Here is a 115343-nt window from a genome sequence, read left to right on the forward strand (position 1 = left end):
TCTCGCGCTGCGCACGCGCGAAGCGCGTCAGCGAATCCATCATCAGCAGCACGCGCAGCCCGCGGTCGCGAAAGTATTCGGCCACCGCGGTCGCGGCATACGCGGCCTTCGCGCGCTCGATCGACGAGCGGTCGGACGTCGCGCAGACCACCACCGAGCGCGCCATCCCTTCGGGGCCGAGAATGTGTTCGACGAATTCGCGCACTTCGCGGCCGCGTTCGCCGATCAGCGCGATCACGTTGATGTCGCACTGCGCGCCACGCGCGAACATGCCCATCAGCGTGCTCTTGCCGGCGCCGGCCGGCGCGAAGATGCCCATCCGCTGCCCCTCGGCGAGCGTCATCATGCCGTCGACGGCGCGTACGCCCGTCTGCATCGGCCGGTCGATCACGGGACGGCTCATCGGCGTCGGCGGATCGGCGTACACGGCCTGGAATTCGGGGCAGTCGACGAGTTCGCCCTTGCCGTCGATCGGTTGACCGAGGCTGTCGATCACGCGGCCGAGCAGCCCGTCGCCGATGCGCAACGCAAGCGGCCGCTTCAGGCCGATGACGCGCGTTTCACGCGAGATGCTGCCGAGCCGCCCGAACGGCGACAGCAGCGCGATGTCGCGCGAGAAGCCGACCACTTCGGCGCTCTGCAGCAGTTCGCCTTGCGGCGAGCGCAGCTCGCACAGTTCGCCGAGCGTCGCGTCGAGGCCGCTCACTTTAAGCAGCGTACCGATCACCTCCTGGACCTTGCCGGCCGGCGTCGGCCGGGCGCGGGCACGCAGCTCGCGCTCGATCGCGTCTGCCATGAAGTCGAAGCGATCGTCGTCGCGGGGCGGAACGGATCGGGCGGCAGTGTCGAAAGTCGTCATGGTGCGAGGGTCCTCGGAGAAACGGGGCGGCACGGCATCGTCAGGCGAGATCCGGTTCGGCCGCCGCGAATTCGGCGTCGGGATCATGGGTTTCATGCAGCGTTTGGTGCGGGGCTTCGTGCGCATGCTCGACGCTGGCCGCGGCATCCGCGAAGAAGTCCTGCTCTTCGAGATCCGCTGCAAGATCCGGCTCGAGCGTCGCTGCGTCGTGTCCAGCGGGTCTGTCGAAGTCCTGCGATGCGGACTCCGCGTCGGAGTACTGGTCCGCGTCGTCGGCTTCGGCCTGCGCCTGTGCGTCGTCGGAGCCGGCGTAGGTCGTTTCGGTTTCAGCCTGCGGTTCGGCGTCGAATTCGTCCGCGGGCAAGCTCTCGATCGCGCGGGTCAATGCCGTGCGGATTGCCGCAAGCTGCTGCGGCAGGCTCGCATCGACCGCGCCGAGGTCCGTTTCGCAGACGCAGCTGCCGCGTTCGCGCCGCGCATCGGTGCTGATCTGCATGCTCACCGAGCGCCCCGTCTCGCGCCATTCGCGCGCGACCGCGTCGAACGCCGCGGCAGCCGCGGCGAAATCGTCCGGATGCACGCAGACCTTCACGGGGCTGCCGTCGGCGACGATGCGGTCGATGGTTTTCGCGGCCTGGCGGAACAGCGCGGCCGGATCGGCAGTCGAGACGATCTGCTCGACCGCGAGCGCGACGAGTTGCGCGAGCCGGTCGCGTTGCCGCTCGCCGATCGACGGCCCTTCGGCCAGCATCTGCAGGCTGCGTTCGTGCCAGTCGACGAGCGCCTGTTCCCAGCCCGCTTCGTAACCCATGTGCGTCGCGCCGGTGTAGTTCACCTGCGCCTGCATGATCAGTTCATCGGCTTCGGCCTGGGCCGCGTCGACAATTGCCTGCGCCTGCTTACGCGCGTCGTCGAGCAGCGCTTCGCAGCGCCGGTTCAGATCGGCATAAGCCGAATCGATCTCGACCAGCGTCGCCAGATCCTCTGCCCGGACGATGTCGTCGTTCAGGCCAATGCCCTCGCCGTGCGCGTCCGGATTGCGTAGCCAGATCACCATGATCGTGTCGGGAATAAATCAGGCAGTTGAGAAACCAGCGTCCGGCTGGCATTACTCACTTTCGCACGACCGGTCGCCGCGGCGAGGCGCGCAGGCGCAATCTCGTCCGGCAATGCGAACCGCAGCAGCGTCATCGGGTGACGCGCGTCCCAGCCGCAGTCGCGCTCGAACATCCGGAAGCCCCGCCAGGCGAGCGCATCGGCGGACGTATCGCCGTCGAGCTCCCGACCCGCCGTGAGGCTGCCGCGCTGCGCGAGCAGCATCCGCGTCAGGTGCGGGCCGAGCCATTCGTCGAGCAGCGCGCGGCGCGGCCGGTCGATCCACAGACGCAGTTCGTAGACGTGCTCGACCAGCGCGCGCATCCGGAACACGCTCAGGCAGTCGGGCACCGGCAAGCGGATGAGCATCGCGCTGTCGTCGCCGAAAGCCGGCAGTCCGGCGGATGCGACACCGACGCTCGCGAGAAAGGCCTCGGCGACCCGCGCGCCGCGCGGGCCGCTCGCCGCGGGCAGCAGCGACGCATACGGCAGCGCGGCGACGCGGACGGGATGCATCCAGTCGAACAGGGTCCGGCGATGCTGGTGATAGTCGGCGACGTTCGCCGCCAGCGTGTGGGCGAGACCGGCGAACGGACCGGAAGCGTCCGCACTGTCCGGCTCACTGTCCTGCTCACCACGCGATTCATCAACCAGGGCCGGCTGCGCCGCCCCGGCATCAGGTACGTATTGCGCCGCTTCGTCGAACGCAGCGCTGAAGTCGTCGGCGAATTCACCGCCGTCGATGGCCTGAGCGTCGCTCATGTGATTCCCCTGGCCCTAAGCCCTGGCCACCCGGAAGTCGAGGCTCAGGCAGCAGCCTTCGACGGTTTCGATGCTTTCGATGCTTTGGGTCCTCGCTTCGCGAGCCCGGACAGCTTGCCCTGGGTCAGCGTGATGATCTCGTCGCGCCAGCGGAAGAACACACCGGCGAGCGCGATCAGGAACACGCCGAGCCCGAGCGCGACCCAGGCCAGCGTGCCGCCAGGCTGCGATGCCACCACCGGCAGGTTCAGCGGATCGGCCGGCACCGAGGTCACGCTGACCTGGTCGTAGGTCAACCCTTCGATGCTGTGCACGACGAGGTTCTTGATCGCCGGCGTCAGCGCCTCGACGTTCGCGTCCGGGCGGTACTTGATGAACACCGCCGCCGACGAAGGCTTTGCCGATTCGGCCAGCGGATCGTTGTTCGGCAGCACGATCTGCACGCGCGCATCGACCACGCCGTCGATCTTCGACAGCGTGTCGCTCAGTTCCTGCGACAGGCCGTAGATGAAGCGCACGCGCTCTTCGGTCGGCGTCGATACGAGGCCGTCCTTCTTGAACAGCGCCCCGAGGTCGTCGTATTTCTTCGACGGAATGCCGCGCGAGCGCAGGATTTCCATCGCGTGCACGAGTTGCTTCTCGTCGACGCTGACCGACCAGGTCTTGCCGCCATCGGGCGTGCTCTTCTGCGCATCGACACCGTACTGCACCAGTGCCGCGACCATCTCGTTACAGTCGCGCTCGCTCAGCTGCCCGTACAGTTCCTTCTGGCATGCGGTCAGCGCGAACACCAGCGCGACGCAGGCAACCAGTTTGCCGCCGCGGACGACATGACGTGTGAGAGGGCTCATGTTATTGGTTCTTCATCAAGGTCTGAACGGCGTCTTTCGACGATTGGACGGCGGCCATCTTCACCTGCAGATCGGCGTTAAGGCTCGCGACCTCCAGCTGGACCGTCATGTTGGCTGCCGCGACATTCTGTATCGACATCGAACTCATGTGCTGCGTGAGGTACATCACGTCGTTCGGCACCTGGCGGTAGTAATCCGCCTGCTCGGACACCGCCCGCGTGACGATGTTGTGATCGGGATGCTCCGGCACGCTCTCCACCGGCGGCGTCGGTGCGCCTTGCGTCATCAGCTCCTGGAAGCGGTCCGCCTGCTGCGGCGTGGCGGTGGGCTCGACGCCCGCGCTCTGCGGCACCAGGTTCATCTGCGAAAGGTGCGAAATCATTCCCAGGTCCATGGCGGCTCTCCCGTGAAATTCAGTTGCCGTAGCGTTGGCTGCGTCGGCTGCGTCCGCTAGATGCGGATGTACTGCATCGACATCATCAGGTCGTCGCTCGTCAGCGAACGTGGGGCGCTGCTGCGCGTCTCCGACGGCGCCGTGCCCTCCTCGAGTTCGCGGGCCGATTCCGGCGCGACGAAGGTACCCGTGCGGCGCGCGGTCTCGTAAGCGTGCTGCAGGTCGTCGTTCGCGAGGAAGGTGCGTGCAAGACGCCCCACTTCGTGGTCGCCGTATTCCTCGACCAGTTTTCTCGCATCGTGCTGCCAGCCGAACGTCTGTCTTGCGCGGACGCATTGCAGCAGCATGCCGTGGCTCGCGGGCACGCAGACCGAGCGCTCGATCAGACGACGGTACACCGCCTCCGCTTCGGCCCAGTCCTTGCGCAACATATACAGCCAGCCGTCAAAAAATTCGAAATCCGCACACGTGGGGCGCAGTGCATGCAGCACGTCCACGAGTTGTTCGATGTCGTCCACGTCGACTTTTGTCGCCACCCCGTCGCTCGCGGCAAATGCCGCGCCGACCAGATCGACGAGGCACCCGAGCACCGCCGGTGCGCATTTCGCGTGTTCCCTCTGATCATCCATTCCTTTTCCCCAGGAAATCCAAGATTGGCGGAAGGCGTTACCCGCCCGGCATTCCTGGCCGGGCTTCATCGAAAGAGTACGCGGCGGCGAATTCGCGACCCGCATCCGGTACGAAGTCGCACACCGATTTACGAAGCGACCGGGCCGGCGGGCCTTACAGGGTCTTTCAACGGCCCCTCGGATGGCCACACCCAATAGCCACGCAGCAGCCGCCCGATGGCCCCAGGCCGCCGCGTCGCTTCGCACGCGCCGCCGGGTCTTCGCATCGGACGGTCGGCGCACCTGGGCAAACGGATACCGTGTCTATACGGCGGAGAAGTCCGGCTGCCGCCCCGACAGGACGCCGCTGACGCGCGCAACAAAGATGAGCGAGAGATGAGCGACGACAAGACCGAAGAGCCCTCAGAACAGAAACTTCGCAAGGCCCGCGAAAAAGGCGAGGTCGCGAAGAGCACCGACATCGTCGAAGTCGCGTGCCTCGGGAGCATGCTGCTCGTGCTGCAGTCGGGCGAGCGTTTCTTCACCGACTCGCTGCACGCGGTCGTCAAAAGTTCTCTGGATTTCATGAGCGGACCACGCTCGATGGACGATCTCTACGTCACGCTCGCCGACATGACGGGCCACGCGCTCGGCATGCTCTGCGGCGTCGCGGTCGTCGCGCTGCTCGCCGCGATCGTCGCGCTCGCGCCGCAGGTCGGCCTGATGGTCTCGTTCGAAGCGATCGCCCCGAAGTTCAACGCGGTCAACCCGTCGTCGGGCCTGCAGAAGATCTTCTCGATGAACTCGCTGATCGATCTCGCGAAGATGACCGTCAAGGGGGTGCTGATCGTCGCGGTGATGAAGACGACGATCGTCGCGGTGATGCCGGTCGTCGCGAGCGCGCTCGACCAGCCGCTGCCGCAGCTGATCCACGTGCTGTGGTCGGTGGTGCAGAAGGTGCTCGCGACCGCGCTCGGCGTATTCGTCGTGATCGCCGCGGTCGACTACAAGCTGCAGAAGATGCAGTTCGTCAAGAAACAGAAGATGAGCAAGGACGAGGTCAAGCGCGAACACAAGGAAAACGATGGCGACCAGGAAGTGAAAGGCGAGCGCAAGAAGCTCGCTCGCGAATTCGCGAGCGAAGCCCCGGGCAAGGGGCTGAAGCGCGCAAACGTCGTGGTCGTCAACCCGGTTCACTACGCGGTCGCGCTGCGCTACGACCCGAGCGAATTCCCGCTGCCGGTCGTGATCGCCAAGGGCGTCGACAGCGAAGCCTTGCTACTGCGCCGTCAGGCGGCGCACCTCGGCATTCCGATCGTCGCTAATCCGCCGGTCGCGCGGATGCTGCACAAGGTTGCAGAAAACCAGCCGATTCCAGAAGAGTTGTACGAGGTGGTCGCAGCGATTCTTCGCTGGGTCACCGGCCTCGGCGCTAAAACCGCCATCACGGAGTAGTCCCCATGTTCAAGAACTTCAAGATCCCAGGGTTCGGCGAAGCTGGCCTCGCGGTGCTGCTGGTGGCAGTCATCTCGCTGATGATCCTGCCGCTGCCGACCATCGTGATCGACATCCTGCTGTCCTGCAACATCGCGATCAGCGTGACGCTGCTGATGGTCACGCTGTACGTGGGCAGCATCACGTCGCTGTCGTCGTTTCCGTCGATGCTGCTGTTCACCACGCTGTTCCGGCTGTCGCTGAACATCGCGTCGACCAAGTCGATCCTGCTGCACGCGGATGCCGGCGACATCATCGAGAGTTTCGGCGAGCTGGTCGTGGGCGGCAACCTCGTGGTCGGCCTCGTGGTGTTCATGATCATCGCGGTGGTGCAGTTCATCGTGATCGCGAAGGGCTCGGAGCGGGTCGCGGAAGTCGGCGCGCGCTTCACGCTCGACGCGATGCCCGGCAAGCAGATGAGTATCGACGCGGATCTGCGCGCCAACATCCTGACCGCCGACGAAGCGCGCAAGAAGCGCGCGAAGCTCGCGATGGAAAGCCAGCTGCACGGCGGCATGGACGGCGCGATGAAGTTCGTCAAGGGCGATGCGATCGCGGGCCTGATGATCACGATGATCAACATCGTCGCGGGTATCGCGGTCGGCGTCGCCTATCACGGGATGACGGCCGGCGATGCGGCGAACCGCTTCTCGGTGCTGTCGATCGGCGACGCGATGGTGTCGCAGATTCCGTCGCTGCTGATCTCGGTGGCGGCGGGCGTGCTGATTACCCGCGTCGGCGACGACAACGACGACGAGGACCGTTCGCTCGGCGACGACATCACCGCCCAGTTCGGTGGCAACTCACGTGCGCTGTATCTCGCCGCGCTGATGCTGCTCGGTTTCGCCGCGGTCCCGGGCTTTCCGGCGGCGCTGTTCCTGCTGCTGTCCGCGATGCTCGGCTTCGTCGGTTACCGTCTGAACAAGAAGGGCAGCCACAAGCGCGGCTCCGGCAAGCCGGTCGTGTCGCTGCAACGCGCGGGCGCGAAGGGCGAGGCGCCGACGATCCTGCCGCGTCCGCCGCAGTTCACCTGCCCGATCGGCGTGCGGATGTCGAAGGATCTGAGCGGGCGCATCGCGGGCGACGCGCTCGACAAGGCGTTCGACACCGAGCGCGCGAAGCTCCAGGCCGAGGTCGGCCTGCCCTTCCCCGGCATCATGATGTGGACCGACGAGACGCTGCCGGAAGAAACCTACGAAGTGGTGATCTTCGACGTACCGCATGCGCGCACGAGCGTCGCGGAGGGCGCCGCGGCGCCGCTGCTGGCGACGACGAATCCGGCAAACCCGGCGAATCCGGTGGAAAACGCGGAAGATGCCGCCGAAACGACGGCTCTCAAGGTCGAGATGGCGATCGCGCGGCACACCATCTCGCTGCTGCGCACGCATGCGCACCAGTTCCTCGGCATCCAGGAAACGCAATGGATGCTCGACCAGCTCGAAACCGATTACCCGGGCCTCGTCGCCGAAGTGCAGAAGGCGCTGCCGCTGCAGAAGATGGCGGACGTGCTGCGCCGGCTGCTCGAGGAACAGGTGCCGATCCGCAATATCCGCGGCATTACCGAAAGCCTGATCACGTGGGGACCGAAGGAAAAGGACATGCTGATGCTGACCGAGTACATCCGCGTCGACCTCGGCAAGATGATCGCGTACCGCGCGACCGGCGGTCCGCGCGATCTGCCCGCGGTGCTCGTCGACGTGCAGGTCGAGCAGCAGATCCGCGCATCGATCAAGCAGACGCCGACCGGCAACTTCCTCGCGCTGCCGCCCGACGAGATCGGTCATCTGATCGACAACCTGGTCGCGCTGGTCGGCGAATCGCCGCGCGGGCCGCTGGCGGTGATCGCGTCGATGGACATTCGCCGCTATGTGAAGCGGATGATCGAATCGCGGCTTGGCTGGCTGCCGGTGTATTCGTACCAGGAACTGGGCAGCCACATCGATCTGCAGCCGGTCGGCCGGCTGATGGTCTAGTCCCGGGCGCGCCACCATGCATACGTCAGGCACCCATCGCGCACACGTGATCGCCGGCCCCGCGCCGGACCAGCCGCCCGCGCACGCCGACACGCCGCAGTTGCGCCGCCAGGCCGCGCTGTTCAACGCGCATCGCGCGGCGCTGGAGGAAGCGGAAGCAGAGGCCGAGGCCGCCGTGTCTGCTCAGGAACCGAAGCCGGACGGCGACGCGGCAGGCTCGCAACAGGAGGCGCAGCAGCATCCGGCGATGCGTTCGCCGATGCCTGGAGTCAGCGCGGGCACCCCGTCTCCCTTCGCCTGCGGCAACGCCGATGCCGATGCCGCGGCGGCCATGCTGTCGCCGCGGGTTGGCGAACAGGAATCAGGGCAACGCCACGGCCAGCAACCGCAGGACGACGCGAACCGCGACGAAGGCTCGCGTGCGCGCACGCCGACACCGGTCGCCGCCACGCTGACAATGCGCACGCCGCCTTCCGCATCGACCCAGCCGGGTCCGCAGAGCGGCGCGTTCGCCGCAGCGCCATCGCGGGCGGGGGCCGGCATGATGGCCCGTGCCGGGTCGTTGGGGTCGCCCGGTGCGAATACTTCGGACATGTCGGGCGACCGGTCAGGTGGGCAAGGCCAACCGTCCAGCTCGCAACCCCGCGCGCCGGTCTTCGCGATGCTCCATCAGCAAACGGCTCAACCGCAAATGCAGCCACAGCCACAGGCACAGACGCAGCCGCAACCCCAGCTCCAACCTCAAGCTCAACCCGCCTACGCCCGCGTCGAAGCCGCATCGAACGCGCAAGCCATCGGCGCGCTGGACAACAAGCAACAACCCAATCCGCTGATCGACTCGATCGTGTCGAGCGTCGCGGATTTCTGCGCGAATCCGGTCGTGTTTTCGTGCAGCCCATGGCACATCACCGTGCCGCTCGATCCCGCACTGCTGCCCGGCTGCCAGTTGAGTCTGATGCTTTCGCATTTCGACCTGACGCTTCGCTTCTCCACCACGGACACGGCTTCCCAGCAATTAATCTTGCGCCATGCCGATGCATTGAAGGACCAGCTCGAAACACTGCCGGGCCTTCACCGCGATAACCGGCGAAGGATCGACATCACCGTCACGTAAGCACCGCCGGACCACAAGAACACTATGGAACATACCGCTTCGCAGCTTGCCGCTACCGCTCCGGACGCCGCCTCAGCCACGTCGACGGCCAGCCGCGCGCCCGTCGCACTCGACGTCGCGTTGCTGCCGGTCGTCGCGCGCAGCACGGCGCGTCAGCAGCGGCTCGCGGTCGACGAGCGGTTCGGCGCGGTGCTCGCCCATACACTCGGCGTCGCCGGCTGGAGCGCGGGTACGCGCAATCCGCTCGACGCGTCGCGCAGCGCGCGGCTGGGTCTGCGCTGGGGCCTGCAGAACGCGTCCGTGCTGATCGACGTCGCGCAACTGCCCGGGCTCGACAGCGTGGTGCAGGTGAACCCATCGGACACGCCCGATGCGTCCGACCCGCAACAGGAAGCCGGGCTGCGCGCGTCGGTCGCGACGCTGCTGCTCGCGCCGCTGCTCGACGCGCTCGTGCAGCTCGGGATGGACGGCGTCGAAGTGACCGGTGTCGAACGCGCCGGCACGCTGAACGAGCAAGCGGCCGAATGCTGCGCCGTGTCGTTCGTGCTCAGTGACACACGCTACGACGCCGTCATCGAGCGGATCGACGACGGCTGGCTCGAAGCGTTCGAAACGCTCGTCGCGCAGCAGCGGATGCCGTTCGCGACGCACATCAGCGAAATCGAGGTGCGCGGCCGGATCCTGCTCGGCGAAAAATCGATCAGCCTCACGACGCTCGATTCGCTGCGGCCCGGCGACGTGATCCTGCGCGCATTGCCCGAAGGCCTGCGCGCATTTATCCAGAAAGAAACCGAGTCGGTGAAGCTGCCTGTCGTCTGGGGCCATCACGGCACCCGGCAGCTATACGCGATGGCCGACGTCGCCCACGACACCCTTACCTTGACCGGGAACCCCACCATGAGCCACGACACGAGCTTCAACACTCCCTTGAGCGACTCCCGCGACGCGCTCGTCGAGATCGATCATCTCGACCTGCCGCTGAAGCTGGAAATCGATACCGTGTCGCTGCCGGTCGCCCAGCTGTCCGCGCTGCGCGCGGGCTACGTGCTCGAACTGCCGACCGCGCTGCCGGACGCGCGCATCCGCCTCGTCACCTACGGCCAGACGATCGGCTTCGGCGAGCTTGTCAGCGTCGGCGATCATCTCGGCGTGCGCCTCGTGCAGCTGTCCCAAAGCCATGGTTCAGTTTAACGACCTCACCGGGCTGCTGATCGCGGTTGTCGCGATCAGCCTGATCCCGTTCGTCGCGATGGTCGCGACCTCGTACGCGAAGATCGTCGTCGTACTCGGCCTGCTGCGCAACGCGCTCGGCGTCCAGCAGGTGCCGCCGAACATGGTGCTCAACGGCATCGCGATCCTCGTCACCGCCTACGTGATGGCGCCGATCGGCATGCAGGCGATGCAGAACATGCAGACCATGCAGCACCGCCAGGGCGATTCGTCCGCGCTGATGCTCGACGCGTTCGACGCCGGCAAGGAGCCGTTCCGCGCCTTCCTGAAAGCCCATGCGCACGAACGCGAGAAGCGCTTCTTCGTGCGCTCGGCTTCGGCGATCTGGCCGAAGGAGATGGCGGCGAAGCTGCGCGACGACGATCTGATCGTGCTCGCGCCGGCCTTCACGCTGACCGAGATGACCGACGCGTTCAAGATCGGCTTCCTGCTGTACATCGCCTTCGTCGTGGTCGACGTCGTGATCGCCAACGTGCTGATGGCGATGGGGCTGAACCAGCTGCAGCCGACCAACGTCGCCATTCCGTTCAAGCTGCTGCTGTTCGTCGTGATGAACGGCTGGTCCGCGCTCGTGCACGGTCTCGTGATGACCTATCACTGAACGGACGTGTCATGGAAACCGATACGCTGGTTCGCATCACCACCGAAGGCCTGCTGCTGTGTCTGTCGATCTCGTTGCCGGTCGTGATCGTGTCCGCGCTGTCCGGCCTCGCGATCTCGTTCCTCCAGGCGATCACGTCGATGCAGGACCAGAGCATTTCGTATGCGGTCAAGCTGGTCGCCGTCGTGGCGACCGTCCTGATCATGGGTACGTGGGGCGCCGCCGCCGTGCTGCGCTTCGCGAACGAAATCATCGTACTGGCGGTGCCGTCATGACCAAACGCGTCGACCACTCCCCTTCGCATCACGCGCAGATCGCGCAACTCAGCGAACACACGTCGCAGCTGCACCACACGCAGCAAACCCAGAAGTCGCAGAAACTGCAGCGCATCAAGATGCAGCGCACGAAAGCGCAGCGCAACATGCTCGCCGCAAAGTTTCTGTTCAACAAGAAGTGGGCGCATAACCACGCGATGGCCGGACGCGGCGCGATGTCGCAGAAGGTTGCGACGATGTTCGGCGCGAGACCCGACCGCTCGGCGAAAGCCAACGGCAAGCAGACGCACCTGCGCGGGAAGGACAAGGAAACGGATGTCCGCACACCGGAGCACGAAAAGGAACACGACAAGGACCGCGTCGAGCGCGAGCGGCCGCACGATCAGCAGCAGCCGCGCGAGCGCGAGAAAGAACGCGAGAAGGAAAAAGAAAAGGAACGCGACCGGCAACAACAGCAGCAGCAGTCCGGCAGGGACCCGCGCAAAGACGGCGACTCGCCGCAGCAGCAACAACAGCAACACGGCGAGCAACGCCGGCAGCCGCAAAACGACGACGGCCAGCCGCAGCAACAGCAACAACAGCAGAAGCGCCAGTCGCGCGACGGCGGCGAAAACGGCGGCGGCGCGAAGTTCGCGATCTCGAGCCGCAAGGTCGGCGTGGCGGTCAAGGTGCCGGAGAACTTCCAGGCGCTCGGCACGAAACTGAAGGATGCGACGCCGGACGAAATGGGCCGCGTGCTGCTGCAGACCTTCGCGAAGGTCACGCTGCGCCTCGTATCGCAGATCGAGAACGGCTGCGCGCTCGCGCCGCTGCTGATGCTGTCCGCGACCTCGCCCGCCGCGCTGCGGCGCAGTGCATCGCGGATGCAGGCGCACATCTCGAGCGCGACGTTCAACCAGAACAGTCGCGCGAGCCAGCCGAATGCGCCGCAGAACGCTCAGGCGAAGGCATCGGCGACGGTCGGCATCCTGAACCATTCGGCGGATCTGACCAGGACGCGCCAGCAATTCGACGTCGACTACGACGTCGACCAGCAAAGCATTCTGTCCGTGCGCGACTTCCTGATGGCCGCGAAAGCCGCGATGCCGACGCTGGTCACGTCGCACGGAGCACAAACCGGTTCGGAAAATCCGCCGGAAGTTCGCGTCGCGCCCACCGCGCCAGGCACAGGCTCATAAACTGAAGTCATCGAAATCCGGGTGAGGCGGCACACCAGCAGCCGGCCCGGACCGACAAGGCTAACGGGACCCACGAGCATGAAAGCGCTGAGAGTACTAACCGGCACCCACGCCGGCGCGCAAATTCGCTTGACCGCCGGCACCTATCGTCTGGGCGCGCAAGCCGACGCGGACATCTGCCTCAGCGACTGGCAGGTCGAGACGCTCGAGGTCACGCTCGGCGAGGAAGGCGTAACGCGGCTGCGGCTCGGCGGTGCGGAAGAAGTGCTGCTCGCGGACTTCGTCGCGGTCCCGTACGGCGACGTGGTGTTCTGCGTAGGCCCGGACGATGCCGACTGGCCGCGCGACCTGGATCTGCTCGCCGGCTTGTGGAAGACGGCCGAGCCGGCTCAACCCGTCCCGGAAGCGGATGACGAAACGGCGCTCGACGCTGAAGCGGCGGTCGCCGGTGCGGTCACGGAAATGTCCGGGGCCACACACGCGCAAGCAGCCATCCCCCCCGAGTCGCGCCGCAAGGCGATGCGCACGGCCGGCTTCGCGCTGGTGTGTACCGCGCTCGTCTTCGGGGTGCTGGCGACCGGTGTGATGCTGGCGGGTTCGCAGTCGACCGAAGCGGCGATGGTGCAGTTCGATTCGACCGCGCTGTCGAAGCAGGTCACGGAAGCGCTGCATCGTGCGGGGCTCGCGGATCTGACCGCCGGCCCGCGCGGCAACAAGGTCGTGGTGAGCGGCATGGTCGCGAGCGGCGACGAAAGCGAAGCAGCGCGCCGGATCATGGACGACCTCGCGAAAAACCGCACGTTGCGCGAGTACGACGTCGCGCAGCAGGCCGTCGACAACATCCAGGAGTCGCTCGGCGACATCGGCGCGCGGGTCGAATACAAGGGCTACGGCGTGTTCCGCATCAGCGGCACCGTGTCCTCGATGAAGAAGTTTCAGCAGTTGCTCGCCAACGTCAAACCGGACCTGGACAGCAACGTGAAACGACTGGACGTCGACGTGAAGGAAACGCGCACGCCGGTGCCATCGATCAAGTATGCCGCCGTCGTGTCGGTCGGCAACCTGCACTACATCGAAACGCCGGACGGCACGAAGCATCTGCTGGACACGACCGGCACCGGCAAGGAAACCGACTGAACCCCAAGAGGATGAACATGAACATGTACGACGCATTGCTCCCTATCGCGCAGGACCTCAATTCGCTCGACGCGACGCTCAACGCGCCGGACAGCCAGCAGCGCGTCGCGCGGATCGCCAACGCATTCGACGAGACCGCCCGGCGCATCAGTTCGGCGACCCAGGGCGTGACGAACGACCACGAGCGCACCGAGTTGCAGAAGCTGTACCGCGGCATGATCGCCGCGCGGCGCATCGTCCTCACGCTTCACGAACGTCACAGCGAACGCGGCGTAATGGTGTGAGATTGCGAAGCGCGGTCGCGCTTCGGAAACCAGCAGTAGCAGTACCTTTCTTCAACCCTTGCAGCATGTTTGGCTTAATCAACTTTTTGGAGAACTACCATGAGCGGTACTTCGATCGCAACGAGCGGCGCGAATGCAGCGTCTTCCAGCAACGCGGACATGGTCGGCCAGATGCAGAACATGGCCAACGAAAACAACTCGATGACGATGGCGAGCATGCAGATCAACATGCAGCAGCAGATGACGGCGGCTCTCGCCTCCGTCGGCAACAACGGCGCGAAGAATATCGCCGACGCCGCGAAGGGTCAGTAAGACCCGGCGTACAGCCAGGCTGCATGTGCGGGTTGCGGGACCGGAAAGCAGGCGGTGGTATCCGGTCCCGTAACCATTCCCATCCTGTCTTTCAATCAGTCCTATCATGAGCCGGGAACGATACGAGGAACTGGTGCGCGAGGTGTGCGAGGTCGTCGACCTGCCGGACGCCGATTACGTGCTCGAAACGAGAACGCTCGAAATCGAAGGGTTCGACGTTCGCCTCGAAAACTACGAAAACGACCCGGGTTCGCTCTACGTCAATTTCCATTACGGCGCGATCACGCCCGGGCGCACGCTCGTCGTGTTCAAGCTGATGCTCGAAGCCAACCTGCTGATCTATGCGCAGGATCAGGCACAGCTGTGTCTCGACGCGGACACCGGCAGCATCGTGCTGCTCGTGCACGTGCCGCTCACCGACGATCTGACCGGCGACTATCTGGCCGAGCTGTTCGCGCACTATGCGGAACACGGTCGCTACTGGCAAACCAACATCGTCGCGTCGTCGGACGAGATGTTCGAAGGCATCGTGTCGGGCAACTTCATGTGGCTGCGCGCCTGAACGCGAGGAAGTGCGCTAAATCTTTGCGGCCGTTCTGCCGTTAATCCAGCCATTGACCATGAATGGAGACCGCGCCGCGGATCTCCGCTCACCGCCCTCTGTCTTCGCTGGATACCCGCCATGACCGGTTCGTCCGTTTCGCCCGCTTCTTCCGTTTCGTCCGCTATTCCCGGTCCGGCGTCCGCCGTGATGCCACGCTCCGAAGCCACCTCGTCCGGATCGCCGAAGCCCGCCTTTCCCGCGCCGGCGCCGATTCCGACGCAGGCCGGTCCTGAAGGCATCCGCTTCGATTTCAACGACGGCTGCCGTGTGGTCTTGCCCGAAGGCGACTGGCGCGTCTGTCTGCGCGACGTCGATACCGGCAACATCCTGTTCCAGACCGAGCTGATCGCAGGCGTGGTGGCGAGCACGAAGAAGTACCACATCCGCTTTTCGATCGAGGTCTGGAAGCGCAGCCAGCCGCTCGACGCTCAGCCGTTCTGGCGCCATGTCTACGACGCCACGCGCCAGTCCGTGCTGATCCAGTTTCCGGTCGGCACGCTCGGCGATCTGATCGGCTGGTTTCCGTATGCGGTCAAGTTCCAGCGCAAGCATGGCTGCAAGCTCGTCTGCGCGATGTCCGACAAGATCATCCCGCTTTTCGCGAAGACCTATCCGCACATCGAGTTCGTCACGCACGAGGCGGTCAAGGCCCAGCGCTACTACGCGACCTACAGCATCGGCCTGTTCTTCGACGACGAAGAGCACATCCTGCAACCCTGCGATTTCCGCTACGTCGGCCTGCATCGCACCGCCGGCTATATTCTCGGCGTGGACCCGGCGGAGGAACCGCCCGCGTTGTCGCTGGCCGACGACAGTCCGCCGATCGACGAGCCTTATGTCGTGATTTCGGTGCAGAGCTCGACGCAGTGCAAGTACTGGAATCATCCGACCGGATGGCGCGAGACCATCGCGTTCGTGAAGCAGCACGGCTACCGCGTGATCTGCATCGACCAGAAAGCGACGCACGGTTTCGGGCTGATCTGGAATCACATCCCGCACGGCGCCGAAGACGAAACCGGCGACCGCCCGCTGCAGGAACGCGCGCGCTGGCTGCGTCACGCGAGCTTCTTCATCGGTTTGTCGAGCGGACTCGCGTGGCTGGCGTGGGCTGCTGGCACGCCGACGGTGGTCATCAGCGGTTTCACGCACGAAACCAACGAGTTCGCGACGCCGTTCCGGGTCATCAACTATCACACCTGCAACAGCTGCTGGAACGATGTGCGGCATCGCTTCGACCATCACGATTTTTTCTGGTGTCCGCGCCACAAAGATACGCCGCGCCAGTTCGAATGCTCGCGGCTGATTACACCCGCGCAGGTGAAGGACACGCTGCGGCGCATTCCGGGATTCGGCAGCGCCGCGCAAACCGCACGCGAAATACCGGCCGGGCAGCCCGTGTCGCCAGTCGCCCAGCAACACGAGCGGGGCGCGCCGCTTGCCGCGGTCGGCCGCCTGCCGGCGCGCAAGGTGACTGGCTAGCTAGAACGCGTAACGCAAGGTCATGTCGACGCCTTGCTGCGAAGCGCCCGAGCGTCCGAACCAGCCGGTGTAGCTCAGCCCCACCGACAGATTCCTGGCCACGTTTGCTTCGACCCGCACGCCTGCGCTCAGATGCGCGCGCGGCAAGGCTGCACCGGGTGCATCGAACGCGGTCCCGTCCTGCGCGCCGACCGTCACGCTGCGCGCGGTGCGCAGCAGTTCGTGCGCATAGCCGAAGTCCGCCTGCAACGTGAGCGGACGTACGCCCACGGCGAATGTCTTCGCGATCGACAATCCCACGTACGGCTGCAGACTGCGCACCGTTTGCGCGCCCACCGTCAGGTTCTGGCCGTTCGCGCCGGTTTCGTCGAACGCCTGACCGTGGAAATACGCCACCATCAGGCCGAGCCGCGGCGTCAACGTCAGACCGCCGAGCGGCAGCGGCATGGCCGCCTGAATCGCGCCAGCCAGTTCGTTGCCACCCGACGCGCCGTTCGCCGTGCCGACCGCGCCGAATGGACGCCGCGTATGCAGATCGTCGTACGCATACGAGAGTGCCGCCGACAGCACCGCCGGTCCAAGAGCATGGCTGCCGTACAGCGAAGCGCGCAGCGTGTCGGCACGCGCGGTATCGCCGGTGCTGTCCTCGGCCACCTCGCTGTGACCGTAGCCCAGCGAGACGCCCATCGTCGACGACGTACCGATGCGTCGATCGTAGCCAGCCAGGAAGAGAAACTGCTGCGCGCCGAAACCGGGTACGCCATCGCCGTTGACCCTGAGCCGGTCGACGCGGGTCGTCGCCCACAGCGAACCGCTGGCCGGCGCGCAGACCGATGCATCGGCCGTGCGGTCGCAGCCCTGCGCGTCGTGGCGCAGCAACTGCGCGAGCGCCGCTTCCGAGGCAAGCGGCAGCGCCGTGCCGAGCGCCGTCAGCACGCTGGTATCGAGCGGCGCGACGATCTGCGGCGCAACGGCGGCGGCTGCGTCGTCGACCAGCAGATCCACCGTCGTGGGTCCGTACACCACGCTCTGCCGCACGCCGGCCGCGCCGGCACCGCTCGACGTCACTTCGTCGAATGTACCGTTGACCGCTTGCGCCGAGACGATTTCGTAGACCTTGTGCGTATACGTGCCCGGGTCGTACAGGATCGCGAGTCCGCCGTTCAGACTTGCCGTTCCCGCTACCGCGAGCTTCGACGCCGACGTCGGATTGACCTCGATGGTCAGCCCTGCCTGCGTGGTCTGCGTGTAGTTGCCCGCTACCGTCAGCGTGCCGATCGAGCCACCTGGCTGCACCGTGCCGCTGTTGGTCACCGCGCCGTCGACGGTGCCGTGCCCCAGCAGCGTACCCGCCGACGCGACCTGCACGTTGCCGCCCAGCGCCGCACCCGGATTCGCCGCGTCGCCCACCGCGAGCTTGCCCGCGCTGACCACGGTCGAGCCCGAGAACCGGCTGCTGTCGCCGTTCAACGTCAGCGTGCCTGTGCCGGTTTGCACCAGCGTGCCGCCGCCGACGATCGCGTTGCCGTACGCGACGTCATCGGTTCGCTTGAAGACCAGCGTGCCATTGTTCATCACGTTGCCCGTCAGGCTGCCGCTCGTGCCGCCGTCGCCGATCTGCACCTCGCTGAGGCTGCCGATGCTCGTCGCCCCGCTGGCGGTGCCGTTCACCCGCACGATGCCGCCCGAAATCACCACGGTCCCGGTCACCACGCCACCATTGACCACCGTCTGCAAGCCGCCGCTGCTGACCGTCGTGGCGCTCGCGACGCCGCCCGACTGCACGGTCTGCGATCCGCCGCTGCTGATCGTGGTGAAGATCGACGTGCCGCCCGACGAAAGAATCTGTGCGCCGCCGCTGAGCACGGCACGCACCGTGATGCCCCCGCCCTGAACGACCTGGGTGCCGCCGCTCGCCACCGACGCATTGCTCGCGGCGCCGCCCGACGCAATCGACTGAATGCCGCCGCTGCGGATCTGCGTGGCCACCGCGATACCGCCCGATGCAATGCCCTGGGTCCCGCCGCTGAGCAACGAGGTAGCCGAAGCCACGCCGCCTGCGAGGATCGATTGCAGGCCCCCACCGCTAACGACCGTGCCCGACGCAAGACCGCCCGATGCGATCGACTGCAGACCTTCGCTCTCGACTGTTGTCGCGAGCGCGGCGCCGCCCGCTGCGACCCATTGAATACCGCCGCCACTCAATAGCGCGCCGCTCGCGAGCGCACCCGAGTTGATGCTCTGCGTGCCACCGCTCGTCACTGTCGTGCCGCGGGCGATGCTGCCGCCGTACAGCACCTGCGTTCCGCCGTTGTTGACCAGGGTGTCGTTCGATACGCCGCCCGAGCCGATCGTTTGCACGCCGCCGCTGTTCACGGTCGACGCGCCGGCCACGCCACCCGATAGCACGGTCTGCGAACCGTCGCTGTCGACCGTCGTGTTCGATGCGATGCCACCGGATGAAACGAGTTGCGAGCCGCCCGCGAGTAACGCTCCACTGTCCACGCCACCCGCGTAGATGACCTGCGTACCGCCACCCGAAACCGTTTCGCTTCGACCGGTGCCCGACAGGTTCTCTACACCGCCGCTCGCGATCTGCGTGCCGCTCGCAAAGCCGCCAGCGGATACCGTCTGCGTGCCGCCGCCCATCACCTGGGTGTTCGACGCCACGCCACCCGATGCGATGTCCTGCACGCTGCCGCTCTGTACTGTCGTCGCCTGTGTCGTGCCACCCGACGCCACCCGCTGGATGCCACCGGCACCTATGACGGTCCCGTTCGCAAGCGCGCCGGAATTGACGCTCTGCGTGCCGCCGCTGTTGATCGTCGTGCTGGTCGTCACGCCGCCGCCGTACACCGCTTGCGTCCCACCAGCGTTGACCGCGGTGCCGCTCGCAATGCCTCCCGCGCTGACCGCCTGCATGCCACCGCTGTCGACGGTCGTGTTCGATGCAACACCGCCCGATGAAACAAGCTGCGTGCCGCCCGCGAGGACTGCACCGCTGTCCACGCCGCCCGCATCGATGACCTGCGTGCCACCGCCCGAGATCGTCTCGCTTTGACCGGTGCCCGACAGGCTCTCCATCCCGCCGCTCGCGATCTGCGTGCCACTCGCGAAGCCGCCCGCCGATACCGTCTGTATGCCGCCGCCCGCCACCTCGGTGCCCGACGCGACACCACCCGATGCGACCTCCTGCACGCTGCCGTTCTGTACGATCGTCGCCTGCGTCGTGCCGCCCGAGGCCACCAGTTGAATACCGCCGCCGCCCACGACGGTCCCGCTCGCGAGCGCGCCGGAATTGACGCTCTGCGTGCCGCCGCTGTTGATCGTCGTGCTGCTTGTCACGCCGCCGCCATATACGGCCTGGGTGCCGCCGGCGTTGACCGTGGTGCCGCTCGCGATGCCACCTGAGTTGACCGTCTGCACGCCGCTGCTGTTGACGGTCGTTCCCGATGCGAGACCGCCCGCCTCGATCGTCTGTGCGCCGCCGTCCACCGTCGTGTCCAGCACCGTGCCGCCCGATGCGACCTGCTGGGTACCGCCGCCGCTCACTACCGTCCCGCTTGCCAGTCCGCCCGCGCCGATGTTTTGTGTGCCGCCGCTGTCGACGGTCGTGCTCGATGCGGTGCCGCCGGATGAAACGAATTGCGTGCCGCCCGCAAGTACTGCACCGCTGTCGACACCGCCCGCGTCGATGATCTGCGTGCCGCCGCCCGCGATCGTCTCGCCCTGGCCTGTGCCCGACAGATTCTCGACGCCGCCGCTGTTCACCACCGTACCGCTGACCGTGCCTCCGGCGGACACGCTCTGCACACCGCCGCCATTCACGGTCGTGCTGTTAGCCTGAGCGCCCGCCGATACGTTCTGCGCCCCGCCACTATCGACCATCGTGTTCGACGCGATGCCGCCCGATGAAACGAGTTGCGAGCCACCCGCGAGCAGCGCTCCGCTGTCCACGCCGCCCGCGTTGATGATCTGCGTGCCGCCGCCCGCAATCGTCTCGCCTCGGCCCGTGCCCGACAGATTCTCGACGCCACCGCTATTCACCACCGTGCCGCTGACGATGCCTCCGGCAGACACGTTCTGAACACCGCCACCATTCACCGTCGTGCCGTTCGCGTGAGCGCCCGTCGATACGCTCTGCACACCGCCGCTGTCGACGGTCGTGTTCGATGCAACACCGCCCGATGAAACAAGCTGCGTGCCGCCCGCGAGGACTGCACCGCTGTCCACCCCACCGGCGTTGATACTCTGCGTGCCGCCGCCGGAAATCGTCCCGCCCTGGCCCGTGCCCGACAGATTCTCGACACCGCCGCTGTTCACCACCGTGCCGCTGACCGTGCCTCCGGCAAACACGTTCTGAACACCGCCGTTATTTACCGTCGCGCCGTTCGCCTGAGCGCCCGCCGATACGCTCTGCACACCACCGCTATCGACCGTCGTGTTCGACGCAACGCCGCCCGAGGAAACGAGTTGTGTGCCACCGACGAGTACTGCTCCGGTGTCCACACTGCCCGCATCGAGGATCTGCATGCCACCGTGCGCAATCGTCTCGCTCCAGCCCGTGCCCCACAGATTCTCCACGCCACCGCTGGACAGCACCGCTCCGCTCGCCACACCACCCGAGGACACCGTCAACGCGCCCCCGCTACTCACCACCGTGCCGACCGCCAGGCCGCCCCCGCTCACCATCTGCAGCGCGCCGCCAGACACCGTCGCAGCCGACGCGATCCCTCCCGACGAAACGACTTCGAGACCCGATCCCTCGACGATCGAGCCGATTGCAAGACCACCGGACAGCACCTGATCCGTACCGTTCGAGACCACCGTGCCGTACGCCACGCCGCCCGACGAAATCACCTGCTGCGCACCGTCGAGCGTATTGCTCGCGACGCCGCCCGACACGATGTCCTGCTCGCCATACGCGCGGATGACCGTACCGTTCGCGAGCCCCCCCGACGACACCGTCAACCGTCCGCCGAACTCGACGAGCACGTCCGACGCGACACCACCGGAAATTGAAAACGCGCCGAGCGCGTTCGTGCCGCTCACCGCGCTCACGAGCGTGTTGGTTTGCAGCTGCGAGCCGCTCGTCTGCGTCACGCCGAGTGCCGTGCCACCCGCGTTCACCTGCAGCAGCCCCGAACTGCTGACGGTCGTGGCCAGCGCGATCCCGCCCGATGAAATTATTTCGTTGCCGTTGCTAGTCACCGCGGTGCCGCTCGCGAGCCCGCCCGCCGACACGGTCTGCGTGCCGCCGCTGCTGACCACCGTTCCGTTGGCCACGCCGCCCGAAGAAACGACCTCGCTGCCGCCCGTGCTGAGCGTCGTGGAAGACGTCATGCCGCCCGACGACACCGCCTCGAGCCCGTAGCTCTCGACGATCGCGCCGCTCGTGAGGCCGCCGGACAGCACAGCCTCGAGGCCATTGGACACGACCGTGCCGTACGCAATGCCGCCCGACGAAACGAACTGCTGCGAAGCATCGAAGGTGTTGCTCGCCACGCCACCCGACAGCACGTTCTGGCTGCCGCCGACTCGCAGGATCGAACCATCGGCCGTTCCGCCGGACGACACGGTCAGCAGCCCGCCGTTTTCGAGCAGCACGCCGGAGGCGACTCCCCCACTGATCGAAAACGTGCCTGCCACATTCGTGCCGCTCACCGAACCAGCGAGCGTATCGCCGTGGAATGCGCCGCCGCTCGTCTGCACGATGCCGGTCGCGATACCGCCGGCGCTGACCGTCAGCGTGCCGCCGCTACTGACCGTCGTGCCGCTCGCGGTCGCATCGGCGAACACGGTCTGAATCCCGCCGCTGCTGATAATCGTGCCGCTCGCGAGACCGCCTGACGACACGATCTGGTCGCTGTTCTGGTGGATCGTCGTACCGTAGGTCGTACCGCCGGAAACGATCTGTTCGCTGCTGCCGGACCAGAGCACCGTGCTGCTGGCGACGCCACCCGACAGCACGGTGTTCTGTCCATTCGAGACGACGGTGCCGACCGCCAGGCCGCCGTTGAAAATGAACTGTTGATAGCTGTCTTGCGTGCTGGACGCGACACCGCCTGAACTGACGTTCTGGATGCCATTGGGCTGGATGATCGTGCCGTTCGCCGTGCCCCCGGACGACACGGTCAGCGTCCCGCCACTGGACAGCGTCGTGCTGTTTGCCGTGCCTTCGACGGTCAGCGACTGGCCCGCGCCTTCGACCAGACCCGTCGCGGTGGTCCCCGCGCCGACCACGGTTTGCGCAAGCGCCGGCGTCGGCAGCGCCGATGCCGTCAGCACTCCGACGACGACCCCACCGAGCAGGTGCGCAAGTAGCTCCGGCTGACGACAGCGGCGCCGGTTGAACACGTGCATCCCGTATTTGCGCCGACAGGCGAGCGGCTTCATGGCCGACGCCTTCCGCGCCGCCTGTGCTCGCGCACGGCGTGCTGATCCGTTCGATTCACCGACCACCCCCGAATGACGCTACATCCACGGCCAGACCGGTCTTGCGCCGGTGTGCCGTTCAAATACCAGGAACCAGAACCTGTTCGTCGCGATGTCGAGATCATCGACATCGCGCCTCAACCTACGTTGTCGGCATGGATCGATAAAACTTTAGTGACCCTAACTTCTTTTATTTTTTATGATTCGATCCTGCTTTACAAAATGCGGTGCGCGTTCCACCGCATCACACCGCACTACGCCGCTTTACGCTGCAATGCGCGGAATCAGCAGCACCAGACGCTGCGGCGCATGCGGGTCGGCATCGTCCGGCGGCGGTGCTGCGATCACCAGACAATCTCCCGGTGCGAGATTCGCCGCGACGATCCGCTCGGCGCCAGGCTTGCCTGCGACGACCGGCGGCGCGCGGCCCAGATCGACGCGCAAACCGATCCGCTGATACGCGGCGGCAGCGTCGAGCGTCGGCTGGACCGATAGCCATAGATCCATCGAGCTATCCGGCACGTCGCCGTCGCGCACCGCGAGTCGCGCTTCGTGCCGGTCGATCACCGCGGGCGACCGGTCGACCGTGAGTGCCGTGCGCGACACCTCGGTGTACGCGCGCTTCGCCTGCACGAGCGCATGCAGCCGTTCGAGCAGATCGTGGCCGCCGTCGGCAGCAGTGGCGAAGTCGAGAGTCGTGGATGCCGCGGGAGTTGACGACGCCGCGCCGTCAGGAGCAGCCGCATGCAACGGCAACACGTCGCCCAGTTCCGCGAGCGCATCGCGATCGACGTCGACGACCCACGTCTGCACCGATACCAGTTGCGGCTGCACGTCGAAATCGGCGACCAGCATCGCATCGCCGTCGATCCGTTCGGGCTTGTCGCGCACGAGAATCGAGTTGGTCGCCGCGTCCGCCTCGACGATCGGCAGCGGCGCGTCGAACTCGACCGGAGCGACTGCAGGAATCGCTGTCGCATCGAGCCGGCCGTGTCGGAAGCGCGCCGCGAGCCGCGTCGCGACGCCCCGCACGACCATGTCGCGGCCATCGATCGAGCGCACCTGGTCGGCCGCGATCGACGACTTCAGCCGCAACACCTTCACGGCGGTGCGCGTATGGTCCCGCGCATCGAGTTCGAAACGCTGCGCGGCGTTGCGCACGCGCTCGATGTAGTCGGCTGGACCTCTCACGCCGACCGTGCCGTTCGCCATGTCGACTTGCAGCGGAAAATACGGATCGCTAGCGCCCGCGTGATCAAGCGCCACCACGAGCGCCGAGGGCGTCATGTAGTTCGGCCGCATCTCGAGAATCTGCTGGTCGCTGGCGGGCAGTACCTCGATCGTCGTGCCGTCGTCGTACCAGACGAGATCGTACGACGCGCACAGCATCTCGAGGAACTGCTGCGGCGGCATCGAGAAGCGGCCGCGCACCGTGCCCGTCACGTCGCCGCTGACGCGCAGCGGCACGTTCTGCCCTTCGGCAAACAGCCGCAATGTTTCGGCGACGCTGCTACCGCTCGTCTGATAGACGAAGCGCGTGCCTTGCCATACGACGCCAGCCGCGTTCGCCACGTTCGCCATGCCCAGGCCACTGCACACGAGGGCGAGCGCAAGCACGCCGGCGCAGAGCGTGCGATGTATCGTCGGGATCCTGATCGACATGGTCATCGGGGATTAGCGGGCCGGCGCGACGGTCGGGCCCGGCTTCGCACCGCGCTCCGGTTCGTCGCGCGTCGCGCCGTCGGGTTGCAGGGTCAGCCGGTAGCCGGTCGCGTACACGGACTGCACGCTCCAGCCGACGCCGGTCGCCTTCAGGTTGTTGCGCACACGGCTCACGTACATGTCGACCGAGCGGCTTTGCACCGCCGCGTCCCAGCCCCACACGACGCTCATCAGATCCTGCCGCAGCACGACCGCGCCGAGGTGCGACGCGAGGTGCCACAGGATGTCGAATTCCTTCGTGCCGAGCTTGTGCGATTCGCCGTCCGCCGTGACGAGCGAGCGCGCCTGCTGGTCGAGCACGCAGTCTTCGACCATCATCTTGCGGCCCTGCACGTTCGTCGAGCCGAAGCGGCGCAGCAGTGCGCGCACGCGCGCAAGCAGCACCTGGCGGTCGAACGGCTTGACGAGGTAATCGTCGGCGCCCGCATCGAGAATCCGCACGATGTCGGTTTCCGCCGAATGCACGGTCTGGAACAGCACCGGCATCGTCGACTGCGAGCGGCCACGGATTTTCTGCAGCAGCTTGTCGCCGGCCACGCCGGGAATGTCCCAGTCGAGAATCGCGAGATCCGCCCAGTTGTCGGCCAGATACTGCTGCGCCTCGAGGCCGTTGTGAAACGAATTGATCTGGTAACCCTCGGTCTTCAGCCACGAAACCATCAACGCGTGATGAGCCGGGTCATCCTCGACCAGCAGTATTCGCACCGGTCTTCCTGACATCAGTTTCATCGTTGAATCTCCTTCATGTTGAAGCGGCGCGCACCGCGTGTTACTTGCGCGATTCGTGCAGCGCCCGGTCCGCATCGACGAGCGACGAGCCGCCCGACGACCTGACCGAAGCAGAATTCAGACACGGCAGACGCAGCACGAACGTCGTGCCGTCGTCGTCGTTCAGTTCAGCGTGCAACGTTCCGGCATGCAGCTCGACGATCTGCACTGCGAGCTTGAGGCCAAGGCCGAAGCCGGTTGCGCTCTTCTTGCCGAGCGCATCGAAACTGGTCAACCGGCCGCCCGCTTCGCGCAGGCCCGGCAAACCGCCCGCGCGATCGCCGACGACCACTTCCACGAAGGTGTCGCGATGCCGCACCGACACGGTGACCGCATCGCCGCGCGGCGACGCGCGCACCGCGTTGTCGATCACGTTCTGGATCGCGCGCGCGACGAAGTTGCGCATCCCGTTGACCCATGCAGGCGAGCCGTTCGGCAGCCAGAGTTGCAGCGGCACGCCGTAGTACGTCGCGGTGACCTCGAGCTGCGAGATGATCTGCCTCACGGTACTGCGCAGGTCGAAACGTTTGAAATCGCGCGCGTGCAGATGTTCCGTGACGGAGCTGAAAATATATTGCTCGCCGAGCGACAGCACGTACTGCGCAAGCTGCGTGATCTGCTGCATGCCGCCGCAGCGCTCGAACGCCTCGTGGTCGCTCTCTTCGAGCTGGGTCAGCGCGTTGATCGAGTTCAGCGGCGAACGCAGATCGTGCAGCAGGAAGCGCAGCGACATCGCGCGCTCGTCCACCGAGCGGCTGAGAGGCGTCACCTCGGTCACCGTCACGACCATCCCGATCACGCCGTTCGCCATTGCATTGCCCTGCACCCACAGCGTGCAGTCCTCGACATGCAGATCGAAGCCACGTTCGAAGTCGTCGCGGCGGAGCACCTCGGTCATCTCGAACTGGTCGCCGAGCACCGCGGCCAGATCGGCGCCGACGGGCAGCGTCATGCGCAGCAACACGCTCGCGCGGTCGCTCGCGTCGAGTACGACACCGCAACTGTCGAGCGAGATCACGCCGCACGGCATGCCATCCAGCACCGCGCGCATGCGCCGCGTTTCCGCAGCAGACTTTCGGGCCTCTTCGTCCACGCTGATGGTCCTCTTTGTCCTGTTCCGGCTTCAGGTTCGGGTTCGGACGGCTACGGGTTAATGACGCGCGGCGACAGCAGGAACAGCCGCTCCATGTGATTCTTCGTCCGGTTGTCGGTGCGGAACAGCGCGCCGAGCAGCGGGATTTTCGACAGATACGGCACGCCGGTCACACCGGTCGAGTCCGTGTCGGCGTGATAGCCGGCGATCAGCAGCGCCTGTCCTTCGTTGATGAATGCCTGCGTATTGATGTTGCTCGTCTGGATCACCGGCAGGTTGCCGACGTTCTGCGAAGTAATCTCGCCGTCCTCGATCGCGACGTCGAGCTTGATGCGGGTCTGGCCGTCTTCCTCCAGCACCATCGGCAGCACGCGCAGCGAAATGCCGGTCGAAATGCTGTACAGATCGCCCGACGTATAGCCTTGCACCGGCACGAAGAACTGCTGCTTGTTGTCCATGATCGCCTCGATGTTGTTCACGGTGACCACCTTCGGACTCGCATCGACCCTCGCCGCGTTGGTCTGCTGCAATGCCGACACACGTGCCATCAGATAGCGGCCCGCGTCGCCGAGCACCGCCGCCATCGACAGCCCGGCCGGCGATGCCGCGGCCGCCACGTTGCCCGCCAGCGTCGTGTTGCCGAACGACTGCGTGATGTTGCCGTTGTAGCCGTTTTGCGTGTTCGTGCCGCTGCCGGTCTGGATGTCGATGTGGCTGTTGTGCGCGGTCCAGTCGACGCCGAGCTGCTGCAACGCATCGTCCGTGATCTCGATGATGTGCGCCTCGATCTCGATCAGTTGCGGCTTCACGTCGAGCCGCTGGATCAGCGCGCCATACTGCGGCATGCGGTCGGCGGTATCGCGGATCACGACCGAGTTCGTGCGCTGGTCGGCGACGATCACCGGCAGTGTGCCGTCGCCGCCCTGCGCGGGCACGCTCGACGCGGGCGGCGGCGGCGTCTGGCCGACCGCCGCCTGCAATTGCGGCGAAGCCTCGCCGGTGAGCCCGGCGAACATGCCCTTGTTCGAGCCTTGCGGCAGCGGCGGCGGAATGTACGGGCCGTTACTGGTCTGCCCGTTCACGTCGTTCATCGGCGCGACGCGCGACACGCCCGAGGTGTGACCGTCGCCCTTGCTGCTCTTGTCCTTGTCCTTCTTGCCGGCGTCCGGATGATAGAGATTGTTCAGCACCGACACCACGCCCGGCAGCATCACCTTGTCGCCGTCGAGCACCACCGTGCGGTCCTGCGCCCAGCCGTGGTTCAGCGGAAAGACCTGGACCATCGTGCCGGTGCGGCGTTGCGCATTCGTGTCGATGCGCTCGGCGATCTGCTGGACCAGCTGCACGTAGCGCGGCGGTCCGCTGACGATCGCCGTGCCCTGCGTCGCGTCGTAGGTGATCGGGAAGCGGTCGTCGGCGATCTGCATCTTCGTGAGCGTGTCGCGCAGCGTCTCGGTACTCGCGCTATCGAGCTTGATCAGCGTGCTTTGCAGGTCCGACGACGCGACCACGTTCAGCACTTCGCCGTCGTAGTACCACGCGAAACCGAACGAGGCGGCGAGCGTGTCGAGAAACTGGCGCGGCGGCAGATGGAACTTGCCGCTCACCGTGCCGGTCACGCCCGGCGAGATGTTCGTGGCGAGCCCCTGGCTCGCGCCGAAGTCGCGCAGCACGTCCTTGATGTCCTTGCCGTCGGCGGCATAGTCGATCGGCGCCGAGCGCAGCCGCAGCGGCGCGGCGTCTACGCGCGGTGCCGCTACTGTCAGTGCAAGCGCGAGTGCAAGCGCCGCGCAGCCGGCGACGGTATTCAGGTTTCTGCTCCACTTCATGATTGTCATTGAGTGCCTGACCGGGTTAATTGCTTGAACAGGGAGCTGCATTCGATACGTCGCGAGCGATTTCGTGTGAGAATTTCCCATCTGCCCTCATTCGACAGGCTTCGACATGAACACCCCTCGTTTCGAACGGCGCGACCTTACGCGCGAGATCCTCGACCTCATCGATCTGCGCCAGGTCTTCACCGACATCCACATCGAACAGGACCGGCCGATCATGATCAAGGCGCCGCGCGGCTGGCTCGCGGTCGGCGAGGAACCGGTGCTGCTCGATGAGATGGCGCCGACGCTCGAGTCGATCGAACCGGATTGGGAAGACATGCTGAAGGAAGGCGCGATCGACCGGCCGTTCGTGCTCACGCGTTGCCGTCTGCGCTGCAACATCTATCGCACCTACGGCGGCCGCAAACTGGTGATCTCGATTCGCCGGTTGCCGTTGCAGCCGCTCGCGCTCGACAAGCTCGGCCTGCCCGCATACGTGCGCACGATGATCGAAAGTCCGAAAGGTCTCGTGCTGGTCACGGGTCCGACCGGCTCGGGCAAGACCACGACGATCGCGTCGATGCTCGATTACATCAACCGCACGCGCAACGGCCACATCGTGACGATCGAGGAGCCGATCGAATACGAGCTCGAAAGCCATACGTCGATCGTGTCGCAACGCGAGGTGCCGACCGACACGCCGAGCTTCCCCGCAGGTCTGCGCGAAGCGTTGCGGCAGAAGCCCGACGTGATCATGGTCGGCGAGATCCGCGACCCGGACACCGCCGAAACCGCGCTGCAGGCGGCAGAGTCGGGCCACCTCGTGCTCGCGACGATGCACACCGGCAGCGCGGTCGGCACGCTGACGCGGCTGCTGTCGTTCTTCCCGCCCGAGCATCGCGAACGCTACGCGGCGTCGCTCGCGAATTCGCTGATCGGTGTCGTGTGCCAGTGCCTCGTGCCGACTGTGGACGGTGAGAACTTCGTGCTCGCGAGCGAGCTGCTGTTCAACAACAACCAGCAGATCAGCGCGATGCTGGTCGATCCGGCGAAGCTGCCGCTGATCGGCGACTTCCTGAAGCGCAAGCACGACAACATGTCGCGGCTGCTTAACGAGCATCTGGCGAGCCTTGTCGCGAAGAATCTGTGCACGCCGCGCGACGTGATGCGCACTACGTATAACCGGATGGAGCTGCATGACTTGTTGCAGGCTATCGTGCCGCGGTGAGCGGGACGCGTAGGGGCGACGGCGTTGCCGTTTCGGCGTGACATTGGGCGTCACGGCGGAACGCGCAGTATTGTCGGAGAGGGATGTGCTCATCGATAGCGCGCCGTGTGTTCAATAGTAAGCATTGATGGTCCATCCCGCCGCCACCGGCGTATTCGCAATAATCTGATTCGAACCATTCAGATAATTGCTGGTCCACGGCATAGGCAGAGGAGTCGTCCCCGCCGCTGCGAAGTGCGCAAAGGCGCTCCACACGACAACCCTGTAGGCTCCCTTAATAGGGGCGGCATACGTGAGACTGTTGTTGATGCCCGACGAGTCATTGGTCAGGTTGGGACTCTGACTCTGGTTCTGCGCGACAAGAGCGCCCGTGGTGTCGTACACATAGATGTACTGTGCAATCTCGGCTCCCGAGGTAAAGGTGGTGCCGTATTGACCGTCGTTCATGTGCTCCCAGGCGGAGACATTTATCACACCGGGCTTGTTGAGCGTGATGGAGGTCTCTGCATCGTCGTAGTAGGTGTTGGTCGTGCCATCGTAAGAAAGCGAAGTCCACGGCATCGGGGTACAGGGATTGGCAGCAGTACCGTAGTCGACGGCGTTCGCCGACTGCATGAACATCATGCAGTTGACACTGTTCGAGACCAACGTGATTTGCGACGCGGGCTGCCACTCATAGTCATTGTTCTGCGGGACAGATTGGCACGATACGACGACGCCGTTTTTGTCGGTGCTGACGGACGTGGTGGTCTTGGTCGGATCTGGTGTACACGTGTCGCCGATCGTATGCGCATTACCCAGTGCGAGGTTGCCCGCTTCGTCAACCGCGAGCGCCTGCCAGCCGCTCGCAGGGCCGGTGCCGGTGTACGTGTAGGCACGGTTTGTTTTCACCGTCATCACGACGTCGCCGACGGACTGCGATGTCGGGTCCACGCTCCCCAGCGAGCTTTCGTCCGCCACCAGCCCGCGCCAGTGGTACGACGCCTGCGGCAACCACTGTAGGACTCCGCTGCTGTTCTTCAGGCAGTTCACGACATTGCCGGCCGCATCCGCCGCGATCGCGCCCGGTGTCGGGCAGGTCGTATAGTCGAGCTGCTGCTGTGCAAGCACGATCGGCACCTGCATCGTGTTCGCCTTCGAATTGCCCGGCACTGATACGCGGTACAGGTAGTCCGAATTCTGTGTGGCGGTGCTGCCGAGGTAGACCTCACTCGCGAGATGCCCGGTGCCGGTCTTCGTGCCGGTGCACGACACGCCCGACGGGTTCGGCGCAGTCACCGTCCATGCGCCGAATGCACCGATCGCCGAACCCGGCCCATTGTTGGTCGCGGGAATCGAGCCGCCGCCCTGCCCTGAATTCGCGGCGATGTAGCCGAGTTCGGGATCGGCGATCGTCGTACCGCCTTCGGTGACGAGCAGTCCGAGCAGCGAGCCGTCCGACTGCGTCGTGACGAGCAGACACGGCGTCTGGCCGTATGCGTTGGTCGACCGCATATTGGGCGGCAGAAACGTCGATAGCTGATACGTTCCGCCACCGCCAAACGGCACAACCGTCGTCGTCGCCTGCGCCAGCGCCGACGCGTTCGTCGTGATCAGCTGCTTCGCGGCCAGGCCGACCTGCTGCTGATACAGCGCCGCTTGCTGCCCGCGCGTATCTTCGAGCGACGTAGTGATCATCGTCGTCACGCCCGCGACCATCAACGCGGTAACCGCGAGCGCGACCAGCACTTCGATCATCGTGAAGCCGCGCTCGACGCCACGCGTCATACGATGTGAGCGCACGCGCCGGAGGATTGCACGTGAACCCGTCATAGGTAAGCCTGCGCCATCCACACCACCGCACCGTTCGGCACGGTCGCGGCAATCTCGGCGGGCAGCGGCACCGACTGATTGCCGGGCGACTGAACGTTGCCCGCCAGCGCGACCCCCGCGAGTGCCGACCCCTGCGCCATCTGCTCGACGTCCATCGCGGCCGCGCCCGAACTCGACGATAGGCCGTAGATCACCACCAGACTGCCAGGCACACCGTTCGTGTTCGGGAGCAAGTTGTTCGGGATCACGTAGTTCTGCATCGATGCGGTCGGCGTGCCGGCCGGCAACGCGACTGGAGCCTGCCCCTGAAACGTCGGATTGTTCTGCGCGTACACGACCACCGCCTGACGATACGTGGCCATGTTCGCCGCGAGGCTCACATTGGCCGCGGTCGGCGTGGACGACACGAGCTCGCTGTCGAACAGCGCATATGCGCCGGTCAACACGCCGAATACTATGAGCACCCATATCGCGTACATGGTCGGGGGTCAGGGGTGGCCTTGCGTGGCGTTAGACGGAGGTCCAGAGGATCAGATTGGACGCGACGTTGCAGGCGCCCTGCGCGGTAGCCGGAGTGGCCGGCAACGCCACTACCGTTCCGTTGACCGAGATCGCCGTCCAGCTGCCACCAGCCGTCACCGCATTGATGCACACTGCTTCCGGAACCTTGTCGTAGCTGATCGTGAACGTACCCGCACTCGGTGAAGTAATAAGCACCGCGCCACCCCAGTTATCTGTCGCGTTATTGGTGGCATCGACAGGCACTGTGCTAGGGAATACGCCCGCGGCATGCAGTACCGCGTTCGAAATATTCGTATAGCCCGTCGTTTGCCCCATATAAAGCTTCTTCACCCCAGTCTGAATTGCATTCACCTGCTCGGACAACTCGTTCGTGCCCGCACTGCTGAACGCGCCATTCAACAGCGCAACCGCGCCAATCACCACAATCGCCGCGATCCCAAGGTACGCGATCGCTTCCAGCAGCGATGCGCCGCGCTGCGCCCCGCGTTTAGCACGCAGCGCGCGGATTGCGCGTAGTGTCTCGCGCCGGGAAGCCAGTTTCACCATCTGTTGCATGTCGATCCCCTTGATAAACACAGACATCCGCTGCCGACGGGTGCCCCGCCCGCACGGCTTCATGCAGCTGCGCCACATGACGATTGAATACCGCTCTCAATGCATCGAACGGGACATAGCGGCAATTTCCTGCTGAATTCCGAAGAATCCGGTAATCAGCCACGACAGAACCAGCGCGAGCGTGACGATCGCCACCCCGTTCACGACGCGCATCTGCGCCTCGATCACGGTCACGCCTTCCTGCATCCATTCGTCCGCGAGCGACTGCAGCGCGTCCGCGAACCCTTTGTATTCGGCATAAATGCACAGGTCGTCGACGATTTCCGTCGACGGGAATCCATAACCGGTGTTCTTCATCGCCTCGCCGACGTTCAGCCCGGACTTCACGCCGAACAGCATGTCGTCGATGCGCTGTCGTAGCCACGGCTTCGCGTTGTCCGCGAGACGCGTGAGCGATTTTTCGACCGTGAAGCCCGCCGACTGCAACGACGAAAACGCGACCAGGAAACCGCAGCCCACGATCAGCCGGTACACCGAGAACGGTGGAAAGCGGTCCAGCATCACGCGCGTGTTACCGGACCAGCGCGGCATCGAATAGAACAGCCCGGCGACCAGCAGCAGCAGCGCGATCACGCAATAGATCATCCCGCCCTGCACGAAGCGCGACATCGTGTACAGCGAATGCGCGACACCGTGCCAGCGGTCCGCGCTGACGATCGTCTCGAAGCGCGGAATCACCAGCTTGCCGAACAGATACAGATAGCCGATCGTCATCGCGAAGATCACGACCGGGTACGTGAGCCCACCGACGATCGCGAAGCGGATGCGCCGCTGCGACGTCACCACGTTGCTCACCATGCCCAGCGCGACTTCGAGGCGGCCCGACTGCTCGCCAGCCATCACGATCATCTGTTCGGTGTGCGGCACCCACCACTCCATCGCTTCGGACAGCATGCCGCCGTTCTGCACGACGCGGCGCCAGTCGGAGAGCGTCAGCGCTTCGGGTTCATTCGGCTTGCGGCCTTCATGCGACGCGCGCAACTCGAGCTCTTCGAGCACCTTCAGCAGCGGCAAGCCGTTGCTGATCATCTTCGCGATCTTGCGATAGAGCCGCAGCCGCGCCTGCGTCGTGAACTGCAGGCGCGCCCACGTGCGATAAACGTCAATGGCCATGACCTTCTCCGCCCGCGACGAACAGGCCTCGCTCGGCATCCGGCGCCGGCGGCAATGGACCGACGATCCGCTCAGCCATCCGCGGATCGACGAGCCCCGCCGCGACCTTCTCCACCGCGTGCTGCGCGACCGTCTGACCGCCCATCTCGTTCAACCAGTATTCGTACGCGGCGCTCTTGCGACCCTCGCGCATCAGCTCGCTGAACGTCACGTCGGTGCGGATCACTTCCGCGACGACCGTCCGGCCGACCGTGCCGTTCGTGCAATGCTTGCAGCCCGGACCCGCGACCCGCACCTGACTGAAGCGCCCGCCGACCGCGCGCATCACGCGCCCGGTCAACGCCGGGTCCATCGTATGCATCACGTCGGCGAACGGCTGTGCGCAGTGGCGGCACAGCAGCTTCACGAGACGCTGACTGATCAAACCCGTGATCAACGTTTCGTCGGTGACCATCGAGATGGGCAACCCCAGATCGATCAGCCGGTCGGCGATCGCGATCGCGCTGTTCGCGTGCACGGTCGTCCACACCTGGTGGCCCGTCATCGACGCGCGCAACGCGCTCTGCGCCGACGCGCGGTCGCGCATTTCGCCGATCATGATGGTGTCCGGGTCGAGCCGCATCGCGTTCGCGATCGCCGCGGCGAACGCAGTCGAACGCGCCTCTTCGCTGTTCGCGTTGACGACGGGCGTCTGTACCGCGCCGGTGATCGGATACTCGACCGGGTCTTCGACGGTGATCACGTGAATCGTGCCGGCCATGTCGCGGATCTGGCCCGCGAGCACGCGCTGCAACGTCGTCGATTTGCCCGAGCCGGTCGGTCCACTGATGATGTTCATTCCGTGCGGCTGCTGCTTGAGCAGCTCGATCATCTCCGACTGCCGCTCGGTGAAACCAAGTTCCTCGAGCGCGGCGGCTTCGCCCGCGTCGTTGTACAGCAGCCGCATCACCATCACGCTGCCGACGCTCGTCGGCGCGGTCGCGATCCGCACACCGAACAGTTTTTCCGGCAGCTTGTCGCGATCGCCGATGCTGGCGTCCTGACGCTCGGTCGGCTTGTACGTGTTGTCCGATACGCTCGCCATCGCCGAATACAGCGTGGCGAGCAGCCGCTCGCCGTACTCGCGCGTCTGCTCGCTGATGCGCACGAGTTCGTTGTGGATGCGAAACAGGATGTCGGTGCTGAAGCGGTTCACACGGATGTGGATGTCCGATGCGCGCTCCGCCGTCGCGCGCGCGATCAGGTTCTTCGCGACCACCTGCATCTGCGTGTGATCGACGCGCTCGCCGGTGCCGTCGCGACGTTGCCCCTGATACGAACGACGCACCGCGTCGAGACCGACGAGCCGCGTCGAATAGCGATAGTTGAGCCGCTCGAGCCGCGCGCAGTACGACAGCACGAACGGATTCATGTCGTGCCCTTCGGCGACGAGCAGCGTGCCGTCGTCGAGCAGGCACAGGAACTTGCGCTCCTCGGCGCTCGCCGCGTATTCGCCCGCGTCGGACAGCGGCCGCGCAGTCGATCGCGGCGTGTCCGCGCGCGCGGGCACGACCATCGGAACGATCGCCGGCACAACGGGCACAAGCGGCGCGAGCGGCACAAGCGGCGGTTCCGCGGACGATGGAGCCGGCGGGATCGAGACGGGCGGCGCCGGCTGCACTGCCGCTGTACCGGCGGCGGTTGCGGGCCCGGCCTTGCTCGCGTCCTGCTTCTGCGCGAGCGCGACGGTCGGCGACAGCAGTGGCGTAACGACGGGTGGCGTCGTCGATGTCACAGCGGGCGCGCTCTGCACGGCCTGGGTCTTCAGCGACGCGATGCTCTTCCTGAGCAGGCCGTTGGCACTGAGTGGGGAAGCCATGATTGCTTACCTCCCGGGCATCGGAATAGTCGGAATCGGCGGCGTACCCATCGACATGCCGGTCGATCCGCTGGTCGCGACCATGCGTGCATCGCGTACGCGCGTCGCCGATACCGTCAGCGTCGTGCGCGTCCCGTGGCTGTCGATCACCACCGCGCCCGGACGGATCGATATGACGCGCATGCCGTTCGGCAGCATGTCGCCGGCGTGCACGTCGACTTCGCTGCTGTCGTTCACGTTGAGCGTCGCGGTCGTCGTGCTACCGAGACTCTGCGTGGCGACCACCGCGATCTCGTCGTTGGTGACCGAGCGTCCCATCTTGCCGAGCGCGTCCTGGCGCGCGGCCACTTCGGCCTGCGCTTCGAGCTTCTTCAATTGCGCTTTCAGAATGACCGTGTCTTCCTGCAGTCCCATCAACTCGCGCGACGCGGCGAGCGCGGCCGGCGATGGCCCGGCATCGGTCGCGGCAGCCGCGGCTTTCGCAGCCGCTGCACCGGATGCCGTCGCGGGACTGTCCGGTCTGACCGTGAGCGGCGTCGACGCGGCCTGCGCATGAGCCAGTACGGGCCACGTCACGCAGCAGACGAGCGCCCACGTGCGTAGCAAACGGTCATTTTTCATATACCTCTCCTTCAATGGACCACTGCCCCGGCTGATACGACAGCTTGTCCAGACGCACACCGGGTTCGTCCAGATAATTCATCAGGTTGCGCGGAGACAGTTCGCCGAGCTGCGCGGAAAAATGCCAGACCTGCCATGGCGGCGCATCGGAGGCGGACTGCCCCGGCGGCCGCTGCAACGTGAAGTGCAGCGGAATGCCGAGCAGCTGGAACGCGGACAGCAGACGGATGCGCACGCCTTGCACGCCGTCGATCGATTCGTCGCCGCCAGGTGGCAACTGGAACGGCGTCACGAGCGACGCGCGATCGCCGGACGGATCGGCGACCGCATGCGGCTCCGCGGCAAGCAGGATCGCCACGTTCGAATCGTTGCGCGACCAGCTGTACGACGCGTTGGTCGGGCGGCACACGTATTCGTCGAGCTGCCAGCCGCCGGGGCCGACCATCTCGAAGTGATCGAGGCAGTAACGCGTGAGCACCGACGGCCGCGCGGTACCCGCCCACGGATGCGGCAGTGGCCGCTTGCTGAGCGCGTCGACCGGATGCAGCAGCATCTGCTGGCGTGCATTGTCGAAGGCGCGTTCGCGCTCGAGGTTCTGCCGGTACGACCGGTACCACAGCGCGCCATAGAGCGCCGCAACGGCCAGCACCGCGACGCCCGCGACGATCGCGAGCCGGCGTTGCTGCGTCTTGCGCGACACCGGCACGAGGTTCAGCCAGCGCGGCAGACTCAGCTTGCCGCCGCGCCGCGGAATCATGTCCTCGATGCGGCGCGGATAGAAATTGTGGAAGCCGCGCGAATCGATACCGGGGTCGCCGATCACCACGTTCCAGCCGCCCAGGCTGTAGTCGCTGTTCAGCCGCTCGAACACTTCGTCGCTCGTGCCGATCCAGTCGCCGTTCGGCAGGAACGCGCCGTCGCGCACCGCGAAATACGCCCAGCGTCCGTCCGGCAGACTGAATGCGCCGAGCCAGTTCGGCGCGGGCTGCTGACGGCCTTCGTAGAACGCGCCCTCGGTGGCGATCGCTTTCGACACCAGCGCGCCGAGCGACGGCAGGCCGAACTGCGCGCCTTCGCGCGTGCTCGCGAAGCCCGCGCCCGCGAAGCTGCGATCGATGCGCAGCACCATCGCATCGAAGTTCAGCCGGGTCGCGAGTTCGACCGCTTCGGTGCGCAGTTCGTGGCGCCTCGACAGCGATTGCCAGAACAGACCGCAGACAAAACGGTAGCGGTCGATCTGGATGATTTGCGTCGCCATGATCTTGTCGGTCCGTGCGGGATCAGGCGCCGCTCATCGTCACCGGCGAGATCAGGATCACGATCACCTCTCTCGAACGTTGCGCGGTGTACCCGCCGCCGAACGCGAAGTTCGCGGGCGTGCCGATGCCGCTCTGACTGCCGTTGTCGACGACGCCTTCGTAGCCGCCGATCATCAGTGTCTGCCCCGACTTCATCGAAATGCGCTGCATGAAGTTACGCGTGTCGACGGTCGGCAGCTGGATCTGCTCGGCATTGGAGCCGGTCCCGCTCGAGAACGGCACCAGTGACGTCAGCGACGAGATGTTCGTATAGAACTGCATCATCACCGTGCCATCGTCGAGGATGTGCGGCAGCAACGTCAGGTTGAAACCCGTCGTCACCGTGCCCGGCGTGAGCGACGTCTGACTGCCGACGTTGGCCGTGTTGGTCGTCGAAATCTGCGCGAGGTAGCTCTGCTGTGTCGCGACCTGAACCGGCACCGGCTGGTCGTTCAACGTCGTCACCGATGCCGACGTCTTGCGCCGCACGGTGCCCTGATCGGACAGCGCGCTGATGACCGCGGAGGTCGTATCCGCGCGGCTGTTCGGCGAGATGACCGTGGCCGAGACGGTGCCGTTCGCGCCAGTCGCGGCGTTCGGCGCGCCGGTCAATGCGGTGAACACGCTGTTGCCGAACGAGAACTGCGTGCCGAGCGCCTGGTACACCGCGTGCCAGTTGATGCCGTAGCTGTCGTCGGCCGACAGCGTCACCGACAGCACCGTCACGTTGACCAGGATCTGCCGCGACAGCACGCGGTTTTCCTGCTCCATGAATGCGCCCACGCGGTCGAGTACATCCGGCGTGTCGGTCACGGTGATCGAACCGGTCGCCGGCGAAGGCACGACCGAGCCGGAAGGAGACAGCATCGCCTTGATCGTCGCCTGCAGGCTGCCGTAGACGGACAGCGACGCGTTCATCGCAGTGTTCGCGGTGTTGTCGGACGAGATCGACGGCGACGAACCCGAGCCGCCTCCACCGCCACCCACCGCGCCGCCGCCCGCCCCACCACCACCGCCACCGGCCCCACCACCACCACCGCCCGACCCGCCGCTGTTGCTCGCACCGCTGTTCACGTAGGTCTCGAGCTTCGAATCGCCGGGCAACGCGGACACCTGGAACACCCGCGTATCCGTGTAGTAGAAAATGATCGAGCCGTCCGCGTACTTCCAGTAGACGCCGAAGCGCGCGGTCGCCGCATCGAGCAGACCGCGCAGGTCGCCGTGCGCATACACGATATGCATCGCGCGTCCGTCGCCAGACGCGACACCGCCGCGCGAGGAACCCGGCGACGGGCTCTGCAGCAATCCGGTCGGCAGCGGCGGCAGACCCGGGTAAGCCGCGGCGCCCGGGCTCGCGCCCGTCGCGGCGACGCCGCCTTGCGCGGCATTCGCCGCAGCGTCGTCGGCGCCCGATGCGACCTTCACCGGCATGTGCGTGAGACGCGTGATCCGGTCGGCAAACGCGCGCAACGAATCGACGGTGCCGTCGAAGCTCGCTGGCTCGTTGAACACGCCGGGCAAGGTCGTCACCTTGGCGATCTTCAGCGTATTGCCGGAGAGCCACAGCTGATCGCTCACGACGACCGCATCGGTATCGTGCTCGCGGTTCTCGCCGCGATGGCTGGCGTCGAGCAGATTCTGCGAGTGCGAGAGGTCGGCCTGGCTGTCGTGACGGACGCCTTGCAGCAGGCCGGTACAGCCGGTCAGCAGGCCAAGCGAAACGCCGAATGCGGCGAAATGCTGGAGTGCGCGCATCAGCTTGCTCCCTTTGCGGTGATCCGCAACACGTGGTTGCCCTTGTACATGAGCGCCTGGATCGGCACGTCCGAATGGCTCAGCGCATCGACGACTGAATGAAGCGCCTGTTCGAAGGTGCCGTGGATCGTCGCGGTCGCGTCGATCGAAAAATCGGTTGGCACCGCCCAGATGAATTGCCAGCCCGCGTCCTTCGCCCAGCGCGCGAGAGCGTTGCGCACGGAGCCGTCGGACTGACGCAAATCCCAAACTGTGATACCGGAGTCGATATCGCTCGATGCGGGTGCGGCTATCGGTACGGCCGCTGTGGCGGGAATGGGAGTGGGCGCGAGACCTGATGGCTGCGTCGAGACGTCGACGGTGAGCGGCATCGGCTGCGGCTGCGGCTGCGGTTGTCGTTGTGGTTGTGGTTGGGATTGCGACGCTTGCGCCTGAACCGGCATTTGCGCCTGTGCGGCATAGGATTGCGGCTTCATCGAAGCCGACGATGCGGCGACGCTCGCTGCGTTCGATACAACCGGTTTCGCTGCGACGGCATAGCTCGCGGGGATGATTGCAGGTGCAGCCGCCGGTGCAGCCGTATGCATCACGCTCGACGCATCCATGAGCGGCGGTGTAGCCATCGGCGCAACCGGCTGCATCGCGTACTGCCCTACCGGTGAAGCCGGTCGCGTGGGCAGCGGTGCAACCGCGCTCACGGTAACGAGATGCAGATCGGTGTTGACGCGTGCCTGCAGCGAGCGGTTACCCGACAGGATCTCGCCGAGCGCGTCCACGAAAGACTGGTCGCCGCGCCAGCTCACCCGAATGTCGGCCCATGTGCCTGCGTTCGGCACGTTGACGCTGTAGCTCGGCGGCACGATCTGCTCGAGCGCGCGCAGCAACGGCACGGCGTGACCCGCCACTCTCACCCTGTCACCGGCATGCCGGCTGCCCTCTACGACTACCTGCGGCCCCGGCACTGCGGCCCGGGCGCCTGCAGTCCACGCACAGCCCAGGGACAGCGCCACCCATACTCCTGCCGTTAGCTTTCGCATACCGTCTTCGCCTTCTCTCTTGCCTTGTTTTCGTCGTGCCCCTTGAGCGAACCTTTACGGCGCGCACAGGAATACCCGGCTGCCCCCCACGCCATGCTGCTCTCTCAGGTATGTTCTTGACGCGCCCCGTCTGGCGGAACTGCGCCGAATGCACCGCGCGACCAAGCCCTCGCGCGAGACGCATCTTGATGAATTCCTATGTGCCCTGCAGACCTGTTCGACGGTGCGAATCCGGGCGCTCGATGCACCACCTGGATTCGCGGGACTCAAGAGACCCATGCCTCGGTGAAACACACTTAATACCGAGAACACCTGGCCCGCGAACAATATTCCCCATGACAAAGGATTCCGCGTGTTGGCAAATTGAAAGTAAATTCCGGGAGGCGAAAGCGGCCTCTTGGTCGCGTTTACGGCAGCGCACGGTAGACCTTTAATTAAAGCAATAGAGACCGCTGTACGGCCACTGCAAAAAATATCCGATAGAAATACTGTGTGAGCAATAGTGTGATACGGGCAGCCCACTCGCGCGGGCAACCGCATGCCGCATGCACTGAAGCTTCGGCACCACACGCCAGTCTCACTGCACTGCGGTGATGCCAATCGTGCACGAGTCTTGCGAATCGCACCGCGACCCGCTGTTTAACATTTCATCGCACCGTCCCCTACCCTGTACATCCGCTGCCGGGCCCGGACTCCCGCCCGACAATAATGCAGAAAAAAAGAAAAGTAATCTCCGATAAGCTGGCAGGCAGGTCAATGCGGACATCTATGCGCAATAACTCGAATCCTGTACGCCCCATAAGATATCAAGAGCGTAATGCCAAATGATGACGTATGCGAACAAATCCGCGCACGCCATTGCAGCGGGTATTCGTTAATGGTCCGGACTTCGACCGCGGTGAATGAGAGGCCGTATTGGCCCCGGACTTCGCGCGTGAAGTAGCCCGTGGTGTCCGATCGACGCGACAGACGCCGTCACCCGACTTATTTGTTAGCAACCCGAATCAGTCCTGGGTTCCGGACGGGGTACAAGAGGTTCGCGAGATGGATTCCGGACGCGCCCGGCGACCGTCCGGGTCCGAAGAGAACACACGCGACTGCACAGTAGCGCAACGGGCGATGCACGCGCGACAAATTCTCCCGCGTCCCAGATATCGAACATGCGACGACTCTTACAGTGGCCTGCATGCCGTCGATGTTCGTCGCGTCGTGCGACCCGTCTCATACGCCACGAAACGGCGACAGGAAGTTTTGTTCCGCACCACGAACGCCATCGCACCGCAAACCACATCGCACCCCGCTTCGCATTTCGTTCCCGCGATTCGCAGCGCGGTCGAGCCCACCCGAACGCCGCTGCTACATTGAATTCGGGATCGACGATGGGCGAGCTCCACGAGCGTCCCCCCCTCCTTCTGCTTCGAAGGGGGCACCTTAATTCGATAAATAGGGAAACGAAATGAGCTTCCTCGGAAACGTACTGGGTGGGATCGGCAAGGACATCGGCAAAGCGGTAGGCGGTGTCGTCGGTGGGATCGGCAAGGTGGCCGAAGGTGCTGGCGACCTGGCGAAAGGCGCGCTGACCCTCAACCCGAAAGAGATGTTTAGCGGCGTGAAGGAAGCCGGCAGCGGGGCGTTCAGCACCGCGAAAGGCGCGGTCGAACTCACGCCCGAAGGACTCGAGTCCAGCGCGGCGAACAACCTGCTCGAGGGCGCGGTCGGCACGTTGACCGGCAACGGCAACAAGGGCTGAACGGCATCATGGAAATCGCCGAAACGCTCCGCGCAACCGATGCGGCCTCGATGGGCAACGCAATCGTCGAACACATCCGGGAGAACCGGCTGGACGAAGCGGAAGCGCTTCTTCAGGAACTCAACGAAGCGCATCCTGCATCGAAGGACCTGCTGGTCTTTCCCGTGATGATCGCGATTCAGCGTGGACTCCTCACGGAGGCCTGGCAACTCGTCAACGGGTTGCCCGACGACCAGTGTCCCGAGTTGAAGGCGCTGTGTCTGAGGCGATTGAACGACCCGACCTGGTACGGTTATGCGGAATCGTGCGTGGATCACCCCGATCCCTACGTGCGCAAGGCGATGCGCAACCTGCTCGGCCGCTCCGGGGAAGACGACATCCATCCTCTGCTGCGATGAAGGCGGCGCTCGCGCAACCACGGACCGGCCGCATGCGGTACGACCGGTCCGCCGTCACGCGACGTCGTCCGTCGTCTTAACACTGCCTCAACGTCGGCTGACGTTCCGACGCTCCGACGCTCCGACGCGGATTCTCCGATCGCAGCGACATCGCATCCCGCGAAGCCCGACGCATATCGCGCTGCAGCACACATTCATGCGGCGCCATTCGAGTACGGCGTCCTTGATCATCCACGCAACACACCCTAAGCTTGCGGCATTCCGCTGTTCACGGAGCGCTCGCGCAGGCTTCGTGCGCACGCTGCAACGTGGCGTCCGCGTACCCGTGGAGCGTCGCGAGGGCCGACATCCCGGCCCGCTCAACCCCGACTGGAGACCCTCGATGTCGCTACCGCGGCCGACGGGGCCGGTAATCGCATTCGGCTGCTACCGGCTATTGCAGGCCCCTGTTCGCCTCGTCGCCGGCGGCGTGCCCGTCGACATCGGTGCCCGTGCGCTCGACATCCTGGCCGCGCTCGTCGACGCGCAGGGCCGGCCGGTGCCGCACGCCGCGCTTGCCGAACGCGCATGGCCCGGCACCGCGGTCGACGCGAACACCGTGCAGTCGCAAGTCTCCGCATTGCGTCGCGCGCTCGGCGCGGATCGCGATCTGATCGTCACGGTGCCCGGCTACGGCTATCGCTTCGCCGCACCTGCGCACACGCTCGACCGCGACACGCCCAGCGTAGAACCGTTCACCGTTGCCGCCGTGCATCCGTTGCAATCCGTGTCCGCGGCCGGACAGTCGCAACCGGTGCCCGCGCTGCGGATGCCCGCCCGCGCGACGCCGTTCGTCGGCCGGCATGCGGAACTGTCGGAACTGCTCGGCCTCGTGTCGACGACACGCGTCGTGACGCTGACCGGCGCACCTGGTCTCGGCAAGCGCCGGCTCGCGCACGAGGTCGCGCGGCGCCTCGCGGCGCACGTGCCCGACGGCACGTATGCGGTCTCTTTTTCGTCGCATTTGCAACCGGACAGCCTCGCCGATAGGCTCGCGCTCGAATTGCGCGTGCCGGCCGAACCCGGCGCGACGACGCTCGAGCGGCTAACGTCGGCGATCGGCACGCGACGTCTGCTGCTGATCGTCGACTGCTGCGAGCGGCTCGGCCCGGCCGCCGCGTTTCTGCTTGGCGCGCTCGTCGACGCAGCGCCGAACCTGCGCGTGATCGTCACCGCGAGCCACCCGCTTCTCATCGACCGCGAGGGCGTCGTGTCGCTCGGGCCGCTGCGCACACCGACGGAGATGTTCGTCGACGCCGCCGAGGCGCGCGAGTTCGACGCGCTGCGTCTGCTGTTCGCGCGTTTCGCCGTGCTGTTCGATACACCGGGCCATACACCGTCGCGACGCAGCCGTGCCGAAGCCGATCTCGTCATCGCGTTCGATACCGCATGCATCGCGCCCAACACGCTTGCCGCCGCCGCGCTGATCGCGTGCCGGCTCGACGGCGTGCCGCTCGCGCTCGAACTCGCGGCGGCCGCGATCGTGCGCCAGACATCGCCGGACCGGCCGCTCGACGCCGCGATCCGCGCATTCGCACGCGATCTCGATGCCCCGGCTGTGCGACGCAGCGACATTGCACCGGTCGCCGCAGTGCTCGACCTGCAGATGCCCGCGCTCGACGATGCCGCCCAAACGATGTTCAGACGACTCGGCATTTTCCCGGGCGAATTCACACGCGACGCGGCGATTCGGTTACTCGAAGCGTTCGACGCGGCACAGGGTCCGCTTGCCGCACGTGACGCGGACGGCACGAACCACACGGAGCAATACGCGGAACAATACGCCGTGCAGCTCGATGCATTGCTCGACGCGAGCCTCGTCGAACGCATCGAAGGCAGTGGCGACGCGACGCTGCGCCTGCACGGCCAGGTGCGTCTCTTTGCGCGCGACCTGCTGTGGCATCACGGCGAGTTCGAGCGCGCGGCGGCCGCACACGCGCTGTCGCTTGCGCCGCGACTCGCGACCAACAGCCAGCGCGCGGGACGTATGCCCAAGGACGCAACGGACCGCACGCTGCTCGACGATCTGCGTGCGGCGCTCGAGTGGGCAATACAAGGCGACCGCATCGACGTCGCGATCGCGCTGCTCGACGGATCGCAGCGGCTATGGCGTTCGCTCGCGCTCGCGCACGAATACCTGCGTGCGATCCGCGCGGCGCTCGCGCGCGTCGATGCCAGCGTGCCACGCCGCATGCGCGACGAACTGCGGCTGCACATCGCGCTCGCTCATGCGTTACCGCTCGCACACGCGCCGCTCGACGAAATCATCGCCGCGTGGCAGCAAGCCTACGACCTCGCGAACGCGTGTGCGGACAGCACGTACCGGCAGCACGCGCTGGCCGGGCTGATCGCGTGCTTCGCGGGCGCCCGCGACCTCGATCGCGCGACCGGCGAGAACGCCACCAACAACGCAACCGGCACGCACAATGGCCGCGTAGAACAGGCAAGCAGACTCGCGGGACAACGCTAGCGCGCGGCCCCGCTCGTGCTGACAATCGCCGTCAATCCCCCGGGCTATACGCGTCGAGCAGCTTCAGCGTCACGCCGTTGGTCCAGCCAAAGCCGTCCTGCAGCGGATATTCGCCGCCGCCTCCACCGCCTGTCCCCGCCCCTTCGACGATGTATTTCTCGACGAGCTTCTGCTGCGAGCCGTACACGTTTTTCACGTCGGCGAGAAAGCGCGTGCCGATCTGCTGCGCAAGATCGGCACGGCCATAACGCTTGAGGCCCGTGATCGCGATCCAGTGCAGCGGCGCCCAGCCGTTCGGCGCATCCCATTGCTGGGTGGTGTTATACGTCGACGTCGCAAGGCCGCCTGGCTGGAGCAGCACCGACTGCACCACCTGCGCCGTTTTCTGCGCGCGGTCCGGCCACGCAACACCGACGAACAGCGGATAGAGCATCGCGGGCGTCTGGTTGTCGCGTTGCTTGCCGAGCTGCCAGTCGTAGTCGCCGTAGTAGCCATTGCTGTTCCACAGATACCGGTTGATCCCCTCGGCACGCTTCGCCGCCTTGCCGATGAACTGCACGACGCAGAGAAAATCGCGCGCCTCGCCGCAGCCGCGCGCGATCGTCGTCTCGAGATGGAACATCAGGCTGTTCAGATCGACCGGCACGATCGACGTGGTGCGCACCGTCGCCAGGTTCTGGTTGTCACCGAACCAGCGCGAGCTGAAGTCCCAGCCGCTTTCGGCCGTCGCGCGCAGATCGCGGTACACGTCCGCCGGCGGACGGCCGCTCGTCTGCGCGGTCTGGACGTCTTCCAGATACGACTCGTCGCGTGGTGTGTCGAGCGCATCCCAGTAGCGGTTGAGCACGGTGCGGTCCGGCAGCACGACGACGTTGCGCGTCGCGCTGCCTGGCTGCGTCGACGACGCGCCCTGCATCCAGTACCCATACTCCTTGCGCAGTTCCGGCAGGTACTTCTGATAGACGCGGTTGCCCTCCTGCTGCGCGGCCAGCTCGACCATGAACGAGAAGAAAGGCGGCTGCGAACGGCTCAGGTAATAGGTGCGATTGCCGTTCGGGATATGGCCGTACGTGTCGATCATGTAAGCGAAGTTGTCCAGCATGTCGTCGACGAGATCTTCGTGGCCGGACTCCTGCAAGCCGAGCATCGTAAAGTAGGTGTCCCAGTAGTAGCCCTCGCGAAAACGGCCGCCCGGCACCACGTACGGCTTCGGCAGCGGAATCAGCGAGCTGTAGTCGGGCGCGCTCGTCGTGGTGCGGGTGAGCGCGGGCCACAGCCAGTCGATGTGCTCGCGCAGCGTCTGGCCCGCGGGCGGCGTCACGCTCTGATCGGGTGGCGGCGTGAAGTACTGGTTGACGAACGCCAGCAGCGAGAAGTTCGGCTGGTTCTTCGACGCCTCGTAGGCCTGCAGGATCGTCGCGGGATCGGTCTTCGGCGTCGCGTCGACGAAGGTCTTCTGGTCCGGATAGATCTGCGCGGTCTGCACCGCGACGAACAGGTCGCCGTACAGCTGGTCGGGCGGCGCCGGCAGCGTGCTGCCGACCTGCGTGTCGGCGGCACACAGGCCCGCGTAGCCCGCGCACCACGCGAGTGCGGTGAACGCGACGGCCCGCCGCATCGCGGACGATCGGAACACGGGGACGGCAGGTTCGGAATGGGTAATGAAACCGGACGAATCCGGACCTGTATCGATATGCGACGGGACGCTCATGTCTCCTCCTGTGTCGATGGGAGTTAGCGCTTTAGCGCCGTACTCCGGCGTCGACCATGCAAGATAGTTGCGGGAAGGTGGATAGCCTGACTGCGGCCGGGCTGGTCTCGTCACGCAAACGGCGCGGCACCCGCGGTGCGCTGCATGCGCCAGTGCTACGGCGCGCGCCTCTCGTGGCGGGGAACCGCGAGCATCGCACGGGCGCGCTGCAGGATGCAATCGTGCGCCGCACGCACTATGCTCAATGCATCCCACGACTACGGGAATCGGGTAACGGCCGTCGTCGTGCCGCGGCCAGCCTGCACAAAATGCGCCAGCAAGCGGCCCGAAACGTGCGTCCGCGCACACACCGCCCGCGGTGTCGCGGCCACGATACGACGTGCAGTCGCAGCAATACTGCTTCGCTACAATGGACGAGTCTTCCCGCTCGAAGACGCCCCGCCGCGTGACCACCCCGTCGCGTCGGTTCGATGCACCACTGGCTCCGGTGATTCTCATGAACGATTCACGCGATCAGGTGCTTTACATGCGCTTCGGCACCGCCAGCCCCTGCTGGCGGCTCGCCGGCGACAGCAACGCACTCGAGCTGACCCATGTGAGCGGACCTGGGCCAGCGGACGCCGCGATCGCCCTGTCCGCCTATCAGGCCTCGCAGATCCGCGCGCTGACCGGCGTCACGTCGCATCTGCAGCTCGACGTGCGGCTGTCCGGCGTGCCGCTAAGGCTGCATCTGGTCGGCAAGAAGCTGGGCGCGGGCATCTGGGCCGGCACCGCGTCCGCGTTCGACGACACCGAATCGGTCGCGCGCGATCTGGTGCACGGCCTGGCGTTTGCGGAACAGGTCGTGTCGGAAGTGAATTCGGTCGTCGTGATCGTCGACCGCAACGGCCGCATCCAGCGCTTCAACCGGCTCGCGGAAGAACTCACCGGCCTGCGCGAGGAAGAGGTCATCGGGCGCAACGTTTGGGCGCTGTTCATGTCGTCGGCGGCGGGCGCCGCGTCGAGCCAGAACATCTCCGACTTCTACAGCCGCGGCGTGTCGTACGAAGTGGAGCGGCTCGTGAATACGGTGCACGGCGAGCGGCTTTTCCTGTTTCGCAACAAGTTCGTGCACAGCGGCAGCGGCGTCGACGAGCAGTTCCTGATCTGCTCGGGCACCGACATCACCGAGGAACGCCGCGCGCAGGCCCGCCTGATCGAACTCGCGAACACCGATTCGCTGACCGGCCTCGCGAACCGCAACGCGATCCAGGACCGCATTCGCACGGCGATCGCAAATGCGGTCGCGGGGACGTCGGTCGGCATCCTGTTCCTGGATCTCGACAACTTCAAGAAGGTCAACGATCACTACGGCCACGTGTTCGGCGACCGGCTGATCAAAGACGTGTCTGCCGCGATACGCCTGTGCCTGAACGACGACGACGTGCTCGCGCGGCTCGGCGGCGACGAGTTCATCGTGCTCGCGACGCGCGCCGATGCGCCGACGCTCGAAGCGACCGCGCAGCGCATCCTGGAGCGGATGCGCACGCCGTTCGGCCTCGGGCTCGTCGAGGTGTACACGGGCTGCTCGATCGGCATCGCGATGTACCCCGAGCACGGCGACTCGCTCGAATCGGTGATCCGCTCGGCCGATACCGCGATGTACGTCGCGAAGGACGAAGGCAAGCGCACCTATCGGGTGTTCTCGCCGGAGATGGACCGCAAGGTCGCCGAGTATATGTGGCTCGACACGAACCTGCGCCGCGGCCTCGACGAAGGCCAGCTGACCCTGCACTATCAGCCGAAAATATCGCTCGCGAGCGGCGCGGTCGAAGGCGTCGAGGCGCTGGTGCGCTGGAATTCGCCGGAACGCGGACTGATCATGCCCGCCGAATTCATCCGCTACGCCGAGGAGTCGGGACTGATCGGGCCGCTCGGCCGCTGGGTGATGGAGACGGCGGCGGTACAGGCCGCGCAGTGGCACGCGTGCGGGCTGAACCTGCGCATCGCGATCAACGTGTCGCCGCGGCAGCTCGCCGATACCGCCATCGTGCGGCACTTCGTCGAAGCGTTGCGGCACGCGGCGCTCGATGCCTGCCTGCTCGACATCGAGCTCACCGAAAGCTGCCTGATCGAGGACGAAACGGCGGCGATCGCAGTGATCGAACGGTTCCGCGCGCTCGGCGCGCAGGTGCATCTCGACGATTTCGGCACCGGCTATTCGTCGCTGTCTCAGCTCGGCCGCATTCCGCTCGACGCGATCAAGCTCGACCGCAGTTTCGTGCATTTGATCGGCCAGAACCGCAAAGCGCAGGCGCTCGTACGTTCGATGGTCGCGGTCGCGCACGAACTCGATTTCGAAGTGGTCGCGGAAGGCATCGAGAACGAAACCGACGAGGCCTTCATGAAAAGCGTCGGCGTCGAACATCTGCAAGGTTTTCTGTATGCGCAGCCGATGCCGGCCGCGGCGTTCGAGCAATGGCTGCGTGAGCGGCACAAGCTTCGATTGATCGCTTGAACTGATTGAGTCCCGCGCTGCGGCTTAGGCCGCAGCGCGTCCCTCACGCGAAGCTCGCGCTCGGGCTTTCCCGCAGACTCGACGTGCGCCGGTTCTGCAGCACGACGAGCCGCTCCATGAACGCGAGGTCTTTCTCCTCGATCGAGAACGCGGACTCCACCCAGTCCTCGGTGATCTCCATCAGTTCCGCGCGCGTGAGCCGCAGCACCCGCTGCCGCGCGCGCACCATCGCGCGAATGCCGTTCAGCTTCGGCTTGAGCGTGTCGATAAACGTGCGCGTCGCCATGTAGCCGTCGCCCGGCTCGAACAACTGGTCGACGAGCCCCTTGCCCGCGTGCCATTCGGCCGTGTGCGATTCGCCGATGCCGATCAGTTCCTCGGCGAGCCGCATCCCCGATTTGCGCGCGACGAGCGAGTAGCCGCCCATCCCCGGAAACAGGTTGAACGCGATCTCGGGGAAACCCATCCGCGCGTCGTTCTGCGCAAGCAGGAAGTGATGCGCGAGCGCCGCTTCGAAGCCGCCGCCGAGCGCGGTGCCCTCGACCATTGCGATCGAGATTGCGCCGGTGTCGAAGCCGCGCGCGGCGGCATGCACGCAGTCGACGCACGCGCGTGCATACGCCATCAGCGCCTGGCGTTTGCCCGAGCGGATGGTCTCGGCAAAAAAGTCGAGATCGCCGCCGACGTTGAACATCGTCGGGATCAGCGAGCCGGTGACCCAGAAGTCGATCGGCAGGCCGCTTGCTCTCGCCGCGTGCGCGAGCGCGAGGATGTCGTGAACAAGTTCGAGGTTAAAACACGGACGGGGCTGCGCGCGCAGCATCATCCACATGATGTTCCGTCCTTCTTCGTAGTACGCGGAAATCTGCGTCAGATTTCCGGCCTCGTGAAACAGACGGCAGGCGTGATGACTATCCAGATTCATTTTGGTCGTTCCTCTAGGGATTAACGAGGTACAGCATGACGAGCCTAGATCAGACCGAAAATGGACGTGGCGGGATGGCGAACACTGCAGTGCAACGACGCAGGAATTGCGTCGCGCAATGGGGGATGGCGCACGGACGGCGGGGGGCGGAACGGGGATGCCCGGTTTCGAGGCTTCGGATGGGTGAAGTCCGCCGCCTTATCGGGGCGGCGGACCAGCGGCATGAATGCTCAGTGCATTTCCTTCGCCCATCCATCGACCTGCGCGGCCGGCATCCCGACGGCGAGCGCCGCGTCGCACATCTGCCGCCACGTGGCCGGATCGACCGGTACGCCGTGCACCTCGCGCTGCGCACGCATCACGCGCTCCGGTTCGCCCGGCTCGTAGATGCGCTCGTTGCCTGCGGCCAGCGGCGACGCCTTCACCCACTCGACGAACGCGTCGGCTTCCGCTTCGGCGTTCGGTGCATCGAACGCGGCGGGATTCACGATCACCGACAGCATGCAGTTGATGATCGCGCGGGTGTGCTGCACCGTGTCCGCGTGCGTCGTGAACCCGCCCGACAGCGCGCCGCCGAAGATCTCGCACATCGCCGCGAGACCGAAGCCCTTGTGGCCGCCGAACGGCGTCAGCGAACCGAACGGCGCTTCGTGCATCACCTTCGGCTCGACCGTCGGCCGGCCTTCGTGATCGATCAACGCGCCGACGGGCGTCTCTTTGCCCATGTTGTACGCGACGCGCGTCTTGCCGTACGCGATCGTGCTGGTCGCGAAGTCGAGTACGAGCGGTGGCCGGCCCGTGCGCGGAAATGCCGCGCAGAACGGATTCGTGCCGATGCGCCGGTCGGCGCCGCCGAACGGCGCGACGAGTGGATCGCCGGCGACGTTGACGAAGTGAAACGACACGAGGCCCGCGCGTGCGCACTGCTCGGCCCAGTGTCCAATACGGCCGATGTGGTGCGCGCCGCGCAGCGCGACCGCACACACGCCAAGCTGCTGCGCGCGCTCGATGCCGCGCTCCATCGCCTCGTACGCGACGACCTGGCCGAAGCCCATCACACCGTCGAGCGTCAGCACCGCGCCTGCGTCGCGCACCACCTCCGCATGCAGGTTCAGCTTCAGCTCGCCGTCGCGCAACGACTCCACGTAGCGCGGGATCATCCCGACGCCATGCGAATCGTGGCCGGCCAGGTTCGCGGCCAGCAGATGGTCGGCGACCAGTTCCGCTTCACGCGGCGCACTGCCGGCCTGCTCCCAGATCGCGCGGACAAACGCATGCAGACGGTCGACGGGAATGCGTGGAGCGGAGGCGGTAGAGGACGTGGCGTTAGCGTTCATTCGGCAGGATCGGTGAGAAGGTTCGGGAGAGCTTTGTAGCGCAGGGCAGCGTGCCTATGTGCGGCACGGCCCCTTACCGATGATGGATAAAGCAGCGCCGGCCCGCGACGCGACTGCACTGCGCTGCGGACCGGATCTCGCGACGCTCACTGCGCGGCGGCGATCACTTCGGCGACCGCGGCGGTCAGCTTGCGGCCGTACGGCACGTGCAGGAATTCGTTCGGACCGTGCGCGTTCGACTTCGGCCCGAGCACGCCACACACCATGAACTGCGATTGCGGGAAGCCTTCCTTCAGCACGTTCATCAGCGGAATCGTGCCGCCCTGGCCGATGTACGCGACGTCCGCGCCGTAGTGCGTGCGCGACGCGTCGTTCAATGCCGTCGCCAGCCACGGTGCGACATCCGGCGCGCTCCAGCCGGTGGCCGCGCCGGCATCCGGCTTGAACGTGACCTTCGCGTTGTACGGCGGATCGAATTCGAGCAGCGCCTTCAGTTCGGCGACGGCCTTCGCGGCATCGATCAGCGGCGGCAACCGCAGCGACAGCTTGAACGCGGTGCGCGGCCGTAGCACGTTGCCCGCGTCGGCGAGCGCCGGCAAACCGGACGCACCCGTCACCGACAGCGACGGACGCCACGTCGAATTGATCAGCGCTTCCTGCGGATCGGTCGTGGTGGGCAGCACCGGACGACCGTCCTGGCCGCATGCCCACGGCACGCTCTTCCATACGCTGTCGCCGAGAATCTGCGCGGTCGCCTCGGCTTCGCGCAGACGCTGCGACGGCACCGGACAATGAAAGCCCTTCGGCAGCAGATTGCCGTCGGCCGCATCTTCCAGACGCTCGAACAGCTGCCGCATGATGCGGAAGCTCGATGGCGCGATGCCGCCGTAACCGCCGGAGTGAATGCCTTCGTCGAGCACCTGGACTTCGAGATCGCCGGAGACGAGGCCGCGCAGCGATGTGGTGAGCCATAGCTGATCGTAGTTGCCCGCGCCCGAGTCGAGGCACACGACCAGCGACACCTCGCCGAGCCGTTCGCGCAACACGTCGACGTAGGGCAACAGATCGTAGCTGCCGGATTCCTCGCAGGTTTCGATCAACCCGACGCAACGCGGCCGTTCGATGCCCTGTGCGTCGAGCGCGGCTAGCGCCGTGACGCTTGCGTAGATCGCATAGCCGTCGTCGGCACCACCGCGACCATAGAGCTTGCCGTCCTCGAGCTTCGGCGTCCACGGACCGAGGTCGTTGCGCCAGCCGGAAAACTCCGGCTGCTTGTCGAGGTGACCGTACAGCACGATCGTTTCGGTGCTGCCTGAGCGAGTCGCCGGCGACTCGAAGAAAATCACCGGCGTGCGGCCCGGCAGACGCACCACTTCGAGTTTCAGACCGCGCACCGGCTGCTGCTCGACCCACGCGGCGGCGTCCGCGACGACGCGCTCGATGAAACCGTGTTTGGCCCAGTCGGGATCGAACGCGGGACTCTTGGCCGGCACCGCGATGTAGTCGGTCAGCGCCGGCACGATTTCGTCGTTCCATTTGCGGTCGACGAACGCGCGCAGTGCGTCGTGGTCGACCTGGCGGGTGGGTTGGGTGGTGTCGTCGGTAATCATGCTGGCGGTCCGGGGCGTTCAAAACGAACATCATAGACCGGTTGAATCGCGGCGTTAACTGTCCCCCTGCGAGGCGACGTGCGCCGCCTCCGCCGAAAGCGAAACGAATCAGACCGACAGCAGATCGACAACCACGCACCCGCCGCGCGACAATCACACCGTACGAACCCCGCGGAGAGCGCAGTCATGATGAGCAGTCTCGTCGTTCAGGCCGTCGCGGCAATCGCAGCGTTGGCGCTGTACTTCCTGCCGTCGATCCTCGCCGATCGCCGCAAGCGCCACGACGCGCTGACGATTGCGCTCTTTAATGCGTGCGTCGGATGGACCGTGCTAGGCTGGCTGCTCGCCCTCTACTGGGCGTGGCAGCCGAATCCGCCGCGCAATCTCGCGGGCGACGTCGTCGAGAAGCGGCGCATCGTGCGCATGCGCACATTTTCCAAGTCGCTGCTCGACCACGTGAACGCACGCGTCAGGCGATCGCGGCCGCCGGAATGAATGTGCGCCTGAACGAGTACCGCGTGTGTGCGAGGTACCGAGCGGTGCGCGCCCGACCGCGGAGAACCCTCGATGCATGCAACACCGTTCCAGATTGCCGTTCCCGATTCCGAACTCGCCACGCTCGCGCAGCGCCTGCGTCATACCCGCTGGCCGGACGAGTACGCAGACGAACCGTGGGCGCTCGGTACCGACATGGCGTGGCTGCGCGATTTCGTCCACTACTGGGCGACCGGCTACGACTGGCGCGCGGCCGAACAGCGGCTGAACGCCGAGCCGCAGTTCATCGCGCGGCCCGGCGGTCTGCGCATCCACTATCTGCATCGTCGCGGCACCGGACCGAAGCCCTACCCGCTCGTCGTCACGCATGGCTGGCCCGGCTCGTTCGTCGAGTTCCTGCCGCTGCTCGAGCATCTGTGCGACCCGGCTTCGGTCGGCGCCGATCCCGCCGATGCGTTCGACGTCGTCGTGCCGTCGCTGCCCGGCTTCGGTTTTTCGGAGCGCCCGTCACGGCCCGGCACGTCGGCAGTCCAGACCGCCGACCTGTGGGCCGAACTGATGCGCGGCCTTGGCTATGAACGCTTCGGCGCGCAAGGCGGCGACCTCGGCGCCTATGTGTCGATCGAACTCGCGCGGCGGCATCCGAAAAACGTCGACGGAATTCATCTGAATTTTCTGCCGAGCTCGTACGACCCATCGCTCGATGCGGCCGCGCCGCTCACCGACGCCGAATGCGCGTTCCTCGACGAGAAGACGCAATGGGCCGCGCTCGAAGGCGGCTACGCGCACGTGCACAGCACGAGGCCGCAGACCGCGTCGTATGCGCTGAACGATTCGCCGGCCGGGCTCGCCGCGTGGATCGTCGAGAAATTCCGCGCGTGGAGCGATTGCGACGGTGACATCGAACGCGCGTTCAAGAAGGACGAGCTGCTGACCAACCTGTCGCTGTACTGGCATACGCAGACCATCGGCTCGGCGATGCGCTTCTACTGGGAGAACCGGCTGCAGCCACTGCGCTTCGCAGCGGGTGAACGCGTGAGCGCGCCGCTCGCGTTCGCACGCTTTCCGAAGGAGATCAGCCGGCCGCCGCAATCGTGGATCGGCCGGGTGTTCGATATTGCGCAGTGGACCGACATGCCGCGCGGCGGTCACTTCGCCGCGCTCGAGCAGCCTGCGCTGATGGCGGAGGATATTCGACGGTTCTTCAGGCCGTTGCGGGGGTGATGTGACGCGGGTAACGCGCCACGGCCTGCGTGTCTCGCGCTGATCGACGGCTGATCGCGTCGGCCCATTGCTCATTTCGCTGCGTGACGCCAGCTGCCATGGAATAATCGGGGGGTTCGCGCGACTGGCGCTTCGAGATGGATCACCATCAGGGAACGCGGACCGCACTCCACTCCTGGATCGCCGCGCGCCTGGGCATTGCTGTCGTTCACTCTCTTCTCGAGGAGTCGTGCAATGCCGCACTACGGTTCGCTGTTCACCTTCGGCCTCGTCGCGTTGGGCATGTCGCTGACGCCGGGGCCCAACATGATCTATCTGATCTCCCGCTCCATTTCGCAAGGCCGTCAGGCCGGGCTCATCTCGCTCGGCGGCGTCGCGCTCGGCTTCGTGTTCTACATGTTGTGCGCGGCGTTCGGCATCACCGCGCTGCTGCTAGCGGTGCCGTTCGCGTACGACGCGCTGCGCTTCGGCGGCGCCCTGTACATGCTGTATCTCGCGTGGCAGGCCGTGAAGCCCGGCGGCCGTTCGCCGTTCCAGGTTCGCGATCTGCCCGCCGACAGTCCGCGCAAGCTGTTCATGATGGGCTTCGTCACGAACCTGCTGAATCCGAAGATCGCGGTGCTGTATTTGTCGCTGCTGCCGCAGTTCATCGATCCGGGTCACGGCAGCGTGCTCACACAATCTCTGGTGCTGGGGCTCATGCAAATCGTGATGAGCATCTCGGTGAACGCGACCGTCGCGATGACGGCAGGCTCGCTCGCGGCGTTTCTGGCGGGACGTCCCGTATGGCTCGTGATCCAGCGCTGGCTGATGGGAACGGTGCTGGCCGGACTGGCCGTGAGGATGGCGACCGAAGCGCGGCGCTAGACGGGCGCAGAAGAGATAGAGGTTAGAGGAGTACAGCGATGATGTGTCGGCCCCGGCGTCGAGAACCCGGGCGCCGGCACGCGCTTATGCTTACGCTTCGCGCGCGGCCCGGCCGAAGTTAGCGACGTCGCCCCAGCGCACCGACGCGGCGGGAATCGAACGCGGCTCGCGCCGCACTTCGTCGCACTCAAAAGCCTGTTGACGCAGTTCGCCGTGCTCGTCGAACCACTGGCACACGAGACGCTCGCCTGGCATCTGCCCGACCTCGCCGGCATAGGTCACCGTCATACGCGGACCACCCGCCTTGAGCGTGACCACGTCGCCGACGTTGAACACAGGCGGTGATGCATCGAATACGTTGAAAGTAGCGGTAAGCATTGGAAGCCCCGATGCTAAATCGTTGAACCGTTTAATTCACCCATTGCCGAAGACGCCCGACTGACCGAATTTTTTAAATGTGGACCAAGATTAACAAACCGAATTTACGTTCGGCAAGTGCTTTTTATTGATACCGTTTTCAGCGGCGAGCGACTCGGGAAAAACCCGCCACCACAACCTCCGCCTCCGACGAAACCCTTACCCATCAAGCATCTACGGGCGGCCTGCGCGGCACCGCATCACAGCACAATTTACTTTCCCCTGGATTGCATCAGCGTAAAAGCTGCCGTTTCATTCTTCGTATGTTCGAATTCGCTGTAAATCGCAATTCAATATTTTCATATCCGATTAATAGCATTATTCGGCATATACCCTGACCGGCGCCTGACCTGTACCTGACTCGCCGGTCACACTGCCGCTGGCATGCGTCGCCCTAGCGCGACACGCTGATGCCGCACGAGCAGCGCACTCAGGCCGATGCATACCGCCATCAACGTGGCGTTGATCGCGAGACTCGACTGGAACGCATGCGCGTAGCCCTCGGCGGTCGAGCTGCCACCCAGCACGCCGAAGAACGCACCGCTGATCGCGGCCGTCCCGAACGCGGAGCCGATCTGCAACGTCGAAGACACGACGCCCGATGCGAGCCCCGCCTTCGCGGGCTCGACTTCGGCGAGCACGATCCGCACGATCGACGGCAGCAGCAGTCCTTGCCCGAGGCCCGCGAACACGAGACCGATGTAGAACAAAAGGTCCGGCGACGGCGCGCGGGTCGATGCCCAGCCGGTGAGCGAAAACCCGACCGCGAGCATCGCGAAGCCGAGCGTCAGCACGTGGCTGCCGATGTACCGCACGACGGCCGGCGACGTCAACGGCCCGATCACGAAGCCGACCGCGAACGGCATGATCGCGATGCCGGACGCGAGCGGCGTCCAGTGCAGACCGGTCTGCAGATAGATGCCGTACGTCAGGAAGAACGCGCTGTTGCAATAGAACAGGAACGCCAGCACCAGCCCGAGCGAGAACGCGGGCTTGCGGAATAACTGCAGGTCGACGAGCGGATGACCGCCCGCGCGCTCGACGCGCCGCTCGGTCGCGACGAACCACGCGAACGCGGGCACCGCGAGCGCGAACATCACGAAGGTCCATGCGGGCCAGCCGGCCTCGCGGCCGTGCGTCATCGGATAGATCACGAGGAGCAGCAACAGCGACAGCAGCGCGACGCCCTTCAGGTCGACGCCGGTGCTCGTCTGCGGACGATTCTCCGGGACGAACTTCCACGTGCCGATGAACGCGAGCAGGCCGACCGGCACGTTGAGCAGGAAGATGATCCGCCAGTCGAGTCCGAACGGGTGATACGTGATCAGCGCGCCGCCGCCAAGCTGCCCGACGATCGACGACAGTCCGAACACGAAACCGTAGATGCTCATCACCTTCGTCTGACGGTGATGAGGCACGACCGCGCGGATCGTCGCGAGCACCTGCGGCGCCATCACCGACGCGGCGATGCCCTGCACGATCCGCGCGAGCACGAGCATGTGGCCGCTCGTCGCAAAGCCGCACATCGCCGACGAAATCACGAAGCCCGCCATGCCTGTGAGAAACATCCGCCGACGGCCGAACAGATCGCCGAGCCGGCCGCCGGTAATCAGCAACACCGCGTAGGCGGACGCATAGGCCGACACGATCAGCTGCAGTTGCGCGTCGGTCGCGCCGAGGCCCGTGTGGATCGCCGGCAGCGCGAGGTTAACGATGAAGTAGTCGAGCGGCGCGAGAAACGCGCCGACGAACAGCACGCCGAGCGCCATCTTGCTCAGCTCGGTGCGCGCGACAGGATGCTCGACGGCTGTGGCGACCGGAGCAGAAATGGCGCCGCCGCCGGTTGCTGCGAGACCGGCAGCCGCCGGCTTGGCACATTCTCTATTCATGACTGATCGTTCAAGAATTTACGAAAAAAAATCACACGAGCGCGCGCATCGCGATGTCGACGATCGCTTCGAGTTCGCGCTCGTCGTGCTTGATCTTGCCGAGCACGCGCAAGCCCTGGGTGACGCACAGCAGGAAGTCGGCGACCGTTTTCTCGTCAAGCCGCGTATCGAATACGCCGGACGTCTGGCCGCGAATCACCGCGGCAGCGAGCAGCGTGGCGATGCGCCGCTGGATCGCCGCGATGCGCTCGAGCACCTCGGCATCGTCGAGCGACATTTCCAGCGTCGCATTGGTGATGAAGCAGCTGCGCTGGCCCGACAGCGACGACGCGACCCGCGTATGGTGCAGCAGCGCGTTGCGCAGCGCCTCTTCGGCCGGCACGTTCGCACTCAACCGCTCGACGAGCCGCGCGATCGCGCCGTCCGAGTAATGGTCGAGCGCCGCAATCATGATGCCGCGCTTGTCGCCGAACACGCCGTACAGGCTGCCGCGCAGCACACCGGTCGCCTTGCACAGGTCGTCGATCGACGTGGCGTGGTAGCCGTAGCTCCAGAACACGCGACCCGCTTCCGTGAGCACCGCCTCGGTGTCGAATTCGCGCGGCCGCCCGCGGCAACAGGCTTCGGACGGCTTTTTCGCCAGGGTAGCTTGAGTCATGGGTTGCAGTTTATGACTCATCGTTCAAGAATTCAAGGTCAACCCTGATGGCGGCAGGTGTTAAGGGGTGTTAAGGCCAGCGTAGACACAAACAACGCGCCGCGGCCTGTGGAACCGCGGCGCGTTGCACTTCAATTGCGCGAGCCGCGCTTACGTTTCGAGCTTCGCATCCATCGTGATCGTCGCGTTCAGCACCTTCGACACGGGGCAGCCCGCCTTCGCGTCGGTGGTTGCCTTATCGAACGCGGCCTTGTCGCCGCCGGGAATCTTCACCGCGACGTCGAGGTGCACTGCGGTAATTGCAAATCCACCGTCGGCCTTGTCGAGCGTGACGGTCGCGGTCGTGCCGATGCGTTCCGGCTTGATCCCGGCCTTACCCAATTCCGCTGACAACGCCATCGAAAAGCAGCCCGCATGCGCCGCGGCGATCAACTCTTCGGGGTTCGTGCCGATGCCGTTTTCGAAACGCGTCGCGAACGAATACTGCGTGTCCTTGAGCACGCCGCTGTCGGTGGAAATCGCTCCTTTACCGTCCTGCAGGCCGCCTTGCCAGACCGCCGATGCCTTGCGCTTCATCGCACTCTCCAATGGGTAGCTGTTTCGCATGGCTGCGCATGAATCCCGATGCCCGTCGCCACGGCCACACCCATTCCGCGGACCGGCATCGATCGCGCACCGCCGCGCATCTCAGCGTGGGCGTGGATCGAACTTCATCATAGGCGCTTAACCGTACGGCAACGTGACGGTGCGACCGCACCGACATACCGGCAATTACTTCAATTCGCGCAAGAATCTATATCCGGATTGCCACTTTTTACAGCATGTCCTCCGAAATACACTCGCCCCAACAGATCGGCAACGTTGTTCAAACCGGTCTGATCACAAATCGATCATCGGAGGTCATCATGAAGTCACTCGTTTCCGCAGTCATCGTCGCCGCGCTCGCTGTCCCGGCAGTCTCGTTCGCGCAGCAATCGAATGCGCCGGTCACGCGCGCCCAGGTTCGCGCCGAACTCGTCGCGGCGCAAAAGGCGGGCCTGCTGAGCCAGGCCGATCCGGTCTATCCGAAGAACGCCGTCGATCAACGCGCGGTCGTCGAAGTCGCACAACAGACGCAACCGGAAGTCGGCGGCGCGATGGGCGGCAGATCGGAATCGGGTGCGCGTATCGCCCCCGACAACGGCATCTTCTCGACGTACCGCGGTCAGTAAGCCGTTCACGCGCACGTATGCAAAACGCCCCGGCCGATTGAATCGGCCGGGGCGTTTTACGTGACGGGCGTTAGTTACAGCGCCGGCGGTTCGTCGAACGGCAGCGACGTCTGGTCATTCGCGCGCATGTTGAATACGTTCAGCGTCATCGCAACCAGCGCGTAATACCCAAGCAAGCCGACGAGATTGACGGTCGCTTCGTGGCCGAAACGCTCGACGGTCCGCGTATACGTCGAATCGGACACGCGTTTCGCGTCGTACAGTTCGGTCGCGAACGTGTAGATCAATGCGTCGTCGGCATCGGCGAACGCGGGAAGCTTGCCCGCGAGGATCGCCTGCGCATCCTCTTCGCGCACGCCGGCCTGCAACGCGATCGGGTAATGGATAGTCCACTCGGCCTGTGCCTGCCAGCGCGCGGCCGTCACGAGAATCGCCAGTTCCGACAGCCGCAACGGCAAGCCGGTGCGATACCGGCAGAATGCACCGAGACGCTGCGCGTGCTGAGCGAGTTCGGGGCTGTGAATCCAGCCGAGAAACGGACCGTTCAGATTGCCGCGCGGTCCCGACAGGATTTCGTCGAGCACGGCTCTCTGTTCGGGTGTCGCATGGGCCGCGTCGAAGTGCGGCAGGCGGTCGGTCATCGTGGGCTCCGAAGATGATCAGGACAATGCGAGCGCGGCATCGGTCGCGTCCACGAACCGCTCGACGATCGCATCGATATCACGCGCAGTGCAGATAAACGGCGGCGCGAGCAGTACATGATCGCCGATCCGGCCGTCCACCGTACCGCCCATCGGATACACCATCAACCCGCGGTCGAACGCTTCGCGGCGAATCGTCGCGTGCAGTTTCAGCGCGGGGTCGAACGGTGTTTTCGTCACGCGGTCGCGCACGAACTCCACGCCGACGAACAGCCCTCGTCCACGCACGTCGCCGACATGCGGGTGCTGCGCATAGTGCTCGCGCAAGCGCGCGCGCAGTTGTTCGCCGCGCTCACGCACGTTCGCGAGCAGGTTGTCTTCGTCGATCACGCGCTGCACTTCGAGCGCCGCCGCGCATGCGGTCGCGTGGCCGATATACGTATGGCCATGCTGAAAGAACCCGCTACCGCCGACGATCGCATCGTAGATCTTGCCGGACACAAGCGTTGCGCCGATCGGCTGATAGCCCGCGCCGAGCCCCTTCGCGATAGTCAGCAGATCGGGGGCGACACCGTCTTCTTCGCATGCGTATAGATAGCCGGTGCGGCCCATGCCCGACATGATCTCGTCGAGGATCAGCAGCACGCCGTAGCGGTCGCACACTGCGCGGATCTTGCGGAAATAGTCGCGCACCGGCGGCACCGCGCCGGCTGTCGCGCCGACCACCGTCTCCGCGACGAAGGCCGCAACGGTGTCGGGGCCAAGCGACAGGATTTTCTGTTCGAGTTCGTCGGCGAGGCGCTGTGCGTAGGCTTCGTCGGTTTCGTCGGCGCCGCGCTCGCGATACGCGTAACACGGACTCACGTGATGCGCGTCGATCAGCAGCGGCAGGAACGGCTCGCGCCGCCAAGCATTACCGCCGATCGCGAGCGCGCCGAGCGTATTGCCGTGATAGCTCTGCCGGCGTGCGATGAAATGGCGCCGCTGCGGCTCGCCCGTCTCGACGAAGTACTGCCGTGCAAGCTTGAGCGCTGCCTCGATCGCCTCCGATCCACCCGACACGAAATACACGTGCTCGAGCCCTTGCGGCGCGGTCGATATCAACCGCTCCGCGAGCGCTTCGGCCGGCGCAGTCGTGAAAAACGATGTGTGCGCGTACGGCAGCTGCTCCGCCTGCCGGCGCAACGCATCGATCACGCGCGCATTGCTGTGCCCGAGGCACGACACGGCGGCACCGCCGCATGCGTCGATATAGCGCTTGCCGTCGGCATCGACGATCTCGATGCCGTCGCCGGCAACCGCGACCGGGAGTGGCTTCTTCGGCATTCTGTGAAATACGGCGGACATGGTGTTCCTGTGAGAGATCCGGTGTTGCGTGAGCGCGTTGCACGCCCAGTCATCACACGATGCTTGATTTATACATCACAGCAACATTTGTTGTCAAAGCGGATATAGATGAGCCGACCGGTTGCTTGCATCAGGTTGTCAGGGAACGTACGCCGCTTTCGCGTGCAGCGCGGCTTCGGTCTTCTCCAGCTGCTGGACCGCACCCGCACCCTCGAGCGCAAGCAGATGCGCAACGAGCGATTCGGCGAGCGCATTGGCGGCCACCAGCGATGGAAAAAACGAGGGGCTTTCGTGCGAAAAGATCAGCACCTTGTCCGCGTTCAGCGCGATCGGCGAGACTGCGCTGTCGGTGATCGCAACGAGCCGGCTGCCCTTCTCGAGCGCCGCCTGCGCGACGCGCACCGCCTCGACCGAATACGGCGCGAAGCTGATCACAACCGTCGCACTGCCGCGCTCGATGTTGCGCAGCTGCATGTCGAGCGTACCGGCCTCGCCGGTGAGCAGTGACACCGACGGGCGGAACAGCCGGTACCCGTACACAAAGCCGAATGCGACCGGGTAGCACGAGCGAAAACCCGCCACGTGCACGTGCGGGACGCGTTTCAGCAGACGTGCCGCCTCGACGGTCGAGCGAACATTGTGCGCGGCGGTCAGTTCGAGATTGTGCCGGTGTGCGGCGAGCATGTCGCTCGCGAGTGAGTCTTTCGCATTCGTCTTCACCAGCGAGCGAGCGCGGCTCGCGAGCGGTTCGGGCCGCGTGCGCACCCGCGCGACGAATAGTTCGCGCAACTCGTTCCAGCCCGGAAAACCCAGCTGCTGCGACAGCCGCACGAGCGACGCGGGTTGCACCTGTGAGCGTTCGGCGACCTTACGCATCGACGACACCGCAACCTCATCCGGATGATCGAGCAGGAACGCCGCGCCCATCTGGAACTGCGGACTCAGTTCGGCAAAACGCGCGCGTATCAGTGCGGCAAGCTGGTCGAAGCTATCGGGCATGCGGTGTTCCAGCGAAGGGGGCGACAACAAATGCTATCACCCATGGACCTGTGCGCATCACTGCGCTCACAGCAGCGCAACGACGCGCACGTCACCCTGTTCCGCAGCCGACGCAACAACCTTGCCGTCGACCCGCCGGAACGTGATCGTCACCGCCGAATCGCCGACGCGCAGATCGCCGACCTCGAGCCAGTCGATGCCTTCGGGCAGCATCGGCTGTTCGATGCGCACCTCGCGCGCTGCCGCGTCGATCGTCACGCCGAGACACGCTTCGAGCATCATGAACGGCGAGCCCGCCGCCCATGCCTGCGGCAGACACGCGACCGGATAGGCGGTCGGCGGCTCACCGCGCCGGCGCGGAAAACCGCAGAACAGCTCGGGCAAACGCATGTCGAAATTCACCGCGGCCTGGAACAGCGCCTGTAGCAACCGCACTGAAGCGGCCTTGCCGCCGTAACGCGCGGCACCGCGCGCGCAAAGCGCGTTGTCGTGCGGCCACACGGAACCGTTGTGATACGCCATCGGGTTGAAGCGCGGCTGACCGGCCGCGAGCGTGCGTACGCCCCACCCCGTATGGAACAGCGTCGACTCCAGCGCGCGCGCCACGGATTCGCCGCGCGACCGCTCGGGCAGACCGAACGCCAGCAGGTGCCCCGCATTCGATGCGAGCACGCGGCACAGTTCGCCGTGGCCGTCGAGCGCAATGCCGTAGAAGCCGGCCTCCTCCATCCAGTACTTTTCCTCGACGCATGCACGAATCGCCTTCGCGCGCTGCGTGTAATGCGCGGCGTCTTCGGTCAGCCCGCGGCGCTGCGAGAAATTCGCCATCGTGTCGAACGCGGCGCTCGCGTAGGCCTGCACCTCGACCAGTGCGATCGGTCCATCGGGAAAACGGCCGTCCGCATGGAACACGGAATCGTGGCTGTCTTTCCAGCCCTGGTTCGCGAGACCGCCATCCGATTCGCGCTGATAATCGAGCAACCCATAGCGGTTTTTATCGCACACACCGGTGACCCATTTCGCCGCGCGGTCGAGCGCGGGCCACAGTTCGTCGATCAGCGCATAGTCGCCGGTACGCGCCGCGTAGGCGCCCGCCAGCACGATGAAGAGCGGCGTGGTGTCGACACCGCCGTAGTACTGCGCGAACGGCACCTCGCCCGTGGCCGCCATCTCGCTCCTGCGCATCTCGTGGATGATCTTGCCGACCGCAGCATCGCGGAACGCCGAATTTTCGCGTGCCTGATGTTCGGCCTGGAAACGCAATACCCCGCGTGCGAGCGACGGCTGCAGCCATAGCGTCTGTAGCGACGTGATCACGGCGTCACGGCCGAACGGCGTCGAGAACCATGGAATGCCCGCGTACGGATAAGGGCCGGACGCGAGATCGGTGGTCAGAAGGCCGAGGTCCGCGAGCGAACGGTCGATCCATGCGTTGAACAGCGGATTGCTCGAGCGCACGCGCGCCGACGCGCGGCGTCGTTCGCGCATCACGAGGTGCGCATCGACGAGCCCCGCGCGGACCGCTGCGCGCCCCACGCGCGGACGTGCCGCGTCGATCTGCGACAGATGTGCGCCGCTCAGCATGTGCGGCGGCTGCACGACACCCGCGCTCGGCGAGTCGCTCGGCGCGTGCGGCAACGCTTCGACCCGCACCGACACCGATAGATAGATCGACAGACAGGCCTGTGCGGGCAAACTCACCGAATAGTCCGCACGGCCCGCGAGCAGATTGTCCGGCTTCGGTGAAAACGCGACCCGCACGCGCCGCGCGACGTGGTCGAGCCCGATGTAGTCGAGGTGCACCTCGCCGTTCTCGATCCGCGCAGGCTCGACGGAGCCCTGTTTGTCGCGCTTCAGGCCGCGCACTTCGAATATGTCCCGGAAGTCGCTCGCGAACGAAATAGACAGCGGCACGACCGCATCGCTCGTGCCGTAGTTCGTCAGTTCGATTGCCTCGTTGAGCACCGTGCCCGACAGCACACGCACGCGCTCGACGTGGATCACGCCCTCCGGCGTACTGTCACCGCCAAGCGGCGGCAACGGGCGGTTCGTCATGTGTGCGGTAAACGCCGCGTTGTCGCTGCTGACGGCGCCCGACAACAGCGACGGCGCGCGACCGCCGAACGTCAGGCGCAGTTGCGACAGCACGCGTGTGTCGTTCACGAACAGACCATCTTCGTGACCGGTGATGTCACCGAGTGCATCGTTGACGATGAATGCGTCGCCAGACTTGAGCACGGATTGCGCCGGGCTCGCGACGCTTTGGCTTTCCGGCGCGATGAACGCGTCGGGATCGTGCGCGGGCTCGCCGCCCGAGTGCGTCAGACTGCCGAGTGCTTCTGGATCCTGCATCAGCTTGCTCCTGTGCTGTTGGCCTTGTCCCGATTGTAGAAGGTTATGAAGGCGGCGCAGAGGATTCGTTCCCGGTTTTTGTTCCGGATATCGCGCGCAGACGCTGTGCGACGCCCAAACGAAACTGCCGCGCGATGCGCGGCAGCTGTGTCATGCAAAATTTTTAAACAGGCGTCAAGCGCCGCCGTCTAGCGTTGCGCGAGCGGCTTTGCTTCGCGCGGCGTTTCGCCAACGAACAGCTGACGCGGACGACCGATCTTCTGTTCCGGATCGGCGATCATTTCGTTCCACTGCGCGATCCAGCCCACCGTGCGCGCCATCGAGAAGATGCACGTGAACATCGACGTCGGGATACCCAGTGCGCGTTGCACGATGCCCGAGTAGAAATCGACGTTCGGGTACAGCTTGCGCGACACGAAGTATTCGTCTTCCAACGCAATCTTTTCGAGCTGCATGGCGAGCTTGAACAGCGGGTCGTCGTGCAGGCCCAGTTCTTCGAGCACTTCGTAACACGTCTCGCGCATCAGCTTCGCACGCGGGTCGTAGTTCTTGTACACGCGGTGGCCGAAGCCCATCAGCTTTACGCCCGAGTTCTTGTCCTTCACCTGCTCGATGAACTCGGGGATCTTGTCGACCGAACCGATTTCTTCCAGCATGTTCAGCGCTGCTTCGTTTGCACCGCCGTGCGCCGGGCCCCACAGGCACGCGATACCCGCTGCGATACATGCAAACGGATTCGCACCCGACGAACCCGCGAGACGCACCGTCGACGTCGACGCGTTCTGCTCGTGGTCCGCGTGCAGGATCAGGATACGGTCGAGCGCGCGCACCAGTACGTCGTTGACCTTGTAGTCTTCGGCGGGCGTGGAGAACATCATCTGCATGAAGTTCGCGCTGTACGACAGATCATTGCGCGGGTACACGAACGGCTGGCCGATGCTGTACTTGTACGCCATCGCGACCAGTGTCGGCAGCTTCGCAATCATCCGGATCGCCGATACGTCGCGATGCTGCGGGTTACTGATGTCGAGCGAGTCGTGATAGAACGCCGACAGCGCGCCGACCGCGGCGACGAGAATCGCCATCGGGTGCGCATCGCGACGGAAGCCGCGGAAAAAGATGTGCATCTGCTCGTGCACCATCGTGTGCTTCGTGACGGTCTCGACGAATTCGGCGTTCTGCTGTGCGTTCGGCAGTTCGCCCTTCAGCAGCAGGTAGCAGGTTTCAAGGAAGTCGGCGTTCTGCGCGAGGTTATCGATCGGATAACCGCGGTACAGCAGTTCGCCCTTGTCGCCGTCGATGTACGTGATGGCTGAGTTGCACGACGCCGTCGACATGAAACCCGGGTCGTACGTGAACTTGCCGGTCTGGCCGTAGAGCTTGCGGATGTCGATCACGTCGGGGCCGAGTGTGCCCTTGTAAATCGGCAGATCGATGGTGGCGTCGCTGTCGGAAAATTTTAGCGTAGCGTGTGTCGTCGAATCGTTCATCTGCGTTCCTTGTTAGATCGCACCGTTCGCTGCATCGACAGCCACATCGACGGCCATGGTGCGTAGTTGCCGGGGCAGCCCGGCGCTGGCAATGCATTCTACGGCGCGAGCGGCACATCATTGAGTCGATCGCGCACAACAATCCATCTCGTGCGGTGCAACACTCGTTGCGGCCCGTCGGCGAAATGAAATCTCCGTGCAACTGCACGACGGGTGCAACAGTGTTTTGCCCCGCGCGCGCTGCGCATGCACACGCCGTCTGACATACTGGTTACGTGTTTTGCTTCCCCTCGCAAGCACATTGTCGTTTTTGGCCCGCCGTTCAGCGGCGGGCTTTTTTATCCAGTCGAAACACCAGGATGGACCCGATGAATCTCACCGTCGAAACATTGTTCCCGGCAAACGAGCAGGACGACGAAAACGTCGTCACCGCGCTTAGTCATCAGGACATCGTCGTCGCACTGTCGGCCGCGCTCGCGCCGCAGAAGGTTGCCGTGCTGCACATGCTGTATCCACGCACCGATGCGCGCACGCATGCCAGCCTCGATTCGCTGGTCGCGGTGCTGCATGGACACGGACTGCATCACGTCGCCCGTCTCGTCTCGCAGGAAGCGCACTACCTGCTGTTCAAGGACCCGGCGAAAGCGTGGAGAGCCTTCCAGGAAATCCGCAACGACTCGCTCGCGATCGGCGTGCACCTGTACTACAACGGGCTCGTCGGCGAAGCGGCGGAACTGGCGCTCGACATCGACGCGCATCCGAAAGCGCGCGCCGCTTAAGCGGACTCACATCGTATGCTCACGCGGCTGCCGTCATTGTGCCTGCGTTGCAAAAATAACGCGTGACAGCGCGCAGCCGCAGTTCAGCTGCCTTGCACGTCGCGAATGAATTCGTCGATGTAGCGGTTGAACGCAGCCGGATGCGCGAGATTCATTCCGTGCGACGCGCCGCGAACGGTCGCCCGCCGCGCGTCCTGGCACCACTGCGCGAGTGCCGTGGCCGTGCGACGAAACATCTCAGGGCTTTTCTCTCCGTCGATCAGCAGTAGCGGACAACGCACCTGAGCGGCCTCGTCCGGCGTGTAGGCCGGCAACGGATCGCGGAACTGCCGCACGAGCGTGCGGGCATTGTCGGTTGCCATCAGACGAAACGCGGGCGTGCTCTTCGCCCAGAATCCAGGCCGGCTCACCGAATCGACGAACAGCTGCAAGCCCGCCTGCACCGAACTGTCTTCCCCCGTTTCAATCAGCTGCGCGGCACGCGCACGCAATGCGTTGGCCGTTTCCGGCAGCTTCGCAAGCGGACGCCCGACGATCTGCAGCGGGCCGCCCGGATCGGCGAGTGTCAGTGTGCGCACGTGCTCCGGATGGCGGCGCGCGAAATGAAACGCGACGCACCCGCCGCGCGAATGCCCAACGACATGCGCAGGCCCCGCACCGAAGCGCTCGATGAATTCGGCGAGTTCGTCCGCGTGATCGCTCCAGCTGAACGGGACGTCATCGGGTGTGTCGGTGGCGGGCCAGTAATGCGTGAGGCTCACCGCGACGCTGCGGTAGCGCGTCGACAGCCCCGCAAGTTGCGGCTGCCAGTAGCGGTAATCGCACAGCGAGCCGTGCACGAACAGCAGCAGTTCGCCTTCGCCCGCTTCGACGTATGGCATCTGCAAACCGTTGCGCAATGAAATTAACGAAGGCGGGGACGCGGGAACGGATTGATTCACGGACAGAGGTGGCTGGCGCCGACGGCGTAAAGGGCTAATTGTCCCACAGCACTGCAATCGCCCTGGCACCGGGTCGTCGCGGAGGCCGCTGCACCCGCAATGATCAGTCGAATGCGTACGAATCGACCATCCCGTGCGCCGCACCCGCACCCCGCACCGCGCAGGTCAGCGGCTCGTCGGCGACCCGCACCGTCACGCCCAGTTGCTCCGACAGGCAACGGTCCAGCTGGCCGAGCAGCGCGCCGCCGCCGGTGAGCACGATGCCGCTGTTCGCGATGTCCGTCACCAGTTCCGCTGGCGCGCATTCGAGCGCGGCTTTCACCGCGCCGATCACCTGCCGCAGCGGTGCAACGATCGCATCGGCGACGTCGTGATTGCTGAGCACGACCGTGCGCGGCAGGCCGTCGTCGACGCTGCGCCCGGTCGCGTTCATCCGTTCGATCGGCACGTCGCGCAGCGCGGAGCCGATGGTTTTCTTCACGTGTTCTGCCGTCTGCTCGCCGAGCAGCACGCCGTACAGGCCGCGGACGTAATTGACGATCGCCTGGTCGAACTGGTCGCCGCCGACGCGGACCGATCCGCTGTACACGGTGCCGCCGAGCGCGATCACGCCGACTTCGGTCGTACCGCCGCCGATATCAACGACCATCGAGCCCGTCGCCGATCTGACCGGCAGCCCCGCGCCGAGTGCCGATGCGAGCGACTCGCCGATCAGGCTGACTTTCCACGCGCCCGCCGACACCGCCGCTTCCTTGATCGCCCGACGCTCGACCTGGGTCGCGCCAGCCGGTACGCAGATCGTGAACGCCGCGCGACGGCCGAACATGCCGCGCGTACCGGCCATCGCGACGAACTGGCGGATCATGTGCTCGGCGGCGGGAAAGTTCGCGATGACGCCGTGTCGCATCGGCCGCACGGCTTCGAGGTTGCCGGGCGCGCGGCCGAGCATCTGCTTCGCCTCGCTGCCCACCGCCGCGACGCGCTCGCGTCCGGCCGCGGCCTGCTTCTGGAAACACACGACCGACGGCTGGTTCAGCACGATGCCGCCGTCGTCGGTATAGATAAGCGTATTGGCGGTCCCGAGATCAACCGCCACGTTGTGACGGAACAGGCGGCTGAACAGCGGGGACTGCGACATCGATTGGGCCATGGTGTGGCTCTGCGTGTATGGGCCGCCCGCTGTCTGCGACGGCTCGAATAATCGGCCCCGGCTGCGCGTGTGGATGACTTGTCCGGCCTGGTCAGGGCGCGCGCGTCGGGTGCGTTTTTCGTGCTGACGAACTCCGTAAAACAGTCGATAAACCCCGATAAACTATTAACGGCATATCGCCGCGAAACCTTTAGCGCGAGATGTACCGCTGCGCGCCGTGCGGGATGCTGCCTGCGGAACGTGACGCTGTCGCGTCAGTCCGGGATCAGTCCGAATCAGTCTTTAACGCCCAACGCCTGTACGAGCGCGTCGCGGCCCAGCGCGGCGCCTTCCGCGGAAATCGTGTGGCCGATGTCGGGCAGCGCGTACGCATCGACCGCGTAGCCCGCGGCGGTCAGCGCGTCGGCGGCCTGCTCCAGCTCGCGAACCGGGATCATCTCGTCGGCGGTGCCGTGAATCAGCGTGACCGGCGTTCGGCTGTGCGCCGTGATCGCCGACGCGAGGCGCCCCGAATACGCGACGACTGCCGCGGCCCCATCCGGATTCGACGCGACGTGATGCAGCGCCATCATCGATCCCTGCGAAAAACCAACCAGCGCAAGCTGTGCGTAAGTTAGCCGCCAGTGCGCGAGCTCCGCGTCGAGCCGTGCAAGCAGCGCCGGGTACGCAACCGCGACACGCTGCGCGCGACGGGTCGCGTCGATGTCGCGCAGGCTGAACCACTGGCGTCCGTCGAAGCCGCCGTCGAACGGCTCGGTACCGTCCAGCGATACGAACGCGGTCGCCGGCAGCGTGCCGCGCCACATGTCCGCGAGCGGCGTCAGGTCGCGCGCGTTGCTGCCTACACCGTGCAACAACACGACGAGCGACGTCGCCGGTTCGCTGGCAGGCACAAGCCGCCACCCATATTCGAATTGCTCCCAGGCCATCCCGATTCCTGTCGATCGATCGTTCGCGGATCTTGCTGCATGCTTCGCGTAACGCGAATTTGCGGCGCACAGCCGCGAGCATACGCTGCCCTCAAGGGGAGAAACAATTGGCAACCATGCCAGGCCCGGGCGTCGCTCCGGCGACCTCGGGCCGTCGCGCCCGTATGCCCGCCTGACCGACGCCGGCGCGTGAATGCAGGTATCCTCTCCAAGCCTTTTGAACCGGAGTTTCGCTTGAGTCAGCCCACCGCCGCCCCCGCCTCGCCACCGCCGCTTCAGGGCGGGCAACTGGTCCTCGCGACCATCGCGGTCGCGCTCGCCACGTTCATGACTGTGCTCGACTCGTCGATTGCGAACGTCGCGATTCCAACCATCTCGGGCAATCTCGGCACGTCGGTCGACCAGGGCACGTGGGTCATCACCGTGTTCGCCGCGTCGAACGCCGTCTCGATTCCGCTCACGGGTTGGCTCACGCAGCGCATTGGGCAAATCAAGCTGTTCGTCGGCGCGATCCTCGCGTTCGTGATCGCGTCGTGGCTGTGCGGCATCGCGCCGACCCTGCCAATCCTGCTGGTCGCGCGCGTGCTGCAGGGCGCGGTGGCCGGCCCGCTGATTCCGCTGTCGCAGGCGATCCTGCTCAGTTCGTATCCGAAGGCCAAGTCGTCGACCGCACTCGCGTTGTGGGCAATGACCGCGACCGTCGGTCCGATCGCGGGGCCGTTGCTCGGCGGATGGATCACCGACAGCTACAGCTGGTCGTGGATTTTCTACGTCAACATTCCAGTAGGCATTTTTGCCGCGGCCGTCACATGGAGCATCTATCGCCACCGCGAAACGCCGACGAAACGCCTGCCGATCGACGTCGTCGGCCTCGGGTTGCTGGTCGCGTGGGTGGCGTCGCTGCAGATCATGCTCGACAAGGGCAAGGACCTCGACTGGTTCAATTCGCCGACGATCGTCGCGCTCGCCATCTCGGCAATCATCAGCTTCGCGTTCTTCCTCGTCTGGGAGCTGACCGCGGAGAACCCGGTCATCGATCTGCGGCTGTTCGGGCAGCGCAATTTTCTCGGCGGGACGATCGCGATTTCAGTCGCGTACGGGGTGTTCTTCGGCAACTTCGTGCTGCTGCCGCAATGGCTGCAGGAGTACCTGAATTACCGTTCTGTCGATGCCGGCATCGTCACCGCGCCGCTCGGCGTTTTCGCGGTGATTCTCGCGCCGATCATGGGCCGGGTGCTGCCGCGCTCCGATGCCCGGATCATCGCGACGTTCGCATTCATCGGCTTCGCGATCGTGTTCTATATGCGCTCGCTGTACCTGATCGAAATCGACACGTGGCATCTCGTGCTGCCCACGTTGCTGCAGGGCATCCCGATGGCGATGTTCTTCGTGCCGCTGACCGCGATCATCCTGTCGGGCCAGCCGCCGCATCGCATTCCGGCCGCAGCGGGGCTGTCGAATTTCGTGCGGGTGTTTTGCGGCGCGGTCGGCACGTCGCTGTTCGGCAATGCATGGAACAACCGCACGGTGCTGCATCATGTGCGGCTCACCGAACAGGCGAGCATCAACAACCCGCTCTTCAACCAGAACATCGAGTCGAGCCAGTCGCTGCTGCATCTGAGCACGCCGTCTGCGCACGCGCTGTTCGACTTCAACGTCAACACGCAGGCAGCGATGATGGGACTGGACGATATTTTCTACGCGTCGGCGATCATCTTCCTGCTGATCATTCCGCTGATCTGGATCACGCGACCCTCGAAGGGTGGTGGCGGCGCAGATGCAGCGGGCGCGCACTAAACGTTCGGCAGAAGCAGGACGCCGTCAGCGGGCGTCCTGCCGGAAATAGCGCGCCGGCGTTTCGCCGAGCAGATCCTTGAACACGGCGATGAACGACGACACGTCGTTGTAGCCCACTTCCAGCGCGACCTCGGTGACGCTCGCGCCCGCGTCGAGCCGCTCGAGCGCGACCAGCAGCCGCAACTGCTGGCGCCATTGCCCGAAGGTCTGCCTGGTTTCCTTGACGAACAGACGCGCGGCCGTGCGCGACGTGACGCCGGCGGCGAGCGCGTGTTCGTCGAGTACGGCGGGATCGGCCGGACGCGCGATGAGTACATCGGCGATCCGCTGGATCCGCAGGTCGCGCGGATACGGCAGCACGAGCGGCACGGCGGCGAGTTGCGGCAACCGGTCGAGCAGCACGCCCATCAGCCGCGCGTCAGGGCCGTCGACCACATAGTCCGCGCCGAAGCGCGCCGCCTCGCGCAGCAGTTCGCCGCCGAGCCGGTCGAGCGCGACGACGCCGTGTGTCGACGGCAACGCGGCGAATACCGGAAACGCTTCAGCGTTCACGTACAGCGTGTGCCGCGCAACCGGCCGCGCCGACGACACCCGGTGCAACAGCCCGGGCGCAATCCACAGCGCGTGCTGCGGCGGCACGACCCATAGTCCGTTTTCGGCGCGCACGGTCAGCACGCCTTCGCACGCGTGCAGCAGTTGCAGGCGTTGCGATGTGTGCCATGCGTCCTCCAGTGCCTCGGCCGGCTGCGCGACGACGAAGGCCGCGCAGTCGATGCTGTCCGGATCGATTCCTTCCATATAGCTGTCTGTTTTGCCCTGACGGCAGTCGAAACAAGCCAGACTAGCATGATGCACTCGTAGGTTGCACTGTGCAGCGCAGTAGCCAGCAGCGACGATCGCACGAGTCTCGGCGCGCAGCCCGCGCCCGGGCCATTACAATCCCGGCTGCGCGCGGCACCGGGCCGGCGGCGCACCGCTCGCTCCACTGTCGAACCGACCTGCTCCATGGACTATCCCGAGATTCTCGAAACAATCCAGCGCGACCTGCGCCCGTATCTGGGTACCGGGCGCGTCGCCGACTACATTCCAGAACTGGCGAAGGTGCCGCCCGACCGCTTCGGCATGGCGATCGTCACGGTCGCGGGCGACGTCTACCGGATCGGCCACGCCGACGAGCGCTTCTCGATCCAGAGCATCTCGAAGCTGTTCGCGTGCACGCTCGCATTCCAGCTGCTCGGCGACGCACTGTGGACACGCGTCGGCCGCGAGCCGTCGGGCACCGCGTTCAATTCGCTGGTGCAGCTCGAGGCCGAACAGGGCAAGCCGCGCAATCCGTTCATCAACGCGGGCGCGCTGGTCGTGACCGACGTGTTGTGCCGGCGCTTCGTGCGCGCCGAAACCGCGCTCGTCGAATTCCTGCGACGGCTCACCGGCGAGCGCAGCATCGACTACGACATGCGCGTCGCGCAGTCCGAGCTGGATCATGCGCACCGCAACAGCGCGATGGCGCATTTCATGGCGAGCTTCGGCAATCTCACGATGCCGCCGGAAACGGTCGTCGACGCGTACTCCCGGCAATGCGCGATCTCGATGAGTTGCGTCGAACTCGCACGCGCGGCGCTGTTCCTCGCCAACGGCGGCGTCGTGCCGGCCACCGGCGAACGGATTCTCGACGCCAGTTCGGCCAAGCGCCTGTCGGCGCTGATGCTGACGTGCGGCACCTACGACGCGGCAGGCGACTTCGTCTACCGGGTCGGACTGCCGGCGAAGAGCGGCGTGGGCGGCGGCATCGTCGCGGTGCTGCCCGGCGAGATGGCGGTCTGCACGTGGTCGCCGGGCCTCGACGCCCACGGCAATTCGCTCGCCGGCGTGCTCGCGCTGGAGTGGTTGACTACCTATACGGATCGCTCGATCTTCTGAAGTCCGGGCCGCGCGGCGCAACGTCGGCGCGGCTTCCTTGCAGCTTCCTCGCGGTTTCCTGGTTCCCGTCTCGCGGACCTGTCACCGGCACAGCGCCGGCACGCCTCCCCCTTCTTCCTTTCGTTTCGCCTGCCGCCCCGCCGCGTCGGGCGCGCGCCGCTGTGCCCCAAAAAAAGTCCGCTCGACAGCAAAAATTTCTTTGACAAACTATCTTTAGATATATATCTTACGATGCATCTTATGACACAAAGGAGGGGCACCATGTCCCGACATTTTCACCATGACCGCCGCCACATGCACGCACACGCACGCGGCCACGACGGTTTTTCGTTCCCCGACCGCTTTTCGCTTCACGCCCTCTGGCACGCCGCGATGGGGATGGGCGGCCATCGCCGCGACGGTGGCGGCCCCGGCCGCGGCGGCTTCTCCGGTGACCCGAGCGGCTTCGGCGGTCCGGGCTTTGGAGGCGGCCGCGGTGGTTTCGGCGGCGGGTACGGCGAAGGCGACGGTTTTCCGCGCGGCCGCAAGTTCACGTCCGACGATCTGCAACTGCTGCTGCTCGCGCTGCTCGAAAACCAACCCAGCCACGGATACGAACTGATCAAGGCGCTCGAAACGCGCTCGAACGGTTTCTACGCGCCGAGCCCCGGCATGGTCTACCCGGCACTGACGTATCTGGAAGAACTGGGATACGTCACGGTCGAACTCGAAGGCAACCGCAAGCGTTACGCTCTCGCGGAGCCGGGCCGCACGCATCTGGCGGCGAATCGCGAGCGCGTCGATCTGATGCTCGCGAAGCTCACGCACATCGCCCGCAAGATGGATTCGGTGCGGCGCGCGTTCGCCGGCGAAGAGCCGCTCGACCCCAACGAAGGCGGCTGGCTGCCGGAGTTGATCCGGGCCCGCCACGCGCTGAAGCATGCGCTGATGATGCGCACGAATGCATCGCTGGACGAACAACGCCGCATCGCCGCGATCCTGCAGCGTGCGACAGACGAAATCGAAGGCGGCGATCCCGCGCAGACAAAGGGAAGCAGCGACGGCAGCTAAGCGCTGGTCGCTCACTTCAAGTCGCCGATGAAACGCGGCCGCCGCCACACACAGAAGCCAGGAAGAACAGGAGCATCTACATGCTTGAACACATCGATCTAGCGGTCTCTCGCGTCCGCCATCCGCTGAAATTCCGTCTGCTGCACGTGGCGCGCATCCGCGCGGTGACACCGCATCTGCTGCGCGTCACGCTGACCGGCGACGATCTGCACGACTTCGCGTCTGCGTCATTCGACGATCACGTGAAAGTCTTCTTCCCCGCACCGGGTTCAGACCGCCCCGTGGTACCCGAAGCGGGCCCGAACGGTCCAGTGTTTCGCGACGACATGCCGCGCCCCGTCGCACGCGATTTCACGCCACGCCGCTTCGACCCCGACGCACGCGAACTCGATCTCGAGTTCGCGCTACACGAAGCCGGCCCAGCCGCGGAATGGGCATTGCAGGCGCAGGTCGGCCAGGCTCTCGGTATCGGCGGACCGCGCGGTTCGCTGGTGATCCCGACCGGCTTCGACTGGCATCTGCTGATCGGCGACGACACCGCATTGCCCGCGATCGCGCGGCGGCTCGAGGAATTGCCGGCTGGCACGCGTGTCGCGGCGGTGCTTGAAGTGGCGGATCCGTCCGCGCGCATCGAGTTCGACACAGCCGCGAATCTGCACGCGGTGTGGCGTTATCGCGAGGATTCGCCGTATCGCGGCGACGCGCTGCTGCAGGCGGTACGCGACACCTATCTGCCGGATGGCGAAGGCTACGTATGGGCCGCCGGCGAATCGGCGACGATGCGCGCGGTACGCTATCACCTCTGCACGGAGCGCGGCATCGACAAGTCGCGGATCCGCGCCGCCGCTTACTGGAAACAGGGCACGCAGGCCGTTCACGAGACACTCGACGACTGATGCCACGCGCCCTTCACTCTCATCGCGGCCACACCAGCCGCAAGGATCCACGTCTATGTACTCGATGAGTGCACCGCGCGAACGCCGTCTGCTATGGCTGCTCGCGCTGACGCAGTTCACCATCATCATGGACTTCATGGTGATGATGCCGCTTGGTCCGCAGATCATGCACGCGTTCAACATCTCGCCGGCCGCGTTCGCCGCGGCCGTGTCGGCTTACTCGTGGTGTTCGGGGCTGTCCGGCCTGCTGGCCGCGACGTATATCGACCGCTTCGACCGGCGCAAGCTGCTGCTCGTCGTGTATGCGCTGTTCGCCGTGTCGAACGTCGCGTGCGCGTTCGCGGACAGCTACCCGCTGCTGCTCGCGGCCCGTGCGTTCGCCGGCCTCACGGGCGGCGTACTCGGCTCGATCATCATGGCGATCGTCGGCGATGTGATTCCGGTCGCACGCCGCGGCGCCGCCACCGGCACGATCATGACCGCCTTTTCGATTGCAGCGATCGCCGGCGTGCCGGCCGGTGTGATGCTCGGCGCGCATTTCAGCTGGTCCGCGCCGTTCGTGTTGCTCGTCGTGTTCTCGGTGATCATCTGGATCGCCGGTTCGCGCATCGTACCGACACTCGACCAGCATCTGTCGAAGCGGCCGCCACCGCTCGCGGAAGTGCTGCCGAACCTGTACAAGCTGTTCGCCAATGCGCGACATCTGAACGCGTTCGCACTGACGTTCCTGGTGATGGTGTCGCACATGCTGGTGATCCCGTTCATCTCGCCGACGCTCGTCGCCAATCACGGCATCGCGCCCGCACAGCTGTCGTGGCTGTACATGGCCGGCGGCGCGGCGACGTTCTTCACGTCACGCGCGATCGGCCGGCTTGCCGACCGCTACGGCAAGCACCGCGTGTTCCGCGTCGCCGTGGTGTTGTCGCTGCTGCCGGTGCTGTTCGTCACGCATCTGCCTGAGGTTTCGTTCCTCGTGATGCTGCTGTTCTTCCCGATTTTCATGATCGTGATGTCCGGGCGCATCGTGCCGATGCAGGCACTCCTGACGACGGTACCGCAGCCAGCGCAACGCGGTGCGTTCCTCAGCGCCAACAGCGCGCTGCAGGCACTCGGCACAGGTTTCGGTGCATGGTTCGGCGGGCTGATGCTGTCGTCCGGCAGCGGCGGCCAGATCCTCGGCTACGGCACGGTGGGCTGGATCGCGGTGGCGGTCGCACTGTGCGCGGTGCTGTGGGTGAGCCGCGTCACGGCGGCAGGCGATCATCCGGCCGCGAGACCGCCGCTCGGCGGTGAATCGATGGGTGAGGCGTAAGCGCGAGCCGCGTAGCGCTTTTGTCTACTCGGCAGTTGCAAGCACTTCCGCGATGCCGGGATCAGCTGGCGGATGGGCGCCGCGGCGCCACCATTCCGCTCTCGCTTACCTAAGCCCCTTGCCAGCGCGGCGCGCGCTTCTCGAGAAACGCGGCGACGCCTTCGCGTTGATCGGCACCATCGAACAGATCGACGAACCGTTCGCGCTCGACCGCCAGTGCCGCACTCCGCGGCACGCCGTTGCGCGCCTGATGGATCAGCTGCTTGCTGAACGCGACCGCCTGCGGACTCAACGCCGCGACACGCGCGGCCATCTCGAGCGCGGCTGCGCGCGCACCGCCGCGCGCCACCACTTCTTCGACGAGGCCGATGCGCAACGCGGTCTGCGCATCGACGCGCTCGCCGGTCAGGATCATCCGCTTCGCCCAGCCTTCGCCGACGAGCCACGGCAGCGTCTGCGTGCCGCAGCCGCATGGCAGCAGACCAACCGCGGTCTCGGGTAGCGCGAGCAGCGCATGCTCTTCGGCGATCCGCACGTCGCACGACAATGCGCATTCGAGCCCGCCGCCCATCGCATAGCCGTTGAGCGCCGCAATCACCACCGCGCGTGCATTCTGCAGCGCCTCGAACGCGGCGCCGAAGCGCACGGCCGCTGCGCGCGCGACCTCACGGTCGCTGTCGGCGAACGTGTTGAGGTCGGCGCCCGCACTGAAGAACTTCGGACCGTCGCCCGTGACGACAATCGCACGCACGCGCGCGTCGCGGTCGAGCGTGTCGATTGTCTGTCGCAACTGCTCGAGTCCGTCCGGCGTGAAGGCATTCGCGGGGGGACGACGCAACGTCAGCAGCGCGGTGGCGCCGTCGTTCACGTAGTCGACGTCGATCATGGCTTGCCCCCCTCGTCGCCATCGTCACGATAGAGCTTGATGACCGCGGAAAAATCGAGGCAGCCCGCGCCCTTCGTGCTCATGGTCTGATACAGCTGCTGCGCGAGCGCGCCGAGATAGACCGGCCGACGCGCGAGCTTCGCGGCATCGGTAGCGAGGCCGAGATCCTTCAGCATCAGATCGGTGCCGAAGCCGCCGGTGTAACCGCGCGACGACGGTGCCGTCGCGATTACACCGGGGAACGGGTTGTACGTGTCCGAACTCCAGCAGCGTCCCGTCGACGTATTGATGATGCCGCCGAGCACCTGCGGATCGATCCCGAGCGCTTCACCGAGCGACATCGCTTCGGCGACGCCCGCCATCGTGATGCCAAGTACGAGGTTGTTGCAGATCTTTGCGACCTGGCCCGTGCCGGTCTCGCCGCAATGGACGATGTTCTTGCCCATCCCCGACAGCACCGGCTTGACGTGTTCGTAAGCGTCCGCGCTGCCGCCGACCATAAAGGTCAGCGTGCCGGCTGCCGCACCGCCGGTGCCGCCCGACACGGGCGCATCGACGAACGTGTTGCCGTGCTGCGCGGCGAGCGCCGCGAACGCGTGCACGCTCGCCGGATCGATCGTGCTCGAATCGACGATCGTCACGCCGCGCGCGATGCCGGCGAGCACCCCGTCTTCCGCAGTGAGCACGCTGCGCACGTGTGCCGCGGCCGGCAGCATCGTGATCACGTATTCGGCGTCCTGCACTGCTGCTTTCGGCGATGCGGCTGCTTGCGCGCCTGCGTCGACGAGCGTGCGCAGCGCCTCTTTGCTGAGGTCGAACACGCTTAGTGCGTGGCCTGCCTTCAGCAGGTTGAGCGCCATTGGCGCGCCCATGTTGCCTAGTCCGATGAAACCGATTTTCATTTGGTGGCTCCCTCAACGCAAACTAATCGTCGTGTTGACGCCGTCGCTCGTCGTCGCATCATCGAACCAGCGCGCAGTAACAGTCTTCGTCTGCGTATAAAACTGCACGACCTGCTTGCCATACGGGCCAAGATCGCCAAGCTTCGAACCGCGCGAACCGGTGAAGCTAAAGAACGGTACGGGCACCGGAATCGGAATGTTGATACCGACCTGGCCAACATCGATCTCTGCCTGAAACCGACGCGCCGCTGCGCCACTCTGCGTGAACAGCCCGACGCCATTGCCGAACGGATTGCGGTTGACGAGCGCGATCGCTTCGTCGAGCGTCGCTGCGTGCAGCACGAGCAGCACTGGACCGAAAATCTCGGTGCGGTAGATTTCCATGTCGGTCGTGACATCGGCGAAGACCGTCGGGCCGATGAAATTACCGTCCTCGTAGCCGCGCACTTTCACGTCGCGACCATCGAGCGCGAGCGTCGCGCCTTCATCCACGCCCGCGCCGATCAACTTCAGCACGCGCGCTTTCGCCGTGCGCGACACGAGTGGCCCGACATCGGTGCCCGCTTCGTGGCCCGCATTCACTTTTAGCGTCTTCGCCTTCTCGACCAGTTCGGGCAACCACTGCTGCGCAGCGCCAACCAGCACGACCGCCGAGGTCGCCATGCAGCGCTGACCCGCCGCGCCAAACGCGGCGCCGGCGAGCGCGTTGAGCGTCTGCTCGCGGTTCGCGTCGGGCAGTACGACTGCGTGATTCTTCGCGCCCATCATCGACTGCACGCGCTTGCCGTGCTCGCTGCCAAGCTGGTACACGTGCGTGCCGACCGCGCTCGACCCCACGAACGACACCGCTTTCACGAGCTCATGCGTGCACAGCGCATCGACGACGTCCTTGCCGCCGTGCACGACGTTCAGCACGCCCTTCGGCACGCCGGCTTCGAGTGCGAGTTCGACCAGCGCCATCGTCGACATCGGGTCCTGCTCGGACGGCTTCAGCACGAACGTGTTGCCGCAGACGATCGCCATCGGGAACATCCATAGCGGAATCATCGCGGGGAAATTGAACGGCGTGATGCCGGCGCACACGCCGATCGGTTGCCGCAGCGTGTACGTATCGACGCCACCCGCGACGTTCTCCGCGAATTCGCCCTGCTGCAGCGTGCCGATCGAGCACGCGTGCTCGACCACTTCGAGCCCGCGAAACACGTCGCCTTCAGCATCGGGCAGCGTCTTGCCCTGCTCGGCGGTGAGGATCTTCGCGATGCGCGGCAGGTGCTCGCGAATCAACGCCTGGTACTTCAGCATCACGCGCATCCGCGCGCCGAGCGGCGTGAGCTTCCACGTCGCGAACGCGGCATGCGCGGCCCGCACTGCCGCGTCGACTTCGCCAGCGGTCGCGAACGGTACGCGCGCGAGCACTTCCTGGGTCGACGGATTGACGATGTCGCGCCATTCGGCCGCTTGCGATTCGACGAATTCGCCGTCGATCAGCAGTTTCACCGACGGTGCGCGGCTGGTCACCGCGGACGGGTTCGCATTCATGCTGTCTCTCCTGTATGTCGGCCGCAGTTAGCGACGCGACCGAAATAAACAGCCGGCTGACACGCCGGCCCGATGTACTACGTTCGTTGCACGATGCTCATTGACTGTTCGCGTCCGACAGATCCGGGAAATCCTCTTCCCAGTATTCGCCCGGCAGACGCGCGGGCTGCGCATCGCGCTCCAGTTCGCGGCGCCGCAGTTCGACGCGGCGGATCTTGCCCGAGATGGTTTTCGGTAGCTCGCTGAATTGCAGCCGCCGAATCCGCTTGTACGATGCGAGCTTCTCGCGCGAAAACGCGAACACGCTGCGCGCGAGTTCCGGGCCTGCCTCGAAGCCCTGGCGCACCGTGACGAACGCCTTCGGCACCGAAAGGCGCAGCGGGTCCGCGCTCGGCACGACTGCGGCCTCGCCGATCGCCTCGTGTTCGATCAGCACGCTTTCGAGTTCGAACGGACTCAGCCGGTAGTCCGACGACTTGAACACGTCATCAGAGCGGCCTACGTACACGTAGCAGCCGTCGTCGCGACGCAGCGCGACGTCGGACGTGTGATAGAAGCCGTTGCGCATCGACTCGGCGGTTGCGTTCGGGTTATTCGCGTAGCCGGTCATCAGACCGAGCGGCCGCTGCGCGAGCGGCAGCGCGATTTCGCCTTCCGATGCGGGACGATCGTCGGCGTCGACTAGCTCGATCGTGTAGCCCGGCAGCGGCCGGCCCATCGATCCGGGCACAACCGCCTGCCCCGGCGAATTGCCGACCTGGCAGGTGGTTTCGGTCTGCCCGTAGCCGTCGCGAATCGTCACGTCCCACGCATGGCGCACGCGCTCGATGACCTCGGGGTTCAGCGGCTCGCCCGCGCCGACGATCTCCCTCAGCTTCACCGCATACGACGCGAGCGGTTCCTGCACGAGCATGCGCCATACCGTGGGCGGCGCGCACAGCGTCGTCACGCCGAAATTCACCAGTGCGTCGAGCGTTTCCTTCGGTACGAAGCGCGCGTAGTTGAAGACGAACACGCAGGCCTGCGCATTCCACGGTGCGTAGAAGCAGCTCCACGCGTGCTTCGCCCAACCCGGCGAGCTGATGTTCCAGTGGATGTCGCCAGGTTGCAGACCGATCCAGTACATCGTCGACAGATGGCCGACCGGGTAGCTCTCGTGCGTGTGCTCGACGAGCTTCGGTTTCGACGTCGTGCCCGACGTGAAATACAGCAGCATCGGATCGGATGCCCGCGTCGGTGCGTCGGGCACGAACACGGCCGGCGCATCATAAGCCGCTGCGAGACTGATCCAGCCGTCGCGATGCGCACCCGCGACGAGACGTGTAATGCCGGCATCGAGCGCGTCGAACTTGCCGGTCTCCGCACTATCGACCACCACGTGCTGCGCGCCGCCGATCTGCACGCGATCGCGCACGTCGTCGGCGGACAGCTGCGTCGTGGCGGGCAGCACGATCGCGCCGAGCTTCATCGCGGCGAGCATCACGTCCCACAGTTCGACGCGATTCGGCAGCATCAGCAGCAGATGGTCGCCGCGCCGCACGCCGAGCCCGCGCAGGAAGTTCGCCATCCGCGACGAGCGCTCCGACATCTGCGCAAACGAAAGCTTGAGACCAGGACCGATGAGATCGTCGACGATCCACAGCGCGGGGTGGTCGTTGCCGCGCGCGATCACATCGAAGTAGTCGAGCGCCCAGTTGAACTCGCCGAGCACCGGCCATGCGAACTCGCGATACGCGCGCTCGTAGTCCGTGCGGTGACGCAGCAGCAGATCGCGTGCATCGACGAAGGCTTTTGCTGAGGTGCTGCTGGTCATTGTCTTGTCTCCACTTTGGCGCGGTTGTGCGCTCTCTCGCAAACCATTCTGCGCTCAAACACCCCGCGCAATCAGCATTCTTTGCACTTCGCTGGTCCCTTCATAAATCTGCGTGATGCGCGCGTCGCGATAGTGGCGCTCGACCGCATAGTCCTCGAGATAACCGTATCCCCCGTGAATCTGGATCGCGTTCGAGCAGACCTCTTCCGCCAGCTCCGACGCATACAGCTTCGCCTGCGACGCTTCCGACAGGCACGGCCGCCCCGCGCTGCGCAGCCGCGCCGCGTGATGCACGAGCAGACGCGCGGCATTGAGCCGCGTCGTCATGTCGGCGAGCATGTTTGCGATGGTCTGATGCTCCTTGATCGGCTTGCCAAACTGGATGCGCTGGCCCGCATACGCGCGCGCCGCGTCGAACGCCGCACGGGCGATGCCGATCGCCTGCGACGCGATGCCGATGCGGCCGCCCTCGAGATTCGACAGCGCGATGCGCAGGCCGTTGCCCGGTTCGCCGAGCAGGTTCGCTTCGGGAATCGCGCAGTCGTCGAGCGAGATCCCGCAGGTGTCCGATGCGCGGATGCCGAGCTTGTGCTCGGGGCGTCCCACGTTGAAGCCCGGTGTGTCGGTCGGCACGATGAACGCGGACAGCCCGCGTTTGCCGAGCTCCGGATCGGTTACGGCGAACACGATCGCGATGTTCGCGCGGGAGCCGTTGGTGACGAACTGCTTGTTGCCGTTCAGCACCCATTGCCCATCGCGCAACACGGCGCGGGTGCGCAGGTTGTTCGCTTCGGAGCCGGCCTGCGGCTCGGTCAGACAGAACGCGCCGAGCAGGCGGCCGCTCGCGAGGTCGCGCAGATAGCGTTCCTTCTGCTCATCGGTGCCGTAATTCAGGATCGGTCCGCAGCCGACCGAGTTGTGCACGCTCATCAGCGTCGCACAGGACGCGCAGCCGGCGGCAATTTCCTCGATCGCGAGCGCATACGCGACGTAGTCGGTGTACGAACCGCCCCACTCCTGCGGCACGACCATCCCGAGCAGTCCGAGCTCGCCCATCTCCGTCACGACCTCCGGGGGCAACCGGGCTTCGCGGTCCCACTCCGCGGCATGCGGGGCGAGCCGCCCGAGCGAGAAATCGCGTGCGGCATCGCGGATCATCCGCTGTTCGTCGGTATAGAAATCGTCCATTGTCTCCACCATAAGTGCGTGAAATGCGTTTTGCGCCGCAACATCGCGCGGCGGCGTCCGCCTCATTCAAGTGTAGGCAACCCACGGGCCAGGTTCGATGCCACACCCGATCATTCGCGGTGAGCGCATTTACCAGAACCGTTCCGTGATCCGCGTGCGTTCTTGCTAGCCTGTCGCATGGCATGCGAGTTGCGTGAGCGCATTTGCCAGCGTGCGCCGCATCCGCGACAATCCGGTTCCATACTTTTATCCGCCGCATCCCGATGAAAATCGACAGAGGCACGATCTCGATCAGTCTGGTCGAAGAAACGCTTGCGCTGGCGCACGCCCGCGGGCTCGACGTCGCGCCGCTCGTCGATGCGGCGGGCATCGCTCGGCAGATGCTCGCATCGTCGAAGGGCCGTGTGTCGCAGGCGCAATACGGCGCGCTGTGGAGGGGCATCGCCCGCGCGCTCGACGACGAGTTCTTCGGTCAGGACTCGCATCCGATGCGCAGCGGCAGCTTCATCGCGATGACCCAGGCGGCGCTCACCGCGCGCGACGGCGCACATGCGCTCGCGCGGGCAGTCGGCTTCATGCGGCTGATACTCGACGACCTGCACGCGGAAATCGATGCCGATGCAACGCGCGTACGGCTCGTATTCATGCATCGCGCGCGCACCCCGCTGCCGACGATGTTCGCGTATGCGACGTACTTCATCCTCGTCTATGGCCTCGTTTGCTGGCTCGTGGGGCGGCGTATTCCGCTGCAGCGCGCGCGCTTTCGCTGCGCGATGCCACCGGCCGCGCACGAATACCAGTTGATGTTCTGCGACGACATGGCATTCGATCAGGACGCGTCGTACGTCGACCTCGCACCGGACTTCATGGCGCTGCCGGTCGTGCAGACCACGCGCTCCATCAAGCCGTTCCTGCGCGACGCGCCGGGCAGCTTCGTCGTCAAGTACCGCAACCCAGGCTCGCTCGCCGCGCGCGTGCGCAAGGCGCTGCGCTTGCTGCCGGCCGCGGCGTGGCCCGCCTCCGACGACATGGCCGCGCGCCTGAACGTAGCCGAGGCGACGATGCGCCGCCATCTGAAGCAGGAAGGCCACACGTATCAGTCGATCAAGGACGACTTGCGGCGCGACGTCGCGATTGCCGAGTTGCAGGACACCGACCGTACGATCGCCGACATCGCGCTCGCGGTCGGCTTCGCGGAACCGAGTGCGTTTCATCGTGCGTTCCGCAAGTGGACCGGGATGCGGCCAGGCGACTACCGTCCGGCGCAGCGCGCGGAATCGGACTAAGCTGTAAGAACCGGGGTTCGCCCCTTCCGCCGGCATGCCGCGATGCATCATCGCAGGTCATTGCAGGTTCGTCGCAAAGCCGGCCGTCGACGATGAGAACGCAACCGCTTCTCCCGTTCCGGCATCACAGCGTGCGGCGCGTGCCACGATCTGGCGCGACGGGCCGCACGGTCCACGCGGTCCGCTTCCTGCGGGGAGCAGCCGCGCTAGGCATTGTGATTGCGTCTGCGATCGCGGCCATCTCGGTGTTCGCTGCAACGCCATCCGATGCACCCGCTCCCGTCGTGACGATTCCGGTCAGCGGCGCCATCGGCCCGGCTAGCGCCGACTTCATCGTGCGCGGCCTCGCGCATGCAGAAGAGCGCCACGCACAACTCGCGATCCTGCAGCTCGACACGCCCGGCGGGCTCGATACATCGATGCGGCAGATCATCAAGGCGATCCTCGCGTCGCCGGTGCCGGTCGCCGCGTTCATCGCACCGGGCGGCGCGCGTGCCGCGAGCGCGGGCACCTACATCGTCTACGCGAGCCACATCGCCGCGATGGCACCGGGCACCAATCTCGGCGCGGCGACGCCCGTGCAGATCGGTGGCGGCGATCTGCCGAAACCCTCTGCCACACCGGCCACCGCAACATCGCAGGCCAGCAGTCCGCTTGCGCTCGACACACCGTCGACCGAAACCCGCAAACAGGTGCAGGACGCCTCGGCCTATATCCGCGGTCTGGCGCAACTGCGCGGCCGCAACGCCGACTGGGCCGAGCGCGCGGTACGCGAAGCGGTGAGCCTGTCGGCCCGCGATGCGCTCGATCTCCATGTCGTCGACGTAGTCGCGCGCGACGTGCCCGATCTGCTGCACCAGATCGACGGACGCACCGTCGAAACCGCGGCCGGCGCCCACCGCCTGGAAACATCCGGCGCGCCGGTCGTTACGTTCGAACCCGACTGGCGCAGCCGCTTCCTCGCTGTCGTCACCGATCCGAACGTCGCGCTGATCCTGATGACGATCGGCATGTACGGCCTCTTTTTCGAATTCGCGAATCCGGGCTTCGTGCTGCCGGGCGTCGCGGGCGCGATCAGTCTGCTGGTCGGGTTGTTCGCGCTGCAACTGCTGCCGATCAACTACGTCGGCCTCGGGCTGATCCTGCTCGGCCTCGCGTTCCTGATCGCCGAAGCGTTCCTGCCGACCTTCGGCACGCTCGGGTTCGGCGGCATCGTCGCGTTCGCGGTCGGCGCGTTGATGCTGATCGACACCGACGTGCCCGGCTACGGCATTCCGCTGCCGTTGATCGCCGCGCTTGCAGTGTGCGGCGCACTGTTCGTGTTCGCCGTGTCCAGCGTCGCGCTACGCGCGAGGCGGCGGCCGGTCGTGACCGGGTCGGAAGCGTTCGTCGGCAGCCTCGGCGTCGTACTCGACGATGGCGTGGCCACACGCAACGATTCATCGCTGGAAGGCTGGGCCCGCGTGCATGGCGAACGCTGGCGCGTCGCGTGCGCGACCCCGCTTGCGGCAGGCCGCACGGTGCGTGTCACCGGCCGGCGCGGCCTGCTGTTGACGGTCGTACCTACGGCGGACGCGGCGCTATCCGGCGCCTCACCTGGAGACCACTCATGATCGGTTTCACTTTCGGTTTCGGCAGCATCGTCATCGTGCTGGTTGCGTTGCTCATCGTGTCGTCGGTGCGCATTTTTCGCGAGTACGAACGCGGCGTCGTGTTCATGCTTGGGCGTTTCTGGAAGGTCAAGGGCCCGGGGCTCGTGCTGATCCTGCCGGTCGTCCAGCAGGCTGTGCGGATGGACCTGCGCACCATCGTGTTCGACGTGCCGCCGCAGGACGTGATCACGCGCGACAACGTGTCGGTGAAGGTCAATGCGGTCGTCTATTTTCGTGTCGTCGACCCGGAGCGCGCGGTGATCCAGGTGGCCCGCTATTTCGAAGCGACCAGCCAGCTGTCACAGACGACCCTGCGCGCGGTGCTCGGCAAGCACGAACTCGACGAACTGCTGGCCGAGCGCGAACAGCTGAACGCCGACATCCAGAAGGTGCTCGACGCACAAACCGACGCGTGGGGCATCAAGGTGTCGAACGTCGAGATCAAGCACGTCGACATCAACGAGACGATGATCCGCGCGATTGCACGGCAGGCCGAAGCCGAGCGCGAACGCCGCGCCAAGGTGATCCACGCGGAAGGCGAATTGCAGGCCTCGGAAAAACTTCTGCAGGCAGCGCAGATGCTCGCGCAACAGCCACAGGCGATGCAGCTGCGCTATCTGCAGACGCTCACGACGATCGCCGCCGACAAGAACTCGACGATCGTCTTCCCGCTGCCGATCGATCTGCTGAACGCGGTACTGGACCGCTTCGGCATCACGGCGCGCAAATAGCGGCCGTGCGGCCGCCGCGCGGTTGCACCGTTGCACCCGCTCCACGCCGGCCCACGCGAACCGGCACCTGAGCCCCGAACCTGATTACAATCCGCCCGTGGCGCGCCCGCGTGCGTGGGCCGGCACGGGCGCGGTGCGCCGTCACGACGTTTCCCCATCAAACACTAAAAGAGATTCCGCCCATGGATTCCGTAAAGCGATACTTTGGCTTCGACGAAGCGGGCACGAACCTGCGCACCGAGGTGCTCGCGGGCCTGACTACTTTTCTGACGATGGCCTACATCGTGTTCGTCAATCCGTCGATTCTCGGCGACGCAGGCATGCCGAAAGAATCGGTGTTCGTTGCGACCTGTCTCGTCGCCGCGCTCGCGTCGCTGATCATGGGGCTGTACGCGAACTACCCGATCGCGTGCGCGCCCGGCATGGGCCTGAACGCGTATTTCGCGTACACGGTCGTCAAGGGAATGGGCTTTACGTGGCAGGCGGCGCTCGGCGCGGTGTTCATCTCCGGCTGCCTGTTCCTGATCGTGACGCTGTTCCGCGTGCGCGAGGTGATCGTCAACGGCATTCCGCATTCGATCCGCATCGCGATCACCGGCGGCATCGGCCTCTTCCTCGCGATCATCTCGCTGAAATCGGCCGGTGTCGTGGTCGGCAGCCCGGCGACGCTCGTCACGCTCGGCAACCTGCACAGTCCGCAGGTCGTGCTCGCGATCATCGGTTTCTTCGCGATCGTCACGCTCGATTTCCTGCGCGTGCGCGGCGCGATCCTGATCGGCATTGTCGGCGTGACCGTGCTCAGTTTCTTCTTCGGCGGTAATCAGTTTCACGGCATCGTGTCCGCGCCGCCGTCGATCGACCCGACGCTGTTCCACCTCGACATCCGCGCCGCGCTGTCGACCGGCGTGCTGAACGTGATCCTCGTGTTCTTCCTCGTCGAACTGTTCGATGCGACCGGCACGCTGATGGGCGTCGCGAACCGCGCGGGACTGCTGGTGGAAGGCAAAATGCATCGGCTAAACCGTGCGCTGCTCGCGGACAGCACCGCGATTCTCGCGGGCTCGCTACTCGGCACGTCGTCCACCACCGCGTATATCGAAAGCGCGTCGGGCGTGCAGGCGGGTGGCCGGACCGGCGTGACGGCCGTCACCGTCGCCGTGCTGTTCCTCGCGTGCCTGTTCTTTGCGCCGCTCGCGGGCGTCGTGCCGGCCTACGCGACCGCGCCCGCGCTGCTGTACGTGTCGTGCCTGATGTTGCGCGAAATGGCCGACCTGCCGTGGGACGACGCGACCGAAGTCGTGCCGGCCGCGCTCACCGCGCTGCTGATGCCGTTCACGTATTCGATCGCGAACGGCGTCGCGTTCGGCTTCATTTCATACGCGGGTCTGAAACTGCTGACCGGCCAGGCGCGCAAGGTGAAGCTCGTTGTGTGGATCATCGCGGCGGTGTTCCTGTTCCGCTTCTTTTACCTCGGCGCGGACTGATTCCCCAACGAACCCGAGCAGACCTCACAGGAGTCTCCATGTCCTCCCGTTCGTCCGCCGACCGCTACTCGCAGCCCGCGATCTTCTTCCACTGGGCGATCTTCGTGCTCGTCGCGCTCGCGTATCTCGCGATCGAGATCCGCGGCCCGAAAGGCAGCGACAGCCGCCTGCTATGGACCGCCGTGCACCAGTGGGCCGGCTCGCTGGTACTGACGCTCGCGGTGCTGCGTCTGCTCTGGCGCCTGTGGCACCCGGGGCCGCCGGAGATCAACACGAACCCGCTGCTCGCGTTTCTCGCGCGGCTCACCCATCTGGCGTTGTACCTGTTCATCTTCGTGCAGCCGCTGCTCGGGATTCTGATGGTGAATACCGGCGGGGATCCGGTCACGCTCGCGGGATTGAATCTGCACATCGTGCTGGCCGGCACCGATCGGGCCGCTCATACCGCGATCAAGGACGCGCACGAGCTGATCGGCAATGCGTTCTACTTCGTGATCGGGCTGCATGCGCTCGCCGCGATCGGTCATCACCTGATTTTCCGCGACCGGACGCTACGGCGGATACTCTGACGGGCGGCGCACAAACGAACGCCGCGCGCGGGCATGGCCGGCGCGCGGACGGGTGACAGAACAGAAAAAATGGACCGGCGACTGCGGACGCCTAGTTGCGCCAGTTCGCTTCATAGAAGCGGACGTAGCCGCTGCGCAGCACGAGGCACCGCGCGCGCGTTTCCGACAGCAGGCGGCGTGTCGCCGCCTCGATCCGTTCGCGATGCGTATCGAATGCGCCGATCATGTCTTCGGGCCGCGGCGAGGCCGCACCGTAATGGTCTTCGAGCGCCTCGGCGGTAATCATGCATTCCACCCTCTCGCCATCGACCATGGCCGGAAAGGCCAGTGTCAGTTCGGGCCCCGAGTACGCCGGGGTTTCGTACGGGAAAATGATCTGCATGGGATCCGCCTTCGGTTGACCGTCGCCTTCGGGCCGCGCGTGCTTCTGTCGAGCCTGCCTCCCTGGGGTGTCGCGCGCGGGCTATCCAGCCGGACACCAACGGCATGCGCCGGGCCTGGCTGATCTTATTCACTTTAGACGACTTGCGGCGCGCCGCAAGTTTTCCTGCGGATGCCGCGCAGCGGCTTTGCTTCCGGCCGCGAGGTCTCACCGGCAGTACGGGTAAAAGTACGGGTAAACATCGGCAAACCAGCCGGCAAACGCGCGGTCAAAACCTCGCCCGTCCCTCGCGACCGGCGCGCCGCGATCCTGTACCATGGACTTCGTCGATCCGATCGCGCCAACCCGATCGCGCGACCCTGATTGTGCCGCGCTGACGCGGTCGCGCCGGCGGCTGCGATTGCTGCAATGCACGAATCCCGCCGCGCGAGGCAACGCACCTCGCGGCGTCATCGATACGACCGGAGACAAGCCGTGACCCATCGTTCCGCCACGCCCTCGACGGGCGGCCGGCCCGACGTCCTCGCGCAGGCTCATGCGCGATCGCTGCAAGTCGGACTCCGCACGTCGGAAATGCCCGACTTCCAGCCGCTCGCGCAACCTGCGCTGCGCGGGCTGATCGAACGCAACCAGTCGCTGTACGCGCACGCGTTGCCGGTCATGGAAACGCTGCACGCGCAGATCGTCGACACCGAGAGCATGGTGCTGCTCACCGACAGCGACGGCGTGATCCTGCACAGCCTCGGCGACAGCGACTTCATCGAGAAAGCGAACCGCGTCGCGCTATGCCCGGGTGTGTCGTGGGCCGAAAGCGATCGCGGTACCAATGCGATCGGCACCGCGCTGGTCGACCGCCAGCCGACTGTCGTGCACGCCGGCGAACACTTCCTGCACGCGAACCGCATCCTTACCTGCTCGTGCGCACCGATCGCCGATCCGTACGGCCACGTCATCGGTGCGCTCGACGTGAGCGGCGACACGCGCGGCTTTCACAAGCACACGCTCGCGCTCGTGCGGATGTCCGCACAGATGATCGAGAACCATCTGTTCTCGAACCAGTTCGCCGATGCCGTGCGGGTGCATTTCCACGCGCGTGCGGAATTCATCGGCACGCTGTTCGAAGGACTCGCCGCGTTCACGCCGGACGGCCTGCTGCTGTCCGCGAATCGTAGTGCACTGTTCCAGTTCGGCCATCCGCTCGGCGAGTTGCAGCATCAGGCGTTCGAAGCACTGTTCGGCGGCGCGTTCGCCGCGTTCCTGCGACAGACCGCGCAGGCACCGGGCGAATGCACGACGCTGACGCTGCCGAGCGGCGTACGCGTCATCGCGCGCGGTGAATTCCATCCGCCGCGCGAACGGCGAACTCCGTTCGTATCGGCCAATACGGACCGGTTCGCCGATACGACCACTGACAGCCGTCGCGCACGTCGTCCGCACGACGCACGGACGACCGTGCCGATCACGCTAGCGGCGCTCGACACCGGCGACGCGCGCATGGCCGACATCCTGCGGCGCGTCGGCAAGGTGCGTGGACGCGACATCCCGATCCTGGTACTGGGCAAGACCGGCACCGGCAAGGAATGGCTCGCACGCGCGATCCATCACGACTCGCCGCGCCGCGCCGCGCCGTTCGTCGCGGTGAACTGCGCGTCGCTGCCGGACACGCTGATCGAAGCGGAGCTGTTCGGCTACGAGGACGGCGCATTCACCGGCGCGAAAAAGCGCGGCAGCGCCGGCAAGATCGTGCAGGCGGACGGCGGCACGCTGTTTCTCGACGAAATCGGCGACATGCCGCCCGCACAGCAGGTCAGGCTGATGCGCGTGCTGCAGGATCGCATCGTGGTGCCGCTCGGCGGTACGCGCGCGGTGCCGGTCGATCTGCGGATCGTCTGCGCGACGCACCGCGACCTGCACGCGATGATCGAAGCGGGCACGTTCCGCGAGGACCTCTATTACCGGATCAACAGCCTCGTCGTCACGCTGCCCGCGCTCGGCGAGCGCAACGATCTGGCGGCACTGGTCACGCGGATACTGAAACAGCAGCACGACGACGGCGAGCGAACGCCGTCGCGCGTGTCCGCCGCAGTGCTGGAGCGGTTCGCGCACTGTCGGTGGCCAGGTAACCTGCGCCAGCTCGCGAACGTGCTCCGGACGGCCGGCATCATGGCCGAGGGCGCCGATGAGATCGACGTCGAGGATCTGCCGGACGATTTTCTGCGCGACTGCTGCGATGACGATGCAGATCCACAGCGGCGGGTGTCGGCGGAAGGTGCACCGAAGCCCGCCACAGTCCGCGCGACGACACCGCCCCGGATGGAAGACTGGCAGGCGACGCTGATCGAGCAGACGCTCGCACGGCATCAGGGCAACGTGTCGGCGACCGCGCGGGAGCTCGGGCTCGCGCGCAACACGGTGTATCGCCACCTGCGCCGGCTAGACATGCGCTGATCCTGCTGCGTGCGCGTCTCGCGCGCCGCGTCGCGGCAGGTTAAGCTGCGAGCCTACCGAGCAGGCTCGCTATGGCTTCCAGACACGAACTCAAACGCTTTCGCACCAACCTTGCCGACGAACTCGACAGCGCCGCGCTGTACGAAACGCTTGCGCGCGTCGAAGAAAACCCCGACCGTGCGAAGGTGTTCGGCCAGCTGGCCGCGTCGGAACGCGAGCACGCTCAGGTCTGGCACAACCGGCTGAACGCGAGCGGAATCCGCGTGCGGCCGCACCGGCACAGTCTGAAAACCCATCTGATGCGCACGCTGATCCACACGTTTGGGCCGTCGTTCGTGTTGCCGTCGCTCGCCGCCGCCGAGTACGCGGATCGCGACAAGTACGCGAACCAGCCCGACGCGACCCACCTCTCCGCCGAGGAACAGCATCATGCGGACGTCGTCCAGGCAGTCGTCGCCGCGGACGCGCAGCGGCGTACCTCGCCAGGTACGCAGATCGCGAACGCCGAGTCGTGGCACAAGGGCGTCACGTCCGGCAACGACCTGCGCGCCGCGGTGCTCGGCGCGAACGACGGCCTCGTGTCGAACTTCTGCCTGATCATGGGCGTCGCGGGCGCCGGCACGAGCAACAAGGCGATCCTGCTGACAGGGCTCGCCGGGTTGATCGCCGGCGCGTGCTCGATGGCGCTCGGCGAGTGGCTGTCCGTCACCAACGCGCGCGAACTCGCGCGCACGCAGATCGCGAGGGAAGCCGACGAGATCGACCACTCGCCGGATGCGGAGCGCCACGAACTCGCGCTGATCTACCAGGCGAAAGGCATCGCCCCGGACGAAGCGAAGCGCGTCGCCGAGCAGATCATGGGCGACCGCCAGAAAGCGCTCGACACGCTCACGCGCGAAGAACTTGGCATCGACCCAGCGGAACTGGGCGGCAACCCGTGGTCCGCGGCGGGCGTGTCGTTCTGCCTCTTTTCGCTCGGCGCGATCTTTCCCGCGATGCCGTTCCTGTGGGCGCACGGTACGCCGGCGATCGCGCAGTGCGTCGGGCTGAGCGCATTCGGGCTCGCGGCGGTCGGCGTGTTCACGTCGCTGTTCAACGGGCGCAGCGCAATGTTCTCCGCGTTCCGCCAGATCGTGATCGGGCTGATCGCCGCGGCCTTTACGTACGGTGCGGGGCGCCTGCTCGGCGTATCGATTTCGTGAGCGAGCGCATCTTTCTGGTTCGTGTCGAGCCGCTCGGACAAACCTTCGAAGCGCCCGATTCGCTGACGCTCATCGAAGCTGCCGGCTTCGCGAACCTGCATCTGCCTCGCATGTGCCGTAACGGTACGTGCCGCACGTGCCTGTGCCGGCTGACGAGCGGGAGCGTGCGTTATCTGATCGAGTGGCCTGGCGTGTCGCGCGAAGAAAAGGCGGAGGGGTTTATCTTGCCGTGCGTTGCGGTGGCGGAGAGCGATCTGGTGATTGAGGCGCCGGATGCGATGGGGATTTGAACGAAAAAATGGTAAATCCAGGAGGGGTATGGCATCCGCAACTATGACGTCAAGGGGACGGGTCACCGTCCCCTTGCATATTCGCAACCTGCTTGGTCTGGCTACCGGCGATCGTGTCGAGTTCGTCCTCAACGAAGAGACCGGGCGGTACGAGGTGGTGCCGGTCACTCACTCTGTGACCGCACTCAAGGGCATCATCCGCAAACCGGCGAAACCGGTTTCGATCGGGGACATGAATACCGCAATCGGCGGGCAGGAGGCATCGTCGTACCGGGCCGGCATTGAGTGAGAGGTCGGGTGCGGTTAGCGGGGTGCTGTGAAGCAGCGCACGCGGTACGCAGGTTCGATGCATCGCTTCGCGCGCCCCATCCTCACAGCAGCGACCTGGCTGCAAGAGAACATCAACCCGCCCCCGCCTTCATCTGCTTCAGGTGCTTATAGACCGTGGCACGCCCCATCCCCAACACGGCCGCGACGTAGTTCGCCGAACTCCGTCCACGGAATGCCCCCTCCGCATGCAGCGCCTCGACCAGTTCGCGCCGATGCTCGCGCGTGAGGCCGTTCAGGCCGATCTGCCGCTCGCGCAACCAGCCGTGCAGGAACGTGTTGATGCGCTCCTGCCAGTCGTCGCGGAATAGCTCGTCCGGCTGCGCGACCACGCCCGCACCCTTGATGAACAGATCGAGCGTCGAGCGGACGTCTTCGAACACCGCGATGTTGAAGTTGATGCACATCATGCCGGCCGGCTGCCCGCTATCGTCGAACAGCACGTTGCTCACGCAGCGCATGCGCCTGCCGTCCCAGTTCAGTTTTTCGTACGGGCCGATCATGCGTTCGCGCGCGGAGTGATCGATTTCGTCGAGCGCGGAATCGTCGCCGATCTCGCGCTTCGACAGATTGTTCGCGAGGTACAGCACTGTCTGGTCGTGCAGGTCGTGAATCACGACCTCCGTATACGGGAAAAAAAGCGCAGCGATACCGTCCGCAATCGGCGCATAGCGCGCAAGCAGCAGGTCTTTCACCGGAGAGGCTTTTTTCTTGCGCATCGAAATCGCTACCTTCTTGGTGGGCCGGCGCCGCGAGCGATGCGCGAACAGCCGGCGGGTTTCCAGTCGTCGTGGCGGGCGGGTGTGTGTTGAACAGATGCCCCGGGCAGTCCGCCCGCTTCGCATTGTAGCCGTCGCGGCCCGGCCGCCGACCCGGCTACGACATCGTCGCGAAGTGAAGCATTGCGGAATGGGCGGAATCTGATTTAGAGTCGGACGCTTCGGGCCGCCTGCTCGCGCGGCCCGTTCTCTTTTGATGGTGTCCGCGCAACGCATCGCCGTGGCCCGGCCCACAAAAAACGGAGACGGCGGCACCATGGATTTCGATGTGATCGTACTGGGAGCCGGCATCGTCGGCGTTTCGTCGGCCCTGCACCTGCAGGACCGCGGACGGCGCGTCGCGCTGGTCGACCGGCGCGCTCCTGGCGAAGAAACAAGCTTCGGCAACGCGGGGTTGATCGAACGCTCGTCGATCGTGCCGTACGCGTTTCCGCGCAAGTTCGCCACGCTGCTGCGCTATGCGCGCAACGAATCGACCGATCTCTACTGGGACTATCGCGCGCTGCCTTCGTACGTGACGTGGCTCGCGCGCTTCTGGTGGGAATCGTCGCCGCAGCGGCTCGCCGCGGCCGCGCGCGACATGCTGCCGCTGATCTCTCAAAGCGTCGCCGAACACGATGCGCTGATCGCGCGTGCGGACGTCGCTTCGCTCGTGCACGCGCACGGCTGGGTCCAGGCCTTTCGCACGCACGCAGCCCTCGAGCGCGGAACCGCCACCGCCGAGCTCGCCGCGCACGAACACGGCCTGAACTTCACGCCACTCGACGCCGCCGCGCTACGTGCACGCGAACCCGGGCTCGGCGAGGGCTTCGTCGGCGCACTGCACTGGCACGATCCGAAGAGCGTGTCGAATCCCGGTGCGTTGACGAAAGGCTATGCGCGTCTGTTCGAACGCGAAGGCGGCACCCTGTTCACCGGCGACGCGACGACCGTGCGCGAGGAACGCGACGGCTGGAGCGTCGAGACCTCGTCGGGCCGCATCGCCGCGCGCGAGGTCGTGGTCGCGCTCGGACCGTGGTCCGACGCGGTCTTCGCGCCGCTCGGCTACCGCATCCCGCTGCGCGTGAAACGCGGCTATCACATGCACTATCGCCCGACGCACACGATGCTGTCGCAGCCCATCGTCGATACCGAGCAGGGCTATGTGATCGCGCCGATGGACGGCGACCGGCTGCGGCTCACGACCGGCGTCGAGATCGCGCGCCGCGACGCGCCACCGACCGGGATCCAGCTCGCACGCGTCGAGCGCATCGCGAAGCCGCTGTTCGGTCTCGGCGAGCGCGTCGATGCGGCGCCGTGGCTCGGCATGCGGCCGTGCACGCCCGACATGCGTCCGGTGATCGGACCTGCGCCCCGGCATCGTGGGCTGTGGTTCGCGTTCGGCCACAACCATCACGGCTTGACGCTCGGGCCCGTCACGGGACGACTGCTCGCGGAAATGATGACTGGCGCCGCGCCGTTCACCGATCCGCGGCCGTATCGTCCCGCGCGCTTCGACTAACGCCGCGTGCGTTGAACACTCATCGAGCGCGGCCACCGCGCGAATTTTGTTCGCGTGGCGCAGGTCTTTTTGACATGCGATAACCGGGTATCCACTTGACGGAGCAACCCGATGGCCACGCTCGAAGCGTTCCGGGCCGTGCTCGACGACGAACGCACGCCCGAAATCATCCGTAACCACATCATCGATTCGCTGCAGTACACGCTGCGCAATCACGGACAGATCTTCACGTCGAAGGAAATCGAATGGCTCGCCGCGTGGGACGACGCGCGCATCCCGCTCGCTGCATCCCGCGAACTGAAAAAACGCGTCGTCGAGACCGGTTGAAAAAAGGGCACCACGCCTCCACCTGTCATCATGTCCGCGCGCCGCGTGCACCCGCGCCGCGCGGGCGCCATGCCGCCTGCCGGAACTTTTTGCTATCCAATTAGCCCCATTTAGGGCATTATGTTGGGATAGTGGTTTCTCGCAGTATCCGCTGCATCATCGCGCTGTAGCACCGGCATTTCCGCAACACCCCCGACTGCTCGACCGCCGCTTGTTGCTTGCCGGCGGTCCCGTCATTTCGGCAATGTGCTCCATGCGCATTCGCCGTCGCGAGTTGCACTGCTTTTCATGCGCCCGGTATCCCTGCGATGCCAGCGTGTTTCTTCTCCATTGAATCCGCGCTTTTGCGGCTGCGTTCGATGCCTTAGCCAAGGCGCGAACCTGATTTTTCCATTGCGGCGCGCCCTCGTGTGCGGCGCCGCTGATCCGCCGTTGCCGCGCGCTGCGCGAAACGGCGATGTACGAACAGGACATATTCATGATTCAAGCTGTCAAGACCTACAAAGGTTACGAAATTCATCCGCTGATCTATCCGCGCCGCCCGTCGGACGGACAGCCCAGCCGCCGGCCCGACGCCGGCTACGAAGCGTCGGTGCGCATCTGCCGCGTGGGCGCAAATCCCGTTGCCGACGGCCGCGTATTTCGCCTGCCCTACCTGTGGCCTTTCGAAGGCTCGGGCAAGGCCCGGCTCGCGTGCATGGCGCACGCGGAACAATTGATCGATGGCCGTGTAGACGGCCAGTCGGTCGCCGATCTTTGATTCATCGACGAGGAGCGATATATGGCAAAAGAAGAACTGCTTGAACTGGACGGTATCGTCGACGAAGTGCTTCCGGACAGCCGCTACCGCGTCACGCTCGATAACGGCGTCGTGGTCGGCGCGTATGCGTCAGGCCGCATGCGCAAGAACCACATCCGTATTCTCGCGGGCGACCGCGTGACGCTCGAACTGTCGGTCTACGATCTGACCAAAGGCCGGATCAACTTCCGCCACAAGGACGAGCGCGCCAGCGGCGGCGGTACCGGCACGCGCAACGCGGCATTTCGGCGCCGCTAAAATCGAGGGCCGCGTGGCCGTAAGCGCCGCGCCCGTTTCTCGCGAAGCGGATGCGGTGCGGGTCGGCGTCACTTGACGGTTCGACGGGCACCAGGTCCGCATCCGGACCGCGCTGTGTGCCACGCGTCGCTCCAACTGACCCTACCAGCACATCTCTCGAGCCAGGCTTGCTGCCAGCGTTGCTGGACGCCTGCGCCATAACCGCTCCACTCCCTACCGCCCCCCCAAGCAGTCGATCCGCGATTCCGGTTAGACTATTTGGATGGAAAAGTGCCGTTATTGCGACAAGATCCGCGACGAATGGGATTGTCATGGGGACGAGTGCCGGCGGTCGATTGCGAGAGCGCTGCGACGGCAGCGCGCCGGGTTGCCGATGGTGCCGAAAATCATCCGCAACGAGATTCCCGCCGACGCGACCACCCGTGAAGTCATCACGCTGCTGTCGCGCCAGCGTCTTCGCGCCCGTCGTAGCAACGAGGAACGCCGCGAACGCAAGGAAGTCGAGGATCCGGACAACGGCTGACTTCTACTGAACGGTGACAGTCGCCCTCATGTTCGGGTGGATGCCGCAGAAAATCCGATACACCCCCGGCTTGTCGAATTTGAACTGGAACGTATCGTTCTGATCGAGCGCGGCCGAGCGAAACGTGCCGGCATCATCGACGACCGTGTGCGGTTCTCCATCGAGGTTCTTCCACGTGACAGTCGAGCCCGCCTTGACCGTCAACGCCATCGGCGAAAACATGAAGTTCTTGATGACGACCGCGTGAGCGTCGTCGGCGTGCGCGAGCCCGGAAAACGCGGCCGATGCCGCGATCAGCACGGCGGCCGCGGCGGAACGCGGGAAAGCACGGCCAAAGAGAATGATGTTCATGAGCGAAGTCCTCGTGCGAATGCGAACGGTAGCGGTGGTGGGGATCAGACGAGCGTCGTGTCGGCGAGCGTCGCCTTGAGCGGATGGCGATCGATGCGGACGCGTGTCACACCGAGCATCCGCGGCAGTTGATCGGCGGCAACCGTCAGCGGCATCGGCCCCGGACCGTTGCCCGCGGTCGGCTGCGGGTACGCCGTCGAGCGAGCGGTATGAAACGTGATGTTGCCCTCCACCTTCGACACGATCTGGTGAATGTGTCCGTTCAGCACCGTGACCGAGCCGAAGCGCCCCAGATAGCTCATCGCTTCGCCCGCATCGCCGGTTCCCCATCCCCACGGCTCGTAGATCGTCCACATCGGCATGTGCGCGAAGACGACGATCGGCGTGCTCGACGAGCGGCCTTTCAGGTCGTTTTCCAGCCACGCGAGCTGATCGGCACCCAGCGCGCCTAAACCGCTCGGCTTGAAGTGCATCACGTTGACGAGGCCGATGAAGTGCACGCCATCGTGATCGAAGCTGTAGTAGCCGCGATTGTCCGACGCGGCGCCGAAGCGCTTGAAATACTCGGTTCCGGGTCCGTCGGTCACGTCGTGTTCGCCGGGCACGGTGTGCAGTTCGGTGATGTTCAGGCCCGACAGCAATTGCGCCGCGAGATCGAATTCCGCCGCTCGCGACAGATGCGTGATGTCGCCCGTGTGGATCGTGAGCGCCGGCTTGACGGGCATCGCGTTGACGAAATCGATCGTCTGTTTGAGCGTGCCCGCGACGTCCGGATTCGCTTCCTTGTTGAAACCGATGTGCGTATCGCTGATCTGCAGAAACAGCGGCACGCCGGTGCTCATCTGTGGATCATCGGCATTGGCTGCAAGCGCGAGTTCGACCGGCGTGAGCACGCCGCCGGCCAGCATGAACAACGTGCCCGCGCTGCCGAAGGCGAGGCACTTCAGTGCGGCCCGCCGCGACGGATGGGAAGGATGGTCTGATGACATGGTGTCCTCTCGGGTTGAAGGCAGGACGCCGGCCACCGGATGGTCCGGTGAAGCGTCCTGCGGTTTCGAGAGGAGACTGGCGTGCGCGGTGGTTTATTCCCTCACCCGCGGCGCCGAAGAAAAAGACTACGACGCGGGATGCGCGCGCAGGTCCGCGATGAAGCCGTTCAACTCGGCGTCGCCGGCATCGGTGATCGCCCAGTAGTTCATGCCGTTCGCGCTCCAGTGCACGAAGTGATAGCCCTGCCGCTCGCCGATGCGCGGCGTGGCGCCTGCATCGTTGCCCGGCCACACATACAGATTGATCGGGTGCAGCTTGTAGCGATAGACCATCACCGCGACCGGCCGCCCGTCCAGATAGTCGAGCCGCCCACCGATCAGCGGATACCCCTGCTGCGCGAGATCGACGACCGGCGGCGCATAGTCAAGCTTGCCGTCGAACCACGGTTTGACCGTGTGCTTGTCAGTCGAAATCACGTCGGACAGATGGTCGAACTGCAGCGAACGGATATGGCTGTTCACGAGTTCGTCGGTCAGCCGCGTTTCGCTCGAGGGCACCGACAGGTACAGCCCGACACTCCACGTCAGCGCGACGACGCTCATCGCCATCGCGCCGACCGGCGCCCAGTTCCACGAGCCTCCACCACTACGCCAGCCGAACCGCTCGACCAGCCGCTGCCACCGCGACGGCTGGCCGGGTAGCGCCGCCTTGATCCGACGCGCGAGATCCGCAGGTGCATCCACCCGCAGATCCGCCTGCTTCAGTTGCATGCTGACCTCACGCTGCTGCGCATACGCCCGCTGACAGCGCTCGCAATCCGCGAGATGACGCTCGAATTCAAGCGACTCGGACAGGCTCAACTCCTGGTCGAGATAGCCGGGCAACAGCACGAATGCCTGTTCGTGATCCATCACGCCTCCTGATCCGTCGGTGCGAGCAGCGCCGCGAGCTGCTGGCGGCCGCGCCCGAGGCGCGACATCACGGTGCCCATCGGAATGCCCACGATGGCGGCGATTTCCTTGTACGACAATTCCTCGAGCTCCCGTAGCACGACCACCTCCCGATACTCCAGACGCAGGCTGCGCAACGCGACGTGTACCCGCTTGCGGCTCTGGCTGCGGATCAGCGTCGCTTCGGGGCTATCGTCCGGGGCGCTATCCGCCGTCTCGAGGCTGTGCAGGTCCTCTTCGAACTCCTGCGTGTCCGGTGCATGCCCGCGGTTCTGCTGATACCACGTGTAGAACGTGTTGCGCACGATGCTCAGCAGCCACGCGCGCGCGTCGTCGCCGCGAAATCCGCCGAAAAAACGGAACGCGCGCAGATACGCCTCCTGGACCACGTCCTGGGCGTCCTGATCGTTATGCGTCAGCCAGCGCGCAACATTGAAGGCCGAATTCATATGAGGCAAAACGAGTGCTTCGAATCGCTTTGCGATAAATGGATCGGCCATGTTGATGTCCCTGAAGTAACCGCGATCCGTGACCGACACAGAGCAGACTGTCCGCCTGTGGTTTTTATTCCCGGACGGTCTCTCTCGGTCCTGTGCGCCGTGCACGCTTCAGGCGTGCACGGGTCGGCGGCTGCGATTCAGCGCATTGTAGTCGCGGCGACAGGGAACCGGTCCGCGACAGGGAGCGCGCGACTTTACGTCGCGTCGGACATCGTGATGTTGACGGTCTTGCTCGGGTCGCCGGCCAGTCCCATCGCGGCTGCGTCGTCGGTCGGGTTCATGTACGCGCGGATCGCATCGCCGTCGCCTGCCATGCGTCCATCGGACAGCGTGACGGTCATGTTCTCGGCGTTGCCACCGAAATCCTTGTTGCCGTCCACCTTGCTGATGTCGGGATTGCCGGCGCCGGTCGTCTGGCCATTGTCGGCGCCGCCGTCCTCGTACAGCACCTCGTTCGGATGCGTGTTGCCGTTTGCATCCGACGGCGAGATCCGCACGCCGATGTCGCCCGAGCCCGCGGTGAACGTGCCGGTCTGGCCCGGCGCAAGCGTCATGGTCGCCTTGTTCGCACCCTGCACGGAGTAGGTGAACGACTGGGTGCGGTTCGTATCGTTGGTGAAGTTGAACGTCTTGTCGCTGCCGGTACCGGTATTGATCGTCTGCGTCGACGCGGGACTGACGCCGTCGATCGCGGCCGCCTGCGGCACGCCGCCGGCGTTGTTCGACAGGCCGGTTGCGCCGGTACCCGATGTGCCGGACGCACCTGATACTCCGCTCGCCGGATTGACCGGCGTGGGCTGCGGGGCCGGATTGGCCACTGGTGGGGCCGTATTGGTCGCTGGTGGCGCCGGGTTGGTCGCTGGTGGCGCCGCATTGAAGGCGGTTGGCGAAAAACCAGACCCGCCCGCGCCACCCGTCCCGCCGACCGGCGGCGTGGACGAAGAATCGTCCCCGGCCTGCCCCGGCATCGCGTTCTGCAGCATCGCGAGCAACTCCTGAATGAACTGCAGGATATCCTGCTGGCTCAGACCGCCTGTCGAGCTGGTGCCGGTCATCGGCTCGAATGACGTGACCGGGTAGCCGCCTTGAAGAGTGATGCCTGTCATGATCGTCCTCGTCCGCAAATAGAAGATGTCGACGTACTTCGCTTTACGCTACCCGCCTTGCGCTTCCGTTCTCGAAGCATCCAGACGTCGTTCGGTCGGCTGATGGCGTTCGCCGGAAGCGATTGCGGTTCGAATGTACGACGTGCCCGTCGGATGGATGTCGCCCAATACGAAATTACGGCGTGCGGCGCGAAGCGTTCGCGGTAGTTCAATCGTCGTGGAGTTGACGAGGCACCGCGATCTCCAGATGGCTACGACTCGCCTTCTTCCTGCGCGATCCTGTCCAGGTTCGCGCTGATCTTCTGCAGCATCCCGGTCAGTTGCGTGATTTCATCGGCACTGAGGCCCGCGAGCGCCGCCTCGCTGCCCGCCATCAAGACCGCGCGAACCCGCGACAGCCGCTTCGCGGCGTCGGGCGTCAGCGAAATGAGCCGGCTGCGTTTGTCGTCGGGAGCCGGCACGCGATCGATGATCCCGTCGCGCTCCATACGGCTCAGCAACTGCGCCATCGTGGGCTGCTCGACGCGCGCGAGCCGGGCCAGTTCGGACTGGGGCAATGCCCGGCCGCCCTTGAGCGCGTACAGCACAGGCGTATGCGCGACAGCAAATCCCAGCGCGCGCAGGCGCTTGTCGAAGATGCGCGTGAACCCGCGATTGATCAGCCCGATCAACGGCATCGGATTGAGGGGGAGATTTCTTTTACCCATGAATTCGAGGCCCGGCGGCGAGCCGCCTGTCGTTATTGCATAGGCGCCTATTGTATAAGGACGTACAGGAACCACGCGCCGGCCGACGCGCCCTCCCCGGCGCGTCGACTGCCGGCATCACGCGCCGCGGTTCGCCTGCCAGTGCGCGCCCGCCGCATAGGCCGTCGACCACCCGGCCCATGCGCCTTCGAGTGCGACGTACTTCGTGATCGACGACACCATATGCCCGACCTTCGGCTTGTCGGCGAAGGCCTGCGCGACGGCACCGCTAACCGTGAACGGCACAGACAGACCGGCTGTGAGAGACACCGACGACGCGATGAGCCCGGCGTCGGTCGTGGCACGTACGACACCTTCGGGGAACTTCGTCACGACGTTCTTCACGTGATTGACCGTACCCATCGCCGCCTCACCCGCGTAGGCGAGCGTGGACTGCTTCGACGCGCGGACACACTCGCGCAGATTTTGCCGTGCAAAGAAGAGCGGCAGACCCGTGCGGCCTTGACGCTCGTCCAGCTTGTGCTGGATGAAGGTCGCGCCGATACCCGCGGCGATGTTTGTCACCGGAGCAATAGCCGCCTCGATGTTCGCCGCCGCGTCGACGCCGACCGTATAGGTCGTCGCGGCCGACACGGCCATGCGCGTCGCGTAGGAAGCGCCGAAAGCGCCGACCCACGAGATATTGGTTTCCTTGATTGCATCGCCGAGGCCTTGTGCATTGAGGTTGCGCAAATTCTCCGGCAGATGCTCTGCCGCGGGACGCTTGTAGTAGGCGTCCTTGAACGTCGCCTCCTTGGCTGGTGTCGAGATTGCGTCCGACGCGCCGGCGACGAGGCCGCCTAACGCGCCCTGTAGCGCTCTGGTACCCGCCGGCGTGGCGGTCGTCAGTTCCAGGGACAGCGGCCCGTAGGTGAACGGGAGGTCCGGCAGGTTGAAATGCGCACCGCCGACGGTTCCATTACCCAGCCGCATCAGGTTGTCGCGGCACATCACCGTGCGTGCAAGCTGGAGGAGCTCTGCCTTCCCCGTGATGCCCTCTTCCTGGAGGATGTCGCGCTGGTTATCGACGAACGCGTTGAACACCGTATCGTTCGCGAAATGCGAGCGCAACGGCCGCAGGATGTAGTGCACGCCGCCACGCAGATCGTCCGGCAACGCCCGTTTCAGATGCGCGATGTCATTGACTTCGCGATGCTGCTGGAGTACTTCCGCGTGCGTGAGCCCGGGCGATGCCGGACGCTCGATCTGCGACGGGTCACGCGACGCGCGATCGGGCGTATGCGTTCTCACGGGCGAGTGCGTGCCGCTGTTCCGCACGATTTCGTCGACCGGCTGTTGTTCCACCGGCTCCTCGACCTGATCGCGATCGGGCGAATGCGTTCTCGCGGGCGAGTTCGTATCGCCGTTCCGCACGATTTCGTCGACCACCTGTTCCACCTGCTCCTCGATCTGATCGACTTCGTCCAACTGGGCGTCGTCGACTCCAAGCACATGAACCTGCGTGGTCTGCTCGACACCGTTTTCGTCGCGCGCGGTCAACGTCAGTTCTGACAGCGACTGGACCGCGTCCTTGAAACTGTCGTTCGACACGCTGCTGGAGGCGGAATGCGAACCGGCGCGTCCGGATGCGGGCTGCCTCGGCGGCGTCAATTGCGGCTGCGACGCGACGCTGGCAGGTCGTGACTGCTGCCGGGGCGGGGTCAGCGGCAGCGACGTGCGCGTTCTGACCGGCAGGGTCAAACCGGTGGTCGAAAGAGGCGCGTCGGAATCCGTCGAGCCGCTCTGCGCCGGGACAGAACTTCGCGCCGGCGACGAACCGGTACTGCGGGGCCGCAATCCTTCGACCGACTGGCGCGCCATCGTATAAACGGAGCCGCCACTCTCCGAGTCGGAATGGTCTGCTTCGGGAAGCTGCGCCGGGTTGGGCTGAACGCCGTGACTCGAGGCTGGACGGGAGACGTTGGTCATGATTCCACCTTGGATAAGAAATTGAGCGACATGGCCCATTTTCATTTTTTCCACGGTCGATCAATAAACCAGCGCGAAGCAATAACGCGTGATGCGAATATTCGCCAGCATGCCAAACCAGATTTTTTCCGAACCGTTCGCTAAACGGGCTTCACGGCCAACGCTTCGGGATGCCGAACCCCTACCGGCGCTCCCATTCTTTGGGAAACCTGCCGCAATATCGCCGCGTCACGTCGGAATCAGCTCGGCCTGATGGCTTCGATACAGTTCGAGTGTCAACGCTTCGCCGTCGTGCGACAGAAACGTGGCAGCGCCTTCCGCGGCACCTTCCGCCGACTCGACGATCCGCGCGAACATCTGCGTTTCGTACTCCGTCACGGCGGCGCTCCAGTCATCGTTCCCGACGAGCAAGCGCGCGAGTTCGGATGCATCGAACATCGCGTTGTTCACACCGTCGCCACCGAACGGCGACATCACGTGCGCCGCGTCGCCGATCAGCGTAAGACCCGCCCGATGTTGCCAGCAGTGCCCCACGGGCAACGCGTGGATTGGGCGCACGGCGAAGCAGTCGTTACCGGCGCGGAAAAGATCGAGAATCCCTTCGTCGAAGCCCTCGAATTCGCGGATGAGTTCTTCGCGAACCGCGGCCGGCGACGCGAAGTCGAAACGCTTTGCAGCCCAGTCGACAGGCACGCGAAAGATCGCATACACGCGCACATGGGCGTTGCCGTTGCGTTGCGCGATGAGGCATTTTCCGTCGGCCTCCACGCTCATCTTGCCGCGCCCGACCAGTAGCGACAGCGCGGGATGCCGTTCGTCGATATCGTCGATACCGAATTCAATGAACACGAGGCCGCTGTATTGAGGCTTGTACGGCGACAGCAATGGACGCACGCGCGACCACGCGCCGTCCGCACCGACCACGAGGTCGAACGGACCTTCGGCGCCCCGCTCGGTCACGACATGCCAGCGGTTGTCGTCCGCGGGCGATACGTCGCTCACCGCACTACCCCAGCGAACGACGCCGGCCGGCAGCGACGCCAGCAATATCGCGCGAAGCGCGGTACGGTCGACTTCCGGACGATCGCCCGCAGACGCATCCGCCTGTTCGAACAGCACGCGCCCCGCCTTGTCGAGCAGGCGCGTGCCCTGGTCCTCGTAGCGCGCAATCGAATAGAACGCCTGCTGAAGGCCCGCGCGCTCCAGCGCCGCGATGCCCGAGTCCTCGTGAAGATCCAGTGTTCCGCCTTGCGGCCGTTCCAGCGGATGTGCTTCGCGCTCGAATACGACGACGCCGACGCCGTGCAGATCGAGAAGACGAGCCAGCGTGAGACCGCCCGGCCCTCCGCCAACGATGGCGACGTGCCGTTTCGCTTTCATCGAGTTCATCCTTCAAAAAAAACATAGGTGGCTATATAAAATCATAGTTGCCCGGCGAAATCAACCCTGGACCCATCGACGAGGGGAGCGTCGCGGCCACTGTCCGTGGTTCACGCACAGTGCGGCAGTGTCGCAGTGTGATAGCAATATTCATCGAAGACAAATCCTGCTACGACGCGCGAAGCGTAGCCGGCAGCGCCGGTCACCTTTCTAAAAGTTAATTTACCTTTACACATAAATACCGTGGCTATTCCTATTGCGGAATAAATCGCATTCCATTTCCAATGACACGGCGCAACATTTATCGCATTTTTATTTCCAGCATGTCAGTCCCTACAAGAAAGCCTGCTTCTGCGCCTGTACCGCATCGCGTCAAGGCTCCTACCATTCCTCGCCACTTCGGTCGATAACGGACATCGCGCGCGAAGAAATATTACATTCCACCGCTTTATCGACCAGGATTATTTTTCAAATCAATTACACATATAGCGGGAGATAAATGCCAACGATAAATAAGATTTATTTTTCGATCTTTCGGCGCACCCGCATTGTTTCCGCACAGCCATTGATCCCCCGATCGATGGTCCGTTGTCAGAACCAAAGGAGACAGTTCGATGCAAACCCGATCATTGACCGTGTTGCTGCTGACCGCGGCCGTCATGGCAGGCTGCGGAGGGGGCAACAACGTCAGCAGCACGCCAACCCCGCCGAAGCTGGTGACCAACATCGCCGTACCCAATGCGTCGAGCCCCGCGTTCAGCTTCGACATCGGCTACACCGAAGCGGGCCAATACTTTCTTGCCGACCGCAACAACAAGACCGTGGACGTCGTGAACACGAAATCGAATACGCTGATCGCGCAGATTCCCGGACCGTTCACCGGTGCCGGCGCGACGACGAACGAGTCCGGACCCGACGGCATCGTCGGCATCACGGGCACGCACACGATCTACGTCGGCGATGTCGACTCGGTCAAGGTCATCGACACGAACGCGCAGAAGACGGTCAACACGATCGCCATCAGCAATTCGGGCTCGCGCGTCGATGAAGGTTGCTACGACCCCGACGACCATCTCGTGATGTTCGCGAGCCCCGGCGACTCGCCTCCGTTCGTCACGCTCATCTCGACCGTCACGCAGGCGCCGGTGGCGAAGCTCACGTTCAACGGCTCGTCGGGCCTCGAAGCATGCGTCTACGATTCCGCGTCAAAGAACTTCCTGATCAACAACGACGGAACCGCCGCGAACCCCGACGGCGAACTCGACGTGATCACCGCCAGCTCCGCGGCGGCCGGCACACCGACAGTCAGCAAGACGTTCCCGCTCGGCACATGCGCGCCCGCGGGCATCGCGCTGGGACCGAACAACGACGTGCTCATCGGGTGCGATCCGCCGGCCGGCAATCCGCTCATCACGCTGATCCTGGATCGCACGAGCGGCGCCATTCAGTCCACCATTCCGTTCGGCGGCACAGACCAGGTCGCGTACGATCCCACGTCCAACCGCTATTTCCTGCCGGCACGACACTACGTGACCGGCGGCACCGCGGCCGCTTCGGGATTCAATCCGCAGATGGGCGTCGTCGACGGATCGACACGGAAGCTGCTCTTCATGGTCGCGGTGGGCACCGGCGCGCACTCGGTCGCAATCGACAGTTCGCTCGGACAGGTGTACGTGCCGTTCCAGGCAGGCTCGGGTGCGTTCCCGAACGGCGGCATTTCTGTTTTCTCGACGCAGTAGCGTAGTCGCCGCAAGAGCCCCGGGGGCAGCGTCGCCGTCCCCGGGGCTCCATCACATCACCCGCTCATCACGTCGCCTCGCCTCGCAGGATGGCGGTCACGCGATCTAGCTCTTCGACAACCGGATATCGCGCGACGACGCACCCACATACACCGAGCTACCCGGCACATACTTCCACCGGTTGTTCGCGAGGTCCCAGATGCTTTGATCGGTGGCCGATACGGTCACGCTAACGGTCCGCGATTCGCCGGGCTGCAGCGTCAACCGGCTCCATCCGCCGAGCCGCTTCGGCGGTTCGGCCGGGTCCTTGATGCCGAGGTACACCTGCGGCACGTCGGTACCGGCCACCTGCCCATCGTTCTTCACCGTGAAGCTGACGATCAGATCGTGCCAGGGCGTATTGCGCACCGACAGACGCGAGTACGTGAAATGCGTGTACGACAGACCGTAGCCGAACTCGAACAACGGCTTGATGTTCTCGCTGTCATACCAGCGGTAGCCGATCTTCAGCTTTTCGCTGTAGACCGGATTCGTCGCGAAGGTCCCGTTTTGCCCCCACGTCGGGCTATCCTGGTCGCGGACCGGGAACGTCACCGGCAACCGCCCCGACGGATTGACCATGCCGAACAGCACGTTCGCGATCGCTGGTGCACCAGCCTGCCCCGGGTACCACGCATCAACCACCGCGGCGACGTTGTCGATCCACGGCATCAGCACCGGGTTGCCGGCCTCGACGACGACGATCGTATGCGGGTTGACCGCGGCCACCGCACTGACCAGATCATTCTGGTTCGACGGGTTCGCCAGATTCAGGCTGGCGAGGTCCGCGAAATCCTCGCCGGCCGGCTGCGCGACGACGACGATCGCGACATCCGACTGGCTCGCCAGCGCCACCGCCGCATCGATCTGATCCTGCGTGTAGGCGACGAACGGATTGTTCTGATCGTTGTTCCCCGCGTACGTGACCTTCGCGGCCGGGGCGAGTTGCTGGATCGCCTGCACGATCGTCGTGTTCACCTTCAGCCACGGGTTGGGCCACCAGTGGCAACCCGTGCCCGTCGGAAACGTCAGCCCGCCGCATCCCGCGAACGCACCGGTCACCGGGTCGCGCGTATTGCCCGACCCGCCGCCCGCAAGTATCCCCGCGTCCGCATGCCCGCCGATCACCGCGATGTTCTTCAGATTCGCGGCGGCGAGCGGAAGCTGCCCCTGACTGTTCTTCAGCAGCACGATGCTGCGTTCCTCGGCGGCCTGCGCGAACGCATTCGCTTCGTCGAAATTCACGGTGCCGGGTTTCGCGGGATCGTCCATCACGCCGAGACGGATCATCGTGTAGAGCTTGCGGCGCACCATGTCATCGAGGCGCGCCTGGGTGATCGCGTGGCTTTGCAGCGCCTGCGTGACAGGCCCGGGCGTCAGATACATCGTCGGCCCGACGTTCTCTTCTTCGTCGAGGCCGGCGTTGATCGCGTTCGCCGTGCTGTGCGTCGCGCCCCAGTCGGACTGCACCTGCCCCTTGAAGTGCCAGTCGTTCTTCAACACGTCGGAGAGCAGGTGCACGTTTTCACACGTGTAGAAATCGTTCAGCTTGTTGTAGCCGCACATCACGCTGCCAGGATCGGCCTCCTTCACCGCGATCTCGAACGGCCGCAGATAGAGTTCGCGCAAAGTCCGTTCGTCGATCTGGCTGTTGCCGCCGCCGCGGCCGGTTTCCTGCTCGTTGCCCGCAAAGTGCTTGATCGTCGCGATCACCTTGCGGCTTTGCGTGCCGTCGGTCCGCGCGGCGAGCAGTTCGCCGGCGAGCAGCGGGTCTTCGCCGAGGTACTCGAACGAGCGCCCGCCGCGGGGTTCGCGCATCAGATTCGTGCCTCCGCCTAACCCCATCGAAAAGCCCTGTGCGCGGATCTGCGTGGCGATCTGCGCGCCATAGTCGTACGACAGCCTCGGGTCCCAGCTTGCGGCGATCGCGATCGTCGCCGGGAACGTCGTGCTGGGCTGCGACGGACTACCTCCGCCCGTCGACGAATCGACCATGTTCAGATCGGGAATGCCGAGCCGCGGAACGCCCTGGATATAACCGCCCCCGCCGAGGGGCACCTGGCTCATCTGATACTCGGAGTGAATGAGTTGAAGCTTCTCGCTCTGCGTGAGCAGCGCCAGCAGCGCGCTGGCACGCAGGCTCGCGAATATCGACGACACTGACGTCTTCGCGGATGCCTTGAAGTCCGCGTCGCTCGATGTGGACGAAGAAGCAGACGAAGCCGATGAGGCCGACGAAGCCGCTGCCGCCACCGCCGCCGCGTTGGCCGAGAACTGCGCGGCCGAACCGGTCCCGCCCGAGTCGCCGCCACAACCAGTAACCGCACCGGCAACGATTAGCATCCCTATGCATAACGGATAACGCAATGTCATGTCACTCCTCCGTTGTTCATGCCTGGTTCACTGCGTGAGCCCTGACGCGGGCGAAAGTCTGGAAAAATCGCATCGCTACCATCGATACGCCGATCTCAATCCGGCCAATACGATGACCTCCATCGGCAAATCGGAAATAACAAAGAAAATCAATTGAAATATCTTGCAAGTACGCTACCCGATCTTGCCGAGTCCTTTAATTCCACATCGCATCGCAACATACTGTTCAAGATGAAAATATTGCTGCAATGCACGAATGGAAGCGCTTCCACTTAATCTCTCTCAACTTAGTAACTGCACTCGCCCAGATCAATCAGGGTTTGTATGGACATGCTCGTAAAAGCAAGACAGGCTGGGGCTCTCCGGAGACTCGTGCCGTTTCACAACGGCGCCCCAATTCTCAACAAAACTCAAACTGCATGATCTAGCGAGAATCCCTGCAAAGTCATTCATCTCAATATCGCACCGTGTGCGATTGCGACATTCAAATGACATCGAGCCAATACGCATCCCAAAAAATGCAATTCACCACATTAATCTTCTTTCTTTTCCGGTAAGTATTCCCACCTGCTGGGATAGCCAAAAAAATCTGGAATCCCGTCGTCATGCTGAATATAGTCACCTCCGAAACTCGACTTGCTTTTCTGCAGAGCCAGAAGTTCAACGAGGAGACAGACATGAACCTGCTCATGGTCAAACGCTGTGCGGTCGCGCTGATAACCGGCGTGGCTGTAAGTGTGTCGCTGGGTTTGTCGGGTTGCGGCGGTGACGCGCCGGGTGGCAGCAGCGCCGCCGCATCGTTAAAGAGCGAAGCGAATACGGCAGCATCCGCATCTGCTGCCAGCAACCAGTCCGATGCGCGGCAGAACCGGCCCGGCTACCGGCAGATCGCCGTCGTGCCGCCGCCGATGGGATGGTCGTCGTGGAACAGTCTCGCGGAGAACGTGAATTACAACACGATCAAGGGAGTAACCGACGGCATGGTCGCGCTGAACGCGCAGATCAAGTCCGGCGCGAAGTACCAGTATGTGAACACCGATGAAGGCTGGTGGACGTCCGGCACGAGAGACGCCAACGGCAACTTCATCATCGACAACACGCAATGGCCCGGCGGCATGGCGGCCATCGCGCAATACATCCACAGCAAAGGCCTCAAAGCCGGTATCTATATCGATGCCGGTCCGCAGGGCTGCGGCACGCGAACCAACGGCACGCACTTCGTCGGCAGCGATTTCGCGCACTACGATCACGACTTCCTGCAGTTCGCGCAATGGGGCTTCGACTTCGTGAAGGTCGACTTCTGCGGCGGCCGCGCGGCCGGCTACGATCCGCAGCAGGCCTACGTGGCCATCGCCGATGCGATCGACAAGGCCTACGTGCAGACCGGCCAGCGCATCACGTTCAGCATCTGCGACTGGGGCACCATCGGCAGCGACAGCACGTATCCCGACTACAACGAAGGACCGTGGGACTGGGGCGCGGGCGTCGGCAGAATGTGGAGAACGACGGGCGACATCTACGGACCCAACAGCGGCGCGCCGAACTTCGGCAGTGTGGTCGGCAACTTCCTTGGCAACTACCATCCGGAAGGACAGCACACCGGCTACTACAACGACCCCGACATGATGGTCGCCGGCATGGGCATGACGCAGGTTCACGATCTGGCGCACATGAGCCTGTGGGCGATCGCCGGTGCACCGCTGATCCTCGGCGACGATCTGTCGAAGCCGATCAGCGCCGACACGACGCAATTGATGATCAACCCCGAGGTCATCGCGGTCGACCAGGATCCGCTCGGCACGCAAGGTTTGATGGTCGCGCAGTCCGGCGCGCAGCAGGTATGGGCGAAGCTGCTCGCGGGAAGCGGCCAGCGCGCCGTTGCGCTGTTCAACAACGGCGCGACCGATGCGCCGATGACAGTCAACTGGCAGCAGCTCGGCTTCGCGCCGAATACGCGCGCCGCGGTGCGCGACGTGTGGGCCGGCAAGAACCTCGGTTCGTTCGCCACGTCCTATACCGCGCCCACGGTCCCCGCGGGCGGCGTGGTGCTGCTCACGGTGAGCGGGACGGACGTCGCATCGACAACCTACCCACCCACGTCGCTCGGCGGCGGCGCATCGTACACGCGCTGCCCGGAATGCACCGGCGGCAAGATCGTCCGGGGCCTCGGCACGGTAACGTTCGGCAACGTCACGTCGACCACCGCCGGCGGCTTCGTCGAGATCGCGTACGCGAACCGCACACGCGAAACGCTGACCGCGCAACTCGTGACGAACGGCGGCGAGCCGACCACCGTCGCCTTCCCGCCGACCGGCCGTGACGGCAGCGTCGCGACCGTCACGGTGTACGTGGCGCTGCAGCAGTCGGGACAGAACTCGCTGACGCTGTCGAGCGCGGACAGCACCGCGCCCACGCCGGAAATCGCGTCGCTCGCGGTCGTTCCGGGGCCGCTTCGTCTGCCGCCGTTCAAGGCTGCCTACGAAGCCGAGGCATCGACCAGCGTCCTCGCGGGCGGCGCGCGCATCGCGTCGTGCAGCGCGTGTTCGGGTGGCGCGGACGTCGGCTACATCGGCAACGGCGGCACGCTGACGATGAACGACATCGCCGTGTCCGCGGACGGTACCTACACCGTGCAGATCGGCTACGCGAACGGCGACTCGTCGCCGCGCTCCGCGGACATCAGCTTCAACGGATCGACGCCCGTCACGATCGCGTTCCCGCCGACCGGTGGCTGGAACACCATCTCGACGCTCCCCGTCACCGGCACGTTCAAGTCCGGCAGCACGAATGCGCTGATCTTCTCGAACCCGTCGGGCTGGGCGCCTGACATCGACGGCATCAGTGCACCGACGGCCAGCCAGTAAACGACATTCTTCCCCACGCGCGGCGGCGCCCTCACGTTTGTCTCCGCCGCCGCGCCACATCAGTGCACCTCGCCCCATAGCCGCACTGCGGCGGTGCGTCATGCGCCGCCGCGAGCGGCCATTCTCCACCCTTTCTCCCTCTTTACCGCGCAAGAACATCGATGGCACACACGTTGCTTAAAGCCATGCGCTTCCCAGCAACGATGCGGGAGCGCATGAACCTGGCCTGATCGCGCAACGCACTGCGGCGATCGGCTGCTTTAGTCGGGCAATGACGTTCGACGTGCGTCGCATCCGTCCTCCCGCGAGGCAGCATGCGACCCAGCGACGGATCATCAATGAACTCTCCCCGACTCGTCGTCATCGGCAACGGCATGGCAGGCATCCGCACGCTCGAAGAGCTGCTGACGATCGCCCCGGGCCACTACGACATCACCGTCTTCGGCGCCGAGCCGCACCCGAACTACAACCGCATCCTGCTGTCGCCGGTTCTCGCCGGCGAACAGACCTTCGCCGACATCGTCCTCAATCCGCTTGCGTGGTACGAAGAGCACGGCATCCGGCTGCATGTCAGCAAGACCGTCGAGCGGATCGACCGTGTGCGCCGCATCGTCGTCGCGAGCGACGGCACGGAGGCGCCGTATGATCGTCTGCTGATCGCGACCGGCTCGACGCCGTTCATCCTGCCGGTGCCCGGCAACACGCTCGATGGCGTAATCACCTATCGCGACATCCACGACACACAATCGATGATCGACGCCGCGACCGTGAAGCAGCAAGCGGTCGTGATCGGTGGTGGCCTGCTCGGTCTCGAAGCGGCGAACGGTCTGAAGCTGCGCGGCATGAACGTCACCGTCGTGCATCTCGCGGACACGCTGCTCGAACGCCAGCTCGACGAAGCCGCAGGCAAGCTGTTGCAGCGCTCGCTCGAAGCACGCGGGCTCGACTTCCTGCTCGGCACGCAGACCGCCGCGATCGAAGGCAACGAAGCCGGCGCCGTATGCGACGTGCAGTTCAAGGACGGCACGCGCATCCCCGCCGATCTCGTCGTGATGGCCGCCGGCATCCGTCCGAATACCGCGCTCGCCGAATCGGCGGGTCTCTACTGCAATCGCGGCATCGTCGTCAGCGACGCGCTGCAAACCTACGATCCGCGGATCTACGCGGTCGGCGAATGCGTGAGCCATCGCGGCATCGCGTACGGCCTCGTCGCGCCGCTGTTCGAACAGGCCAAGGTTTGCGCGAACCACCTCGCGCTGATGGGCATCGGCAGCTACAAGGGCTCCGTGCTGTCGACCAAACTGAAGGTGACCGGCATCGATCTATTCTCCGCCGGCGACTTCAACGGCGGCGACAACACCGAGGAAATCGTGCTGTCCGATCCCGCGGGCGGCGTCTACAAGAAGCTCGTGATCAAGGACGATCAACTGGTCGGCGCGTGCCTGTACGGCGACACCGCCGACGGTGCGTGGTACTTCAAGCTGCTGCGCGAGGGACGCAAGCTCGGCGAGTTGCGCGATCACATCATGTTCGGCGAATCGAGTGTCGGCGATGCGGGCGTGCAAGGCCAGAGCCGTGCCGCCGCGATGGCCGACAGCGACGAAGTGTGCGGTTGCAACGGCGTGTGCAAAGGCACCATCGTCAAGGCGATCACCGAAAAAGGACTCTTCACGCTGGACGACGTGAAGAAGCACACCAAGGCGTCGAGTTCGTGCGGCTCGTGCACGGGCCTCGTCGAACAGATTCTGATGAGCACGGTCGGCTCGAACTTCCAGGAAACGCCGAAGACCAAAGCAATCTGCGGCTGCACCGACCGCAATCACAGCGAAGTGCGCAAGGCAATCCGCGAGCACCGGCTGCTCACGCACCGCGCGGTCTACGATTTTCTCGAATGGCGCACGCCGAACGGCTGCGCGACCTGCCGTCCGGCAATCAACTACTACCTGCTGTCGACGTGGCCGCGCGAGGCCGTCGACGATCCGCAGAGCCGCTTCGTCAACGAGCGCGTGCACGCGAACATCCAGAAGGACAACACGTTCTCCGTGATTCCGCAGATGAAGGGCGGCGTGACGACCGCGGCCGAACTGCGTCGTATCGCGGACGTCGCGGACAAGTACCACGTGCCGATGGTCAAGGTAACCGGCGGTCAGCGCATCGACCTGCTCGGCGTAAAGAAGGAAGACTTGCCGAACGTGTGGAAAGACCTCGGCATGAAGTCGGGCCACGCGTACGGCAAATCGATCCGCACGGTGAAGACCTGCGTGGGGAGCGAGTTCTGCCGCTTCGGCACGCAGAACAGCACGCAGATGGGCATCGATCTGGAAACGATGCTCGCGAACATGTGGTCGCCGCACAAAGTGAAGCTCGCGGTGTCCGGCTGCCCACGCAACTGCGCGGAGGGGGGCATCAAGGACGTCGGCGTGATCGCGGTGGACAGCGGCTGGG

98 protein-coding genes and 1 riboswitch (2 of these 99 running past the window's edge) are annotated in these 115343 nt (G+C 65.2%); of the genes, 45 read left to right on the top strand and 53 right to left on the bottom strand.

Annotation, left to right across the window (positions count from 1 at the left end):
* The 6 genes from sctN to ACREXZ_RS04435 all read right to left on the bottom strand — a co-directional run.
* Nucleotides 1-859, bottom strand: the 5' portion of a protein-coding gene (gene sctN, locus ACREXZ_RS04410; protein ID WP_431762810.1) for a type III secretion system ATPase SctN. It extends 512 nt beyond the left edge of the window; the window shows 859 of its 1371 coding nt (coding positions 1-859); its start codon is at nucleotides 857-859; the stop codon falls past the left edge of the window.
* 40 nt (nucleotides 860-899) lie between these two features.
* Entirely contained in the window at nucleotides 900-1916 is a 1017-nt protein-coding gene (gene sctL, locus ACREXZ_RS04415; protein WP_431762811.1) for a type III secretion system stator protein SctL, read from the bottom strand.
* Entirely contained in the window at nucleotides 1910-2716 is an 807-nt protein-coding gene (locus ACREXZ_RS04420) for a type III secretion protein HrpB4 (RefSeq protein ID WP_431762812.1), read from the bottom strand. Before ACREXZ_RS04420 ends, sctL begins: the two co-directional genes overlap by 7 nt.
* Before the next feature lie 44 nt (nucleotides 2717-2760).
* Nucleotides 2761-3567, bottom strand: a complete 807-nt coding sequence (gene sctJ / locus ACREXZ_RS04425) for a type III secretion system inner membrane ring lipoprotein SctJ (RefSeq protein ID WP_431762813.1) — start codon at nucleotides 3565-3567, stop codon at nucleotides 2761-2763.
* A 1-nt stretch (nucleotide 3568) separates the two neighbouring features.
* Complete coding sequence (locus ACREXZ_RS04430) at nucleotides 3569-3949, bottom strand: serine kinase (RefSeq protein ID WP_431762814.1); 381 nt, start codon at nucleotides 3947-3949, stop codon at nucleotides 3569-3571.
* 68 nt (nucleotides 3950-4017) lie between these two features.
* Nucleotides 4018-4659: an HrpB1 family type III secretion system apparatus protein gene (locus tag ACREXZ_RS04435; protein WP_431762815.1), complete on the bottom strand. Its 642-nt coding sequence runs from the start codon at nucleotides 4657-4659 to the stop codon at nucleotides 4018-4020.
* Between the two features lie 306 nt (nucleotides 4660-4965).
* Between ACREXZ_RS04435 and sctU the strand changes: the two genes are divergently transcribed.
* The 12 genes from sctU to ACREXZ_RS04495 all read left to right on the top strand — a co-directional run bounded on the left by sctU (nucleotide 4966) and on the right by ACREXZ_RS04495 (nucleotide 16250).
* The gene (gene sctU, locus ACREXZ_RS04440) at nucleotides 4966-6024 is read left to right on the top strand and encodes a type III secretion system export apparatus subunit SctU (protein ID WP_431762816.1); all 1059 of its coding nucleotides are present in this window, start codon (nucleotides 4966-4968) and stop codon (nucleotides 6022-6024) included.
* 5 nt (nucleotides 6025-6029) lie between these two features.
* On the top strand, nucleotides 6030-8036 hold the full coding sequence (gene sctV / locus ACREXZ_RS04445) for a type III secretion system export apparatus subunit SctV (RefSeq protein ID WP_431762817.1): 2007 nt from the start codon (nucleotides 6030-6032) through the stop codon (nucleotides 8034-8036).
* Between the two features lie 16 nt (nucleotides 8037-8052).
* Nucleotides 8053-9150, top strand: coding sequence for a type III secretion system protein SctP (sctP, locus tag ACREXZ_RS04450; RefSeq protein WP_431762818.1), 1098 nt, complete (start codon nucleotides 8053-8055; stop codon nucleotides 9148-9150).
* Between the two features lie 24 nt (nucleotides 9151-9174).
* On the top strand, nucleotides 9175-10341 hold the full coding sequence (gene sctQ, locus ACREXZ_RS04455) for a type III secretion system cytoplasmic ring protein SctQ (RefSeq protein WP_431762819.1): 1167 nt from the start codon (nucleotides 9175-9177) through the stop codon (nucleotides 10339-10341).
* Nucleotides 10328-10981 carry a type III secretion system export apparatus subunit SctR gene (gene sctR / locus ACREXZ_RS04460; RefSeq protein WP_431762820.1) on the top strand — a complete coding sequence of 218 codons (654 nt, stop codon included), beginning with the start codon at nucleotides 10328-10330 and terminating at the stop codon, nucleotides 10979-10981. The genes sctQ and sctR overlap by 14 nt, the downstream gene beginning before the upstream one ends.
* Nucleotides 10982-10992: 11 nt before the next feature.
* Entirely contained in the window at nucleotides 10993-11256 is a 264-nt protein-coding gene (gene sctS, locus ACREXZ_RS04465; RefSeq protein WP_431762821.1) for a type III secretion system export apparatus subunit SctS, read from the top strand.
* Entirely contained in the window at nucleotides 11253-12434 is a 1182-nt protein-coding gene (locus ACREXZ_RS04470) for a hypothetical protein (protein WP_431762822.1), read from the top strand. Before sctS ends, ACREXZ_RS04470 begins: the two co-directional genes overlap by 4 nt.
* A 78-nt stretch (nucleotides 12435-12512) precedes the next feature.
* Entirely contained in the window at nucleotides 12513-13571 is a 1059-nt protein-coding gene (hrpD5, locus tag ACREXZ_RS04475) for an HrpD5 family protein (protein ID WP_431762823.1), read from the top strand.
* A gap of 17 nt (nucleotides 13572-13588) precedes the next feature.
* The gene (locus ACREXZ_RS04480) at nucleotides 13589-13855 is read left to right on the top strand and encodes a type III secretion system protein (RefSeq protein WP_431762824.1); all 267 of its coding nucleotides are present in this window, start codon (nucleotides 13589-13591) and stop codon (nucleotides 13853-13855) included.
* A gap of 99 nt (nucleotides 13856-13954) precedes the next feature.
* A complete protein-coding gene (locus tag ACREXZ_RS04485) occupies nucleotides 13955-14167 on the top strand; it encodes a hypothetical protein (RefSeq protein ID WP_431762825.1) in 213 nt (70 codons plus the stop codon).
* A gap of 106 nt (nucleotides 14168-14273) precedes the next feature.
* Complete coding sequence (locus ACREXZ_RS04490) at nucleotides 14274-14729, top strand: CesT family type III secretion system chaperone (protein ID WP_431762826.1); 456 nt, start codon at nucleotides 14274-14276, stop codon at nucleotides 14727-14729.
* Between the two features lie 120 nt (nucleotides 14730-14849).
* A complete protein-coding gene (locus ACREXZ_RS04495) occupies nucleotides 14850-16250 on the top strand; it encodes an autotransporter strand-loop-strand O-heptosyltransferase (RefSeq protein ID WP_431762827.1) in 1401 nt (466 codons plus the stop codon).
* Here the strand turns inward: ACREXZ_RS04495 and ACREXZ_RS04500 are convergent, their stop codons facing one another.
* From ACREXZ_RS04500 to sctC, 5 genes are all read right to left on the bottom strand, one after another.
* Nucleotides 16251-22646, bottom strand: coding sequence for an AIDA repeat-containing protein (locus ACREXZ_RS04500; RefSeq protein ID WP_431762828.1), 6396 nt, complete (start codon nucleotides 22644-22646; stop codon nucleotides 16251-16253).
* A gap of 303 nt (nucleotides 22647-22949) precedes the next feature.
* Nucleotides 22950-24347: a type II/III secretion system family protein gene (locus ACREXZ_RS04505; protein WP_431762829.1), complete on the bottom strand. Its 1398-nt coding sequence runs from the start codon at nucleotides 24345-24347 to the stop codon at nucleotides 22950-22952.
* A gap of 12 nt (nucleotides 24348-24359) precedes the next feature.
* On the bottom strand, nucleotides 24360-25136 hold the full coding sequence (locus ACREXZ_RS04510; protein ID WP_431762830.1) for a response regulator transcription factor: 777 nt from the start codon (nucleotides 25134-25136) through the stop codon (nucleotides 24360-24362).
* 40 nt (nucleotides 25137-25176) lie between these two features.
* A complete protein-coding gene (locus tag ACREXZ_RS04515; protein WP_431762831.1) occupies nucleotides 25177-26268 on the bottom strand; it encodes an ATP-binding protein in 1092 nt (363 codons plus the stop codon).
* Nucleotides 26269-26318: 50 nt separating this feature from the next.
* Nucleotides 26319-28097: a type III secretion system outer membrane ring subunit SctC gene (gene sctC / locus ACREXZ_RS04520; RefSeq protein ID WP_431762832.1), complete on the bottom strand. Its 1779-nt coding sequence runs from the start codon at nucleotides 28095-28097 to the stop codon at nucleotides 26319-26321.
* A gap of 115 nt (nucleotides 28098-28212) precedes the next feature.
* Between sctC and ACREXZ_RS04525 the strand changes: the two genes are divergently transcribed.
* A complete protein-coding gene (locus ACREXZ_RS04525; RefSeq protein ID WP_431762833.1) occupies nucleotides 28213-29313 on the top strand; it encodes a type IV pilus twitching motility protein PilT in 1101 nt (366 codons plus the stop codon).
* A 111-nt stretch (nucleotides 29314-29424) separates the two neighbouring features.
* Here ACREXZ_RS04525 and ACREXZ_RS04530 read toward each other — a convergent pair whose 3' ends face one another.
* The 9 genes from ACREXZ_RS04530 to ACREXZ_RS04570 form a co-directional block, all read right to left on the bottom strand.
* Nucleotides 29425-31125, bottom strand: a complete 1701-nt coding sequence (locus ACREXZ_RS04530) for a prepilin-type N-terminal cleavage/methylation domain-containing protein (RefSeq protein ID WP_431762834.1) — start codon at nucleotides 31123-31125, stop codon at nucleotides 29425-29427.
* A complete protein-coding gene (locus ACREXZ_RS04535; RefSeq protein ID WP_431762835.1) occupies nucleotides 31122-31604 on the bottom strand; it encodes a type IV pilus biogenesis protein PilM in 483 nt (160 codons plus the stop codon). Before ACREXZ_RS04535 ends, ACREXZ_RS04530 begins: the two co-directional genes overlap by 4 nt.
* Nucleotides 31605-31635: 31 nt before the next feature.
* Nucleotides 31636-32202 carry a type 4 pilus major pilin gene (locus ACREXZ_RS04540; protein WP_431762836.1) on the bottom strand — a complete coding sequence of 189 codons (567 nt, stop codon included), beginning with the start codon at nucleotides 32200-32202 and terminating at the stop codon, nucleotides 31636-31638.
* 96 nt (nucleotides 32203-32298) lie between these two features.
* Nucleotides 32299-33375 (bottom strand): type II secretion system F family protein, encoded by a 1077-nt coding sequence (locus tag ACREXZ_RS04545; RefSeq protein WP_431762837.1) that lies wholly within the window; start codon nucleotides 33373-33375, stop codon nucleotides 32299-32301.
* Nucleotides 33365-34930 carry a GspE/PulE family protein gene (locus ACREXZ_RS04550; protein ID WP_431762969.1) on the bottom strand — a complete coding sequence of 522 codons (1566 nt, stop codon included), beginning with the start codon at nucleotides 34928-34930 and terminating at the stop codon, nucleotides 33365-33367. The genes ACREXZ_RS04545 and ACREXZ_RS04550 overlap by 11 nt, the downstream gene beginning before the upstream one ends.
* A gap of 309 nt (nucleotides 34931-35239) precedes the next feature.
* A complete protein-coding gene (gene pilP / locus ACREXZ_RS04555) occupies nucleotides 35240-35854 on the bottom strand; it encodes a type IV pilus biogenesis protein PilP (protein ID WP_431762838.1) in 615 nt (204 codons plus the stop codon).
* Nucleotides 35844-37112, bottom strand: a complete 1269-nt coding sequence (pilO2, locus tag ACREXZ_RS04560; RefSeq protein WP_431762839.1) for a type 4b pilus protein PilO2 — start codon at nucleotides 37110-37112, stop codon at nucleotides 35844-35846. Before pilO2 ends, pilP begins: the two co-directional genes overlap by 11 nt.
* 22 nt (nucleotides 37113-37134) lie before the next feature.
* Nucleotides 37135-38907: a PilN family type IVB pilus formation outer membrane protein gene (locus tag ACREXZ_RS04565; protein ID WP_431762840.1), complete on the bottom strand. Its 1773-nt coding sequence runs from the start codon at nucleotides 38905-38907 to the stop codon at nucleotides 37135-37137.
* Nucleotides 38907-39917, bottom strand: coding sequence for a toxin co-regulated pilus biosynthesis Q family protein (locus ACREXZ_RS04570; protein ID WP_431762841.1), 1011 nt, complete (start codon nucleotides 39915-39917; stop codon nucleotides 38907-38909). The genes ACREXZ_RS04565 and ACREXZ_RS04570 overlap by 1 nt, the downstream gene beginning before the upstream one ends.
* A gap of 1483 nt (nucleotides 39918-41400) precedes the next feature.
* On the opposite strand from ACREXZ_RS04570, the gene ACREXZ_RS04575 reads away from it, so the two are divergent.
* The 3 genes from ACREXZ_RS04575 (at nucleotide 41401) to ACREXZ_RS04585 (ending at nucleotide 44601) form a co-directional block, all read left to right on the top strand.
* Entirely contained in the window at nucleotides 41401-41694 is a 294-nt protein-coding gene (locus tag ACREXZ_RS04575; RefSeq protein ID WP_431762842.1) for a hypothetical protein, read from the top strand.
* 8 nt (nucleotides 41695-41702) lie between these two features.
* Nucleotides 41703-42092 carry an HrpB1 family type III secretion system apparatus protein gene (locus tag ACREXZ_RS04580; RefSeq protein ID WP_431762843.1) on the top strand — a complete coding sequence of 130 codons (390 nt, stop codon included), beginning with the start codon at nucleotides 41703-41705 and terminating at the stop codon, nucleotides 42090-42092.
* A gap of 382 nt (nucleotides 42093-42474) precedes the next feature.
* Nucleotides 42475-44601: an ATP-binding protein gene (locus tag ACREXZ_RS04585; protein ID WP_431762844.1), complete on the top strand. Its 2127-nt coding sequence runs from the start codon at nucleotides 42475-42477 to the stop codon at nucleotides 44599-44601.
* A gap of 31 nt (nucleotides 44602-44632) precedes the next feature.
* Here ACREXZ_RS04585 and treA read toward each other — a convergent pair whose 3' ends face one another.
* Nucleotides 44633-46312 (bottom strand): alpha,alpha-trehalase TreA, encoded by a 1680-nt coding sequence (gene treA, locus ACREXZ_RS04590; protein ID WP_431762845.1) that lies wholly within the window; start codon nucleotides 46310-46312, stop codon nucleotides 44633-44635.
* Between the two features lie 496 nt (nucleotides 46313-46808).
* Between treA and pdeR the strand changes: the two genes are divergently transcribed.
* Nucleotides 46809-48809, top strand: a complete 2001-nt coding sequence (pdeR, locus tag ACREXZ_RS04595; RefSeq protein WP_431762846.1) for a cyclic di-GMP phosphodiesterase — start codon at nucleotides 46809-46811, stop codon at nucleotides 48807-48809.
* 43 nt (nucleotides 48810-48852) lie between these two features.
* Here the strand turns inward: pdeR and ACREXZ_RS04600 are convergent, their stop codons facing one another.
* The 3 genes from ACREXZ_RS04600 to ACREXZ_RS04610 all read right to left on the bottom strand — a co-directional run bounded on the left by ACREXZ_RS04600 (nucleotide 48853) and on the right by ACREXZ_RS04610 (nucleotide 52681).
* Nucleotides 48853-49734 carry a crotonase/enoyl-CoA hydratase family protein gene (locus ACREXZ_RS04600; RefSeq protein WP_431762847.1) on the bottom strand — a complete coding sequence of 294 codons (882 nt, stop codon included), beginning with the start codon at nucleotides 49732-49734 and terminating at the stop codon, nucleotides 48853-48855.
* A 230-nt stretch (nucleotides 49735-49964) separates the two neighbouring features.
* Nucleotides 49965-51071, bottom strand: a complete 1107-nt coding sequence (locus ACREXZ_RS04605; RefSeq protein WP_431762848.1) for a malate/lactate/ureidoglycolate dehydrogenase — start codon at nucleotides 51069-51071, stop codon at nucleotides 49965-49967.
* 146 nt (nucleotides 51072-51217) lie between these two features.
* Nucleotides 51218-52681: a M20 family metallopeptidase gene (locus tag ACREXZ_RS04610; protein ID WP_431762849.1), complete on the bottom strand. Its 1464-nt coding sequence runs from the start codon at nucleotides 52679-52681 to the stop codon at nucleotides 51218-51220.
* A gap of 186 nt (nucleotides 52682-52867) precedes the next feature.
* Here ACREXZ_RS04610 and ACREXZ_RS04615 point away from each other — a divergent pair, with 186 nt between their 5' ends.
* The 3 genes from ACREXZ_RS04615 (at nucleotide 52868) to ACREXZ_RS04625 (ending at nucleotide 55267) form a co-directional block, all read left to right on the top strand.
* On the top strand, nucleotides 52868-53176 hold the full coding sequence (locus ACREXZ_RS04615; RefSeq protein ID WP_431762850.1) for a superinfection immunity protein: 309 nt from the start codon (nucleotides 52868-52870) through the stop codon (nucleotides 53174-53176).
* Between the two features lie 72 nt (nucleotides 53177-53248).
* A complete protein-coding gene (locus tag ACREXZ_RS04620) occupies nucleotides 53249-54400 on the top strand; it encodes an epoxide hydrolase family protein (RefSeq protein WP_431762851.1) in 1152 nt (383 codons plus the stop codon).
* 110 nt (nucleotides 54401-54510) lie between these two features.
* A riboswitch (ZMP/ZTP riboswitch) is annotated at nucleotides 54511-54604 on the top strand.
* Between the two features lie 30 nt (nucleotides 54605-54634).
* Nucleotides 54635-55267, top strand: coding sequence for a LysE family translocator (locus ACREXZ_RS04625; RefSeq protein WP_431762852.1), 633 nt, complete (start codon nucleotides 54635-54637; stop codon nucleotides 55265-55267).
* 90 nt (nucleotides 55268-55357) lie between these two features.
* On the opposite strand, the gene ACREXZ_RS04630 is transcribed toward ACREXZ_RS04625, so the two are convergent.
* The 4 genes from ACREXZ_RS04630 to ACREXZ_RS04645 all read right to left on the bottom strand — a co-directional run bounded on the left by ACREXZ_RS04630 (nucleotide 55358) and on the right by ACREXZ_RS04645 (nucleotide 58807).
* The gene (locus ACREXZ_RS04630) at nucleotides 55358-55645 is read right to left on the bottom strand and encodes a YodC family protein (RefSeq protein ID WP_431762853.1); all 288 of its coding nucleotides are present in this window, start codon (nucleotides 55643-55645) and stop codon (nucleotides 55358-55360) included.
* Between the two features lie 407 nt (nucleotides 55646-56052).
* Complete coding sequence (locus tag ACREXZ_RS04635) at nucleotides 56053-57573, bottom strand: MFS transporter (RefSeq protein ID WP_431762854.1); 1521 nt, start codon at nucleotides 57571-57573, stop codon at nucleotides 56053-56055.
* A gap of 31 nt (nucleotides 57574-57604) precedes the next feature.
* Nucleotides 57605-58231: a TetR/AcrR family transcriptional regulator gene (locus tag ACREXZ_RS04640; RefSeq protein ID WP_431762855.1), complete on the bottom strand. Its 627-nt coding sequence runs from the start codon at nucleotides 58229-58231 to the stop codon at nucleotides 57605-57607.
* A gap of 150 nt (nucleotides 58232-58381) precedes the next feature.
* Entirely contained in the window at nucleotides 58382-58807 is a 426-nt protein-coding gene (locus tag ACREXZ_RS04645; protein ID WP_431762856.1) for an OsmC family protein, read from the bottom strand.
* A gap of 329 nt (nucleotides 58808-59136) precedes the next feature.
* On the opposite strand from ACREXZ_RS04645, the gene ACREXZ_RS04650 reads away from it, so the two are divergent.
* On the top strand, nucleotides 59137-59442 hold the full coding sequence (locus ACREXZ_RS04650; protein ID WP_431762857.1) for a DUF4148 domain-containing protein: 306 nt from the start codon (nucleotides 59137-59139) through the stop codon (nucleotides 59440-59442).
* 74 nt (nucleotides 59443-59516) lie between these two features.
* Here ACREXZ_RS04650 and ACREXZ_RS04655 read toward each other — a convergent pair whose 3' ends face one another.
* The 5 genes from ACREXZ_RS04655 to gltA all read right to left on the bottom strand — a co-directional run bounded on the left by ACREXZ_RS04655 (nucleotide 59517) and on the right by gltA (nucleotide 66271).
* Entirely contained in the window at nucleotides 59517-60083 is a 567-nt protein-coding gene (locus ACREXZ_RS04655; protein ID WP_431762858.1) for a carboxymuconolactone decarboxylase family protein, read from the bottom strand.
* An 18-nt stretch (nucleotides 60084-60101) separates the two neighbouring features.
* Complete coding sequence (locus ACREXZ_RS04660) at nucleotides 60102-61430, bottom strand: aspartate aminotransferase family protein (protein WP_431762859.1); 1329 nt, start codon at nucleotides 61428-61430, stop codon at nucleotides 60102-60104.
* A gap of 138 nt (nucleotides 61431-61568) precedes the next feature.
* A complete protein-coding gene (locus tag ACREXZ_RS04665; protein ID WP_431762860.1) occupies nucleotides 61569-62429 on the bottom strand; it encodes a MurR/RpiR family transcriptional regulator in 861 nt (286 codons plus the stop codon).
* A gap of 66 nt (nucleotides 62430-62495) precedes the next feature.
* The gene (locus ACREXZ_RS04670; RefSeq protein WP_431762861.1) at nucleotides 62496-64781 is read right to left on the bottom strand and encodes an amylo-alpha-1,6-glucosidase; all 2286 of its coding nucleotides are present in this window, start codon (nucleotides 64779-64781) and stop codon (nucleotides 62496-62498) included.
* A 188-nt stretch (nucleotides 64782-64969) separates the two neighbouring features.
* The gene (gene gltA / locus ACREXZ_RS04675) at nucleotides 64970-66271 is read right to left on the bottom strand and encodes a citrate synthase (RefSeq protein WP_431762862.1); all 1302 of its coding nucleotides are present in this window, start codon (nucleotides 66269-66271) and stop codon (nucleotides 64970-64972) included.
* 368 nt (nucleotides 66272-66639) lie between these two features.
* Between gltA and ACREXZ_RS04680 the strand changes: the two genes are divergently transcribed.
* On the top strand, nucleotides 66640-67050 hold the full coding sequence (locus ACREXZ_RS04680; RefSeq protein ID WP_431762863.1) for a hypothetical protein: 411 nt from the start codon (nucleotides 66640-66642) through the stop codon (nucleotides 67048-67050).
* 83 nt (nucleotides 67051-67133) lie between these two features.
* Here ACREXZ_RS04680 and ACREXZ_RS04685 read toward each other — a convergent pair whose 3' ends face one another.
* The 3 genes from ACREXZ_RS04685 to ACREXZ_RS04695 form a co-directional block, all read right to left on the bottom strand.
* Nucleotides 67134-67931: an alpha/beta hydrolase gene (locus ACREXZ_RS04685; protein ID WP_431762864.1), complete on the bottom strand. Its 798-nt coding sequence runs from the start codon at nucleotides 67929-67931 to the stop codon at nucleotides 67134-67136.
* Nucleotides 67932-68094: 163 nt separating this feature from the next.
* Complete coding sequence (locus tag ACREXZ_RS04690) at nucleotides 68095-69141, bottom strand: rod shape-determining protein (RefSeq protein ID WP_431762865.1); 1047 nt, start codon at nucleotides 69139-69141, stop codon at nucleotides 68095-68097.
* Between the two features lie 275 nt (nucleotides 69142-69416).
* A complete protein-coding gene (locus ACREXZ_RS04695; RefSeq protein ID WP_431762866.1) occupies nucleotides 69417-70070 on the bottom strand; it encodes an alpha/beta hydrolase in 654 nt (217 codons plus the stop codon).
* Between the two features lie 234 nt (nucleotides 70071-70304).
* Here ACREXZ_RS04695 and ACREXZ_RS04700 point away from each other — a divergent pair, with 234 nt between their 5' ends.
* Entirely contained in the window at nucleotides 70305-71867 is a 1563-nt protein-coding gene (locus ACREXZ_RS04700) for a DHA2 family efflux MFS transporter permease subunit (protein ID WP_431762867.1), read from the top strand.
* A gap of 24 nt (nucleotides 71868-71891) precedes the next feature.
* On the opposite strand, the gene ACREXZ_RS04705 is transcribed toward ACREXZ_RS04700, so the two are convergent.
* Nucleotides 71892-72665 (bottom strand): AraC family transcriptional regulator, encoded by a 774-nt coding sequence (locus ACREXZ_RS04705; protein ID WP_431762868.1) that lies wholly within the window; start codon nucleotides 72663-72665, stop codon nucleotides 71892-71894.
* A 207-nt stretch (nucleotides 72666-72872) separates the two neighbouring features.
* Between ACREXZ_RS04705 and ACREXZ_RS04710 the strand changes: the two genes are divergently transcribed.
* The 4 genes from ACREXZ_RS04710 (at nucleotide 72873) to ACREXZ_RS04725 (ending at nucleotide 77045) form a co-directional block, all read left to right on the top strand.
* Entirely contained in the window at nucleotides 72873-73787 is a 915-nt protein-coding gene (locus tag ACREXZ_RS04710; protein WP_431762869.1) for a glutaminase, read from the top strand.
* A gap of 261 nt (nucleotides 73788-74048) precedes the next feature.
* Nucleotides 74049-74837: a PadR family transcriptional regulator gene (locus ACREXZ_RS04715; protein ID WP_431762870.1), complete on the top strand. Its 789-nt coding sequence runs from the start codon at nucleotides 74049-74051 to the stop codon at nucleotides 74835-74837.
* Nucleotides 74838-74917: 80 nt separating this feature from the next.
* On the top strand, nucleotides 74918-75733 hold the full coding sequence (locus ACREXZ_RS04720; RefSeq protein ID WP_431762871.1) for a siderophore-interacting protein: 816 nt from the start codon (nucleotides 74918-74920) through the stop codon (nucleotides 75731-75733).
* Nucleotides 75734-75788: 55 nt separating this feature from the next.
* Nucleotides 75789-77045 (top strand): MFS transporter, encoded by a 1257-nt coding sequence (locus tag ACREXZ_RS04725; RefSeq protein ID WP_431762872.1) that lies wholly within the window; start codon nucleotides 75789-75791, stop codon nucleotides 77043-77045.
* 109 nt (nucleotides 77046-77154) lie between these two features.
* Here ACREXZ_RS04725 and ACREXZ_RS04730 read toward each other — a convergent pair whose 3' ends face one another.
* From ACREXZ_RS04730 to ACREXZ_RS04750, 5 genes are all read right to left on the bottom strand, one after another.
* Nucleotides 77155-77931, bottom strand: coding sequence for an enoyl-CoA hydratase (locus ACREXZ_RS04730; protein ID WP_431762873.1), 777 nt, complete (start codon nucleotides 77929-77931; stop codon nucleotides 77155-77157).
* Entirely contained in the window at nucleotides 77928-78833 is a 906-nt protein-coding gene (gene mmsB / locus ACREXZ_RS04735; RefSeq protein ID WP_431762874.1) for a 3-hydroxyisobutyrate dehydrogenase, read from the bottom strand. Before mmsB ends, ACREXZ_RS04730 begins: the two co-directional genes overlap by 4 nt.
* Before the next feature lie 12 nt (nucleotides 78834-78845).
* A complete protein-coding gene (locus tag ACREXZ_RS04740; RefSeq protein ID WP_431762875.1) occupies nucleotides 78846-80372 on the bottom strand; it encodes a CoA-acylating methylmalonate-semialdehyde dehydrogenase in 1527 nt (508 codons plus the stop codon).
* Between the two features lie 97 nt (nucleotides 80373-80469).
* The gene (locus ACREXZ_RS04745) at nucleotides 80470-82185 is read right to left on the bottom strand and encodes an AMP-binding protein (RefSeq protein WP_431762876.1); all 1716 of its coding nucleotides are present in this window, start codon (nucleotides 82183-82185) and stop codon (nucleotides 80470-80472) included.
* Between the two features lie 54 nt (nucleotides 82186-82239).
* Nucleotides 82240-83373 (bottom strand): acyl-CoA dehydrogenase family protein, encoded by a 1134-nt coding sequence (locus tag ACREXZ_RS04750; RefSeq protein ID WP_431762877.1) that lies wholly within the window; start codon nucleotides 83371-83373, stop codon nucleotides 82240-82242.
* 263 nt (nucleotides 83374-83636) lie between these two features.
* Here ACREXZ_RS04750 and ACREXZ_RS04755 point away from each other — a divergent pair, with 263 nt between their 5' ends.
* The 5 genes from ACREXZ_RS04755 (at nucleotide 83637) to ACREXZ_RS04775 (ending at nucleotide 89095) form a co-directional block, all read left to right on the top strand.
* Nucleotides 83637-84659, top strand: a complete 1023-nt coding sequence (locus tag ACREXZ_RS04755) for an AraC family transcriptional regulator (protein WP_431762878.1) — start codon at nucleotides 83637-83639, stop codon at nucleotides 84657-84659.
* A 92-nt stretch (nucleotides 84660-84751) separates the two neighbouring features.
* Complete coding sequence (locus ACREXZ_RS04760) at nucleotides 84752-86272, top strand: NfeD family protein (RefSeq protein WP_431762879.1); 1521 nt, start codon at nucleotides 84752-84754, stop codon at nucleotides 86270-86272.
* Entirely contained in the window at nucleotides 86269-87042 is a 774-nt protein-coding gene (locus tag ACREXZ_RS04765; RefSeq protein ID WP_431762880.1) for a slipin family protein, read from the top strand. The genes ACREXZ_RS04760 and ACREXZ_RS04765 overlap by 4 nt, the downstream gene beginning before the upstream one ends.
* A gap of 182 nt (nucleotides 87043-87224) precedes the next feature.
* Nucleotides 87225-88526: an NCS2 family permease gene (locus tag ACREXZ_RS04770; protein ID WP_431762881.1), complete on the top strand. Its 1302-nt coding sequence runs from the start codon at nucleotides 87225-87227 to the stop codon at nucleotides 88524-88526.
* A gap of 38 nt (nucleotides 88527-88564) precedes the next feature.
* Nucleotides 88565-89095 (top strand): cytochrome b, encoded by a 531-nt coding sequence (locus ACREXZ_RS04775; RefSeq protein WP_431762882.1) that lies wholly within the window; start codon nucleotides 88565-88567, stop codon nucleotides 89093-89095.
* A 91-nt stretch (nucleotides 89096-89186) separates the two neighbouring features.
* On the opposite strand, the gene ACREXZ_RS04780 is transcribed toward ACREXZ_RS04775, so the two are convergent.
* Nucleotides 89187-89477 carry a DUF1488 domain-containing protein gene (locus ACREXZ_RS04780; protein ID WP_431762883.1) on the bottom strand — a complete coding sequence of 97 codons (291 nt, stop codon included), beginning with the start codon at nucleotides 89475-89477 and terminating at the stop codon, nucleotides 89187-89189.
* Nucleotides 89478-89951: 474 nt separating this feature from the next.
* On the opposite strand from ACREXZ_RS04780, the gene ACREXZ_RS04785 reads away from it, so the two are divergent.
* From ACREXZ_RS04785 to ACREXZ_RS04800, 4 genes are all read left to right on the top strand, one after another.
* Nucleotides 89952-91925 carry a sigma-54-dependent Fis family transcriptional regulator gene (locus ACREXZ_RS04785; RefSeq protein WP_431762884.1) on the top strand — a complete coding sequence of 658 codons (1974 nt, stop codon included), beginning with the start codon at nucleotides 89952-89954 and terminating at the stop codon, nucleotides 91923-91925.
* Nucleotides 91926-91996: 71 nt separating this feature from the next.
* On the top strand, nucleotides 91997-93127 hold the full coding sequence (locus ACREXZ_RS04790; protein ID WP_431762885.1) for a VIT1/CCC1 transporter family protein: 1131 nt from the start codon (nucleotides 91997-91999) through the stop codon (nucleotides 93125-93127).
* Entirely contained in the window at nucleotides 93124-93417 is a 294-nt protein-coding gene (locus ACREXZ_RS04795; RefSeq protein ID WP_431762886.1) for a 2Fe-2S iron-sulfur cluster-binding protein, read from the top strand. Before ACREXZ_RS04790 ends, ACREXZ_RS04795 begins: the two co-directional genes overlap by 4 nt.
* Nucleotides 93418-93445: 28 nt before the next feature.
* Nucleotides 93446-93706 (top strand): AbrB/MazE/SpoVT family DNA-binding domain-containing protein, encoded by a 261-nt coding sequence (locus ACREXZ_RS04800; RefSeq protein ID WP_431762887.1) that lies wholly within the window; start codon nucleotides 93446-93448, stop codon nucleotides 93704-93706.
* A gap of 112 nt (nucleotides 93707-93818) precedes the next feature.
* Here the strand turns inward: ACREXZ_RS04800 and ACREXZ_RS04805 are convergent, their stop codons facing one another.
* The gene (locus ACREXZ_RS04805) at nucleotides 93819-94589 is read right to left on the bottom strand and encodes a helix-turn-helix transcriptional regulator (RefSeq protein WP_431762888.1); all 771 of its coding nucleotides are present in this window, start codon (nucleotides 94587-94589) and stop codon (nucleotides 93819-93821) included.
* 190 nt (nucleotides 94590-94779) lie between these two features.
* Between ACREXZ_RS04805 and ACREXZ_RS04810 the strand changes: the two genes are divergently transcribed.
* From ACREXZ_RS04810 to ACREXZ_RS04830, 5 genes are all read left to right on the top strand, one after another.
* The gene (locus ACREXZ_RS04810) at nucleotides 94780-96024 is read left to right on the top strand and encodes an NAD(P)/FAD-dependent oxidoreductase (protein ID WP_431762889.1); all 1245 of its coding nucleotides are present in this window, start codon (nucleotides 94780-94782) and stop codon (nucleotides 96022-96024) included.
* 111 nt (nucleotides 96025-96135) lie between these two features.
* The gene (locus tag ACREXZ_RS04815; protein WP_431762890.1) at nucleotides 96136-96351 is read left to right on the top strand and encodes a hypothetical protein; all 216 of its coding nucleotides are present in this window, start codon (nucleotides 96136-96138) and stop codon (nucleotides 96349-96351) included.
* Between the two features lie 478 nt (nucleotides 96352-96829).
* Nucleotides 96830-97111 (top strand): hypothetical protein, encoded by a 282-nt coding sequence (locus tag ACREXZ_RS04820; RefSeq protein ID WP_133645869.1) that lies wholly within the window; start codon nucleotides 96830-96832, stop codon nucleotides 97109-97111.
* A gap of 21 nt (nucleotides 97112-97132) precedes the next feature.
* The gene (infA, locus tag ACREXZ_RS04825; protein WP_133645870.1) at nucleotides 97133-97408 is read left to right on the top strand and encodes a translation initiation factor IF-1; all 276 of its coding nucleotides are present in this window, start codon (nucleotides 97133-97135) and stop codon (nucleotides 97406-97408) included.
* Nucleotides 97409-97670: 262 nt separating this feature from the next.
* Complete coding sequence (locus tag ACREXZ_RS04830) at nucleotides 97671-97931, top strand: hypothetical protein (protein WP_431762891.1); 261 nt, start codon at nucleotides 97671-97673, stop codon at nucleotides 97929-97931.
* Between the two features lie 3 nt (nucleotides 97932-97934).
* On the opposite strand, the gene ACREXZ_RS04835 is transcribed toward ACREXZ_RS04830, so the two are convergent.
* The 7 genes from ACREXZ_RS04835 to ACREXZ_RS04865 all read right to left on the bottom strand — a co-directional run bounded on the left by ACREXZ_RS04835 (nucleotide 97935) and on the right by ACREXZ_RS04865 (nucleotide 104125).
* Entirely contained in the window at nucleotides 97935-98282 is a 348-nt protein-coding gene (locus ACREXZ_RS04835) for a cupredoxin domain-containing protein (protein ID WP_431762892.1), read from the bottom strand.
* Nucleotides 98283-98326: 44 nt separating this feature from the next.
* Entirely contained in the window at nucleotides 98327-99271 is a 945-nt protein-coding gene (locus ACREXZ_RS04840; protein ID WP_431762893.1) for a metallophosphoesterase family protein, read from the bottom strand.
* Between the two features lie 126 nt (nucleotides 99272-99397).
* Nucleotides 99398-100183, bottom strand: a complete 786-nt coding sequence (locus tag ACREXZ_RS04845; protein WP_431762894.1) for an anti-sigma factor family protein — start codon at nucleotides 100181-100183, stop codon at nucleotides 99398-99400.
* Nucleotides 100183-100722, bottom strand: a complete 540-nt coding sequence (locus tag ACREXZ_RS04850; RefSeq protein WP_431762895.1) for a sigma-70 family RNA polymerase sigma factor — start codon at nucleotides 100720-100722, stop codon at nucleotides 100183-100185. Before ACREXZ_RS04850 ends, ACREXZ_RS04845 begins: the two co-directional genes overlap by 1 nt.
* Before the next feature lie 194 nt (nucleotides 100723-100916).
* Entirely contained in the window at nucleotides 100917-101828 is a 912-nt protein-coding gene (locus tag ACREXZ_RS04855; protein WP_431762896.1) for a hypothetical protein, read from the bottom strand.
* A 251-nt stretch (nucleotides 101829-102079) separates the two neighbouring features.
* The gene (locus ACREXZ_RS04860; RefSeq protein ID WP_431762897.1) at nucleotides 102080-102535 is read right to left on the bottom strand and encodes a MarR family winged helix-turn-helix transcriptional regulator; all 456 of its coding nucleotides are present in this window, start codon (nucleotides 102533-102535) and stop codon (nucleotides 102080-102082) included.
* Nucleotides 102536-102652: 117 nt separating this feature from the next.
* Nucleotides 102653-104125 (bottom strand): hypothetical protein, encoded by a 1473-nt coding sequence (locus ACREXZ_RS04865; RefSeq protein ID WP_431762898.1) that lies wholly within the window; start codon nucleotides 104123-104125, stop codon nucleotides 102653-102655.
* On the opposite strand from ACREXZ_RS04865, the gene ACREXZ_RS04870 reads away from it, so the two are divergent.
* Nucleotides 104106-104402: a hypothetical protein gene (locus tag ACREXZ_RS04870; protein ID WP_431762899.1), complete on the top strand. Its 297-nt coding sequence runs from the start codon at nucleotides 104106-104108 to the stop codon at nucleotides 104400-104402. The two genes, ACREXZ_RS04865 and ACREXZ_RS04870, sit on opposite strands and share 20 nt — an antisense overlap.
* Nucleotides 104403-104731: 329 nt before the next feature.
* Here ACREXZ_RS04870 and ACREXZ_RS04875 read toward each other — a convergent pair whose 3' ends face one another.
* Nucleotides 104732-105883: an FAD-dependent oxidoreductase gene (locus ACREXZ_RS04875; protein ID WP_431762900.1), complete on the bottom strand. Its 1152-nt coding sequence runs from the start codon at nucleotides 105881-105883 to the stop codon at nucleotides 104732-104734.
* Nucleotides 105884-106497: 614 nt separating this feature from the next.
* Here ACREXZ_RS04875 and ACREXZ_RS04880 point away from each other — a divergent pair.
* Entirely contained in the window at nucleotides 106498-107622 is a 1125-nt protein-coding gene (locus ACREXZ_RS04880) for a hypothetical protein (RefSeq protein ID WP_431762901.1), read from the top strand.
* A gap of 105 nt (nucleotides 107623-107727) precedes the next feature.
* Here the strand turns inward: ACREXZ_RS04880 and ACREXZ_RS04885 are convergent, their stop codons facing one another.
* Entirely contained in the window at nucleotides 107728-110034 is a 2307-nt protein-coding gene (locus tag ACREXZ_RS04885; protein WP_431762902.1) for a beta-glucosidase, read from the bottom strand.
* 677 nt (nucleotides 110035-110711) lie between these two features.
* Here ACREXZ_RS04885 and ACREXZ_RS04890 point away from each other — a divergent pair.
* Both ACREXZ_RS04890 and nirB read left to right on the top strand, forming a co-directional pair.
* Entirely contained in the window at nucleotides 110712-112898 is a 2187-nt protein-coding gene (locus tag ACREXZ_RS04890) for a carbohydrate-binding protein (RefSeq protein WP_431762903.1), read from the top strand.
* A 338-nt stretch (nucleotides 112899-113236) separates the two neighbouring features.
* Nucleotides 113237-115343, top strand: the 5' portion of a protein-coding gene (nirB, locus tag ACREXZ_RS04895) for a nitrite reductase large subunit NirB (RefSeq protein ID WP_431762904.1). 326 nt of this gene lie beyond the right edge of the window; 2107 of the gene's 2433 nt are visible here — the first part of the coding sequence; the start codon lies at nucleotides 113237-113239; its stop codon lies off the right edge, out of view.

The organism is Paraburkholderia sp., from assembly GCF_050742655.1.
Taxonomy (GTDB): Bacteria; Pseudomonadota; Gammaproteobacteria; order Burkholderiales; family Burkholderiaceae; genus Paraburkholderia.

Excerpts from the sequence above, each read along its gene's own strand:
- ACREXZ_RS04495 (WP_431762827.1), top strand. The coding sequence starts at position 14,850 with ATGACCGGTTCGTCCGTTTCGCCCGCTTCTTCCGTTTCGTCCGCTATT.
- ACREXZ_RS04575 (WP_431762842.1), top strand. The coding sequence starts at position 41,401 with ATGAGCTTCCTCGGAAACGTACTGGGTGGGATCGGCAAGGACATCGGC.
- ACREXZ_RS04635 (WP_431762854.1), bottom strand. The coding sequence starts at position 57,573 with ATGAATAGAGAATGTGCCAAGCCGGCGGCTGCCGGTCTCGCAGCAACC.
- ACREXZ_RS04610 (WP_431762849.1), bottom strand. The coding sequence starts at position 52,681 with ATGATTACCGACGACACCACCCAACCCACCCGCCAGGTCGACCACGAC.
- ACREXZ_RS04640 (WP_431762855.1), bottom strand. The coding sequence starts at position 58,231 with ATGACTCAAGCTACCCTGGCGAAAAAGCCGTCCGAAGCCTGTTGCCGC.
- ACREXZ_RS04705 (WP_431762868.1), bottom strand. The coding sequence starts at position 72,665 with ATGGAAGGAATCGATCCGGACAGCATCGACTGCGCGGCCTTCGTCGTC.
- ACREXZ_RS04790 (WP_431762885.1), top strand. The coding sequence starts at position 91,997 with ATGGCTTCCAGACACGAACTCAAACGCTTTCGCACCAACCTTGCCGAC.
- pdeR (WP_431762846.1), top strand. The coding sequence starts at position 46,809 with ATGAACGATTCACGCGATCAGGTGCTTTACATGCGCTTCGGCACCGCC.
- ACREXZ_RS04510 (WP_431762830.1), bottom strand. The coding sequence starts at position 25,136 with ATGAAACTGATGTCAGGAAGACCGGTGCGAATACTGCTGGTCGAGGAT.
- ACREXZ_RS04885 (WP_431762902.1), bottom strand. The coding sequence starts at position 110,034 with ATGACATTGCGTTATCCGTTATGCATAGGGATGCTAATCGTTGCCGGT.
- ACREXZ_RS04535 (WP_431762835.1), bottom strand. The coding sequence starts at position 31,604 with ATGTACGCGATATGGGTGCTCATAGTATTCGGCGTGTTGACCGGCGCA.
- ACREXZ_RS04805 (WP_431762888.1), bottom strand. The coding sequence starts at position 94,589 with ATGCGAAGCGGGCGGACTGCCCGGGGCATCTGTTCAACACACACCCGC.
- sctR (WP_431762820.1), top strand. The coding sequence starts at position 10,328 with ATGGTTCAGTTTAACGACCTCACCGGGCTGCTGATCGCGGTTGTCGCG.
- ACREXZ_RS04830 (WP_431762891.1), top strand. The coding sequence starts at position 97,671 with ATGGAAAAGTGCCGTTATTGCGACAAGATCCGCGACGAATGGGATTGT.
- ACREXZ_RS04835 (WP_431762892.1), bottom strand. The coding sequence starts at position 98,282 with ATGAACATCATTCTCTTTGGCCGTGCTTTCCCGCGTTCCGCCGCGGCC.
- ACREXZ_RS04625 (WP_431762852.1), top strand. The coding sequence starts at position 54,635 with ATGCCGCACTACGGTTCGCTGTTCACCTTCGGCCTCGTCGCGTTGGGC.
- sctP (WP_431762818.1), top strand. The coding sequence starts at position 8,053 with ATGCATACGTCAGGCACCCATCGCGCACACGTGATCGCCGGCCCCGCG.
- ACREXZ_RS04725 (WP_431762872.1), top strand. The coding sequence starts at position 75,789 with ATGTACTCGATGAGTGCACCGCGCGAACGCCGTCTGCTATGGCTGCTC.
- pilP (WP_431762838.1), bottom strand. The coding sequence starts at position 35,854 with ATGAAAAATGACCGTTTGCTACGCACGTGGGCGCTCGTCTGCTGCGTG.
- ACREXZ_RS04860 (WP_431762897.1), bottom strand. The coding sequence starts at position 102,535 with ATGGGTAAAAGAAATCTCCCCCTCAATCCGATGCCGTTGATCGGGCTG.
- ACREXZ_RS04745 (WP_431762876.1), bottom strand. The coding sequence starts at position 82,185 with ATGACCAGCAGCACCTCAGCAAAAGCCTTCGTCGATGCACGCGATCTG.
- ACREXZ_RS04800 (WP_431762887.1), top strand. The coding sequence starts at position 93,446 with ATGGCATCCGCAACTATGACGTCAAGGGGACGGGTCACCGTCCCCTTG.
- ACREXZ_RS04600 (WP_431762847.1), bottom strand. The coding sequence starts at position 49,734 with ATGAATCTGGATAGTCATCACGCCTGCCGTCTGTTTCACGAGGCCGGA.
- sctJ (WP_431762813.1), bottom strand. The coding sequence starts at position 3,567 with ATGAGCCCTCTCACACGTCATGTCGTCCGCGGCGGCAAACTGGTTGCC.
- ACREXZ_RS04775 (WP_431762882.1), top strand. The coding sequence starts at position 88,565 with ATGTCCTCCCGTTCGTCCGCCGACCGCTACTCGCAGCCCGCGATCTTC.
- pilO2 (WP_431762839.1), bottom strand. The coding sequence starts at position 37,112 with ATGGCGACGCAAATCATCCAGATCGACCGCTACCGTTTTGTCTGCGGT.
- ACREXZ_RS04545 (WP_431762837.1), bottom strand. The coding sequence starts at position 33,375 with ATGGCCATTGACGTTTATCGCACGTGGGCGCGCCTGCAGTTCACGACG.
- ACREXZ_RS04420 (WP_431762812.1), bottom strand. The coding sequence starts at position 2,716 with ATGAGCGACGCTCAGGCCATCGACGGCGGTGAATTCGCCGACGACTTC.
- ACREXZ_RS04620 (WP_431762851.1), top strand. The coding sequence starts at position 53,249 with ATGCATGCAACACCGTTCCAGATTGCCGTTCCCGATTCCGAACTCGCC.
- ACREXZ_RS04875 (WP_431762900.1), bottom strand. The coding sequence starts at position 105,883 with ATGAAAGCGAAACGGCACGTCGCCATCGTTGGCGGAGGGCCGGGCGGT.
- ACREXZ_RS04485 (WP_431762825.1), top strand. The coding sequence starts at position 13,955 with ATGAGCGGTACTTCGATCGCAACGAGCGGCGCGAATGCAGCGTCTTCC.
- ACREXZ_RS04810 (WP_431762889.1), top strand. The coding sequence starts at position 94,780 with ATGGATTTCGATGTGATCGTACTGGGAGCCGGCATCGTCGGCGTTTCG.
- ACREXZ_RS04550 (WP_431762969.1), bottom strand. The coding sequence starts at position 34,930 with ATGGTCGTGCCCGCGCGCGCGGACACGCCGCGATCGACTGCGCGGCCG.
- sctU (WP_431762816.1), top strand. The coding sequence starts at position 4,966 with ATGAGCGACGACAAGACCGAAGAGCCCTCAGAACAGAAACTTCGCAAG.
- ACREXZ_RS04650 (WP_431762857.1), top strand. The coding sequence starts at position 59,137 with ATGAAGTCACTCGTTTCCGCAGTCATCGTCGCCGCGCTCGCTGTCCCG.
- sctQ (WP_431762819.1), top strand. The coding sequence starts at position 9,175 with ATGGAACATACCGCTTCGCAGCTTGCCGCTACCGCTCCGGACGCCGCC.
- ACREXZ_RS04765 (WP_431762880.1), top strand. The coding sequence starts at position 86,269 with ATGATCGGTTTCACTTTCGGTTTCGGCAGCATCGTCATCGTGCTGGTT.
- ACREXZ_RS04630 (WP_431762853.1), bottom strand. The coding sequence starts at position 55,645 with ATGCTTACCGCTACTTTCAACGTATTCGATGCATCACCGCCTGTGTTC.
- ACREXZ_RS04655 (WP_431762858.1), bottom strand. The coding sequence starts at position 60,083 with ATGACCGACCGCCTGCCGCACTTCGACGCGGCCCATGCGACACCCGAA.
- ACREXZ_RS04670 (WP_431762861.1), bottom strand. The coding sequence starts at position 64,781 with ATGCAGGATCCAGAAGCACTCGGCAGTCTGACGCACTCGGGCGGCGAG.
- ACREXZ_RS04540 (WP_431762836.1), bottom strand. The coding sequence starts at position 32,202 with ATGCAACAGATGGTGAAACTGGCTTCCCGGCGCGAGACACTACGCGCA.
- ACREXZ_RS04815 (WP_431762890.1), top strand. The coding sequence starts at position 96,136 with ATGGCCACGCTCGAAGCGTTCCGGGCCGTGCTCGACGACGAACGCACG.
- ACREXZ_RS04880 (WP_431762901.1), top strand. The coding sequence starts at position 106,498 with ATGCAAACCCGATCATTGACCGTGTTGCTGCTGACCGCGGCCGTCATG.
- sctC (WP_431762832.1), bottom strand. The coding sequence starts at position 28,097 with ATGAAGTGGAGCAGAAACCTGAATACCGTCGCCGGCTGCGCGGCGCTT.
- ACREXZ_RS04710 (WP_431762869.1), top strand. The coding sequence starts at position 72,873 with ATGGACTATCCCGAGATTCTCGAAACAATCCAGCGCGACCTGCGCCCG.
- ACREXZ_RS04760 (WP_431762879.1), top strand. The coding sequence starts at position 84,752 with ATGAGAACGCAACCGCTTCTCCCGTTCCGGCATCACAGCGTGCGGCGC.
- ACREXZ_RS04615 (WP_431762850.1), top strand. The coding sequence starts at position 52,868 with ATGATGAGCAGTCTCGTCGTTCAGGCCGTCGCGGCAATCGCAGCGTTG.
- infA (WP_133645870.1), top strand. The coding sequence starts at position 97,133 with ATGGCAAAAGAAGAACTGCTTGAACTGGACGGTATCGTCGACGAAGTG.
- ACREXZ_RS04435 (WP_431762815.1), bottom strand. The coding sequence starts at position 4,659 with ATGAAGCCCGGCCAGGAATGCCGGGCGGGTAACGCCTTCCGCCAATCT.
- ACREXZ_RS04695 (WP_431762866.1), bottom strand. The coding sequence starts at position 70,070 with ATGGCCTGGGAGCAATTCGAATATGGGTGGCGGCTTGTGCCTGCCAGC.
- sctS (WP_431762821.1), top strand. The coding sequence starts at position 10,993 with ATGGAAACCGATACGCTGGTTCGCATCACCACCGAAGGCCTGCTGCTG.
- ACREXZ_RS04845 (WP_431762894.1), bottom strand. The coding sequence starts at position 100,183 with ATGGATCACGAACAGGCATTCGTGCTGTTGCCCGGCTATCTCGACCAG.
- ACREXZ_RS04890 (WP_431762903.1), top strand. The coding sequence starts at position 110,712 with ATGAACCTGCTCATGGTCAAACGCTGTGCGGTCGCGCTGATAACCGGC.
- gltA (WP_431762862.1), bottom strand. The coding sequence starts at position 66,271 with ATGAACGATTCGACGACACACGCTACGCTAAAATTTTCCGACAGCGAC.
- ACREXZ_RS04715 (WP_431762870.1), top strand. The coding sequence starts at position 74,049 with ATGTCCCGACATTTTCACCATGACCGCCGCCACATGCACGCACACGCA.
- ACREXZ_RS04585 (WP_431762844.1), top strand. The coding sequence starts at position 42,475 with ATGTCGCTACCGCGGCCGACGGGGCCGGTAATCGCATTCGGCTGCTAC.
- ACREXZ_RS04740 (WP_431762875.1), bottom strand. The coding sequence starts at position 80,372 with ATGAATGCGAACCCGTCCGCGGTGACCAGCCGCGCACCGTCGGTGAAA.
- mmsB (WP_431762874.1), bottom strand. The coding sequence starts at position 78,833 with ATGAAAATCGGTTTCATCGGACTAGGCAACATGGGCGCGCCAATGGCG.
- ACREXZ_RS04480 (WP_431762824.1), top strand. The coding sequence starts at position 13,589 with ATGAACATGTACGACGCATTGCTCCCTATCGCGCAGGACCTCAATTCG.
- ACREXZ_RS04750 (WP_431762877.1), bottom strand. The coding sequence starts at position 83,373 with ATGGACGATTTCTATACCGACGAACAGCGGATGATCCGCGATGCCGCA.
- ACREXZ_RS04565 (WP_431762840.1), bottom strand. The coding sequence starts at position 38,907 with ATGCGCGCACTCCAGCATTTCGCCGCATTCGGCGTTTCGCTTGGCCTG.
- ACREXZ_RS04850 (WP_431762895.1), bottom strand. The coding sequence starts at position 100,722 with ATGGCCGATCCATTTATCGCAAAGCGATTCGAAGCACTCGTTTTGCCT.
- ACREXZ_RS04580 (WP_431762843.1), top strand. The coding sequence starts at position 41,703 with ATGGAAATCGCCGAAACGCTCCGCGCAACCGATGCGGCCTCGATGGGC.
- ACREXZ_RS04500 (WP_431762828.1), bottom strand. The coding sequence starts at position 22,646 with ATGAAGCCGCTCGCCTGTCGGCGCAAATACGGGATGCACGTGTTCAAC.
- ACREXZ_RS04730 (WP_431762873.1), bottom strand. The coding sequence starts at position 77,931 with ATGATCGACGTCGACTACGTGAACGACGGCGCCACCGCGCTGCTGACG.
- hrpD5 (WP_431762823.1), top strand. The coding sequence starts at position 12,513 with ATGAAAGCGCTGAGAGTACTAACCGGCACCCACGCCGGCGCGCAAATT.
- ACREXZ_RS04530 (WP_431762834.1), bottom strand. The coding sequence starts at position 31,125 with ATGACGGGTTCACGTGCAATCCTCCGGCGCGTGCGCTCACATCGTATG.
- ACREXZ_RS04720 (WP_431762871.1), top strand. The coding sequence starts at position 74,918 with ATGCTTGAACACATCGATCTAGCGGTCTCTCGCGTCCGCCATCCGCTG.
- treA (WP_431762845.1), bottom strand. The coding sequence starts at position 46,312 with ATGAGCGTCCCGTCGCATATCGATACAGGTCCGGATTCGTCCGGTTTC.
- ACREXZ_RS04430 (WP_431762814.1), bottom strand. The coding sequence starts at position 3,949 with ATGATTTCGCACCTTTCGCAGATGAACCTGGTGCCGCAGAGCGCGGGC.
- ACREXZ_RS04680 (WP_431762863.1), top strand. The coding sequence starts at position 66,640 with ATGAATCTCACCGTCGAAACATTGTTCCCGGCAAACGAGCAGGACGAC.
- ACREXZ_RS04490 (WP_431762826.1), top strand. The coding sequence starts at position 14,274 with ATGAGCCGGGAACGATACGAGGAACTGGTGCGCGAGGTGTGCGAGGTC.
- ACREXZ_RS04525 (WP_431762833.1), top strand. The coding sequence starts at position 28,213 with ATGAACACCCCTCGTTTCGAACGGCGCGACCTTACGCGCGAGATCCTC.
- ACREXZ_RS04470 (WP_431762822.1), top strand. The coding sequence starts at position 11,253 with ATGACCAAACGCGTCGACCACTCCCCTTCGCATCACGCGCAGATCGCG.
- sctV (WP_431762817.1), top strand. The coding sequence starts at position 6,030 with ATGTTCAAGAACTTCAAGATCCCAGGGTTCGGCGAAGCTGGCCTCGCG.
- ACREXZ_RS04665 (WP_431762860.1), bottom strand. The coding sequence starts at position 62,429 with ATGCCCGATAGCTTCGACCAGCTTGCCGCACTGATACGCGCGCGTTTT.
- ACREXZ_RS04605 (WP_431762848.1), bottom strand. The coding sequence starts at position 51,071 with ATGAACGCTAACGCCACGTCCTCTACCGCCTCCGCTCCACGCATTCCC.
- ACREXZ_RS04755 (WP_431762878.1), top strand. The coding sequence starts at position 83,637 with ATGAAAATCGACAGAGGCACGATCTCGATCAGTCTGGTCGAAGAAACG.
- ACREXZ_RS04505 (WP_431762829.1), bottom strand. The coding sequence starts at position 24,347 with ATGTCGATCAGGATCCCGACGATACATCGCACGCTCTGCGCCGGCGTG.
- sctL (WP_431762811.1), bottom strand. The coding sequence starts at position 1,916 with ATGGTGATCTGGCTACGCAATCCGGACGCGCACGGCGAGGGCATTGGC.
- ACREXZ_RS04780 (WP_431762883.1), bottom strand. The coding sequence starts at position 89,477 with ATGCAGATCATTTTCCCGTACGAAACCCCGGCGTACTCGGGGCCCGAA.
- ACREXZ_RS04840 (WP_431762893.1), bottom strand. The coding sequence starts at position 99,271 with ATGTCATCAGACCATCCTTCCCATCCGTCGCGGCGGGCCGCACTGAAG.
- ACREXZ_RS04770 (WP_431762881.1), top strand. The coding sequence starts at position 87,225 with ATGGATTCCGTAAAGCGATACTTTGGCTTCGACGAAGCGGGCACGAAC.
- ACREXZ_RS04660 (WP_431762859.1), bottom strand. The coding sequence starts at position 61,430 with ATGTCCGCCGTATTTCACAGAATGCCGAAGAAGCCACTCCCGGTCGCG.
- ACREXZ_RS04685 (WP_431762864.1), bottom strand. The coding sequence starts at position 67,931 with ATGCCATACGTCGAAGCGGGCGAAGGCGAACTGCTGCTGTTCGTGCAC.
- ACREXZ_RS04820 (WP_133645869.1), top strand. The coding sequence starts at position 96,830 with ATGATTCAAGCTGTCAAGACCTACAAAGGTTACGAAATTCATCCGCTG.
- ACREXZ_RS04690 (WP_431762865.1), bottom strand. The coding sequence starts at position 69,141 with ATGGCCCAATCGATGTCGCAGTCCCCGCTGTTCAGCCGCCTGTTCCGT.
- ACREXZ_RS04645 (WP_431762856.1), bottom strand. The coding sequence starts at position 58,807 with ATGAAGCGCAAGGCATCGGCGGTCTGGCAAGGCGGCCTGCAGGACGGT.
- ACREXZ_RS04855 (WP_431762896.1), bottom strand. The coding sequence starts at position 101,828 with ATGACAGGCATCACTCTTCAAGGCGGCTACCCGGTCACGTCATTCGAG.